The sequence below is a fragment of the Pseudomonas sp. UYEF17 genome (genome assembly GCF_040546125.1).
In the GTDB taxonomy this organism is placed as follows: domain Bacteria; phylum Pseudomonadota; class Gammaproteobacteria; order Pseudomonadales; family Pseudomonadaceae; genus Aquipseudomonas; species Aquipseudomonas putida_Z.
In genome coordinates this window covers 1-113,739 of sequence record NZ_JBEPNE010000017.1, presented here as the reverse complement: position 1 = coordinate 113,739, position 113,739 = coordinate 1, and the positions used below count along the sequence as shown (strand labels likewise).

106 protein-coding genes, 2 tRNA genes and 1 other RNA gene (1 of these 109 only partly in view) are annotated in these 113,739 nt (G+C 61.6%); 48 read left to right on the top strand and 61 right to left on the bottom strand.

Annotated features, from left to right (window positions below; translation table 11 throughout):
• Positions 1-705, bottom strand: the 5' portion of a protein-coding gene (locus tag ABIB24_RS21680) for a heme/hemin ABC transporter substrate-binding protein (RefSeq protein WP_354317182.1). 180 nt of this gene lie to the left of the window's left edge; 705 of the gene's 885 nt are visible here — the first part of the coding sequence; its start codon is at positions 703-705; the stop codon falls past the left edge of the window.
• Between the two features lie 148 nt (positions 706-853).
• On the opposite strand from ABIB24_RS21680, the gene ABIB24_RS21675 reads away from it, so the two are divergent.
• Positions 854-1,171, top strand: a complete 318-nt coding sequence (locus ABIB24_RS21675) for a Rieske (2Fe-2S) protein (RefSeq protein WP_025340682.1) — start codon at positions 854-856, stop codon at positions 1,169-1,171.
• Here ABIB24_RS21675 and sfsA read toward each other — a convergent pair.
• Positions 1,161-1,874 (bottom strand): DNA/RNA nuclease SfsA, encoded by a 714-nt coding sequence (gene sfsA, locus ABIB24_RS21670; RefSeq protein WP_354317180.1) that lies wholly within the window; start codon positions 1,872-1,874, stop codon positions 1,161-1,163. The two genes, ABIB24_RS21675 and sfsA, sit on opposite strands and share 11 nt — an antisense overlap.
• A complete protein-coding gene (locus tag ABIB24_RS21665; RefSeq protein WP_354317178.1) occupies positions 1,874-3,046 on the bottom strand; it encodes a pyridoxal phosphate-dependent aminotransferase in 1,173 nt (390 codons plus the stop codon). The genes sfsA and ABIB24_RS21665 overlap by 1 nt, the downstream gene beginning before the upstream one ends.
• A gap of 210 nt (positions 3,047-3,256) precedes the next feature.
• Between ABIB24_RS21665 and dksA the strand changes: the two genes are divergently transcribed.
• The 13 genes from dksA to ABIB24_RS21600 all read left to right on the top strand — a co-directional run bounded on the left by dksA (position 3,257) and on the right by ABIB24_RS21600 (position 22,267).
• Positions 3,257-3,700, top strand: a complete 444-nt coding sequence (dksA, locus tag ABIB24_RS21660; protein WP_046613112.1) for an RNA polymerase-binding protein DksA — start codon at positions 3,257-3,259, stop codon at positions 3,698-3,700.
• 64 nt (positions 3,701-3,764) lie between these two features.
• Positions 3,765-4,652 (top strand): tRNA glutamyl-Q(34) synthetase GluQRS, encoded by an 888-nt coding sequence (gluQRS, locus tag ABIB24_RS21655; RefSeq protein WP_354317176.1) that lies wholly within the window; start codon positions 3,765-3,767, stop codon positions 4,650-4,652.
• Between the two features lie 245 nt (positions 4,653-4,897).
• On the top strand, positions 4,898-5,074 hold the full coding sequence (locus tag ABIB24_RS21650; RefSeq protein WP_003250005.1) for a hypothetical protein: 177 nt from the start codon (positions 4,898-4,900) through the stop codon (positions 5,072-5,074).
• Positions 5,058-8,033 carry a sensor histidine kinase gene (locus tag ABIB24_RS21645; RefSeq protein WP_170929334.1) on the top strand — a complete coding sequence of 992 codons (2,976 nt, stop codon included), beginning with the start codon at positions 5,058-5,060 and terminating at the stop codon, positions 8,031-8,033. The genes ABIB24_RS21650 and ABIB24_RS21645 overlap by 17 nt, the downstream gene beginning before the upstream one ends.
• A gap of 4 nt (positions 8,034-8,037) precedes the next feature.
• Positions 8,038-9,480 (top strand): sigma-54-dependent transcriptional regulator, encoded by a 1,443-nt coding sequence (locus ABIB24_RS21640; RefSeq protein ID WP_013974271.1) that lies wholly within the window; start codon positions 8,038-8,040, stop codon positions 9,478-9,480.
• A gap of 1,003 nt (positions 9,481-10,483) precedes the next feature.
• The gene (locus tag ABIB24_RS21635) at positions 10,484-11,872 is read left to right on the top strand and encodes a polynucleotide adenylyltransferase PcnB (RefSeq protein ID WP_015271847.1); all 1,389 of its coding nucleotides are present in this window, start codon (positions 10,484-10,486) and stop codon (positions 11,870-11,872) included.
• Positions 11,869-12,348: a 2-amino-4-hydroxy-6-hydroxymethyldihydropteridine diphosphokinase gene (gene folK / locus ABIB24_RS21630; protein ID WP_137162445.1), complete on the top strand. Its 480-nt coding sequence runs from the start codon at positions 11,869-11,871 to the stop codon at positions 12,346-12,348. Before ABIB24_RS21635 ends, folK begins: the two co-directional genes overlap by 4 nt.
• A gap of 262 nt (positions 12,349-12,610) precedes the next feature.
• Complete coding sequence (gene panB, locus ABIB24_RS21625) at positions 12,611-13,411, top strand: 3-methyl-2-oxobutanoate hydroxymethyltransferase (RefSeq protein WP_025340690.1); 801 nt, start codon at positions 12,611-12,613, stop codon at positions 13,409-13,411.
• On the top strand, positions 13,408-14,271 hold the full coding sequence (panC, locus tag ABIB24_RS21620; protein ID WP_354317172.1) for a pantoate--beta-alanine ligase: 864 nt from the start codon (positions 13,408-13,410) through the stop codon (positions 14,269-14,271). Before panB ends, panC begins: the two co-directional genes overlap by 4 nt.
• 227 nt (positions 14,272-14,498) lie before the next feature.
• Positions 14,499-16,163, top strand: a complete 1,665-nt coding sequence (gene pgi, locus ABIB24_RS21615) for a glucose-6-phosphate isomerase (RefSeq protein WP_025340692.1) — start codon at positions 14,499-14,501, stop codon at positions 16,161-16,163.
• 242 nt (positions 16,164-16,405) lie between these two features.
• Positions 16,406-18,340, top strand: a complete 1,935-nt coding sequence (acs, locus tag ABIB24_RS21610; RefSeq protein WP_025340693.1) for an acetate--CoA ligase — start codon at positions 16,406-16,408, stop codon at positions 18,338-18,340.
• Between the two features lie 42 nt (positions 18,341-18,382).
• Positions 18,383-19,252: an oxygenase MpaB family protein gene (locus ABIB24_RS21605; RefSeq protein WP_274120300.1), complete on the top strand. Its 870-nt coding sequence runs from the start codon at positions 18,383-18,385 to the stop codon at positions 19,250-19,252.
• A gap of 78 nt (positions 19,253-19,330) precedes the next feature.
• The gene (locus ABIB24_RS21600) at positions 19,331-22,267 is read left to right on the top strand and encodes a DUF748 domain-containing protein (RefSeq protein ID WP_354317169.1); all 2,937 of its coding nucleotides are present in this window, start codon (positions 19,331-19,333) and stop codon (positions 22,265-22,267) included.
• 136 nt (positions 22,268-22,403) lie between these two features.
• On the opposite strand, the gene ABIB24_RS21595 is transcribed toward ABIB24_RS21600, so the two are convergent.
• The gene (locus tag ABIB24_RS21595; RefSeq protein ID WP_010955354.1) at positions 22,404-22,817 is read right to left on the bottom strand and encodes a VOC family protein; all 414 of its coding nucleotides are present in this window, start codon (positions 22,815-22,817) and stop codon (positions 22,404-22,406) included.
• Between the two features lie 60 nt (positions 22,818-22,877).
• On the opposite strand from ABIB24_RS21595, the gene ABIB24_RS21590 reads away from it, so the two are divergent.
• Complete coding sequence (locus ABIB24_RS21590) at positions 22,878-23,180, top strand: heme-binding protein (RefSeq protein WP_354317166.1); 303 nt, start codon at positions 22,878-22,880, stop codon at positions 23,178-23,180.
• Positions 23,181-23,258: 78 nt separating this feature from the next.
• On the opposite strand, the gene ABIB24_RS21585 is transcribed toward ABIB24_RS21590, so the two are convergent.
• The 16 genes from ABIB24_RS21585 to rlmE form a co-directional block, all read right to left on the bottom strand.
• Entirely contained in the window at positions 23,259-23,609 is a 351-nt protein-coding gene (locus ABIB24_RS21585) for a BON domain-containing protein (RefSeq protein WP_025340697.1), read from the bottom strand.
• Positions 23,610-23,872: 263 nt separating this feature from the next.
• On the bottom strand, positions 23,873-25,978 hold the full coding sequence (gene pnp, locus ABIB24_RS21580; protein WP_075046423.1) for a polyribonucleotide nucleotidyltransferase: 2,106 nt from the start codon (positions 25,976-25,978) through the stop codon (positions 23,873-23,875).
• A gap of 250 nt (positions 25,979-26,228) precedes the next feature.
• Positions 26,229-26,498 (bottom strand): 30S ribosomal protein S15, encoded by a 270-nt coding sequence (gene rpsO / locus ABIB24_RS21575; RefSeq protein ID WP_003249971.1) that lies wholly within the window; start codon positions 26,496-26,498, stop codon positions 26,229-26,231.
• A 147-nt stretch (positions 26,499-26,645) separates the two neighbouring features.
• A complete protein-coding gene (gene truB / locus ABIB24_RS21570) occupies positions 26,646-27,563 on the bottom strand; it encodes a tRNA pseudouridine(55) synthase TruB (RefSeq protein WP_274078625.1) in 918 nt (305 codons plus the stop codon).
• Positions 27,564-27,566: 3 nt separating this feature from the next.
• Positions 27,567-27,965 (bottom strand): 30S ribosome-binding factor RbfA, encoded by a 399-nt coding sequence (gene rbfA, locus ABIB24_RS21565; RefSeq protein WP_025340699.1) that lies wholly within the window; start codon positions 27,963-27,965, stop codon positions 27,567-27,569.
• 116 nt (positions 27,966-28,081) lie between these two features.
• Positions 28,082-30,622 carry a translation initiation factor IF-2 gene (gene infB / locus ABIB24_RS21560; RefSeq protein ID WP_075046424.1) on the bottom strand — a complete coding sequence of 847 codons (2,541 nt, stop codon included), beginning with the start codon at positions 30,620-30,622 and terminating at the stop codon, positions 28,082-28,084.
• Positions 30,623-30,649: 27 nt separating this feature from the next.
• Entirely contained in the window at positions 30,650-32,131 is a 1,482-nt protein-coding gene (gene nusA, locus ABIB24_RS21555) for a transcription termination factor NusA (RefSeq protein WP_003258062.1), read from the bottom strand.
• 59 nt (positions 32,132-32,190) lie between these two features.
• Entirely contained in the window at positions 32,191-32,649 is a 459-nt protein-coding gene (rimP, locus tag ABIB24_RS21550) for a ribosome maturation factor RimP (RefSeq protein WP_003249960.1), read from the bottom strand.
• 130 nt (positions 32,650-32,779) lie between these two features.
• Positions 32,780-32,856: transfer RNA gene (locus tag ABIB24_RS21545), tRNA-Met, on the bottom strand.
• 100 nt (positions 32,857-32,956) lie between these two features.
• Positions 32,957-33,042, bottom strand: a tRNA-Leu gene (locus tag ABIB24_RS21540).
• A gap of 21 nt (positions 33,043-33,063) precedes the next feature.
• On the bottom strand, positions 33,064-33,462 hold the full coding sequence (gene secG, locus ABIB24_RS21535) for a preprotein translocase subunit SecG (RefSeq protein ID WP_015271857.1): 399 nt from the start codon (positions 33,460-33,462) through the stop codon (positions 33,064-33,066).
• Between the two features lie 4 nt (positions 33,463-33,466).
• Complete coding sequence (gene tpiA / locus ABIB24_RS21530) at positions 33,467-34,222, bottom strand: triose-phosphate isomerase (RefSeq protein WP_274078624.1); 756 nt, start codon at positions 34,220-34,222, stop codon at positions 33,467-33,469.
• Positions 34,223-34,287: 65 nt separating this feature from the next.
• Entirely contained in the window at positions 34,288-35,628 is a 1,341-nt protein-coding gene (gene glmM, locus ABIB24_RS21525; RefSeq protein WP_025340702.1) for a phosphoglucosamine mutase, read from the bottom strand.
• Positions 35,629-35,644: 16 nt separating this feature from the next.
• Complete coding sequence (gene folP, locus ABIB24_RS21520; RefSeq protein WP_274120297.1) at positions 35,645-36,496, bottom strand: dihydropteroate synthase; 852 nt, start codon at positions 36,494-36,496, stop codon at positions 35,645-35,647.
• 8 nt (positions 36,497-36,504) lie between these two features.
• Positions 36,505-38,409 carry an ATP-dependent zinc metalloprotease FtsH gene (gene ftsH, locus ABIB24_RS21515; RefSeq protein WP_025340704.1) on the bottom strand — a complete coding sequence of 635 codons (1,905 nt, stop codon included), beginning with the start codon at positions 38,407-38,409 and terminating at the stop codon, positions 36,505-36,507.
• Between the two features lie 203 nt (positions 38,410-38,612).
• Positions 38,613-39,239, bottom strand: coding sequence for a 23S rRNA (uridine(2552)-2'-O)-methyltransferase RlmE (gene rlmE / locus ABIB24_RS21510; protein ID WP_025340705.1), 627 nt, complete (start codon positions 39,237-39,239; stop codon positions 38,613-38,615).
• A gap of 102 nt (positions 39,240-39,341) precedes the next feature.
• Between rlmE and yhbY the strand changes: the two genes are divergently transcribed.
• Positions 39,342-39,650, top strand: a complete 309-nt coding sequence (gene yhbY / locus ABIB24_RS21505; protein WP_003249945.1) for a ribosome assembly RNA-binding protein YhbY — start codon at positions 39,342-39,344, stop codon at positions 39,648-39,650.
• Positions 39,651-39,794: 144 nt separating this feature from the next.
• On the opposite strand, the gene ABIB24_RS21500 is transcribed toward yhbY, so the two are convergent.
• The 8 genes from ABIB24_RS21500 to grpE all read right to left on the bottom strand — a co-directional run bounded on the left by ABIB24_RS21500 (position 39,795) and on the right by grpE (position 50,209).
• Positions 39,795-40,235: a hypothetical protein gene (locus ABIB24_RS21500; RefSeq protein WP_049798463.1), complete on the bottom strand. Its 441-nt coding sequence runs from the start codon at positions 40,233-40,235 to the stop codon at positions 39,795-39,797.
• Entirely contained in the window at positions 40,213-40,695 is a 483-nt protein-coding gene (greA, locus tag ABIB24_RS21495; RefSeq protein ID WP_013974292.1) for a transcription elongation factor GreA, read from the bottom strand. The genes ABIB24_RS21500 and greA overlap by 23 nt, the downstream gene beginning before the upstream one ends.
• Entirely contained in the window at positions 40,692-43,913 is a 3,222-nt protein-coding gene (gene carB, locus ABIB24_RS21490) for a carbamoyl-phosphate synthase large subunit (RefSeq protein WP_015271865.1), read from the bottom strand. Before carB ends, greA begins: the two co-directional genes overlap by 4 nt.
• Before the next feature lie 105 nt (positions 43,914-44,018).
• On the bottom strand, positions 44,019-45,155 hold the full coding sequence (gene carA / locus ABIB24_RS21485) for a glutamine-hydrolyzing carbamoyl-phosphate synthase small subunit (RefSeq protein ID WP_286918022.1): 1,137 nt from the start codon (positions 45,153-45,155) through the stop codon (positions 44,019-44,021).
• Positions 45,156-45,482: 327 nt separating this feature from the next.
• A complete protein-coding gene (gene dapB, locus ABIB24_RS21480) occupies positions 45,483-46,289 on the bottom strand; it encodes a 4-hydroxy-tetrahydrodipicolinate reductase (protein ID WP_354317158.1) in 807 nt (268 codons plus the stop codon).
• A gap of 13 nt (positions 46,290-46,302) precedes the next feature.
• Positions 46,303-47,427, bottom strand: a complete 1,125-nt coding sequence (dnaJ, locus tag ABIB24_RS21475; protein ID WP_025340707.1) for a molecular chaperone DnaJ — start codon at positions 47,425-47,427, stop codon at positions 46,303-46,305.
• Between the two features lie 197 nt (positions 47,428-47,624).
• Positions 47,625-49,550, bottom strand: a complete 1,926-nt coding sequence (dnaK, locus tag ABIB24_RS21470; protein WP_025340708.1) for a molecular chaperone DnaK — start codon at positions 49,548-49,550, stop codon at positions 47,625-47,627.
• A 101-nt stretch (positions 49,551-49,651) separates the two neighbouring features.
• Positions 49,652-50,209, bottom strand: coding sequence for a nucleotide exchange factor GrpE (grpE, locus tag ABIB24_RS21465; protein WP_025340709.1), 558 nt, complete (start codon positions 50,207-50,209; stop codon positions 49,652-49,654).
• Positions 50,210-50,400: 191 nt separating this feature from the next.
• Here grpE and recN point away from each other — a divergent pair, with 191 nt between their 5' ends.
• Positions 50,401-52,074 carry a DNA repair protein RecN gene (recN, locus tag ABIB24_RS21460; RefSeq protein ID WP_025340710.1) on the top strand — a complete coding sequence of 558 codons (1,674 nt, stop codon included), beginning with the start codon at positions 50,401-50,403 and terminating at the stop codon, positions 52,072-52,074.
• A gap of 191 nt (positions 52,075-52,265) precedes the next feature.
• On the opposite strand, the gene fur is transcribed toward recN, so the two are convergent.
• The gene (gene fur / locus ABIB24_RS21455; protein ID WP_015271870.1) at positions 52,266-52,670 is read right to left on the bottom strand and encodes a ferric iron uptake transcriptional regulator; all 405 of its coding nucleotides are present in this window, start codon (positions 52,668-52,670) and stop codon (positions 52,266-52,268) included.
• A 97-nt stretch (positions 52,671-52,767) separates the two neighbouring features.
• On the opposite strand from fur, the gene ABIB24_RS21450 reads away from it, so the two are divergent.
• Positions 52,768-53,301 carry an outer membrane protein assembly factor BamE gene (locus ABIB24_RS21450; RefSeq protein ID WP_075046430.1) on the top strand — a complete coding sequence of 178 codons (534 nt, stop codon included), beginning with the start codon at positions 52,768-52,770 and terminating at the stop codon, positions 53,299-53,301.
• 62 nt (positions 53,302-53,363) lie between these two features.
• Here the strand turns inward: ABIB24_RS21450 and ABIB24_RS21445 are convergent, their stop codons facing one another.
• Positions 53,364-53,798, bottom strand: coding sequence for a type II toxin-antitoxin system RatA family toxin (locus ABIB24_RS21445; RefSeq protein ID WP_025340712.1), 435 nt, complete (start codon positions 53,796-53,798; stop codon positions 53,364-53,366).
• Between the two features lie 162 nt (positions 53,799-53,960).
• Between ABIB24_RS21445 and smpB the strand changes: the two genes are divergently transcribed.
• Entirely contained in the window at positions 53,961-54,443 is a 483-nt protein-coding gene (smpB, locus tag ABIB24_RS21440; protein ID WP_013974300.1) for an SsrA-binding protein SmpB, read from the top strand.
• 135 nt (positions 54,444-54,578) lie between these two features.
• Here the strand turns inward: smpB and ABIB24_RS21435 are convergent, their stop codons facing one another.
• Positions 54,579-55,346 carry an FCD domain-containing protein gene (locus ABIB24_RS21435; RefSeq protein ID WP_013974301.1) on the bottom strand — a complete coding sequence of 256 codons (768 nt, stop codon included), beginning with the start codon at positions 55,344-55,346 and terminating at the stop codon, positions 54,579-54,581.
• 256 nt (positions 55,347-55,602) lie between these two features.
• Between ABIB24_RS21435 and ABIB24_RS21430 the strand changes: the two genes are divergently transcribed.
• The 9 genes from ABIB24_RS21430 to ABIB24_RS21390 all read left to right on the top strand — a co-directional run bounded on the left by ABIB24_RS21430 (position 55,603) and on the right by ABIB24_RS21390 (position 64,500).
• Positions 55,603-57,273 (top strand): lactate permease LctP family transporter, encoded by a 1,671-nt coding sequence (locus ABIB24_RS21430; protein WP_015271872.1) that lies wholly within the window; start codon positions 55,603-55,605, stop codon positions 57,271-57,273.
• A 63-nt stretch (positions 57,274-57,336) separates the two neighbouring features.
• Positions 57,337-58,482: an FMN-dependent L-lactate dehydrogenase LldD gene (gene lldD, locus ABIB24_RS21425; protein WP_025340713.1), complete on the top strand. Its 1,146-nt coding sequence runs from the start codon at positions 57,337-57,339 to the stop codon at positions 58,480-58,482.
• 75 nt (positions 58,483-58,557) lie between these two features.
• Complete coding sequence (locus tag ABIB24_RS21420) at positions 58,558-61,368, top strand: FAD-binding and (Fe-S)-binding domain-containing protein (protein WP_025340714.1); 2,811 nt, start codon at positions 58,558-58,560, stop codon at positions 61,366-61,368.
• A gap of 462 nt (positions 61,369-61,830) precedes the next feature.
• Entirely contained in the window at positions 61,831-62,127 is a 297-nt protein-coding gene (locus ABIB24_RS21415; protein ID WP_013974305.1) for a PA2433 domain-containing protein, read from the top strand.
• Positions 62,128-62,226: 99 nt separating this feature from the next.
• Positions 62,227-62,623: a transfer-messenger RNA gene (ssrA, locus tag ABIB24_RS21410) on the top strand.
• A 362-nt stretch (positions 62,624-62,985) separates the two neighbouring features.
• A complete protein-coding gene (locus tag ABIB24_RS21405) occupies positions 62,986-63,228 on the top strand; it encodes a hypothetical protein (RefSeq protein WP_025340715.1) in 243 nt (80 codons plus the stop codon).
• Between the two features lie 23 nt (positions 63,229-63,251).
• A complete protein-coding gene (locus ABIB24_RS21400; RefSeq protein ID WP_025340716.1) occupies positions 63,252-63,515 on the top strand; it encodes a DUF3077 domain-containing protein in 264 nt (87 codons plus the stop codon).
• A 233-nt stretch (positions 63,516-63,748) separates the two neighbouring features.
• Positions 63,749-64,027 (top strand): DUF2790 domain-containing protein, encoded by a 279-nt coding sequence (locus ABIB24_RS21395; RefSeq protein ID WP_137162455.1) that lies wholly within the window; start codon positions 63,749-63,751, stop codon positions 64,025-64,027.
• Between the two features lie 266 nt (positions 64,028-64,293).
• Positions 64,294-64,500: a co-regulatory protein PtrA N-terminal domain-containing protein gene (locus tag ABIB24_RS21390; RefSeq protein WP_061303556.1), complete on the top strand. Its 207-nt coding sequence runs from the start codon at positions 64,294-64,296 to the stop codon at positions 64,498-64,500.
• A gap of 258 nt (positions 64,501-64,758) precedes the next feature.
• On the opposite strand, the gene ABIB24_RS21385 is transcribed toward ABIB24_RS21390, so the two are convergent.
• Positions 64,759-65,811, bottom strand: coding sequence for an ADP-ribosylglycohydrolase family protein (locus ABIB24_RS21385; protein WP_137164740.1), 1,053 nt, complete (start codon positions 65,809-65,811; stop codon positions 64,759-64,761).
• 11 nt (positions 65,812-65,822) lie between these two features.
• Positions 65,823-66,080, bottom strand: coding sequence for a hypothetical protein (locus ABIB24_RS21380; protein WP_025340722.1), 258 nt, complete (start codon positions 66,078-66,080; stop codon positions 65,823-65,825).
• A gap of 119 nt (positions 66,081-66,199) precedes the next feature.
• On the opposite strand from ABIB24_RS21380, the gene ABIB24_RS21375 reads away from it, so the two are divergent.
• Positions 66,200-67,075 (top strand): BrxR family helix-turn-helix transcriptional regulator, encoded by an 876-nt coding sequence (locus ABIB24_RS21375; RefSeq protein ID WP_274078619.1) that lies wholly within the window; start codon positions 66,200-66,202, stop codon positions 67,073-67,075.
• Between the two features lie 67 nt (positions 67,076-67,142).
• On the opposite strand, the gene ABIB24_RS21370 is transcribed toward ABIB24_RS21375, so the two are convergent.
• Positions 67,143-68,681, bottom strand: a complete 1,539-nt coding sequence (locus ABIB24_RS21370) for an MFS transporter (protein WP_137162456.1) — start codon at positions 68,679-68,681, stop codon at positions 67,143-67,145.
• A gap of 283 nt (positions 68,682-68,964) precedes the next feature.
• On the opposite strand from ABIB24_RS21370, the gene ABIB24_RS21365 reads away from it, so the two are divergent.
• A complete protein-coding gene (locus tag ABIB24_RS21365) occupies positions 68,965-69,834 on the top strand; it encodes a LysR family transcriptional regulator (RefSeq protein WP_274078618.1) in 870 nt (289 codons plus the stop codon).
• A 7-nt stretch (positions 69,835-69,841) separates the two neighbouring features.
• Here ABIB24_RS21365 and ABIB24_RS21360 read toward each other — a convergent pair whose 3' ends face one another.
• From ABIB24_RS21360 to ABIB24_RS21345, 4 genes are all read right to left on the bottom strand, one after another.
• Positions 69,842-70,885, bottom strand: a complete 1,044-nt coding sequence (locus ABIB24_RS21360; protein ID WP_274078617.1) for a PDDEXK nuclease domain-containing protein — start codon at positions 70,883-70,885, stop codon at positions 69,842-69,844.
• Between the two features lie 144 nt (positions 70,886-71,029).
• Positions 71,030-72,421 carry a GABA permease gene (gene gabP, locus ABIB24_RS21355; RefSeq protein ID WP_075046444.1) on the bottom strand — a complete coding sequence of 464 codons (1,392 nt, stop codon included), beginning with the start codon at positions 72,419-72,421 and terminating at the stop codon, positions 71,030-71,032.
• A gap of 383 nt (positions 72,422-72,804) precedes the next feature.
• Positions 72,805-74,148: an MFS transporter gene (locus tag ABIB24_RS21350; protein WP_137162458.1), complete on the bottom strand. Its 1,344-nt coding sequence runs from the start codon at positions 74,146-74,148 to the stop codon at positions 72,805-72,807.
• A 175-nt stretch (positions 74,149-74,323) separates the two neighbouring features.
• A complete protein-coding gene (locus ABIB24_RS21345; RefSeq protein ID WP_354317146.1) occupies positions 74,324-75,265 on the bottom strand; it encodes a 2-hydroxyacid dehydrogenase in 942 nt (313 codons plus the stop codon).
• 99 nt (positions 75,266-75,364) lie between these two features.
• On the opposite strand from ABIB24_RS21345, the gene ABIB24_RS21340 reads away from it, so the two are divergent.
• Positions 75,365-76,252 carry a LysR family transcriptional regulator gene (locus ABIB24_RS21340; protein ID WP_354317144.1) on the top strand — a complete coding sequence of 296 codons (888 nt, stop codon included), beginning with the start codon at positions 75,365-75,367 and terminating at the stop codon, positions 76,250-76,252.
• A 109-nt stretch (positions 76,253-76,361) separates the two neighbouring features.
• On the opposite strand, the gene gudD is transcribed toward ABIB24_RS21340, so the two are convergent.
• Both gudD and ABIB24_RS21330 read right to left on the bottom strand, forming a co-directional pair.
• Positions 76,362-77,708, bottom strand: a complete 1,347-nt coding sequence (gene gudD / locus ABIB24_RS21335) for a glucarate dehydratase (RefSeq protein ID WP_015271908.1) — start codon at positions 77,706-77,708, stop codon at positions 76,362-76,364.
• Between the two features lie 19 nt (positions 77,709-77,727).
• A complete protein-coding gene (locus ABIB24_RS21330) occupies positions 77,728-79,080 on the bottom strand; it encodes an MFS transporter (RefSeq protein ID WP_354317141.1) in 1,353 nt (450 codons plus the stop codon).
• Between the two features lie 261 nt (positions 79,081-79,341).
• Between ABIB24_RS21330 and ABIB24_RS21325 the strand changes: the two genes are divergently transcribed.
• Entirely contained in the window at positions 79,342-80,043 is a 702-nt protein-coding gene (locus ABIB24_RS21325; RefSeq protein WP_354317139.1) for a FadR/GntR family transcriptional regulator, read from the top strand.
• A 125-nt stretch (positions 80,044-80,168) separates the two neighbouring features.
• On the opposite strand, the gene ABIB24_RS21320 is transcribed toward ABIB24_RS21325, so the two are convergent.
• The 4 genes from ABIB24_RS21320 to ABIB24_RS21305 all read right to left on the bottom strand — a co-directional run bounded on the left by ABIB24_RS21320 (position 80,169) and on the right by ABIB24_RS21305 (position 83,466).
• On the bottom strand, positions 80,169-81,179 hold the full coding sequence (locus ABIB24_RS21320; RefSeq protein ID WP_025340731.1) for a zinc-dependent alcohol dehydrogenase family protein: 1,011 nt from the start codon (positions 81,177-81,179) through the stop codon (positions 80,169-80,171).
• 164 nt (positions 81,180-81,343) lie between these two features.
• A complete protein-coding gene (locus ABIB24_RS21315) occupies positions 81,344-81,934 on the bottom strand; it encodes an HAD family hydrolase (protein ID WP_025340732.1) in 591 nt (196 codons plus the stop codon).
• The gene (tesB, locus tag ABIB24_RS21310; RefSeq protein WP_274078614.1) at positions 81,931-82,800 is read right to left on the bottom strand and encodes an acyl-CoA thioesterase II; all 870 of its coding nucleotides are present in this window, start codon (positions 82,798-82,800) and stop codon (positions 81,931-81,933) included. The genes ABIB24_RS21315 and tesB overlap by 4 nt, the downstream gene beginning before the upstream one ends.
• Before the next feature lie 96 nt (positions 82,801-82,896).
• A complete protein-coding gene (locus ABIB24_RS21305; RefSeq protein ID WP_084785273.1) occupies positions 82,897-83,466 on the bottom strand; it encodes a GNAT family N-acetyltransferase in 570 nt (189 codons plus the stop codon).
• Between the two features lie 179 nt (positions 83,467-83,645).
• Here ABIB24_RS21305 and pmrG point away from each other — a divergent pair, with 179 nt between their 5' ends.
• The 3 genes from pmrG (at position 83,646) to ABIB24_RS21290 (ending at position 86,877) form a co-directional block, all read left to right on the top strand.
• Entirely contained in the window at positions 83,646-84,332 is a 687-nt protein-coding gene (gene pmrG / locus ABIB24_RS21300) for a lipopolysaccharide core heptose(II)-phosphate phosphatase PmrG (protein WP_137162465.1), read from the top strand.
• A 240-nt stretch (positions 84,333-84,572) separates the two neighbouring features.
• Positions 84,573-85,487, top strand: coding sequence for a histone deacetylase family protein (locus ABIB24_RS21295; protein ID WP_137164741.1), 915 nt, complete (start codon positions 84,573-84,575; stop codon positions 85,485-85,487).
• Positions 85,488-85,635: 148 nt separating this feature from the next.
• Positions 85,636-86,877: a TIGR03862 family flavoprotein gene (locus tag ABIB24_RS21290; protein WP_137162466.1), complete on the top strand. Its 1,242-nt coding sequence runs from the start codon at positions 85,636-85,638 to the stop codon at positions 86,875-86,877.
• A 116-nt stretch (positions 86,878-86,993) separates the two neighbouring features.
• Here ABIB24_RS21290 and rhlE1 read toward each other — a convergent pair whose 3' ends face one another.
• The 5 genes from rhlE1 to ABIB24_RS21265 all read right to left on the bottom strand — a co-directional run bounded on the left by rhlE1 (position 86,994) and on the right by ABIB24_RS21265 (position 91,707).
• On the bottom strand, positions 86,994-88,325 hold the full coding sequence (rhlE1, locus tag ABIB24_RS21285) for an RNA helicase RhlE1 (RefSeq protein ID WP_013974320.1): 1,332 nt from the start codon (positions 88,323-88,325) through the stop codon (positions 86,994-86,996).
• A gap of 55 nt (positions 88,326-88,380) precedes the next feature.
• Positions 88,381-89,301: a drug/metabolite exporter YedA gene (gene yedA, locus ABIB24_RS21280; RefSeq protein WP_274078613.1), complete on the bottom strand. Its 921-nt coding sequence runs from the start codon at positions 89,299-89,301 to the stop codon at positions 88,381-88,383.
• 394 nt (positions 89,302-89,695) lie between these two features.
• Positions 89,696-90,301 (bottom strand): 3'-5' exonuclease, encoded by a 606-nt coding sequence (locus tag ABIB24_RS21275; protein WP_137162467.1) that lies wholly within the window; start codon positions 90,299-90,301, stop codon positions 89,696-89,698.
• Between the two features lie 8 nt (positions 90,302-90,309).
• Positions 90,310-90,789, bottom strand: a complete 480-nt coding sequence (locus ABIB24_RS21270) for a LabA-like NYN domain-containing protein (RefSeq protein ID WP_004576858.1) — start codon at positions 90,787-90,789, stop codon at positions 90,310-90,312.
• Between the two features lie 162 nt (positions 90,790-90,951).
• A complete protein-coding gene (locus ABIB24_RS21265; protein WP_137162469.1) occupies positions 90,952-91,707 on the bottom strand; it encodes a DUF2076 domain-containing protein in 756 nt (251 codons plus the stop codon).
• A gap of 166 nt (positions 91,708-91,873) precedes the next feature.
• Between ABIB24_RS21265 and ABIB24_RS21260 the strand changes: the two genes are divergently transcribed.
• From ABIB24_RS21260 to ABIB24_RS21235, 6 genes are all read left to right on the top strand, one after another.
• The gene (locus ABIB24_RS21260) at positions 91,874-92,530 is read left to right on the top strand and encodes a YciC family protein (protein WP_274078612.1); all 657 of its coding nucleotides are present in this window, start codon (positions 91,874-91,876) and stop codon (positions 92,528-92,530) included.
• A gap of 160 nt (positions 92,531-92,690) precedes the next feature.
• The gene (locus ABIB24_RS21255) at positions 92,691-93,221 is read left to right on the top strand and encodes a hypothetical protein (protein WP_274078611.1); all 531 of its coding nucleotides are present in this window, start codon (positions 92,691-92,693) and stop codon (positions 93,219-93,221) included.
• Between the two features lie 640 nt (positions 93,222-93,861).
• The gene (locus ABIB24_RS21250) at positions 93,862-94,656 is read left to right on the top strand and encodes a Hachiman antiphage defense system protein HamA (RefSeq protein WP_010791936.1); all 795 of its coding nucleotides are present in this window, start codon (positions 93,862-93,864) and stop codon (positions 94,654-94,656) included.
• A complete protein-coding gene (locus ABIB24_RS21245) occupies positions 94,657-97,137 on the top strand; it encodes a DEAD/DEAH box helicase (RefSeq protein WP_121757805.1) in 2,481 nt (826 codons plus the stop codon).
• A 474-nt stretch (positions 97,138-97,611) separates the two neighbouring features.
• Positions 97,612-98,442 carry a hypothetical protein gene (locus tag ABIB24_RS21240; protein WP_121757806.1) on the top strand — a complete coding sequence of 277 codons (831 nt, stop codon included), beginning with the start codon at positions 97,612-97,614 and terminating at the stop codon, positions 98,440-98,442.
• 25 nt (positions 98,443-98,467) lie between these two features.
• On the top strand, positions 98,468-98,656 hold the full coding sequence (locus tag ABIB24_RS21235; protein WP_233454234.1) for a type II toxin-antitoxin system Phd/YefM family antitoxin: 189 nt from the start codon (positions 98,468-98,470) through the stop codon (positions 98,654-98,656).
• A 267-nt stretch (positions 98,657-98,923) separates the two neighbouring features.
• On the opposite strand, the gene ABIB24_RS21230 is transcribed toward ABIB24_RS21235, so the two are convergent.
• From ABIB24_RS21230 to ABIB24_RS21220, 3 genes are read right to left on the bottom strand one after another with little or no spacing between them, the layout of a single operon-like run.
• On the bottom strand, positions 98,924-99,133 hold the full coding sequence (locus ABIB24_RS21230; protein ID WP_021782212.1) for a hypothetical protein: 210 nt from the start codon (positions 99,131-99,133) through the stop codon (positions 98,924-98,926).
• Positions 99,130-99,519 carry a hypothetical protein gene (locus ABIB24_RS21225; protein ID WP_121757807.1) on the bottom strand — a complete coding sequence of 130 codons (390 nt, stop codon included), beginning with the start codon at positions 99,517-99,519 and terminating at the stop codon, positions 99,130-99,132. The genes ABIB24_RS21230 and ABIB24_RS21225 overlap by 4 nt, the downstream gene beginning before the upstream one ends.
• Positions 99,520-99,546: 27 nt before the next feature.
• On the bottom strand, positions 99,547-99,912 hold the full coding sequence (locus ABIB24_RS21220) for a hypothetical protein (RefSeq protein ID WP_121757808.1): 366 nt from the start codon (positions 99,910-99,912) through the stop codon (positions 99,547-99,549).
• Positions 99,913-99,929: 17 nt separating this feature from the next.
• Between ABIB24_RS21220 and ABIB24_RS21215 the strand changes: the two genes are divergently transcribed.
• A complete protein-coding gene (locus tag ABIB24_RS21215) occupies positions 99,930-100,379 on the top strand; it encodes a 3'-5' exoribonuclease (protein WP_121757882.1) in 450 nt (149 codons plus the stop codon).
• Here the strand turns inward: ABIB24_RS21215 and ABIB24_RS21210 are convergent.
• Positions 100,369-100,671, bottom strand: a complete 303-nt coding sequence (locus tag ABIB24_RS21210; RefSeq protein ID WP_121757809.1) for a nucleotidyltransferase family protein — start codon at positions 100,669-100,671, stop codon at positions 100,369-100,371. The two genes, ABIB24_RS21215 and ABIB24_RS21210, sit on opposite strands and share 11 nt — an antisense overlap.
• 226 nt (positions 100,672-100,897) lie before the next feature.
• Between ABIB24_RS21210 and ABIB24_RS21205 the strand changes: the two genes are divergently transcribed.
• Positions 100,898-102,364: a Shedu immune nuclease family protein gene (locus tag ABIB24_RS21205; RefSeq protein WP_162998289.1), complete on the top strand. Its 1,467-nt coding sequence runs from the start codon at positions 100,898-100,900 to the stop codon at positions 102,362-102,364.
• A 155-nt stretch (positions 102,365-102,519) separates the two neighbouring features.
• Here the strand turns inward: ABIB24_RS21205 and ABIB24_RS21200 are convergent, their stop codons facing one another.
• Positions 102,520-102,729, bottom strand: a complete 210-nt coding sequence (locus ABIB24_RS21200) for a hypothetical protein (RefSeq protein ID WP_121757811.1) — start codon at positions 102,727-102,729, stop codon at positions 102,520-102,522.
• A gap of 321 nt (positions 102,730-103,050) precedes the next feature.
• On the opposite strand from ABIB24_RS21200, the gene ABIB24_RS21195 reads away from it, so the two are divergent.
• From ABIB24_RS21195 to ABIB24_RS21185, 3 genes are all read left to right on the top strand, one after another.
• Positions 103,051-103,662 carry a histidine phosphatase family protein gene (locus ABIB24_RS21195; protein WP_121757812.1) on the top strand — a complete coding sequence of 204 codons (612 nt, stop codon included), beginning with the start codon at positions 103,051-103,053 and terminating at the stop codon, positions 103,660-103,662.
• 126 nt (positions 103,663-103,788) lie between these two features.
• A complete protein-coding gene (locus ABIB24_RS21190) occupies positions 103,789-104,058 on the top strand; it encodes a hypothetical protein (protein WP_121757813.1) in 270 nt (89 codons plus the stop codon).
• A 6-nt stretch (positions 104,059-104,064) separates the two neighbouring features.
• The gene (locus ABIB24_RS21185) at positions 104,065-104,490 is read left to right on the top strand and encodes a hypothetical protein (protein WP_121757814.1); all 426 of its coding nucleotides are present in this window, start codon (positions 104,065-104,067) and stop codon (positions 104,488-104,490) included.
• On the opposite strand, the gene umuC is transcribed toward ABIB24_RS21185, so the two are convergent.
• Entirely contained in the window at positions 104,478-105,758 is a 1,281-nt protein-coding gene (umuC, locus tag ABIB24_RS21180) for a translesion error-prone DNA polymerase V subunit UmuC (RefSeq protein ID WP_121757815.1), read from the bottom strand. The genes ABIB24_RS21185 and umuC overlap by 13 nt on opposite strands.
• Positions 105,745-106,173, bottom strand: coding sequence for a LexA family protein (locus ABIB24_RS21175; protein WP_033726365.1), 429 nt, complete (start codon positions 106,171-106,173; stop codon positions 105,745-105,747). The genes umuC and ABIB24_RS21175 overlap by 14 nt, the downstream gene beginning before the upstream one ends.
• 335 nt (positions 106,174-106,508) lie before the next feature.
• On the opposite strand from ABIB24_RS21175, the gene ABIB24_RS21170 reads away from it, so the two are divergent.
• Positions 106,509-106,934, top strand: a complete 426-nt coding sequence (locus tag ABIB24_RS21170; RefSeq protein ID WP_039612647.1) for a response regulator — start codon at positions 106,509-106,511, stop codon at positions 106,932-106,934.
• Between the two features lie 159 nt (positions 106,935-107,093).
• On the opposite strand, the gene ABIB24_RS21165 is transcribed toward ABIB24_RS21170, so the two are convergent.
• A complete protein-coding gene (locus ABIB24_RS21165; RefSeq protein ID WP_197864689.1) occupies positions 107,094-108,641 on the bottom strand; it encodes a sensor histidine kinase in 1,548 nt (515 codons plus the stop codon).
• Positions 108,642-108,823: 182 nt separating this feature from the next.
• Between ABIB24_RS21165 and ABIB24_RS21160 the strand changes: the two genes are divergently transcribed.
• Positions 108,824-109,201, top strand: coding sequence for a response regulator (locus ABIB24_RS21160; RefSeq protein ID WP_004573965.1), 378 nt, complete (start codon positions 108,824-108,826; stop codon positions 109,199-109,201).
• A gap of 32 nt (positions 109,202-109,233) precedes the next feature.
• Here the strand turns inward: ABIB24_RS21160 and ABIB24_RS21155 are convergent, their stop codons facing one another.
• The 4 genes from ABIB24_RS21155 to ligD form a co-directional block, all read right to left on the bottom strand.
• Positions 109,234-109,644, bottom strand: coding sequence for a response regulator (locus ABIB24_RS21155; protein ID WP_004573964.1), 411 nt, complete (start codon positions 109,642-109,644; stop codon positions 109,234-109,236).
• 83 nt (positions 109,645-109,727) lie between these two features.
• Entirely contained in the window at positions 109,728-110,162 is a 435-nt protein-coding gene (locus ABIB24_RS21150; RefSeq protein ID WP_121757817.1) for an HhH-GDP family DNA glycosylase, read from the bottom strand.
• The gene (locus ABIB24_RS21145; RefSeq protein WP_004573960.1) at positions 110,159-110,383 is read right to left on the bottom strand and encodes a DUF2188 domain-containing protein; all 225 of its coding nucleotides are present in this window, start codon (positions 110,381-110,383) and stop codon (positions 110,159-110,161) included. Before ABIB24_RS21145 ends, ABIB24_RS21150 begins: the two co-directional genes overlap by 4 nt.
• A 4-nt stretch (positions 110,384-110,387) precedes the next feature.
• The gene (ligD, locus tag ABIB24_RS21140) at positions 110,388-113,174 is read right to left on the bottom strand and encodes a DNA ligase D (RefSeq protein ID WP_121757818.1); all 2,787 of its coding nucleotides are present in this window, start codon (positions 113,172-113,174) and stop codon (positions 110,388-110,390) included.
• Between the last annotated feature and the right edge of the window lie 565 nt (positions 113,175-113,739).

Genomic DNA, 113,739 nt, shown 5'->3' with positions numbered 1-113,739 from the left:
GGCCCGCTCATCGGCCAGCGCCCGGTCGGAAAACACGATCACATCCGGGTCCAGCGCCGCCAGTGCTTCGCTGGAGAAATTCTTGTAGCCCTGATGTTCTGCCAGGTTGCGCCCGCCTGCCTGGCTCAGCAGCCAGTCACCGGCAGTACCCTGCCCGGCGATCAGCGGCTTGGCCCCGGCATGCCCGACCAGCAGTAACACCCCTGGCGCCTTCTGCTCCGCCCGGGCCTGCCTGACCTTGGCCTGCAAGGCATCGAGCTGCTGGTGGTAGCCCGACGCCAAGACCGCGGCCTGCTGCTCTGCGCCCAGCAACTGCCCCAGGTGCTTGAGGTTTTCATCCACCGCCGCCAGTTCGGCCTTGCTGGAGAACAGTTCGACCCGCACGCCAGCCTTGCGGATTTGCGCCAATACCGGTGGCGGCCCCATTTCCTCGGTGCCCACCAGCACATCCGGGCGCAGGCTGAGAATGCCTTCCGCAGACAGCTGCCGCTGGTAGCCGACACTGGGCAGCGACTTCAGCGATGGCGGATGCTGGCTGGTGGTGTCCACCCCCACCAACCGCGCTTCACCACCCAGCGCGCTGATCCATTCGCTCAGTGCACCACCAGCGCTGACCCAACGCTGCGGCAGCTCGGCCGCCGGGGCCTGGGTGGAGAGCACAAGGCTCGCGCACAGGGCGAGCAGGGCGACGGGACGGCGCATCATCGGGTTCCTTCTGCAGGCGGGACGCGCGCCTTGTGGCGGGCGACGGAACTGCGCACCATAAGCAGCCGGGCGCAGCGAATGCGGGCAATTTGATAATTATTCGCATTGAAGCGTCAAGCTACCACTTGTTTCACGAGTCATCCTTGCCATGCACTTCCTTTGTACCTCCCACGGCCTGGCCGAAGGCCAAAGCCGCGCCTTCAGCGTAGACGGCATCGAACTGTTCGGCGTACGCCGCCAGGGCCAGGTGTACCTCTACCGCAACCGTTGCCCGCACCGCAGCATCCCGCTGAACTGGGCGGAAGATGCGTTTCTCGATGACAGCGCCAGCCTGATTCACTGCGCCCATCATGGCGCGCTGTTCCTGATCGAAAGCGGCGAATGCGTGGCCGGGCCATGCGAAGGCGAGCAACTGCAGGCCCTGGGCTGCCACGAGGACAGCCAGGGCATCTGGTTCAAGGGGTAAGCAGCACCGGCAGGCGGCGGTCGATGACGATGCCTTCGGCGTCCAGGCGCGTGCCGTAGGCCAGCACCTCCACCCCGTCCGCCACCGCCGCGCGCAGGGCCTGGGCATAGGCCGCATCGATTTCCTCGGCCGGGCGCACCGCGTCGATACCGGTCAGGTTCACGCAATACAGCTGCACCGCCCGCACGCCCTGCCTGGCCAGCTTCGCCAGCTCGCGCAGGTGTTTGGCACCGCGCTGGGTCACCGCATCAGGGAAGGCCGCGACCCTGCTGTCTGGGTAGCCCAGGGTCACGCTCTTGACCTCGACATAGGCCGGGGCACCGTCGAATTCCAGGCGAAAGTCGATGCGGCTGCTTTCCTCGCCGTAGGCCACTTCACGCTTTAGAGCACTGAAGCCGGCCAGTTCGGCGATGATGCCGGCACGCAGGGCCTCTTCGACCAGCGTATTGGCCCGCCCGGTATTCACACAGGCCAGCCGCCCCTGCGGGGTTTCGCTGATTTCCCAGGTGCCCGGGAGCTTGCGCTTGGGGTCGTTGGAGCGGCTGAACCACACCTGCCCGCCTTCTCGCATGCAGTTGAGCATGGAACCAGTGTTCGGGCAGTGGATGGTCAGCTGTTCGCCGCCGGGCAGTTCGATATCCGCCAGAAAGCGCTTGTAGCGGCGCAGCAGGCGGCCCTGTTCGAGTGGGGGATGAAACTGCATCAGCCTTGCCAGCTCCGCAGGCCGCGGGCAATCCGTTGCACCGCCTCTTCCAGGCGCGGCAGGCTCTGGGTGTAGGCAAAGCGCACATGGTGGCCGGCCAGGTGACGGCCGAAGTCCAGGCCCGGGGTGAAGGCCAGGTGCTCGGTCTCCAGGAAGTGCCGGCAGAAGGCGAACGCGTCACCGCCAAAGGCACTGATGTCGGCATACAGGTAGAACGCCCCCTGCGGCTCGACGGCAATGCGGAAGCCCAGTTCGCGCAGGGCAGGCAACAGGTAGTCGCGGCGGCGGGCGAACTCGGCCCGGCGCTCCTCGAAAATGGCCAGGGTCTCGGTCTGGAAACACGCCAGCGCGGCATGCTGGGCCATGCTGGGCGCACTGATGTACAGGTTTTGTGCCAGCTTCTCCAGGTCGGCCACCGCGCCAGGAGGCGCCACCAGCCAGCCGAGGCGCCAACCGGTCATGCCGAAATACTTGGAAAAACTATTCAGGACGAATGCCGAGTCGTCCACTTCCAGCACGCTGGGTGCGTCCATGCCATAGGTCAGCCCGTGGTAGATCTCGTCCACCACCAGGTGGCCATGCCGTTCGCGGGTGGCGCGAGACAGGCCGGCCAGCTCGTCACGCCCCAGCACGGTGCCGGTCGGGTTGGCCGGCGAGGCGACCAGGGCCCCGACCGTGTCCTTGTCCCAGTAGCGGTCGACAAGGTCGGCAGTCAGCTGGTAATTCACGTCCGGGCCCACCGGCACCAGCTGCGCCCCGCCCTCGACCAGGCGCAGGAAGTGGCGGTTGCACGGGTAGCCTGGGTCGGCCAGCAGCCAGTGCTTGCCTGGGTCTACCAGCAAGCTGCTGGCCAGCAGCAGCGCACCGGAGCCACCCGGGGTGATGAGGATGCGTTCAGGGTCGACACTCAGGCCGTAACGCTGGCCATAGAACCCGGCAATGGCTTCGCGCAGTGCCGGCAGGCCGCGTGCGGCGGTGTAGCGGGTGTGCCCGGCGGCCAATGCTGCCTGGCCGGCGGCAACGATGGGCGCGGCCGTGGTGAAGTCCGGCTCGCCGATTTCCAGGTGGATCACGTCGTGCCCGGCCGCCTGCAGCTCGTTGGCCCGGGCCAGCAGCGCCATGACGTGGAAGGGTTCGATGGCGCGGCTGCGCGCACTGTAGGGGTGGGCCATGACCTTCTCTCAATTGGGTCTAAACTGGAGATTCTACCTCTGCACGCCACCGAACGTGCGGCTCGCGCCGCTGTCAATTACCAGGATCGGGCGGGGTAGCGCACCCCCGATCTATCTGGTAAGTTCGGCGGCTCGCAGTCGCAGGGCCGGCGGGTGCCGGAGATGGAGCAGCCTGCGCATTGGATCAGATGAGTGAGAGGCGGTCTATTCATGTCCACCGTAGAAAAGCAAAAAGCCCAGACCATGTACGGTGTCGAGCCCTACGTAGAAACCAAGGGTGAAGAGTACATGGGCGAGCCCATGAAACAGCACTTCACCAAGCTTCTCGGCGCCTGGAAGCGAGACTTGATGGAAAGTGTCGACCGCACTGTGGATCACATGAAGGACGAAGCAGCCAACTTCCCCGACCCGGCCGACCGTGCCAGCCAGGAAGAAGAATTCGCCCTGGAGCTGCGCAACCGCGATCGCGAACGCAAGCTGATCAAGAAAATCGACAAGACCCTCGAGAAGATCAAGGCCGATGAGTACGGCTGGTGCGAATCGTGCGGCATCGAGATCGGCCTGCGTCGCCTGGAGGCCCGCCCTACCGCCGACCTGTGCTTCGACTGCAAGGAAATCGCCGAGAAAAAGGAAAAGACGGTCGGCAAAGGCTGATCTTTCTTTCCACCTGAACGGGGCGCATCATGCGCCCCGTTTCATTTATATGCCCAGCCTGACCATGACCGAATCAAGCTACATCGGGCGTTTCGCCCCCACCCCCAGCGGCTTCCTGCACTTCGGCTCGCTGGTCGCAGCCCTCGCCTCCTGGCTCGATGCCCGCGCCGTGAACGGCCGCTGGCTGCTGCGCATGGAAGACACCGACCCGCCTCGGGAAATGCCCGGTGCTCGCGATGCGATCCTGCAGACCCTGGAGCGCTACGGCCTGGAGTGGGACGGCGAAGTGGTGTTCCAGAGCCAGCGGCACGATGCCTATGCCGCGGTGGTCGACCGCCTGTTCAACATGGGCCTGGCCTACGCCTGCACCTGCTCGCGCAAGCAGCTGGAGGGTTACAACGGCATCTACCCGGGCCTTTGCCGCAACGCCGGGCATGCTCGGGAAGGCGCGGCGATCCGCCTGCGCGTGCCAGAGTTGATCTACCGCTTTACCGACCGCGTGCAGGGCGAGTTCCAGCAGCACCTGGGGCGTGAAGTGGGCGATTTCGTCATCCAGCGCCGCGACGGGCTGTATGCCTACCAGCTGGCGGTGGTACTGGACGATGCCTGGCAAGGTGTTACCGACATCGTGCGTGGCGCCGACCTGCTCGACAACACCCCGCGCCAACTGTACCTGCAAGAGTTGCTGGGCTTTTCGCAGCCGCGTTACCTGCATATTCCGCTGATCGTGCAGCCGGACGGGCACAAGCTGGGCAAGTCGTACCGCTCGCCGCCGCTGCAGGCGGACCAGGCGACACCGCTGTTGCTGCGGGCGTTGCGGGCGCTGGGGCAGGAAGCAGCCCCCGAGTTGTTGCTGGCAACGCCGGCGGAGGTATTGGCGGTAGCTCGCAAGCAGTGGCGGCCCGAGGCGATTGCGCAGCGGGCCACAGTGCCAGAGGCTGATTTGCGCTGAGGCATTACCGGCCTCTTCGCGGGCACGCCCGCTCCCACAGGAACTACACCACCTTCAAGATTTGTGGTTTACCTGTGGGAGCGGGCGCGCCCGCGAAGAGGCCGGCACAGGCAACCCACCCCTCAAAAACAAAAGCCCAATAAATTCAACCTCTTGGCGAACCCTATGGATTCCCGCTAGCATCCGCCCAGCCATTTGCGCCAATAATAAGTCCAAGCCCGCAGCGCCCAACCATCGAGGCCAGCATGTACATCTATCGTTTGGTCCTGCTTCTGGTCGTGGGGATCTACCTGTTCTCCCCGGCCATCATGGACTGGTGGATCGAACCGACCGGAGCCTGGTATCGCCCTTACCTGCTCTGGCTGATCCTGATCGTCGTCACCTTCATCCTGCAGAGCCAACGAGATGCCGATGAGCTTTAGCCTGACCCAGATGATCCTGATCAGCGCCGCGTACCTCATGGTGCTGTTCGGCGTGGCCTGGATCAGCGAGCGGGGGTTGATCCCGCGCTCGATCATTCGCCACCCGCTGACCTACACCCTGTCGCTGGGTGTGTACGCCAGTGCCTGGGCTTTTTATGGATCGGTGGGCCTGGCCTACCAGTACGGCTACGGCTTCCTTGCCTGTTACCTGGGGGTGTCCGGTGCGTTCCTGCTGGCGCCGGTGCTGCTCTACCCGATCCTCAAGATCACCCGTACCTACCAGCTGTCCTCGCTGGCCGACCTGCTGGCGTTCCGTTTCCGCAGCACCTGGGCCGGGGCGCTGACCACCATCATCATGCTGATCGGCGTGCTGCCCTTGCTGGCCCTGCAGATCCAGGCGGTGGCCGACTCGATCAGCATCCTCACCGGTGAGCCGGTCAAGGCACGGGTGGCCTTCGCCTTCTGTGCGCTGATCATCCTGTTCACCATCTTCTTCGGCTCGCGGCACATCGCCACACGCGAAAAGCACGAAGGGCTGGTGTTCGCCATCGCCTTCGAGTCGGTGATCAAGCTGCTGGCCCTGGGCGGTATCGGCCTGTACGCCCTGTATGGCGTGTTCGGCGGCCCGCACGAACTGGAAGTGTGGCTGCTGCAGAACCAGACCGCCCTGGCGGCTCTGCATACGCCGCTGCAGGAAGGCCCATGGCGCACCCTGCTGCTGGTGTTCTTCGCCTCGGCCATCGTCATGCCGCACATGTACCACATGGCCTTCACCGAAAACCTCAACCCGCGCTCTCTGGTCAGCGCCAGCTGGGGCCTGCCGCTGTTCCTGCTGCTGATGAGCCTGGCCGTGCCGCTGGTGCTGTGGGCCGGCCTGCGCCTGGGCGCCACCACCAACCCCGAGTACTTCACCCTGGGCCTGGGGCTTGCCGCCAACAACCAGGCACTGGCGCTGCTGGCCTACGTCGGCGGCTTGTCGGCCGCCAGCGGGTTGATCATCGTCACCACCCTGGCGCTGTCGGGCATGGCCCTCAACCACCTGGTGCTGCCGCTGTACCAGCCGCCGGCCGAAGGCAACATCTACCGCTGGCTGAAGTGGACCCGCCGCGCGCTGATCGTCGCCATCATCACCGCCGGGTTCATGTTCTACCTGACCCAGAACAACCACCAGAGCCTGGCCAACCTGGGCATCGTCGCCTTCGTGGCCACGTTGCAGTTCCTGCCGGGCGTGCTGTCGGTGCTGTACTGGCCGACTGCCAACCGCCGTGGCTTCATCGCCGGCCTGCTGGCCGGCACCCTGGTGTGGATGGTGACCATGCTGCTGCCACTGCTTGGCAACCTGCAGGGCTTCTACATCCCGCTGCTGGACATGATCTACGTGCTGGACGACACCAGCTGGCACATGGCGGCCATCGCCTCGCTGGCGGCCAACGTGCTGTTGTTCACCCTGATCTCGCTGTTCACCAACGCCAGCAACGAAGAGGTCAGCGCCGCCGAAGCCTGCGCGGTGGACAACGTGCGCCGCCCGCAACGCCGCGAACTGCACGCCGCCTCGCCACAGGAGTTCGCCACCCAACTGGCCAAGCCGCTGGGCGCCAAGGCCGCACAGAAGGAAGTGGAACAGGCTCTGCGCGACCTCTACCTGCCATTCGACGAACGCCGCCCCTATGCCTTGCGCCGCCTGCGCGACCGTATCGAGGCCAACCTGTCCGGCCTGATGGGGCCGAGCGTGGCCCAGGACATGGTCGAGACCTTCCTGCCGTACAAGTCCGGTAACGAAAACTACGTGACCGAGGACATCCACTTCATCGAAAGCCGCCTGGAAGACTACCACTCGCGCCTGACCGGCCTGGCCGCCGAGCTCGACGCCCTGCGCCGCTACCACCGCCAGACCCTGCAGGAACTGCCCATGGGCGTCTGCTCGCTGGCCAAGGACCAGGAAATCCTGATGTGGAACAAGGCCATGGAAGAGCTCACCGGCATCGCTGCCAAGCACGTGGTCGGCTCGCGCCTGGTCACCATCAGCGAACCCTGGCGCGGCCTGCTGCAAGGCTTCATCAACGTGCCCGACGAACACCTGCACAAGCAGCGCCTGGCGCTGGACGGCCAGCCGCGCTGGCTGAACCTGCACAAGGCGGCCATCGACGAACCGCTGGCCCCGGGCAACAGCGGCCTGGTGCTGCTGGTAGAGGACCTTACCGAAACCCAGGCGCTGGAAGACAAGCTGGTGCACTCCGAACGCCTGGCCAGCATCGGCCGCCTGGCCGCCGGCGTGGCGCACGAGATCGGCAACCCGATCACCGGCATCGCCTGCCTGGCGCAGAACCTGCGCGAGGAGCGTGAGGGCGATGGCGAAATCATCGAGCTGTCCAGCCAGATTCTCGAACAGACCAAGCGGGTATCGCGCATCGTCCAGTCGCTGATGAGCTTCGCCCATGCCGGCGGCAGCCACCAGAACAGCGAAGAGCCGGTATGCCTGGCCGAAGTGGCGCAGGACGCCATCGGTCTGCTGGCGTTGAACCGGCGCAATTTCGAAGTACAGTTCTTCAACCTATGCGACCCGGAGCACTGGGCCGAAGGGGACCCGCAGCGCCTGGCCCAGGTGCTGATCAACCTGCTCTCCAACGCCCGCGACGCATCAAAGCCCGGCAGCGCCGTGCGCGTGCGCAGCGAAGTCAGCGAGCACACCGTCGACCTGATCGTCGAGGATGAGGGCAGCGGGATCCCGAAGAACATCATGGACCGCCTGTTCGAACCCTTCTTCACCACCAAGGACCCGGGCGAAGGAACCGGACTGGGGCTCGCTCTGGTCTATTCCATCGTGGAAGAGCATTATGGGCAAATCACCATCGACAGCCCGGCCGATATCGAACGGCAACGTGGCACCCGGATCCGCGTGACCCTGCCCCGGCATGTCGTAGCGACGTCCCCTGAAATTCGAGACCGTCGAGAGAATTGAATCAATGCCGCACATTCTGATCGTCGAAGACGAAACCATCATCCGCTCGGCCTTGCGTCGCCTGCTCGAACGGAACCAGTACCAGGTCAGCGAAGCCGGCTCGGTGCAGGAAGCCCAGGAACGCTTCAGCATTGCCACCTTCGACCTGATCGTCAGCGACCTGCGCCTGCCAGGCGCGCCCGGCACCGAGCTGATCAAGCTCGGCCAGGGCACCCCGGTGCTGATCATGACCAGCTACGCCAGCCTGCGCTCGGCGGTAGACTCGATGAAAATGGGCGCGGTGGACTACATCGCCAAGCCCTTCGACCACGACGAGATGCTGCAAGCGGTGGCGCGTATCCTGCGCGACCGGCAGAACGCCCCGGCTGCCGCACCGGCGGCCGAGCCACGCGCCACCAATGGCAAGGCCGCCCCGGCCGACAAAGGCAGCGCGGCAGCCGCCAATGGCGAAATCGGCATCATCGGCTCCTGCCCGCCAATGCAGGACATGTACAGCAAGATCCGCAAGGTCGCGCCCACCGATTCCAACGTGCTGATCCAGGGCGAGTCGGGCACCGGTAAAGAGCTGGTCGCACGCGCCCTGCACAACCTGTCGCGTCGGGCCAAGGCACCAATGATTTCGGTGAACTGCGCCGCCATCCCCGAGACACTGATCGAGTCCGAGCTGTTCGGCCACGAGAAAGGCGCGTTCACCGGCGCCAGCGCCGGGCGCGCCGGCCTGGTGGAAGCTGCCGATGGCGGTACCCTGTTCCTCGACGAAATCGGCGAACTGCCGCTGGAAGCCCAGGCCCGCCTGCTGCGCGTGCTGCAGGAAGGCGAGATTCGCCGGGTGGGTTCGGTACAGTCGCAAAAGGTCGATGTACGCCTGATCGCCGCGACCCACCGCGACCTGAAAAACCTGGCCAAGGCCGGCCAGTTCCGTGAAGACCTGTATTACCGCCTGCACGTGATCGCCCTGAAACTGCCTGCCCTGCGCGAGCGAGGCAGCGACGTCAACGAGATCGCCAGCGCCTTCCTCGCCCGCCAGAGCGCGCGCATCGGCCGCGACGACCTGCACTTCTCGGCCGAAGCCGAGCAGGCCATTCGTCACTACAGCTGGCCGGGTAACGTGCGAGAGCTGGAAAACGCCGTTGAGCGCGCGGTGATCCTCAGCGAGAGCGCAGAAATTTCCGCCGACCTGCTGGGCATCGACATCGAGCTGGGCGACCTGGAGGAGGACGAAATCCTCGACAACGCCCTGGTCGTGGCCAGTTCGGCGAATGCCAGCCATGAGCCGACCGAGGACCTGTCGCTGGAAGACTACTTCCAGCACTTCGTGCTCGAGCACCAGGACCACATGACCGAGACCGAACTGGCCCGCAAGCTCGGGGTCAGCCGCAAATGCCTGTGGGAACGCCGCCAGCGCCTGGGTATCCCGCGGCGCAAGAGCAATGCTACCAGCGAGTAACTCAACCTGCCCGCCACCGTACGCCGCAGCCTATGTGGCGCCTGTGAGATCGAGCGCCGCCCGCGCGGCGCTTCGCGGCACAAGGCCGCTCCCACATCTGTTTCGGGCCAATCATTCCTGTGCCAGATGGGTTGCAGCCTTGGTGCATGGCTGAAGTTGATGAAGAGCTGTCGCGCCCCCCTTGATATCGAATGGAACAGACAAGGCGGGCAGAGGAGACCTCACAGGAGTGACTGGCCCGAAACAGATGTGGGAGCGGCCTTGTGCCGCGAAGCGCCGCGCGGGCGGCGCTCGATCTCACAGGCGCTGAACGTGTCACGGCGAACACCCAGGTAACACCTCAGCCCCCGCAAAAATCTGTTACCCAAGCTTTCCGCCGTAACAGTTCCCGAGGCGTACGGTAACGAAATTTCGACATTTTCGACCGCTGAAAAACTGCTCACAACCTCTAAACCCTTGATTTTACTGGGTTTGCAAAAGTTGGCACGGCACCTGCTATATGTCTGGTACAAGAACAATAACAAGCACTGCAACTCAGAATAAGAACAAGACGAAACGGCTCACGCACAATAAAAACAAGACGGCGGAGGCGCAGCTAACTGATTCTTTTGGAGAGGATGCGTGTTTGGGGCTTGCCCCACAACCAGGCAGAGAACAATAAAAACTGCACTAAAAAGCAGCGCCTGAACTGGTTGGATCGACAGATCAACGTGACATCAGCGACCAAAGCAATCCGTTTGCTCTTAACCCCTGGATTGGGGGTCGTCCACAAGCTTCGAGATTTGTGGACAGGGCACTCAACAAAAACAAGAAGCCCAGCAAAAAAACAATAAGAGCACGCAACGACTTCTTGGGGAGCTTAGGCTCCCCTTGTCGTTTCTACCCTTCCGGCAGGCATCCTGCTACCCGCCTACACCATTCCTTGAGTAAATGCTAGAATCCCCGCCCATCATGCGGCCATTCTCCTATTCTTGGCCGAACATTCCTTCAAACAGTGCATCCCATGCTGAAGAAGCTGTTCCAGTCGTTCCGCCCGCCCGTACCGGGCCCGCACCACAGGCGCACCACGCCTGAGGTGATCAACAAGAGCCAGCACTCGCTGCAACGCCACCAGTTCAGCCGCCATGCGGTGAACATCGTGGAACGCCTGCAGAGCGCCGGTTACCAGGCTTACCTGGTCGGTGGCTGTGTCCGCGACCTGATGCTGGGCATCACGCCGAAAGACTTCGACGTCGCCACCAGTGCCACCCCCGAACAGGTCCGTGCCGAGTTCCGCAACGCGCGCATCATTGGCCGCCGCTTCAAGCTGGTCCACGTGCATTTCGGCCGTGAGATCATCGAAGTCGCCACCTTCCGCGCCCACCACTCGGAGGACGATCAGGGCGACAGCCACCGTTCGTCGCACAATGCCAGTGGCCGCATCCTGCGTGACAACGTGTACGGCACCCTGGAAGAGGACGCGCAACGTCGCGACTTCACCATCAACGCCCTGTACTACGACCCGGTCAGCGAGCGCATCCTCGACTACGCCAACGGCGTGCACGATATTCGCAACCGCCTGCTGCGCCTGATCGGTGACCCTACCCACCGCTACCAGGAAGACCCGGTGCGCATGCTGCGCGCGGTGCGTTTCGCCGCCAAGCTCGACTTCGGCATCGAAAAGCACACGGTCCAGCCGATCCGCGAGCTGGCCCCACTGCTGCGCGAGATTCCGCCTGCGCGCCTGTTCGAAGAGAGCCTCAAGCTGTTCCTCTCCGGCCAGGGCGCCATCGTCTTCGAGATGCTGGTCGACCTGCAGTTGTTCGAGCCGCTGTTCCCGGCCAGTTCGCATGCCTTGGACGAGCGCCCGACCTACACCCACACGCTGATCAGCCAGGCGCTGAACAACACCGACCTGCGCGTGAAGCAAGGCAAACCGGTAACCCCGGCCTTCCTCTTCGCCGCGCTGCTGTGGCCAGCCCTGCCGGCCCGCGTGCTGCACCTGCAGAACCAAGGCGTGCCGCCGATCCCGGCCATGAACGGTGCGGCCCACGACCTGATCGCCGAGCAATGCGCACGCATCGCCATCCCCAAGCGCTTCACCCTGCCGATCCGTGAGATCTGGGACATGCAGGAGCGCCTGCCACGCCGCAGCGGCAAGCGCGCCGACATGCTGCTGGACAACCCGCGCTTCCGTGCCGGCTACGACTTCCTGCTGCTGCGCGAAAGCGCCGGGGAAGAAACCGACGACCTCGGCCAGTGGTGGACCGACTACCAGGATGCCAACGACAGCGAGCGCCGCGAGATGATCCGCGAGCTGGGCAGCCGTGACGAAGGCACCGGCGCCGGCCCGCGCAAACGCAAGCGTAGCGGTGGCAAGCGCAAGCGCAGTGGCGACGAGGCCTTCGAGTGAGTACCCGCGCCTATATCGGCCTGGGCAGCAACCTGGACGCACCTGCCGAGCAGCTGCGCAGCGCCTTGCAGGCCCTCGACCAGGTCGAAGCCACGCGCCTGGTGGCGGCCTCGGCCCTATACACCAGCGATTCGCTGCTGCCCGGCCAGCCGCGCTATACCAACGCCGTCGCCGCCCTGGACACCGCCCTGCCACCGCTGGCCCTGCTCGATGCACTGCAGGCCATCGAGAACGATCAGGGCCGCGTGCGCAAGGAACGCTGGGGCCCGCGCACACTGGACCTGGACATCCTGCTGTTCGGCGACCAGGTGCTCGATGAGCCGCGCCTGAAAGTGCCGCATTACCACATGCATGCCCGGCCTTTCGTGCTGTACCCGCTGGCGGAACTGGTACCGAGCGATTTCCGCCTGGCCGACGGCCGCGCCCTCGCGCAACTGCTCGACGACTGCCCGTTCGTCGGCCTGGAACGCCTGTAAACCGGGCGTTCCAGCCTTGCACACTGGCGCGGTAACGCCAGTAACACCCTGATCGTAACAATGCGGTAACAGGGTGATTGACTTCCCCAACCTCGCTCACGACTATAGGCGTCCCGTGTGGCACCAAAGTGCCGCATACCCGTATTTAGGCCCGGACGGACCTGTGCCCGAACATCACGCCCGATGATGTGCCGCTCCGGAAGATGACTACACGCGTTGAATGCAGTCGTTTCTTACAGCGCCTGAACGAGGAATTTCCTACATGCCTGAAGTAACCCTGACCACCCTCAATGGCCTCAAGGCCAAGGGTGAAAAAATCACCATGCTGACCTGCTACGACGCGACCTTCGCCAAGGCCGCCAGCCAGGCCGGTGTCGAAGTGTTGCTGGTGGGCGACTCGCTGGGCATGGTCCTGCAAGGCCACGACAGCACACTGCCGGTGACCACCGCGGACATGGCCTACCATACCGCCAGCGTCAAACGTGGCAACGACGGCGCGCTGATCCTCGCCGACCTGCCGTTCATGGCACACGCCACCCCGGAGCAGGCCTTCGCCAACAGCGCCACGCTGATGCAGGCCGGCGCCCACATGATCAAGATCGAAGGCGCTGCCTGGCTGGCCGAGACCATCCGCCTGCTGGCCGAGCGTGGCGTGCCGGTGTGCGCGCACATGGGCCTGACCCCGCAGACTGTCAACGTGCTGGGCGGCTACAAGGTGCAGGGCCGCCAGGAAGCCCAGGCCCGGCAGATGCGCGCCGACGCCATCGCCCTGGAACAGGCCGGTGCAGCCATGCTGCTGCTCGAATGCGTGCCCAGCGAACTGGCGGCGGAAATCACCAGTGCCGTATCCATCCCGGTGATCGGCATTGGCGCCGGCAGCGGCACCGATGGCCAGGTACTGGTCCTGCACGACATGCTCGGCCTGTCGCTGAGCGGCCGGGTACCGAAGTTCGTGAAGAACTTCATGCAAGGCCAGCCGGATATCCACAGCGCCCTCGTCGCTTACGTCGAGGCGGTCAAGCAAGTCAGCTTCCCAGGCAGCGAACACGGGTTCAGTGCATGAATACAGTCAAGACCGTCCGCGAACTGCGCGCCGCAGTCGCCCGCGCCCGCGGTGAAGGCAAGCGCATCGGCTTCGTGCCGACCATGGGCAACCTGCACAGCGGCCATGCCGCCCTGGTGACCAAGGCTGCGCAGCGCGCCGATTTCGTGGTCGCCAGCATCTTCGTCAACCCGCTGCAGTTCGGCGCCAACGAAGACCTCGACAAGTACCCGCGCACCCTGGCCGCCGACCAGGAGCGCCTGCTCCAGGCTGGCTGCAATCTGCTGTTCGCGCCCAGCGTCGAAGAGATGTACCCCGACGACATGAGCGTGCAAACCCGCGTCAGCGTGCCCCACCTTTCCGAAGGCCTGTGCGGCGCCAGCCGGCCCGGGCATTTCGAAGGCGTGGCCACCGTGGTCAGCAAGCTGTTCAACATGGTCCAGCCCGACCTTGCCGTGTTCGGTGAAAAGGACTTCCAGCAGCTGGCGGTGATCCGTGCCATGGTGCGCGACCTGAACATGCCGATCCAGATCATCGGCGAGCCCACCGTGCGGGCCGAGGACGGCCTGGCGCTGTCGTCGCGCAACGGTTACCTCACGCCTGAGCAGCGTGCTGCGGCGCCAGCGTTGTACCGCACGCTGCAGCACATCGCTGCTGGCATCGGCCGTGGCCAACGGGACTTTGCCGCACTGGTTGCCGAAGGCCAGACGCAGTTGACCGCCGCTGGTTTCCGGCCGGATTACCTGGAAGTGCGTCATGCCGTGAGCCTGCGCCCGGCAGTGATCGATGATCGAGACCTGGTGGTAATCGCGGCGGCTTACCTGGGTAACACACGGTTGATCGACAACCTGTACCTGCATCTGGAAGAGAAGACCGCGTAACGGCCTGGGGCTGCCTTGCAGCCCATTCGCAGCACAAGGCTGCTCCTACAGAAGATCGCCTTCCTTTGTAGGAGCAGCCTTGTGCTGCGAAGGAGCGCAAAGCGCCCCCAAATTCCCCCGCCATACCCATTCCCTGCAAGTGGCCTTTGCCTATAATGGTGCCAGCCTGAACCCGGCAATGAGTGCCGTGTCCAAGGTCTCACCACGCACCAAGGGAACCCCGCGCAATGGCGTATTACCGTACACCCCACGATGTCACGGCCCTGCCCGCCTGGCAGGCGCTCCAGCAACACCGCGACGCCATGCAAGGCTTCAGCATGCGCGAAGCCTTCGCCGCCGATGCCAAGCGCTTCGACCAGTTCTCCCTGAGCTCCTGCGGCCTGTTCCTCGACTACTCGAAAAACCTGATCACCGAACAAAGCCGCGACCTGCTGGTGAACCTGGCCAACGAAGTGGGCCTGCAGGACGCCATCAAGTCGATGTTCAGTGGCGAAATCATCAACGCCTCCGAAGGCCGCCCGGTGCTGCACACCGCCCTGCGCCGGCCGGTGGGCGACAAGCTCAGCGTCAACGGCGTGAACGTGATGCCGGAAGTGCACAAGGTGCTCAACCAGATCACCGAACTGGTCGGCCGCATCCACGACGGCCTGTGGCGCGGCTACAGCGAAAAACCGATCACCGACGTGGTCAACATCGGCATCGGTGGCTCGTTCCTCGGCCCCGAGCTGGTCTCCGAGGCGCTGCTGCCCTACGCCCAGCGCGGCGTGCGCTGCCACTACCTGGCGAACATCGACGGCAGTGAGTTCCACGAGCTGTCGGCCAACCTGCGCGCCGAAACCACCCTGTTCATCGTCTCGTCGAAGTCGTTCAACACCCTCGAGACCTTGAAGAACGCCATGGCCGCGCGTACCTGGTACCTGGCCCAGGGCGGCTCGGAAGCCGAGCTGTACCGCCACTTCATCGCCGTTTCCAGCAACAAGGCCGCCGCCGTGGCCTTCGGCATCCGCGAAGAAAACATCTTCCCGATGTGGGACTGGGTGGGCGGGCGCTACTCGCTATGGTCGGCCATCGGCCTGCCGATCGCCCTGGCCATCGGTACCGCCAACTTCAAGGAACTGCTGTCCGGTGCCTACACCATGGACCAGCACTTCCAGACCGCGCCGTTCGAAAAGAACATGCCGGTACTGCTGGCCCTGCTGGGCGTTTGGTACGGCAACTTCTGGGGCGCACAGAGCCACGCGATCCTGCCGTACGACCACTACCTGCGCAACATCACCAAGCACCTGCAGCAGCTGGACATGGAGTCCAACGGCAAGAGCGTGCTGCAGGACGGTACCCCGGTGAAAACCGACACCGGCCCGGTGATCTGGGGCGGCGTCGGCTGCAACGGCCAGCATGCCTACCACCAATTGCTGCACCAAGGCACCCAGCTGATTCCGGCCGACTTCATCGTGCCGGTGGTGAGCTTCAACCCGGTGGCCGACCATCACCAGTGGCTGTACGCCAACTGCCTGTCGCAGAGCCAGGCGCTGATGCTGGGCAAGACCCGCGAAGAAGCCGAAGCCGAGCTGCGTGGCAAAGGCCTGAACGAAGCGGACATCGAAAAGCTGGCCCCGCACAAGGTGATCCCGGGCAACCGCCCGAGCAATACCCTGGTGGTGGAGCGCATCAGCCCACGCCGCCTGGGCGCGCTGGTGGCGATGTACGAGCACAAGGTCTTCGTACAGAGCGTGATCTGGGGCATCAACGCCTTCGACCAGTGGGGCGTGGAGCTGGGCAAGGAGCTGGGCAAGGGCGTTTACCAACGCCTGGTCGGCAGCCTGGAAGACAGTGCCGAAGATGGCTCTACCCAAGGCCTGATCAACTACTTCCGCGGCCGTCACCGCGGTTGATCCCAAAGCCGTCACACGGTCGCTCCGTGTAGGAGCGGCCTTGTGTCGCGATGGGCCGCAGAGCGGCCCCGACAATTGATGCGCCAGCGCTGAGATCCCGGGGCCGCTCTGCGGCCCATCGCGACACAAGGCCGCTCCTACAGGGACCGAGTCTACCCTCAAGGAACATCACCTCTGGCTACACTGTCCTATCGAATAGCCGTTGCAGTCCATCGCCCCTTACAAGAGCAGGACCACCCGCCATGTTCGATATCCGCAACTACCCCCAGGCCCTGGCCGTCAGCCAGTCCGCCGCCCTTACCCCCGACGAGTACCGCCGCCTCTACCGCCAGTCGGTTGATGACCCCGACACCTTCTGGGCCGAACAGGCCAAGCGCCTGGATTGGATAAAACCCTGGTCGAGCGTGCAGCAATGCGACCTGAAGACCGGCAGCGCCCGCTGGTTCGACGGCGCCCAGCTCAACGTCAGCTACAACTGCATCGACCGCCACCTGGCACGACGCGGCGAACAGACCGCCCTGCTGTGGGAAGGCGATGACCCCAAGGATTCCAAGGCCATCACCTACCGCGAACTGCACCGCCAGGTCTGCCGCCTGGCCAATGCGCTGAAAGCACGCGGGGTGAAGAAAGGCGACCGGGTGTGCATCTACATGCCGATGATCCCCGAGGCCGCCTTCGCCATGCTTGCCTGCACCCGCATCGGTGCCATCCACTCGGTGGTGTTCGGCGGCTTCTCGCCCGATGCCCTGCGCGACCGTATCCTCGATGCCGACTGCCGTACGGTGATCACCGCCGATGAAGGCGTGCGCGGCGGTAAACGCATCCCGCTGAAACAGAACGTCGACAAGGCCCTGGCCAGCTGCCCCGCGGTCAGCAGCGTATTCGTGGTGCGCCGCACCGGCGGCGATGTCGCCTGGGCCGAAGGCCGTGACCTCTGGTACCACGAGGCAACGGAAAAGGCCGGCGACGACTGCGCTCCCGAGCCGATGGGCGCCGAAGACCCGCTGTTCATCCTCTACACCTCCGGCAGCACCGGCAAACCCAAAGGCGTGCTGCACACTACCGGCGGCTACCTGCTGCAGGCCACCCTCACCTTCAAGGTGGTGTTCGACTACCGTGACGGCGAGGTGTTCTGGTGCACCGCCGATGTCGGCTGGGTCACCGGCCACAGCTACATCGTCTATGGCCCGCTGGCCAATGGCGCGATCTCGCTGATGTTCGAAGGCGTGCCCAACTACCCGGACACCTCGCGCTTCTGGCAAGTGGTGGACAAGCACCAGGTGAACATCTTCTACACCGCCCCGACTGCCCTGCGCGCGCTGATGCGCGAAGGCTCCGCGCCGCTGCAAAACACTTCACGCCAGAGCCTGCGCCTGCTGGGCAGCGTCGGCGAGCCGATCAACCCCGAAGCCTGGGAGTGGTATTTCGAGGAAGTCGGGCAAAAGCGCTGCCCCATCGTCGATACCTGGTGGCAGACCGAAACCGGCGGCATCATGCTCACCCCGTTGCCCGGCTCGCAGTCGCTCAAGCCCGGCTGTGCCACCCAGCCCATGTTCGGCGTACAACCAGTGCTGCTGGACGAAAAGGGCAAGCTCATCGAAGGCCCCGGTGCCGGCCTGCTGGTGATCAAGGCCAGCTGGCCCGGGCAGATCCGTAGCGTCTATGGCGACCATCAGCGCATGGTCGACACCTACTTCAAGCCGATGCCCGGCTATTACTTCACCGGCGACGGTGCCCGCCGCGATGCCGATGGTGACTACTGGATCACCGGGCGTATCGATGACGTGATCAACGTTTCCGGCCACCGTATCGGTACCGCCGAAGTGGAAAGCGCGCTGGTGCTGCATGACAGCGTCGCCGAAGCGGCGGTGGTCGGTTACCCCCACGACCTCAAGGGCCAGGGCGTTTATGCCTTCGTCACGCCCATGAATGGCGTAACGCCGGACGACGCGCTCAAGGCCGAGTTGCTGGCCCTGGTCAGCAAGGAAATCGGCAGTTTCGCCAAGCCCGAGCTGATCCAGTGGGCCCCGGCGCTGCCCAAGACGCGCTCAGGCAAGATCATGCGGCGTATACTGCGCAAGATCGCCTGCAACGAACTCGACAACCTGGGCGATACCTCGACCCTGGCCGACCCAAGTGTGGTGCAGGGCCTGATCGACAAACGCCTCAACCAGTAACCGGCGGCCGCTGTTCATGGCCGCCCTGAACCACAGGTCGCCATGGAAGCCCTTCGCCGCCGCATCGAAACCCAGGTCATGAGCCTTACCGGGCTGGCCCTCGGCCAGCTCGACCTGGAATCGCCCAAGGGCGACCCCGGCCTGTTCGGCCCGCACAGCATCAGCTGGCGGGTACATGGCGACTTCCCGAGCATGCTGGTCGGTGGCATCAGCGCCCTCATGCTGCAATTGCTGCACCCGCTGGCCCTGGCCGGGGTGTGGGACCACTCCAACTTCCGTGAAGACCTGCTCGGCCGCCTGCGCCGCACCAGCCAATTCATCTCCGGCACCACCTTCGGCGCCACCCGCGATGCCGAGTGGCTGATCGACAAGGTACGCACCATCCACTTGCAGGTGACCGGCACCGCGCCGGATGGCCGCCCATATGCGGCCAGCGACCCGGACCTGCTGACCTGGGTGCATGTGGCGGAAGTCAGCAGCTTCCTCGCCGCCCACCTGCGTTACCGCAACCCGCACCTTGCGCGCGCCGAGCAGGATGCCTACTACGCAGAGATCGCGCTGATCGCCGAGCGCCTTGGCGCCCGCGACGTGCCGCGCTCGTGCCAGCAGGTCGAGGACTACCTGCAGCGCATGCGGCCGCAGTTGCACTGCGACGCCCGCAGCCATGAGGTGGTCGGCATCCTGCTCGATGCCCCCGCCCCCAGCCGCCTGGCACAGCCGGTGGGCAAGCTGATGCTGCACGCCGGCATCGACCTGCTGCCGGCCTGGGCCCAGGCCATGCTCGGCCTGCAGCACGGCCCGTTGCAGCGGCGCATGATCCGCCTGGGGCTGCAACGCACCGCGCCGATATTGCGCTGGGCGATGCGCGACGGCTCGGCGCATCGGGCCAAACGGCGCATGGGTATCGAATGAGGTCAGATGGTCGCCTCAGCGGAACTGATTTAACGTGCCATACTCCAAGCTCTCCTGCTTAGACAGACGAAGCGACACATGTACAAAGGATTGACTCGCGCCGCTGGCGCACTGCTGGCCCTCGTAGCCCTCTACAGCCTTCTCGGCTTTCTCGTTCTCCCCGGTGTCGCGCTGCGCATCGCCAACCAGCAGTTGGCCCAGTACGCGACCGTGCCTGCCCACCTCGAACGGATCGAGCTCAACCCCTTCAGCCTCGAGCTGACGCTGTGGGGCCTGCAGATCGGCGAGCCGGGCAAGGAGCAGGTCGGCTTCGAGCGGCTGTACGCCAACCTCTCGCTCGACAGCCTGTGGAGCGGAGCCCTGCACCTGGACGCAGTGGAACTGGTCAAGCCACGCAACGAAGTGCTGTTCGCCAAGGACGGTACCCTCAACCTGACCCGCCTGTTCAAGCTGCCAGCCAGCGAAGCCAAGCCCGACGAGCCGCCCAGCGACCCGTTCCCGCTACGCATCGGCAGCATCAAGCTCAGCGACGGCTACCTGCACTTCGAGGACGTGCGCCCGAGCGAGCCGATCGAGTTCCTCTACGACAACATGAACCTGGAGCTGAAAAACCTCAGCACCCTGCCCAACGACAATGCCGACATGACCCTGGTGGCCATCGGCCCCAACGGCGGGCGTATCGACTGGAAAGGTACCCTGAGCCTGGCCCCGATCGCCTCTGAAGGCACACTGAAGATCACCGAAGGCAAGATGAAGGCATTCTGGCCCTATGTGCGCGATGCCGTGCCACTGGTGCTGGAAGAGGGCGTGGTCAGCCTCGACACCCACTACAAGCTCAACCTTGCCAAACAGACCGAACTGTTGCTGGACAACGCGTCGGTGCGCATCGCCCCGTTTGCCATCAAGGCCCCGGATGGCCGCCCGCTGGCACGCCTGGCCAGCCTGGAGGTAAGCGAAACCTCGGTCGACCTGGTCAAGCAACTGGTCACCGTGGGCAAGATCCGCAGCGGAAAACTGGAAACCTGGGCCGCGCTGGAAAAGGACGGCCAGCTCGACTGGCAGAAGCTGTTCGCCAGCCAGCCGGCCAAGGCCACGCCGAAGGAAAAGGCCGAGCCGGCAGCCGCCGAACCCACGCCCGAACAGCAAGCCGCCAAGGAGCCGAGCAAACCCTGGCAGGTGCTGCTCAAGGATGTGCAACTGCGTAACTACCTGGTGCACCTGGCAGACCGTACCCAGAAGGAGCCGGTGGCCCTCGACGTCGGCCCGCTCAACGCCGACCTGCAAGGTTTCGACAGCCTCAACAAGTCGCCCTTCACCCTCAAGCTCGATACCGGCGTGGGCAAGCAAGGCAAACTGCAGGCGGCCGGCCAGGTCAACCTGGCGCCCATCTGGGCCAAGCTGGACGTGAGCACCCGCGACATCGACCTGCGAGTGGCCCAAGCCTATATCAGCCCGTTCATCCTGCTGGAGCTACGCAGCGGCATGCTCGCCAGCGACCTCAAGGTCGACCTGAAGAACACCGCACCGCTGGCCTTCAGCGTTACCGGCAAGGCACAGGTCAGCCAGCTGCACACTCTCGACACCATCAAAAGCCGTGACTTCGTCAAATGGCAGCAGGTGAACGTCGACGGCCTGTCCTACGTGCACGGCGATGCGCTGTCGATCGACAAGGTGACTCTGCTGCAACCCTATGCGCGCTTCATCATCAACGAGGACCGCACCACCAACATCAACGATCTGCTGATTCCGCAGCCGGCCGGCGCCCCGGCGACCAGCCAGGCCAAGCCGGCCGCTGCCAGCAACGACAAGCCGCTGGGCATCCACATCGGCCAGATCGACATCAACGACGGCTCGGCCAACTTCGCCGACCTGTCCCTCACCCCCAACTTCGCCACGGCCATCCAGCAGCTCAACGGCCGGATCGGCACCATCGACAACCGCAAGCCGGTGCCGGCCAAGGTCGACGTCAAGGGCAAGGTCGACCGCTACGCGCCGGTCACCATCAAAGGCGCCCTCAACCCGTTCAACCCGCTGGCCAGCCTGGACATCGCCACCAGCTTCAAGCGGGTCGAGCTGACCACACTCACCCCCTACTCCGGCAAGTTCGCCGGCTTCCGCATCCGCAAGGGCCGGCTCAACCTCGACCTGCACTACCTGATCACCAATGGCCAGCTGAAGGCTGAAAACAAGGTGGTGGTAGAGCAGCTGCAGTTGGGCGAGAAGGTCGACAGCCCGGACGCAGTGGACCTGCCGATCCGCTTGGCGGTTGCGTTGCTGAAGGACACCGAAGGCAAGATCTCGATCGAGCTGCCGGTGTCCGGCGACCTCAACAACCCGCAGTTCAGCGTGATGCCGATCGTCTGGCAAACCCTGCGCAACCTGGTGTTGCGTGCGGCGCAGGCACCGTTCAAGTTCATTGGCGGGCTGGTTGCCGGGGGTGGCTCGCAAGACCTGGGCAACGTGGCCTTCGCCCCGGGCTCCAGCGAGCTCGGTAGCGACGCCCAGGCATCGCTGGACAAGCTGGCGTCGGCCCTGAAGGAACGCCCGGAACTGCGCCTGGAAATCGAAGGCACCAGCGCCCAGGCCAGCGATGGCCCGCTGATCGCCCAGCAGCGCCTGGAGCGTGAGTACCAGGCCACCTGGTACAAGATCCTGCAGCGTCGCGGTGACAAAGTGCCGGCCAATGCCTCGATGCTGGTGGTCGACGACAGTGACAAACCGGCGATGCTCGAAGGCATCTACCGTAACCGCCTGAAGCAGCAGCCGCCTGCCGAATGGGAGCAACTGGGCCGCGACGAGCGCACCGCCAAGCTGCGCGAGGCGGTGATCAAGTCCTGGGCCGAGAGTACTGCGCTACTGCGCACGCTGGGCCAGGAGCGGGCCAGCAGCATCAAGGATTACCTGGTGGACAAAGGCCAGCTGGAAGATGACCGGGTGTACTTCATCGATACCAACCTGGGCCAGGCCGAGAGCGATGGGCGGGTGGTGACGCCGATGCATCTGGATGCCGAGTAACTTCTACTAGCAGGTCTGGCCTCTTCGCGGGCTTGCCCGCTCCCACAGGGACCGCACACAGTTCAAGGCCTGTGCAGTACCTGTGGGAGCGGGCTCATCGGGGCGCCGAACCGCCGCGAAGAGGCCGGTACAGGCTTCACACCAAACGCTGCCCCGACACCGCCGGATGGTACAACGGCTGCACCTTGTTCCCTGCCGGGTCCAACAGGTGGAAGCTGCGCGCCCCGTCACCATGGTTGAACGGCCGGTCCAGCAAGGTCACGCCGTGCGCCTTGAAGTACTGGTACCAGGCTTCCAGCTCCTCCACGCTATCGACGATGAACCCATAGTGGTCCAGGGTCTGCAACCCATTGGCCGCCCCTGCCCCACGCCCCAGCGACAGGTTGTCGTTACCACAAGTGAGGTACACCAGGTCTTCGTTGGCGCGGTTCAGCACTTCCATGCCCAGCACATCGACGTAGAAGCGTTCACACTCCTCCAGGTTGGGTACCAACAAGGCAATATGACGCAGGCCGTTCAGGCGGCCAGGGCGTGCAGGCAATTCGGACATTGGCGAGGCTCCATTTTTGTATACAATTCATAATGGAATTTAAAACAAAAGGAGAGCCTTGTGTATAGCCTGTTCATCAAGACCCGAGTGAAGCCCGGTTACGCCGAGGAATTTCTGACTGCGATCAAGGACAATGCCGCGGCTTCCGTTGCCAACGAACCTGGCTGCCTGGTGTTCGATGTGTCGCAGGACCGGGTCGACCCGGAGGTGATCTACCTGTACGAGATCTACCGCGATGATGCGGCGTATGACGCGCATACGCAGACTGCGCACTTTCGCGATAGCCGGCCGTTGGTCGAGCCGCTGATCGTCGAGCAGGAATGCTTCGAGAGTGATGTGATTGCGCGTAATCCGGTGTACTAGCCACCAATGAAAAGCCCCGGCAAATAGCCGGGGCTCGGAGCGAAGGTGGCCAAATCCTTTTGGCCGACGGGACATTCCTTATTCGGCTTTCAGGCCGTCCGACATCACACTTTTGACGCCTTTGATGTTCTTGGTAATACGAACAGCTTCTTCTTTCTGGGACTGAGTCACCGCCACGTCAGACGACAGCGAGACGACACCTTGGCTGGTCTCGACTTTGATGTCGCTGCCTGGAATACCTTTTTCAGTCAGCAGGTCCGCTTTCACTTTGGTGGTGATCCAGGTGTCAGAACCTTCCTGCTTGGCGTTGTCCACGGTATTGGCGGCCAACATGACTGGAGCCTGGGTTGGCTCTGCAGCGAATGCGCCGTTAGCCATGGTCAGGGTCAGGGCGGTAGCAGTAGCGGCAGCAATGGCGAACTTCTTCATGTGAGTCACTCCTGTTTTTCGAAAGGTCTGCGCCGTATGTCCTGGCGTCAGATATGAAGGTAGTTGCACGCGCTGTGCCAGATTTTCCGCTTCGCTTGTTTCCTTTAAAATCAATAAGTTAGCGAAAAACCAGCATTCCCGTCGTCGTGCATTTTGCAATCTGCACGGTAAACCTGCATGCAAGATGCAAGTCCGCAAAAGGTTCCCTTTCGCCCAAGAAAAAAGGGCCCCGAAGGGCCCTTTTTTTGTTGCGTGGCAGTCGCTTAGACGCCCGAGGCCTTGGCCGCGGCAACGTCCTTGATCGACAGCTTGATACGGCCGCGGTTGTCCACGTCCAGTACCAGTACTTCGACTTCCTGGCCTTCTTTCAGGATGTCGGTGACTTTCTCGACGCGAGCATCGCTCAGCATGGAGATGTGCACCAGGCCGTCCTTGCCAGGCAGGATGTTGACGAAGGCACCGAAGTCGACGATGCGCTCGACCTTGCCGACGTAGATCTTGCCGATCTCGGCCTCGGCGGTGATGCCCAGGATGCGCTGCTTGGCAGCCTCTGCCGCTTCCTTGGTTTCGCCGAAGATCTTGATCGAGCCGTCGTCTTCGATGTCGATCGAAGCCTTGGTCTCTTCGCAGATGGCGCGAATGGTGGCACCACCTTTACCGATGACGTCACGGATCTTGTCGGTGTCGATCTTCATCGCGATCATGGTCGGGGCGTTGGCCGACAGCTCGCTACGCGACTGGGCGATGATCTGGTTCATCTGGCCGAGGATGTTCAGGCGCGCTTCCAGGGCCTGGCCCAGGGCGATTTCCATGATCTCTTCGGTGATGCCGTTGATCTTGATGTCCATCTGCAGCGCAGTAACACCCTTGGCGGTACCGGCTACCTTGAAGTCCATGTCACCCAGGTGGTCTTCGTCACCCAGGATGTCGGTCAGGACGGCGAACTTGTCACCTTCCTTGACCAGGCCCATGGCGATACCGGCAACCGGTGCCTTCATCGGTACACCGGCGTCCATCAGGGCCAGGGAAGCACCACAGACCGAAGCCATGGAGCTGGAACCGTTGGATTCGGTGATTTCCGATACCACGCGGATGGTGTACGGGAAGTCGCTGTCGCTCGGCAGCATGGCCTGCACGCCACGACGGGCCAGGCGGCCGTGGCCGATTTCACGACGGCCGGCGCCGCCCATGCGGCCGCACTCACCCACCGAGAACGGCGGGAAGTTGTAGTGCAGCATGAACGGGTCTTTCTTCTCGCCTTCCAGGGTGTCCAGCAGCTGGGCGTCACGGGCAGTACCCAGGGTCGCGACGACCAGGGCCTGGGTTTCGCCACGGGTGAACAGCGCCGAACCGTGGGTCTTCGGCAATACGCCAACTTCGATGTTCAGCGGGCGCACGGTGCGGGTGTCACGGCCGTCGATACGCGGTTTGCCGTTGACGATGTTCTCGCGGACGGTGCGGTATTCCAGCTCGCCGAAGATGTCCTTGATGGCGCTGGCGGACGGGCCGGTCTCTTCGTTGCTCAGACGGGCAACAGCCTCGTCGCGCAGCTGGCCCAGGCGGTTGTAACGGTCAGCCTTCTGAGTGATGGTGTAGGCCTGCGAAACGGCTTCGCCGAACTCGCCACGCACCAGGTTCATCAGCTCGACGTTGGCTGGGGCTGGCTGCCAGTCCCAGGTCGGCTTGCCGGCTTCGGCGGCCAGTTCCTTGACGGCCTGGATCACGGCCTGGAATTCGTCGTGGGCGAACAGTACGGCGCCCAGCATCTGGTCTTCGGTCAGCTCTTTGGCTTCCGATTCAACCATCAGTACAGCGTCGGAGGTACCGGCTACGACCATGTCCAGGCTCGAGGCAGCCAGTTGCTCGTAGGTCGGGTTCAGCAGGTAGCCGGTGCTTTCGTGGAAGGCAACGCGAGCGGCGCCGATCGGGCCTTCGAACGGAATGCCGGAAATGGCCAGGGCAGCCGAGGTACCGATCATCGCAGCGATGTCCGGGTCGGTCTTCTTGCTGGTGGAAACCACGGTGCAGACGACCTGCACTTCGTTCATGAAGCCTTCCGGGAACAGCGGACGGATCGGACGGTCGATCAGGCGCGAGGTCAGGGTCTCTTTCTCGGAAGGACGGCCTTCACGCTTGAAGAAGCCACCCGGGATCTTGCCGGCGGCGTAGGTCTTTTCCTGGTAGTGGACCGACAACGGGAAGAAACCCTTGCCTGGATCGGCCTGTTTGGCGCCTACCACAGTCACCAGCACGGTGACGTCGTTGTCGACGGTCACCAGCACGGCGCCGGTTGCCTGACGGGCAATACGGCCCGTTTCGAGAGTAACGGTCGATTGACCGAACTGGAAAGTCTTGATTACCGGGTTCACGGTTTCCTACCTTTTTCAGTGGCTCTTGGGGGAACTGGTTTCTTGCGAATTCTTGGGCAGAACGGGGAATCGGCCCCATTGACCGTCCAGATACAACACGAGGCTGGGAGCCTGGCACCAAGCGGGAAATCCGCTCAGCATTGCCAGGCTGCCAACCTCGGAGATACGCGTGGCGTGTCCAACGGCAGCACTGCAAAACAGCCCTGCCGAAGCCTGCGACACGCCATGCACACCACTGGCCAGGCCGCTATTAGCGACGCAGACCCAGGCGACCGATCAGGGCGCTGTAACGAGTGGTGTCTTTGCCCTTCAGGTAGTCCAGCAGCTTACGACGCTGGTTGACCATACGAATCAGACCACGACGGGAGTGGTGGTCTTTGTCGTTGGCCTTGAAGTGGCCTTGCAGCTTGTTGATGTTGGCGGTCAGCAGAGCAACCTGCACTTCCGGGCTACCGGTATCGCCGGCGGCTTGCTGGTATTCGGCAACGATCTGAGCTTTTTCTTCAACGCTGAGGGCCATTTGGCTTCTCCTGATAACGGATCCCGCATGCGGGGTCCAATAGGCCAGGGACAAATCCCTGTATTAATAAAAAAGGTGTGACCGTGCCTACTGACAGCCACCCTTGGTGCCGTGGGGCCTGGCAACTGCCTGGCCTCACGGTTTCGGTCATTCCGACCGAATCAGCCGACGCGGCGCAATGCGCCCGTCTTCGCTCACTTCACCGATACCGATGAAGCGTGCATTGTTATCCTGTACCCGGACCATGCCAAATTGTGGCGCGTCCGGCGCGCGTACCGCCTGCCCATGCAGCCAGTAGAACGCACTGTGTTCGGACAGGCACACCAGCGGCCAGTCCTGCAGGCCGCTGTCCGAGGGCATGAGGAAGCGGTCGAGCGCTTCGTTGCCGCCTTCGGCGTGGGCCTGTTCGAGTTCCTCGAGGGTGACCGTCTGTGCCAGCGCGAAAGGCCCGGCCTGGGTCCTGCGCAGCTCGGCGACATAGGCGCCACAGCCAAGGGCCTCGCCGATATCCTCCACCAGAGTGCGGATATAAGTGCCTTTGCTGCATCCTACGCTCAACCGTGCACGGGTGCCTTCGCACTCGAGCAACTCCAAGCGGCCAATAGTAACAGAACGCGCCTCGCGCTCCACTACCTCTCCTGCACGTGCCAGCTTGTACAGCGGCTGGCCGTCACGCTTGAGCGCCGAGTACATCGGCGGTATCTGGCTGATCTGGCCACGAAAACGCGGCAGCAGGGCCTCGATGTCGGCGCGACCAACGGTCACCTCGCGGGTCTGCAGCACCTCACCTTCGGCATCACCGGTGTTGGTAGTCTGCCCCATCTGCATGACCGTTTCGTAGCCCTTGTCGGAATCGAGCAGGTACTGCGAAAACTTGGTCGCTTCGCCGAAGCACAGCGGCAGCACGCCGGTTGCCAGCGGGTCGAGGCTGCCGGTATGGCCGGCTTTTTCCGCGTTGAGCAGCCAGCGCACCTTTTGCAGGGCGGCGTTGGAGGTGAAGCCCAGCGGCTTGTCGAGCAGGATGATGCCGCTGACGTTGCGGCGGATACGTTTGACCTGGGCCACCGCTTACTCCTCGGCGTCCGGCTTGTCGGCATCCTTGTGCAGACGGTCTTCGGCGACCGCGCGCTCGATCAGTGCCGACAGGTGGACACCGCGGCTGACGCTTTCGTCGAAGTGGAAATGCAGTTGCGGCACGCTGCGCAGCTGCATCGAGCGGCCCAGGTGCAGGCGCAGGAAGCTGGCGGCGCTGTTCAGGGCCTTGAGCGACTGCTGCACTGCGTCTGGCGTTTCTTCGCCCATGACGGTGATAAAGACCTTGGCATGGCCTAGGTCGCGGCTGACATCCACAGCGGTGATGGTGACCAGACCGACGCGGGGGTCCTTGACTTCACGGCGGATCAGCTCGGCCAGCTCGCGCTGCATCTGATCACCGATACGTTGGGTACGGCTGTATTCTTTGGCCATTCTTGCTACCTGTAACTTAAAGCGGCAAACGCCCGGTCAGGCTGATGCCTGACCGGGCGCTACCTACTGAGGCACTGCCCACCGCCCTGCGGCGGGGGCTGGCGCCCTGCTCACCCTTAAAGGGTACGAGCAACCTGGACTTTCTCGAAGACTTCGATCTTGTCGCCGACCTTGACGTCGTTGTAGCTCTTCACGCCAATACCGCACTCCATGCCGTTACGCACTTCGGAGGCGTCGTCCTTGAAGCGACGCAGCGACTCCAGTTCGCCTTCGAAGATCACAACGTCTTCGCGCAGTACGCGGATCGGACGGTTGCGGTACACGGTACCCTCGATGACCATACAGCCAGCGATGGCGCCGAACTTCGGCGAACGGAACACGTCACGTACTTCGGCGACACCCAGGATGTTCTCGCGAACATCGCTGCCGAGCATGCCGGTCAGGGCCTTCTTGACGTCTTCGATGATGTCGTAGATCACGTTGTAGTAACGCATATCCAGACCTTCCTGCTCGACGATCTTGCGCGCGCCGGCATCGGCACGCACGTTGAAGCCGAACAGTACTGCATTCGAAGCCAGCGCCAGGTTGGCGTCGCTCTCGGTGATACCACCGACGCCGCCACCGATCACGCGTACCTGAACTTCGTCGTTGCCCAGGCCCGACAGCGAACCCTGCAGTGCTTCCAGGGAACCACGCACGTCGGTCTTGAGGACGATGTTGAGGGTCTTCTTCTCTTCCTGACCCATGGTCTCGAAGATGTTTTCCAGCTTGCCGGCGTGAGCACGGGCCAGCTTGACCTCGCGGTACTTGCCTTGACGGAACAGGGCAACCTCACGGGCCTTCTTCTCGTCGGCAACCACGGACAGCTCGTCACCGGCTTCCGGGGTACCGTCCAGGCCGAGGATTTCGACCGGGATCGACGGGCCGGCTTCCTTCACAGGCTTGCCGTTCTCGTCGAGCATGGCGCGCACGCGGCCATAGTTGGAACCGCACAGGACCATGTCGCCCTGACGCAGGGTACCGTCCTGAACCAGGATGGTCGCCACCGGGCCACGGCCCTTGTCCAGGCGCGATTCGACAACCACGCCACGACCTGGAGCGGTCGGGGTAGCGGTCAGCTCGAGGATCTCGGCCTGCAGCAGGACAGCCTCGAGCAGTTCGTCGACGCCGGTACCCATCTTCGCCGAAACCTTGACGAACGGAGTGTCACCACCCCAGTCCTCGGAGGTCACGCCTTCGACGGCCAGCTCGTTGCGGATGCGATCGATATCGGCACCCGGCTTGTCGATCTTGTTCACCGCAACCACCAGCGGAACGCCAGCTGCCTTGGCATGCTGAACGGCTTCGCGGGTTTGCGGCATCACGCCGTCGTCCGCCGCCACCACCAGGATGACGATGTCGGTAGCCTTGGCACCACGGGCACGCATTGCGGTGAACGCAGCGTGGCCTGGGGTATCGAGGAAGGTGACCATGCCGCGGTCGGTTTCCACGTGGTAGGCACCGATGTGCTGGGTAATACCACCGGCTTCGCCAGCGGCAACCTTGGCACGACGGATGTAGTCGAGCAGCGAGGTCTTGCCGTGGTCAACGTGACCCATGACGGTAACGACCGGCGCACGCGATTCGACTTCACCTTCGAACTTCAGCGATTCGGCCAGGGAGTCTTCCAGGGCGGTATCGCTGACCAGGGTCACTTTGTGGCCCAGTTCTTCGGCGACCAGCTGAGCGGTTTCCTGGTCGAGCACCTGGTTGATGGTGACCGGGGTACCCAGCTTGAACATGAACTTGACCACTTCAGCGGCCTTGACCGACATCTGTTGGGCCAGTTCCGAGACGGTGATGGTCTCGCCGATGGTCACGTCACGGATGACTGGACCGGTCGGGTTCTGGAAGCCGTGCTGGTTGCGCTTCTTCAGCTTGCTCTTGCCACCGCGGCCACGGCGTACGCCATCGCTCTCTTCATCGGTGGTGCGCGGTGCGGCACGAGGAGTCGGAGCCTTTTCCTTCTCCTTGACCTTGACCTTGATCGACACGCGCGGGGCCTCGCCACGACGCTCGCCACCACGACGGTCTTCGTCACGGGTGCGGCCTTCGTTGCGACGGGCTTCGTCCTTCTTGCGCTCGGCAGCACGGGCTGCGGCGTCTTCGGACGCCGGGGCGTCGGCAACTACCGGGGCCGGGGCAGCGGCAGGCGCCGCCTCTGGCTTGGCGGCAGGCGCAGGGGCTGCAGCAGCGGTATCGGCGGCCTGACGGCGAGCCTGCTCTTCGTTGCGCTGGCGAACTTCGGCCTCGACCTTCTCGCGAGCGGCATTTTCAGCCGCGCGGCGCTCTTCCAGTTCACGCTTCTGCTCAGCCTGGATTTCTTCCGGGCTGCGCTGCACGAATACTTTCTTCTTGCGTACTTCTACGCTGATGCTCTTGCTACCGGCGACACGCAGGGTGCTGGTGGTTTTGCGCTGCAAGGTAATCTTGCGCGGTTCTTCCGCCTTGCTCTTGTGGCTGCTCTTCAAATGAGTCAGCAAGGTCTGCTTCTCATTGTCGGTCACTACCTGACCGGCGTCGGTGTGCGGCAGACCTGCCTCACGCATCTGCTGCAGCAGGCGCTCTACCGGTGCCTCGACCTCTTGGGCCAGTTCTTTCACCGTGACTTGCGTCATGCACTTCTCTCCTCAGGCCGCGCCTAATTACTCGAACCAGTGGGCTCGGGCGGCCATGATCAACTTGCCGGCACGCTCTTCGTCGATGCCGTCGATGTCGAGCAGATCGTCGATCGACTGCTCGGCCAGGTCTTCGCGGTTAACCACGCCGCGCACCGCCAGTTCCGCCGCCAGGTCCTTGTCCATGCCCTCGAGGGAGAGCAGGTCGTCAGCCGGATGGGCGTCTGCCAGTTTTTCTTCGGTAGCGATGGCCTTGGTCAACAAACGGTCCTTGGCTCGAGCGCGGAGCTCGTTGACGATATCTTCGTCAAAGCCATCGATGTTGAGCATTTCTTCCAACGGTACGTAGGCAATTTCTTCGAGGCTGGTGAAGCCTTCGTCGACCAGCACTTGGGCCAGCTCCTCGTCGACTTCCAGTTCATCGATGAAATTGCGCAGGATGTCACCGGTTTCGGCCTGCTGCTTGGCCTGGATGTCCTTCTCGGTCATCACGTTCAGGGTCCAGCCGGTCAGCTGACTGGCCAGGCGAACGTTCTGACCGCCACGACCAATGGCCTGGGCCAGGTTGTCCTCGGCAACGGCGATGTCCATGGCATGGGCATCTTCATCAACGATGATCGCCGCGACTTCAGCCGGCGACATGGCGTTGATGACAAACTGCGCCGGGTTATCGTCCCACAGGACGATATCCACACGCTCACCACCCAGCTCCCCGGATACGGCCTGGACGCGCGAACCACGCATGCCGATGCAGGCGCCTTGCGGGTCGATGCGCTTGTCCTTGGAGCGGACGGCGATCTTGGCTCGCGAACCCGGATCACGGGAGGCAGCCATGACTTCGATGAGGCCTTCGGCAATTTCCGGCACTTCGATGCGGAAAAGCTCGATCAGCATCTGTGGCGCGGTGCGCGACAGGATCAGCTGAGGGCCACGGTTCTCGGTGCGAATTTCCTTGAGCAGCGCACGCAGGCGCACGCCAACACGGAAGGTCTCACGCGGAATGATGTCTTCGCGGGCCAGCAGGGCCTCGGCGTTGTTGCCCAGGTCAACGATGACGTTGTCGCGGGTAACCTTTTTGACGGTGCCGGAGATGATCTCGCCAACGCGCTCGCGGTAGGCATCGACCACCTGGGCACGCTCGGCCTCACGGACCTTCTGCACGATGACCTGCTTGGCGGTCTGGGCGGCAATACGACCGAACTCGATGGACTCGATCTTCTCTTCGATCACGTCACCGACCTTGGCTTCAGGGTGGGTTTCGTGAATCTTGCTCAACCAGGTCTCGATCGCCGGATCATCAAGATCGGCTTCGTCGACCACGGTCCAGCGACGGAAGGTCTCGTAGCTACCGGTGTGGCGGTTGATTTCCACACGCAGGTCGACTTCGTCTTCAAAACGTTTTTTGGTTGCAGTGGCCAGTGCCACTTCCAGCGCTTCGAAAATGACGCCGGGCGGTACACCTTTTTCGTTGGATACCGATTCAACAACCAGCAGTACTTCTTTGCTCATCGTACGCCTCGCCTTGCGCAAGCCATTGGGCCCGGATAGTCCGCCGGGCCCGGCACGTCTCAGTCAAAACTGGGAATAATATTGGCCTTGTCGATCGAGTCGATCGGCAACAGGAACTCTTGATTGTCCACCTGGACCACCACGTCCTGCTCCTCCACACCGCGGAGAAGGCCCTGGAAGTTACGACGACCCTCGAAGGGTGAGCGCAGCTTGATCTTCACTTGTTCGCCGGCATGCGAGGCAAACTGTTCCAGAGTGAACAGTGGGCGATCCATGCCTGGAGAAGACACCTCGAGGGTGTATTCACTGCTGATCGGATCTTCCACATCGAGAATTGCGCTGGCCTGACGGCTGACCGCTTCGCAGTCGTCCACCAGGATGCCGCCTTCCTTGTCGATGTAGATGCGCAGTACCGAATGCTTACCCTGGGAAACGTATTCGATCCCCCAGCATTGATAGCCCAGACCCTCGACAACCGGGGCCAACAAGGCCTGCAACTGTTCTAGCTTGCTCGACACCTGAACCCCCTCGTGCATGCTGTGCAAATAAAAAATGGGCGAAGCGCCCATCCCTGAAAGCGCCGTTGGACAACGACGCCGAAAACTGTTCGGTTAGCAAAAAGCCCCTGAAAAGGGGCTCCGCTGAAGCTGGTTGCGGGGGCTGGATTTGAACCAACGACCTTCGGGTTATGAGCCCGACGAGCTACCAAGCTGCTCCACCCCGCGACAAAGCTGGGGCAAAAGTATAAGACCGAACCCTCCTGAGGGTCAAATCCGAACCTTCACCTGCAAGAAAGCCCGCTAAAGCGGGCTCTCAAGCTTTAATTGGTACCGAGAAGGGGACTCGAACCCCTACACCCTATGGGCACAACCACCTCAAGGTTGCGTGTCTACCAATTCCACCACCTCGGCAATACTACTACTTGAAACCCGTTACTTCTGCTCTTGTGCCGGAGGAGGTACATCACCCGTATTAGGAGTGGTTTCGCTCTTCTGCTGCTGGAGCACCGGTACATCATCATTAACTGCCGGTTTCTGCGGCTCTTTCACTTCTAGCACTGCTGGATCTGGAAGACCTGCTTGGCTAAGCTGGTGAGCTTGTTGCTTCGCGAAGTATCCTAACCCAAGTGCTGTCAAAAAGAAAGTGGCAGCGAGTATAGCAGTTAATTTACTCAGGAACGTTGCAGAGCCCTGGCTCCCGAACACGGTATTTGAAGCACCCGCGCCGAAAGATGCACCTGCTTCCGCACCTTTACCCTGTTGCAACAGAACCAGCACTACAAGCGACAGCGCTGCCAACAGATGAAAAACAACGATGACTGTTTCCAGCATTTGTTCAGTTTCCTGCGGCGCGACAAATTGCACCGAATTCGTCTGCGTTCAGGGAAGCTCCACCAATGAGCCCCCCATCGATATCCGGCATGCCGAACAGTTCGGCCGCATTGGCCGCCTTCACGCTGCCGCCGTAGAGCAACTGCACCCTCGCAGCCACTTCAGCATCTTCTGCCGCCAGCTGGCCGCGGATGGCTGCATGCACATCCTGAGCCTGCTGTGGCGTGGCCGTAAGGCCAGTGCCAATGGCCCATACAGGCTCATAGGCAATTACTGCATTGGCAAAAGCCTTAACACCGAATGCCTCGATGATACTGCTTAGTTGACGCCCGACAACTTCGAGCGTTTTGCCGGCCTCGCGCTCTTCAAGGGTTTCCCCGATGCAAAGCACTGGCTTCAAACCTTTGGCCTGGGCCGCTGCAAACTTGCGATTGAGCACTTCGTCGGTTTCACCAATGATCTGGCGACGCTCCGAATGACCAATCAACACCAACTTGCAGCCTGCTTCAACCAGCTGTTCCGGAGCAACTTCTCCGGTCAGCGCACCCTGTTCGGGTTGTACTGCAGAATTCTGTGCGCCGACAGTAATTTCCTTGCCTGCCAGGCCATCGATCACTTGATTGATGAACAAGGCCGGTGGAAACACCGCGACTTCCACTCCGCTCGGCAAGGCCAGATTTCTCAAGCCTTCGGTCAGCTCAGCGACGCTAGCGCGGGTACCGTGCATCTTCCAGTTACCAGCTACCATAGGGCGACGCATGCTTTACCTCGTCGGTCAAAGTGGGCGCAGATAGTACCCAACCCTATCTGCGCTGGCAAGCGCCTTCAGACACAAACTTCGCCAACCAGTTTGGCCAACGCTTCTGCGTGCGCACGCACCTGGCTTTCGTCCTCGCCCTCGACCATCACCCGCACCAACGGCTCGGTACCGGATTTGCGCAGCAGCACGCGGCCGCGGCCGGCCAAGGCCTCGGTCACCTTGGCACTGGCTTCCTTGACCGCCGGGTGCTCCAGCGGGTCGACCTTGCTGGCGCCATAGCGCACGTTGATCAGCACCTGCGGGCACTTGCGCAGGGCCTGACGAGCCTGGGCCAGGGTTTCGCCACGGCGCTTGAGCGCCATCAGCACCTGCAGCGCAGCGATGATCGCGTCACCAGTGGTGGTGTGATTGCAGCACACGACGTGACCGGAGTTTTCACCACCGACCAGCCACTCACGCTCCAGCAGCTCGGCCATGACGTAACGGTCACCGACCTTGGCCCGCACGAACGGGATATCCAGGTCCTTCAGCGCAAGCTCAAGGCCCAGGTTGCTCATCAGCGTGCCCACTACCCCGCCCTGCAGCTTGCCCCGCTCCTGCAGGTCGCGGGCGATGATGAACAGCAGTTCGTCACCATCGACGATGGCGCCGGTGTGGTCGACCATCAGCACGCGGTCGCCATCACCGTCGAAGGCGATGCCCAGGTCGGCATGACCGACCAGCACGGCAGCCTGCAGCGATTCGATGTGAGTCGAGCCACAGCCTTCGTTGATGTTCAGGCCGTCGGGCTGGGCATGCAGCACGGTCACGTCGGCACCCAGCTCGCGGAACACGCTTGGCGCGACCTTGTAGGTGGCGCCATGGGCGCAATCGACCACCAGCTTGAGGCCGTCGAAACTGGTGCTGCTCGGCACGCTGCTCTTGCAGAACTCGATGTAGCGGCCGGCGGCATCGTTGATGCGCGAAACCTTGCCCAGCTTGCCCGACTCGACAACGGTCATCGGCTGGTCGAGCAATTCCTCGATCATCAGCTCGACTTCGTCCGGCAGCTTGGTCCCCTGGCCCGAGAAGAACTTGATGCCGTTGTCATCGTGCGGGTTGTGCGAGGCGCTGATGACGATGCCGGCTTCGGCGTGGAAGGTACGCGTCAGGTAGGCGATGGCCGGCGTAGGCATCGGCCCGAGCAGCATCACGTCGGCACCTGCCGCGGACAGGCCGGCTTCGAGTGCGGACTCGAACATGTAGCCGGAAATACGCGTGTCCTTGCCAACCAGCACCCGGCAGTGGCCTTGCTTGCGGAAGGCCATGCCGGCCGCCCAACCAAGCTTCAGCATGAAGTCAGGCGTGATCGGGTATTCGCCGACGCGGCCACGAATGCCGTCGGTACCAAAGTATTTTCTGCTCATAGGGACTCCAATGTTCTTATTCGGCGTTTTGCACCGCAGCGATCATGCGCACCACATCAACGGTTTCGGCCACATCATGGACACGAAGGATGCTCGCCCCCTTGGTCATGGCCAACGCCGCCAGCGCGAGGCTGCCGTACAACCGCTCGCCGACCGGACGTTCCAGCGTCAGGCCGATCATGCTCTTGCGTGAAACACCCACCAGCAGCGGGCGCCCAAGGCGATAGAGCGCTTCCATATGCTTGAACAGGCTCAGGTTGTGCGCCAGTGTCTTGGCGAAACCGAAGCCCGGATCAAGGATGATTCTGTTTGCGTCGATGCCCGCCGCAGCGCAGGCGGCCATTCGCTGCTCAAGGTAACGCGTAACGTCGGCGGTCACATCTTCGTAATGTGGGTCGTCCTGCATGTTACCCGGCTCGCCGCGCATGTGCATGAGGCATACCGGCAGGCCGGTATCCGCGGCAGCGTCCAGGGCGCCATCGCGCTCCAGGGCTCGCACGTCGTTGATCAGCCCGGCACCGAGGCGCGCCGCTTCACGCATGACCGCCGGGGTGGAGGTATCGACCGAGATGACCACATCGAGGCGGCTGTTGATCGCCTCGACCATGGGGGCTACCCGCTCCAGCTCCTCGGTCACCGATACCGCGCGCGCGCCCGGCCGCGTGGACTCGCCGCCGATGTCGATCAGCGTCGCGCCTGCGGCAACCATCGCTTCGGCATGGCGCAACGCCTCGTCGCGCTGGTTGAAGCGCCCGCCATCGGAGAAGGAATCGGGGGTGATATTGAGAATACCCATGACATGGGTACGCGACAAATCAAGAACCCGGTTGCCGCAAGGCAACCGGGTCGGGTACTGCGCTGAGCTCATAGATGCCCTTAGTGTTGAGCCGCTGGACCGCCGATCGGCGATTCCGGGCGATCACCCTGGGCAGCAGGCTTGCCCGAAGCCGAGTCATCATCCCAGTCGCGCGGTTCGCGGGGGGTACGGCCGGCCATGATATCGTCAATCTGCTCGGCGTCGATGGTCTCGTACTTCATCAGCGCTTCGGCCATGGCATCGAGCTTGTCACGGTTGTCGGTGAGCAACTGCTTGGCCGTGGCGTAGCACTGATCGATGATGCTGCGCACTTCCGAGTCGATCAGCTTGGCGGTTTCGCCGGAAACGCTGGCGTGCTGGCTGGCAGCACTGCGACCCAGGAACACCTCGCCTTCTTCCTCGGCGTACATCAGCGGGCCGAGTTTTTCGGAAAGGCCCCACTTGGTCACCATGTTTCGGGCGATCTGGCTGGCACGCATGATGTCGTTGGACGCGCCGGTAGTGACACCGTCGAAGCCCAAGGTCATCTCTTCGGCAATACGGCCGCCGTACAGCGAGCAGATCTGGCTGATCAGTGCGCGCTTGGACAGGCTGTAGCGGTCTTCTTCCGGCAGGAACATGGTCACGCCCAGGGCACGACCGCGCGGAATGATCGAAACCTTGTAGACCGGATCGTGCTCAGGCACCAGGCGACCGACAATGGCGTGGCCAGCCTCGTGGTAGGCGGTGTTCTGCTTTTCTTTCTCGGACATGACCATGGTCTTGCGCTCGGCGCCCATCATGATCTTGTCCTTGGCCAGCTCGAACTCTTTCATTTCGACCAGGCGCTTGTTGGCGCGCGCGGCAAACAGCGAGGCCTCGTTGACCAGGTTGGCCAGGTCTGCACCGGAGAAGCCTGGGGTACCACGAGCAATGACCGCCGGGTTGACGTTCTCGCCGACCGGCACCTTGCGCATGTGAACCTTGAGGATCTGTTCGCGACCACGAATGTCCGGCAGGCCAACCACCACCTGGCGGTCGAAGCGGCCGGGGCGCAGCAGAGCCGGGTCGAGCACGTCCGGACGGTTGGTAGCAGCGATGACGATGATGCCATCGTTCATCTCGAAACCGTCCATCTCCACCAGCAACTGGTTGAGGGTTTGCTCACGCTCGTCGTGACCGCCACCCATGCCAGCGCCACGGTGGCGACCAACGGCGTCGATCTCGTCGATGAAGATGATGCACGGGGCGTGCTTCTTGGCCTGCTCGAACATGTCGCGCACACGGCTGGCACCGACACCGACGAACATTTCCACGAAGTCCGAACCGGAAATGGTGAAGAACGGCACCTTCGCCTCGCCGGCGATAGCCTTGGCAAGCAAGGTCTTACCGGTACCGGGCGGGCCGACCATCAGCACGCCACGCGGAATACGGCCGCCCAGGCGCTGGAACTTGCCCGGGTCGCGCAGGAACTCGACCAGCTCGCCGACCTCTTCCTTGGCTTCGTCGCAACCTGCAACGTCGGCCAGGGTGGTCTTGACCTGGTCTTCGGAGAGCAGGCGCGCCTTGCTCTTGCCGAAGCTCATCGGCCCGCCCTTGCCGCCCGCGCCGCCCTGCATCTGGCGCATGAAGAACATGAACACAGCGATGATCACCAGGATCGGGAAGCTCGCCACCAGCAGTTGGGTCCAGATGCTCTGCTGCTCAGGCTGCTTGCCTTCGACGATGACGTGGTTGTCGACCAGGTCGCCGATCAGGCCGTTGTCGGTAATGGCCGGGCGAACGGTCTTGAAATTGTCGCCGTCGGCGCGCTTGCCGGTAATGATGTAGCCGTCGACGGTCACACGCTCGACCTTGCCATCCTTGACCTGCTGGATGAAGTCGGAATAGTTGAGGGTCTGCGGCTCGTTAGGGCTGGAGAAGTTGTTCATCACTGTCACCAGGACAGCTGCGATGATCAACCACAGGATCAGATTCTTTGCCATGTCGTTCAATTCGCTACCCTCTGAGGTCGGCGCACGACGCAGCCGTTCCTCGCATGATATTCATCGCCCTAACTTACTACATTACCTACGCAGCCGCAGGCACCGTCTGTAACCCTTTGTGAAAGCTAGACTACACGAAGTTCGGACGATCCTGACGCAGCGGCCGATTGGAAATTACTATCGGCCACCACGCTTCACGCCTTTCATGCCCCTTTGAAACCCCTGCCCAGCAGGTACTGCTCGCGGGAACGGTCACGCGACGACGACGGCTTGCGCATCTGTACCTTGTCGAACTTGCTGCGCACGTCCTTGAGGTACACGTCAAAACCTTCGCCCTGGAAAATCTTGATCAGGAAATCGCCGCCGGGCTTCAGCACGCGGGTTGCCAGATCGAGGGCCAGCTCGCAGAGGAACATGGCACGCGGCATGTCCACCGCAGGCGTACCACTCATATTGGGGGCCATGTCGGAAATCACAAGGTCCACATGCGAATCGCCGACGGCCTCGAGAATGCGCTGCAGCACTTCATCATGGGTGAAATCGCCCTGGATGAAGGTCACATCGGGGATCGAGTCCATCTCCAGGATGTCGGACGCGATCAGGCGGCCCTGGCCACCAATCAGACGACTGGTCACCTGCGACCAGCCACCAGGAGCCGCGCCGAGGTCGATCACGCTCATGCCTGGGCGGATCAGCCGGTCCTTTTCCTGGATCTCCAGCAATTTGTAGCTCGCACGCGAGCGGTAGCCATCCTTTTGCGCCTGTTTCACAAAAGGATCGTTGAAATGCTCTCGCAGCCAGTTTGCGCTGCTTTTGGAACGTTGTACCACGGGGCACCTCGATGATATGCGTCGTGATTGACTGGGCGGAGCCGGTGGCCCTCGGGTAAAATGCCGGTCAATTTTACAGAATCAGACGGAAAGGGTCAGATTATGCCGCTCAATAACGAGCAGAAGAAGCAATACAAGTCCATTGGTCATGACCTGAAGCCGGTCCTGATCGTTGCTGGCAACGGTTTGAATGAAGGCGTCATCGCCGAACTGGAGCGCGCCCTGGTCGACCATGAGCTGATCAAGGTCGAAATTCGCTCGGAAGACCGCGAAGAGCGGGCCGAGACCATTGCCGAACTGTGCAAGGCTGGCCGTGCCGAACTGGTGCAGACCATTGGCAAGAAAGCCCTGATCTACCGCAAGAACCCACAGCCGAACAAGCAGCTGTCCAATATCCACCGTTACAAGTAACGGCACGGGGGCTGCGGCGCAGCCCATCGCGACACAAGGCCGCTCCCACAGGGATTGCACCGACCTGCGGCACAACGCAATCCCTGTGGGAGCGGCCTTGTGTCGCGAAAGGGCCGCAAAGCGGCCCCAGCGATCTCGAGCCGTCTAGCGGCGCACCTTGACCGGAACAGGCTGGGCCACCAGCACGATGCCGGAAAAGCCCAGCACCAGGAAACAGAGCAACTGCCAGCGCTCGCCAACGGAAATACCGTAGCGCAAGGTGTAATACCCCACGCAGGCACCGAAGCCGAGCAACAGCATCTGGCCACGGAACTGCTGCCACCAGGCCGACAGGCCGTCCACCCTTGCCAGCACCGCCAGCTGGGTCAACAAGCCAAGCAGCGCCACACCGATCAACCAGCGGTCGATCTGCCCGGCGATATCCTGCACCAGCAGCGGCGCCAGGCCACTGACCTTGAGCGCGGGCACCAGTCCCACGTGAAACACCCACAAGCCACCGACCCAGAAAACCTGGGCCAGCTGCCAGAGGATCCCCTCGAGGGATGGCGCCCGCAGGCGCCGGTCAGATGTGCTTGACTTCGACAATCTCGTACTCGACCGTCCCGCTAGGCGTCTTGACGACGACAGTATCACCTTCTTCCTTGCCGATGATGGCACGGGCAATCGGCGCACCGCTCGAGAGCTTGCCCTGCTTCACGTCAGCTTCATCCTCGCCGACGATCTGGTAGGACACCTCTTCATCGGTTTCGGTGTTGGCCAATACCACTGTGGTACCGAAAATCACCTTGCCGGTGTGAGGGATGGTGGTCACATCGATCACCACCGAGTTCTGCAGGCGGCCTTCGATATCGCGGATACGCGCCTCGACCATGCCTTGCTCCTCACGGGCGGCATGGTATTCGGCGTTTTCCTTGAGATCGCCCAGTTCGCGCGCTTCGCCGATGGCCTGGCTCAGGCGCGGGCGCTCGGTCTTGCTCAGGAACAGGTGCTCCTCTTCCAGGGCGCGAGCGCCCTGGACGGTCATAGGGTACTTGGTAATGCTCATGCTTTCAGTCCTGCATGCAGATCCTGCAGGCGACGAACGGTCTTTTCCGGACCGAATTTCAGCGCCTCGCAGATGGCTTCACCGGCCGCAATGGTAGTGGTGCAGTAAATCTTGTGCTGCAGCGCATTGCGACGAATCGAGTAGGAATCGGCGATCGACTGGCGGCCTTCGGTGGTGTTGATGATCAGCGACACTTCGTCGTTCTTGATCATGTCGACCACGTGCGGGCGACCTTCGGTCACCTTGTTCACACGGCGCACTTTCAGGCCAGCCGCTTCGATAACCTTGGCAGTGCCGGCAGTTGCAACCACTTCGAAGCCCAGGGCGATCAGATCGCGGGCAACGCCAGCCACTTGCGGCTTGTCGTCGTCACGCACGCTGATGAAGGCGGTACCGCCAGTCGGCAGCACTTCGCTGGCACCCATCTGGGCCTTGGCGAAGGCTTCACCGAAGCTGTCACCGACACCCATGACTTCACCGGTCGATTTCATCTCAGGGCCGAGGATCGGGTCAACCCCCGGGAACTTGGCGAACGGGAAGACGGCTTCCTTGACGCTGTAGAAGTTCGGGATGATTTCCTGGGTGAAGCCCAGCTCTTTGAGGGTTTTGCCAGCCATGACGCGGGCCGCGATCATCGCCAGGGAGGTGCCGATGCACTTGGAGACGAACGGCACGGTACGCGAAGCACGCGGGTTGACCTCGATCACGTAGATCTTGTCGCCCTGCAGGGCCAGCTGCACGTTCATCAGGCCGACCACGCCCAGCTCCAGGGCCATTTTCTTGACCTGTACGCGGACTTCGTCCTGCACTTCCTTGCTCAGCGAGTAAGGTGGCAGCGAGCACGCCGAGTCACCGGAGTGAACGCCGGCCTGTTCGATGTGCTGCATGATCGCGCCGATCACCACGTCGGTGCCGTCGCACACCGCATCCACATCCATCTCGATGGCGCAGTTGAGGAAGTGGTCGAGCAGTACCGGGCTGTCGTTGGACACCTGTACGGCTTCACGCAGGTAGCGCTTGAGCTCGTCCAGTTCGTAGACGATTTCCATGGCACGGCCGCCCAGCACGTACGACGGGCGCACTACCAGCGGGTAGCCGATGCCGCCAGCGGCGCTGATGGCTTCTTCTTCGCTGCGCACGGTGGCGTTTGGCGGCTGCAGCAGGTTCAGGCGCTGAACCATCTGCTGGAAGCGCTCGCGGTCTTCGGCGCGGTCGATGGCGTCAGGGCTGGTACCGATGATCGGTACGCCGGCTTCTTCCAGGGCGCGGGCCAGTTTCAACGGGGTCTGGCCGCCGTAGTGGACGATCACGCCTTTCGGCTTCTCGACGCGGCACACTTCCAGCACGTCTTCCAGGGTCAGCGGCTCGAAGTACAGGCGGTCGGAGGTGTCGTAGTCGGTGGAGACGGTTTCCGGGTTGCAGTTGACCATGATGGTCTCGTAACCGTCTTCACGCAGCGCAAGTGCAGCGTGTACGCAGCAGTAGTCGAACTCGATACCCTGGCCGATACGGTTAGGGCCGCCACCCAGGATCATGATCTTGTCGCGGGTCGACGGGTTGGCCTCGCACTCTTCCTCGTAGGTGGAGTACAGGTAGGCGGTGTCGGTGGCGAACTCGGCAGCGCAGGTGTCGACGCGCTTGTAGACCGGGAACACTTCCAGCTTGTGGCGGTGACGGCGCAGGTTCTTGTCGGTGATACCCAGCAGCTTGGCCAGGCGCTGGTCGGAGAAGCCCTTGCGCTTGAGGCGCAGCATGTAGTCCTTGTCGATCGACGACAGGGCCAGGGTCTTGACCTTCTCTTCTTCCTTGATCAGGTCTTCCATCTGCACCAGGAACCACATGTCGATGCCGGTCAGGTCGAAGATCTGCTCGCAGGTCATGCCGGCACGCATGGCGTCGGCCACGTACCAGATACGCTCGGCGCCCGGTACGGTCAGCTCGCGCTTGAGGATGCTGCTGGCTTCAGGGTTGGCCAGGTCGACTTTCGGGTCGAGGCCGCAGGCGCCGACTTCCAGGCCGCGCAGGGCTTTCTGCAGGGACTCCTGGAAGGTACGGCCGATGGCCATGACTTCACCCACGGACTTCATCTGGGTGGTCAGGCGGGCGTCGGCTTTCGGGAATTTCTCGAAGGCGAAACGCGGCAGCTTGGTGACGACGTAGTCGATCGACGGCTCGAAGGACGCTGGGGTGCGGCCGCCGGTGATGTCGTTCTGCAGTTCGTCTAGGGTGTAGCCGACAGCCAGCTTGGCAGCGATCTTGGCGATCGGGAAGCCGGTGGCCTTGGAGGCCAGCGCCGAGGAACGCGAAACGCGCGGGTTCATCTCGATCACGACCATGCGGCCAGTGTTCGGGCAGATACCGAACTGCACGTTGGAACCGCCGGTTTCCACACCGATTTCACGCAGCACCGCCAGCGAGGCGTTGCGCATGATCTGGTATTCCTTGTCGGTCAGGGTCTGTGCCGGGGCAACGGTGATCGAGTCACCGGTGTGCACGCCCATCGGGTCGAAGTTCTCGATCGAGCAGACGATGATGCAGTTGTCCTTCTTGTCGCGGACCACCTCCATCTCGTATTCCTTCCAGCCGATCAGCGATTCGTCGATCAGCAGTTCCTTGGTCGGCGACAGGTCCAGGCCACGGGCGCAGATTTCTTCGAACTCTTCACGGTTGTAGGCGATACCACCACCGGTGCCGCCCATGGTGAACGACGGACGGATGATGCACGGGAAGCCCAGGCGCTCGAGGACGGCGTTGGCTTCTTCCATGCTGTGGGCGATACCGGAGCGCGGGCACTCCAGGCCGATGTCCTTCATCGCCTTGTCGAAGCGCGAGCGGTCTTCGGCCTTGTCGATGGTGTCGGCGTTGGCACCGATCATTTCCACGCCGAACTTTTCCAGAACGCCGTGGCGCTCCAGGTCCAGGGCGCAGTTCAGTGCAGTCTGGCCACCCATGGTCGGCAGCAGTGCGTCCGGGCGCTCTTTCTCGATGATCTTGGCCACCGACTGCCACTTGATCGGCTCGATGTAGGTGGCGTCGGCCATGGCCGGGTCGGTCATGATGGTGGCCGGGTTGGAGTTCACCAGGATGACGCGGAAACCTTCCTCGCGCAGGGCCTTACAAGCCTGGGCGCCGGAGTAGTCGAATTCGCAGGCCTGGCCGATCACGATCGGGCCAGCGCCGAGAATCAGGATGCTTTTGATGTCTGTACGTTTTGGCATGGTTGTCACTCAAATCCGGGGTCAGTCGGCAAGCCGCTTTGAACAATCTGGGTCAGGCGCTTCCGGGCGCGGCGCAAGCCGGCCCGGGGCCTTGAAGCAGGATGCTCAGCGGCGCTTGGCCATGGCATCGATGAAACGATCGAACAGTGGCGCGACGTCGGTCGGGCCTGGGCTCGCTTCAGGGTGGCCCTGGAAGCTGAACGCGCTCTTGTCGGTACGCTCGATACCCTGCAGGGTGCCGTCGAACAGCGACTTGTGGATGGCGCGGACGTTGCCCGGCAGGGTGGCCTCGTCAACGGCAAAGCCGTGGTTCTGGCTGGTGATCATGACCACGCCGGTGTCCAGGTCCTGGACCGGGTGGTTGGCACCGTGGTGGCCGTGGCCCATTTTCACGGTCTTGGCGCCAGAAGCCAGTGCCAGCAGCTGGTGGCCCAGGCAGATGCCGAATACCGGGATCTCGGTCTCGAGGATGTCCTTGATCGCCTGGATGGCGTAGTCGCACGGCTCGGGGTCGCCAGGGCCGTTGGACAGGAACACGCCGTCCGGGTTGAGTGCCAGCACTTCGCTGGCCGGGGTCTGGGCCGGCACCACGGTCACGCGGCAGCCACGGGCAACCAGCATGCGCAGGATGTTCAACTTGACGCCGTAGTCGAAGGCGACCACGTGGTATGGCAGGTCAGCGGCTTCGATAGTCGGGTGGCTGTCGGTCTTCAGTTCCCACACGCTGGAGCGCCACTCGTAGCGTTCCTTGGTGGAAACGACCTTGGCCAGGTCCATGCCCTTCAGGCCCGGGAAGGCGCGGGCAGCGGCGATGGCGGCTTCTTCGCTGATGTTGTCACCGGCGAGGATACAACCGTTCTGAGCGCCCTTTTCACGCAGGATTCGGGTCAGGCGACGGGTGTCGATGCCAGCGATGGCGACGACGTTGTTGGCCTTGAGGTACTCAGGCAGCGACTGGCTGTTACGCCAGTTGCTGGCCAGCAGCGGCAGGTCACGAATGACCAGGCCAGCGGACCAGACGCGGTTCGACTCGGCGTCTTCCGGGGTAGTACCGGTGTTGCCGATGTGCGGGTAGGTCAGGGTAACGATTTGCTGCGCGTAGGAAGGGTCTGTAAGGATTTCCTGGTAGCCGGTCATAGCGGTGTTGAATACCACCTCACCGACGGTCTGACCGTCGGCACCGATAGCTTCACCGCGGAAAATACTGCCGTCGGCAAGGGCGAGTATGGCTGGCTTTGTCAAGAAGACCTCCCGTAAATCAAGCATGAAAGGGCGATCGCAGGTTGCAAAAAAGCGGAGTGACGTATGGACACGTCACCCCGCTTTCATGTGCTGAATTCAATTCGCTGCGCGCTTTTAGTGGACACACTAAAGCTGTAGCTTACAGAAAAGTGCGTTTTCGGTCTACCGCGGATGTGTCTCTAAAACACATCAATGCGACAGGCTGACATCTGAGCCGGCTTCTTCGCGGGTAAACCCGCTCCCACAGGGATAGCGCCATGCCTGAGGGCAACGCTGTACCTGTAGGAGCGGGTTTACCCGCGAAGAAGCCAACACGGTTCCAACTGCTTAACGCAGCTCGAGCACATCCTGCATGTCGTACAGGCCAGGTTCACGCCCGTCCAGCCACAGCGCCGCACGCACGGCGCCCTTGGCGAAGGTCATGCGGCTGGAAGCCTTGTGGGTAATCTCGACGCGCTCGCCTTCGGCGGCGAACAGCACGGTATGGTCACCCACCACATCACCGGCACGCACGGTGGCGAAGCCGATGGTCTGACGCTCACGCGCACCGGTCTGCCCTTCACGGCCATACACGGCCACTTCCTGCAGGTTGCGACCCAGCGCCTGGGCAACCACTTCACCCATGCGCAGCGCGGTGCCCGACGGCGCATCGACCTTGTGCCGGTGGTGCGCTTCGAGGATTTCGATATCCACATCGTCACCCAGCACGCGCGCCGCGGTATCCAGCAGCTTCAGGCACAGGTTGACGCCGACGCTGAAGTTGGCGGCGAAGACGATCGGGATTTCCTTGCCGGCTTCGGCCAACTGCTGCTTCTCTTCTGGAGTGAAGCCAGTGGTGCCGATGACCATGGCCTTGCCCGCCTTGCGGCAGAACACCAGGTTCTTCAGGGTTACCGAAGGGTGGGTGAAGTCGATCAGCACGTCGAACTCATCGACCACCTTGCTCAGGTCGTCGGAAATCGGCACACCAATACGGCCCAAGGCCGCCAGCTCACCAGCATCAGCCCCCACCAGCGAGCTGTCCGGGCGGTCGATCGCCGCCGTCAGGCCCGCCTGGGGAGCCTGCTGCTGCACGGCTTCGACGAGGGTCTTGCCCATCCGCCCTGCCGCGCCCATCACTGCAATACGTCGCATAGCCATTTCCTTGTCAGAGATCGCCGAAGAAGCGCTTCACGCCATCGAACCAGCCACTGGCCTTGGGCGAGTGGGAGCTATCGCCTTCCAGCGAATCACGCAGCTCTTCGAGCAACTCGCGCTGGCGGCGGCTGAGGTTGACCGGGGTTTCCACCGCCACGCGGCACAGCAGGTCACCCGCACCACCACCGCGCACCGGGGCAACACCCTTGCCGCGCAGGCGGAACTGCTTACCGGTCTGGGTACCTTCCGGGATCTTCAGCTTCACCCGACCATCGAGGGTCGGCACTTCCAGCTCGCCACCCAGGGCGGCATCGGTGTAGCTGATCGGTACTTCGCAGTACAGGTGCTTGCCATCACGCTGGAAGATCTCGTGCTCACGCACGTTGATCACCACATACAGGTCGCCAGTCGGACCACCATGGGTACCGGCCTCGCCCTCGCCCGACAGGCGGATGCGGTCGCCGGTATCGACACCTGCCGGCACCTTGACCGACAGCGTCTTGTATTCCTCGACACGGCCTTCGCCGTGGCACGAGGTGCAGGGGTCGGTAATGATCTTGCCCTGGCCATGGCAGCGCGGGCAGGTCTGCTGTACCGAGAAGAAGCCCTGCTGCATGCGCACCTGGCCGATACCGCCACAAGTCGGGCAGGTGGACGGAGTCGAGCCCTTCTTGGCACCGGAGCCGTCGCAAGGCTGGCAATTGACCAGGGTGGGCACGCGGATGCTGACCGTGGTGCCACGCACCGCCTCTTCCAGGTTCAGTTCCAGGGTGTAGCGCAGGTCGCTGCCGCGCTGGGCGCCGCCACGCGAGCCGCCGCGGCCGCCACCGAAGAAGTCGCTGAACACATCGCCGAAGATGTCGGAGAAGTTGGCACCGCCGAAACCGGCGCCACCGCCACCCATGCTTGGGTCTACACCCGCATGGCCGTACTGGTCGAAGGCCGCACGCTTGCTGGCGTCAGACAGCACTTCGTAGGCCTCGTTGGCCTCCTTGAACTTGTCTTCCGACTCTTTGTCGCCGGGGTTTCGGTCCGGGTGGTACTTCATCGCCAGGCGGCGGTAAGCCTTCTTGAGGTCAGCTTCGCTGGCGCCGCGCTCGACACCCAGTACCTCATAATAATCACGCTTGGACATAGGTCATTTGCACCTTGTTGGGCGTCTGGCATCTGCGCCGCGCCATCAGCACCTGCCTTTTGCCCACCAGGGCCACTGACAGATGCTGTAAAAATTCTCGAATTCCAGATACGCCAACGCGGGAGCAAGCCCCCGCGCGGCGACATCCTACCAGCTCACCGCCAAACGGCGGTGAACCGGCCGACAACATGCAGGGATTACTGCTTGTTGTTGTCTTTCACTTCTTCGAACTCAGCGTCAACCACATCATCGTGCTTGGCTTCCGGCTCGGCCTGCTGCGCGCCGCCCTGAGGCTGTTCGGCCGACTGCTCGGCGTACATCTTCTGGGCAACCGGTGCCGATACCTTGGACAGCTCTTCGACCTTGGCGTCGATGGCAGCCTTGTCGTCGCCTTTGACAGCGGCTTCCAGGGCAACAACGGCAGCCTCGATGGCGGTTTTCTCTTCGGCGGTAACCTTGTCACCAGCGTCAGCAACCATCTTGCGGGTCGAGTGAACCAGCGCATCACCCTGGTTACGGGCAGCGGCCAGCTCTTCGAACTTGCGGTCTTCCTCGGCATTGGCCTCGGCGTCACGCACCATGCGCTCGATCTCTTCGTCCGACAGGCCGGAGTTGGCCTTGATCACGATCGACTGCGACTTGCCGGTGGCCTTGTCCTTGGCGCTGACATGCAGGATGCCGTTGGCGTCGATGTCGAAGGTTACTTCGATCTGCGGCACGCCACGCGGAGCCGGCGGAATGTCAGCCAGGTCGAACTTGCCCAGCGACTTGTTCTGGGCAGCCTGCTTGCGCTCACCCTGCAGCACGTGAATGGTCACGGCACCCTGGTTGTCATCGGCAGTCGAGAACACCTGCGACTTCTTGGTCGGGATGGTGGTGTTCTTCTCGATCAGCGAAGTCATCACGCCACCCATGGTTTCGATACCCAGGGTCAGCGGGCTGACGTCCAGCAGCAGTACGTCTTTCACGTCACCGGCCAGCACCGCACCCTGGATGGCAGCACCCATGGCCACGGCTTCGTCCGGGTTGACGTCCTTGCGCGCTTCCTTGCCGAAGAAGTCGGCAACGGCTTTCTGCACCAGCGGCATGCGGGTCTGACCGCCGACCAGGATCACGTCGTCGATCTTGCTGGCATCGATGCCAGCGTCTTTCAGAGCGATGCGGCAAGGCTCGATGGTACGGGCAACCAGGTCTTCGACCAGAGATTCCAGCTTGGCACGGGAAATCTTCACGTTCAGGTGCTTCGGACCGGTAGCGTCTGCAGTGATGTACGGCAGGTTCACGTCGGTCGACTGAGCGGAGGACAGTTCGATCTTGGCCTTTTCAGCGGCTTCTTTCAGACGCTGCAGCGCGAGTGGATCGTTCTTCAGGTCCATGCCGGACTCTTTCTTGAACTCGTCGACGAGGTAGTCGATCAGGCGCATGTCGAAGTCTTCGCCACCCAGGAAGGTGTCGCCGTTGGTAGCCAGTACTTCGAACTGGTGCTCACCATCGACTTCGGCGATTTCGATGACCGAAACGTCGAAGGTACCGCCACCCAGGTCATAAACGATGACGGTGTGGTCGCCCTTGGCCTTGTCCATGCCGTAAGCCAGCGCAGCGGCAGTCGGCTCGTTGATGATGCGTTTTACGTCCAGGCCAGCGATGCGACCGGCATCCTTGGTGGCCTGACGCTGGCTGTCGTTGAAGTACGCCGGAACGGTGATGACCGCTTCGGTAACTGGCTCGCCGAGGTAGTCTTCGGCGGTTTTCTTCATTTTCTTCAGGACTTCGGCGCTGATCTGCGGCGGAGCCATGTCCTTGCCGCTGGCTTGTACCCAGGCGTCGCCGTTGCTGGCCTTGACGATCTTGTAAGGCACCAGCTTGATGTCTTTCTGCACCACGTCTTCTTCGAAGCGACGGCCAATCAGGCGCTTCACTGCGAACAGAGTGTTGTGCGGATTGGTGACCGCCTGACGCTTGGCCGACTGACCAACCAGGATTTCGCCATCATTGGCGTAGGCCACGATCGAAGGGGTGGTACGCGCACCTTCGGCGTTTTCGATGACCTTGACGTTACCGTTTTCCAGAACAGAGACGCACGAGTTGGTGGTCCCCAGGTCGATACCGATGATTTTACCCATGTTAACTCTCCCGAAACTTGAATTTGGTAGCAGCGACTACTTTGGCCAACTGCAGTAATACTTGAAGGCTTGACACCTAGATGGGGATGCCCGGAAGGATTTCAAGCCTTTTCATCAATCGAGGGCTGCGCCGCGCTCGGCGCCTTGCTGACCACCACCATGGCAGGGCGCAGCAGGCGGCCGTTGAGCAGATAGCCCTTCTGGAAGACGTTCAGCACGCTGTTCGGCTCGACTTCGGCGTTTTCCTGCATGGCCATGGCCTGATGATGCTCTGGATTGAACGGCTGGCCGTGCGGGTCGACTGCTTCGAGGTTGTAACGCTTGAGGGTGTCCTGGAACATCTTCAGGGTCAGCTCGACGCCTTCGCGGATCTGCTTGACGTGCTCATCGTCGGCACTGGAGTGCGCCAGGGCCAGTTCCAGGCTGTCGATCACAGGCAGCAGGTCGCCCGAGAACTTCTCGAGGGCAAACTTGTGGGCTTTCTCGACGTCCTGTTCGGCACGACGGCGAGCGTTCTGCACGTCGGCAACGGCGCGCAGCGCCTGGTCCTTGGCGGCGGCCAGCTGCTCCTCGAGTTCCAGGACGCGGGCGTCGGCAGCATTACCTGCACCGGTCTCTTCGACGTTAAGGTCTTTCTCGTTCAGCTGTTCGTCAGCCATGGGGTCTCTCCTGCGCAATTTTGTGGACTGCGAGCCAGGCTCGCCTTGGATGTCGGCTATATGGGGCCGGAAAAACCAGCTTCAAGGGGCAAGGTGGTTTTCCCGGCTGCAACAGAATCTGCCAAGGGGCATTGGCAGCCCTGAAAAAAGTACTGTATAAATAACCAGACCTGACTTTCGGGAGCCGCCCCATGCTGGTGCACCTGTCCATTCACAACTACGCCATCGTCGAGCACCTCGACCTCGAAATCGCCCGCGGCATGTCCGTCATCACCGGCGAGACCGGTGCCGGCAAGTCGATCATGCTCGACGCCCTCGGCCTGGCACTGGGCGACCGGGCCGACAGCGGCGTGGTGCGCCCTGGCACGGACAAGGCAGACATCCTCGCCACCTTCGATCTGGTGGACATTCCCGAGGCGCATGCCTGGCTGGCCGAGCGCGACCTGGACAACGACGGCCTGTGCATCCTGCGCCGGGTGATCACCGCCGAAGGCCGCAGCCGCGGCTACATCAATGGCACGCCCTGCCCGCTCGGCGACCTCAAGGCGCTGGGCGAGTTGCTGATCGATATCCACAGCCAGCACGAGCACCAGTCACTACTCAAGACCGACACCCACCGCCGCCTGCTCGACGAGTATGCCGGCGCCGTCGACCTGGCCCGCCAGGTACAGCTGGCGGCCAAGCGCTGGAACCAGACCCGCCTGGAACTGGAGCGCCTGTCCAACTCCGGTGATGAGCAGCGCGCCCGCCATCAGCTGCTGAGCTATCAGCTGGAGGAACTGGACAACCTCGGCCTGGGCGAACACGAGCTGGAGCAGTTGGAGCAGGAACACAAGAACCTGACCAGCGCCGAAGCCCTGTTCGGCATCTGCCGCCAGGTCATCGACCAGTGCAGCGAGAGCGATTCGGGCAATGTGCTCAGCGCCCTCACCTCCAGCCTCAACCGCCTGGGTGCCGCCACCAACTCGCCAAAGGCACTGGGCGAAGCAGCCAACCTGATCGCCAGTGCGCAGATCCAGGTCGAAGAAGCCGTGGGCGAGCTCAACCGTTTTCTCGACAACTTCGACGCCGACCCCATGCGCCTGCAGGCACTGGAAGAACGCCTTGACACTATCTATACGCTGGCGCGCAAACACCGTGTGCACCCCACCGAACTACCCCACCTGCAACAGCAGCTGATGGAAGAGCTGGAGGGCCTGAACGCCAGTGACGAGTCGATCGAGCGGCTGGGTGAAGAGCTGGCCGCCTTCGCCCAACACTATAAAGAGAAGGCTCGCGAGCTCAGCGCACTGCGCCAACAGGCTGCCCAGCAGCTGGCAGTGGCCGTCGAGCAGGAGATCCAACGCCTGGGCATGCCCGGCGGGCGCTTCTGCATCGCACTTACCCCCAATGAGGGGGCAGACCTTTCGCCTCATGGCCTGGAGCAGATCGAGCTACTGGTCAGCGCCAACCCTGGCCAACCGCTCAAGGGCCTGGCCAAGGTGGCTTCAGGTGGCGAACTGTCCCGCATCAGCCTGGCGATCCAGGTGATTACCGCGCAGACTTCACGCATTCCAACCCTGGTGTTCGACGAAGTCGACGTCGGTATCGGCGGGCCTACTGCCGAAATCGTCGGCCAACTGCTGCGCCGCCTGGGCGAACGCGGCCAGGTGCTGACCGTAACCCACCTGCCGCAGGTGGCAGCACAAGGGCATCACCACCTGTTCGTGCACAAGGTGCGCAACAGCGACACCACCCACACCGCCGTGGCCAACCTGGGCAAACGTGAGCGAGTGGAGGAAGTGGCGCGGATGCTGGGCGGCATAGACCTGACCAAGGAATCCCTGGCGCATGCGCGCAAGATGGTGGTAAGCGGCAAGGCCTGAACCCTTCTTTTTCAGGCCCATTCGCGGGTAAACCCGCTCCCACAGGATATTCACCGGACCTGAGCCTGCGCAGTACCTGTGGGAGCGGGTTTACCCGCGAAGAGGCCGGCACAAACGACACAGCTCTCTGCCTCAGAAAGCACAAAGGCGACCCGAAGGTCGCCTTTGTCATTCATAACGATAAGAAATCGTTACTTCTTTTTACGCACATACAGGACCAGATTGTGGTCCACCAGCTCGTAGCCATGCTCGGCAACGATTTCGCGCTGGCGTTTCTCGATCTCGGCATCCATGAACTCGATGACTTCACTGGTCTCCACGTTGACCATATGGTCGTGGTGACCGCCATCGGCCAGCTCGAACACCGCATGACCGCCGTCGAAGTTGTGGCGAACCACCAGACCCGCCGCTTCGAACTGGGTCAGTACGCGGTAGACGGTGGCCAGGCCCACGTCCTCGCCAGCCTCCATCAGCGCCTTGTAGACATCCTCGGCGCTCATGTGACGCTGCTCGGTGGAGTCGAGCATCTGAAGGATCTTGACTCGAGGCAGGGTCACCTTGAGACCGGCTTTGCGCAATTCGCTATTTTCAACCATGGTCAGCTTTCTCGCCGATGCTGCTTCGCAGCTTCTCTTAATACGGGTATGATCGGGGTTTACGTTGTCCAGCCAAGATAGTGGAAGTCGCCCACCGATGCAAAACACCAAGCTCTTGCTAACCAGCCTCACCCTAGTGGGACTGCTCGCACTCGCCGGTTGCTCGTTTCCCGGGGTTTACAAAATCGACATCCAGCAGGGCAATGTCGTTACGCAAGACATGATAGACCAATTGCGCCCCGGAATGACCCGCCGGCAAGTAAGGTTTATCATGGGTAACCCGCTGATCCAGGACACCTTCAACACCAACCGTTGGGATTACCTGTACAGCCTGCAGCCAGGCGGCGGCAAGCGCCAGCAAGAACGCATGAGCGTGTTCTTCAACGAAAGCGACCAGTTGGTCAGCCTTTCTGGCGACTTCATGCCAGGCGTCAGCCGCGACCAGGAAATCCTCGGTGGCAGCAGCGACACCACGGTCAGCCCGGCCAACCAGCCAGAGCAGCCAGCCGTGCAGCCTGAAGAAAAACCGGCCAAGCCAGGCTCGGTGGAAGAATCCATCCAGCGCGAGATCGACACCATCGAGACCACCCCGGTCCCGACTCCGGCTCCGTTGGAGACCTCGCCTCAATAAGCGGCGAGCAGATACAAAAAAAGCCCGGACTTGGTCCGGGCTTTTTGTTGCCACCTTTTCAGTCAGGCATTCAGCTGCTTGGCACGCTGGCAGAAAGCATCCACCAGCGTATTGGCCGCCTGGTTGAACAGCGGGCCCAGGGTCGCGCGCACCAGCGGGCCGGCATAATCGAACGACAGGTCCAGGCTGATCTTGCAGGCCTTGTCACCCAATGGTTTGAACACCCACAGGCCATGCAACTGGGTGAACGGCCCCTCTTCCAGGTTCATCTCGATGGACTGCCCCGGCACCAGTACGTTGCGCGTGACGAAGTGCTGGCTCATGCCGCCCTTGGCAACATCGAGCTTGGCGCGCATGTGCGTGTCGCTGGCTTCGATCACCGTCGAGGCCGAGCACCAAGGCAGGAACTGCGGATAGCTGGCCACATCATTGACCAGATCGTAAAGCGCCTGGGCGGGGTATGGCAGCAGGGCGGAGCGTTGAATATGGGTAGTCATCCAGGCATCACTTCCAAGGCTGAGTGGCGGCGCTTCGCAGCGTGCCGAAAACAGGTTCTGTCGCAAAGACAGGGGCTGTATTGTCCGGTATTCATTGCAGTGGCTCAAGCACACCGAAATCCCATAGCCGACGACGCGGCGACTGCCTATAATGCCGCCCCTATGGCTAAACAAAAGAAACATCCGACCGGGACCATCGCGCAGAACAAGAAGGCGCGACACGATTACTTCATCGAACACAAGTTCGAGGCCGGGCTGGTCCTGTCCGGCTGGGAAGTAAAAAGCCTGCGAGCCGGCAAGGCGCACCTGACTGACAGCTACGTGCTGCTGAAGGACGGTGAGGCCTGGCTGTTCGGCAGCCACATCACCCCGCTGACCACGGCCAGCACCCACGTCATAGCCGACCCCATCCGCACTCGCAAGCTGCTGCTGAACAAGCGCGAGCTCGAGCGCCTGGAAGCGGCCGTGGCGCAAAAGGGCTACACCTGCGTGGCCCTGGCGCTGTACTGGAGCAAGCACCTGATCAAGTGCGAAATCGCACTGGGCAAGGGCAAGAAGGAATTCGACAAGCGCGACACCATGCGCGAGCGCGATTCCAACCGCGAGCTGCAGCGGGCTGTGCGGAACAAGGGCAAGGAAGAGTAATACCTCTTCTTCAGCCTGTTCCGGCCTCTTTGCGGGTAAACTCGCTCCCACAGGATTAACACTGAGTTCAGATTCGGTGCAGTCTCTGTGGGAGCGGGTTTACCCGCGAAGAGGCCAGCACTGCCAGTACAAATCTCAACGCCCGCTACGCCGCTCCGCCCGCGCCACTCGCTGCGCTTCTTCGTGCGCCTCTTCCAGCACCTCCTGCACATACAGAATGTGCCGGCTGGACACTTCCCGCGCATCCTCCGCCCTGCCCTCGACTATCGCCAGGTACAGCTCCCGGTGCTGGCTGATCAGCATGTCCCGGGTCTCGGTCCGTTGCTGGTACATGCCGCCGATGTTGGTCACCACGTTGCGCTTGAGCAGGTCGAACAAGCCCCGAATGGTGTGCAGCAGCACGGCATTATGGCTGGCCTCGGCAATCGCCAGGTGGAAGCGCGCATCGGCCGCGCCCTCCTCCGCCCGGGTCACTTCGTCGGCCCTGGCATAGCAGTCCTGCAGCGCATCGAACGCCGCCTTCAGCCGCGCCCGGTCCGGCTGGGTCGCGCGCTGGGCCGCGTAGTAGGCGCAGGAAGCCTCCAGGGTATGGCGGAATTCGAGCAGGTCACGCTGCGCCTCGGCACTGTGCTCGAGCAGCTGCAGCAACGGGTCGCTGAAAGTGGACCCCAGGGACTCGGCGACAAAATTGCCCCCACCCTGGCGGCTGACCAGCAGCCCCTTGGCCACCAGCTTCTGGATCGCCTCACGCAGTGACGGGCGGGACACGCCGAACTGCTCGGCAAGGACGCGCTCGGCCGGCAGCCGCTGCCCCGAGGTCAGCGTGCCCTCCAGAATCATCCCTTCCAACCGATCGACAATGTCGTCGGACAGGCGCCGCTGGCGGACCTGATCAAAAACCATCACATGCTCTCCACAAACCCCCGGCAGATTTCAGGGGGCGCCTATTCTCGCCGATCCAGATCGCGCAAACACCCACCAGGCGACGATTTTCCCTGCCCACCAGGCGCCCACTCATCGGCACGCGACCAAAGTTTTGCACGGGACAAATTGACACACCCACGAAGACGCTTTTAACCTAGCGCCCAGCCATTGTAAATTGGTCTTACCAATTATCCAATGCCAGTGCCTGACCAACAACAATTAGGGGCCACCCCATATGCAAACCTGGCAACAAATCTATAGTCCGCTTGGTAGTCTTGGCCTGTCCGCACTGGCGGCGGTCATTCCCATCGTCTTCTTCTTCCTTGCCCTCGCCGTGTTCCGCCTCAAAGGCCACGTGGCCGGCAGCATCACCCTCGCATTGTCGATCCTGGTGGCGATCTTCGCCTTCCAGATGCCTGTCGACATGGCATTCGCCGCCGCAGGTTATGGCTTCCTCTACGGCCTCTGGCCGATTGCCTGGATCATCGTTGCCGCGGTGTTCCTGTACAAACTCACGGTCAAGAGCGGCCAATTCGAAGTGATCCGCAGCTCGGTGCTGTCGATTACCGATGACCAGCGCCTGCAAGTGCTGCTGATCGGCTTCTGCTTCGGTGCCTTCCTGGAAGGTGCGGCAGGCTTTGGCGCACCGGTGGCAATCACTGCCGCGCTGCTGGTGGGCCTGGGCTTCAACCCGCTGTACGCCGCCGGCCTGTGCCTGATCGCCAACACCGCGCCAGTGGCCTTCGGCGCCCTGGGCATCCCGATCATCGTGGCCGGCCAGGTCACCGGCATCGACGCCTTCCACATCGGCGCCATGACCGGTCGCCAGCTGCCGCTGCTGTCGCTGTTCGTGCCGTTCTGGCTGGTATTCATGATGGACGGTCTGCGTGGCGTGAAGGAAACCTGGCCTGCCGCCCTGGTCGCCGGCCTGAGCTTCGCCGTCACCCAGTACTTCACCTCGAACTTCATCGGCCCGGAGCTGCCGGATATCACCTCGGCCCTGGCCAGCCTGATCGCCCTGACCCTGTTCCTGAAAGTCTGGCAGCCCAAGCGTTCGTTCGCCGAAGCCAAAGGCAGCGTCGGCGCCGCCGTGGTTCAGCCAAGCGGCAGCCAGCCAAGCCCCTACAGCTTTGGCGAGATCTTCAAAGCCTGGTCGCCGTTCCTGATCCTCACCGTGCTGGTCACCATCTGGACCCTGAAACCGTTCAAGGCGGCCTTCGCCCCGGGCGGCGCGATGTATAACTTCGTGTTCAACTTCGCCATCCCGCACCTCGACCAACTGGTGATCAAGACCGCACCGATCGTCGCTGCGCCAACCGCCATGCCAGCGGTGTTCAAGCTCGACCCGATCTCTGCCACCGGCACCGCGATCTTCCTCTCGGCGCTGATTTCCATGGCCGTGCTGAAGATCAATTTCAAAACTGGTCTGACCACTTTCAAGGAAACCTTCTGGGAGCTGCGCTGGCCAATCCTGTCGATCGGCATGGTGCTGGCCTTCGCCTTCGTCACCAACTACTCGGGCATGTCCTCGACAATGGCCCTGGTGCTGGCCGGTACCGGTGCCGCGTTCCCGTTCTTCTCGCCGTTCCTTGGCTGGCTGGGTGTGTTCCTGACCGGTTCCGACACCTCGTCCAACGCCCTGTTCAGCTCGCTGCAGGCCACCACCGCGCACCAGATCGGGGTCAACGACACTCTGCTGGTAGCGGCCAACACCAGCGGCGGCGTGACCGGCAAGATGATCTCGCCGCAGTCGATCGCCGTGGCTTGCGCCGCCACCGGCCTGGTTGGCAAGGAATCCGACCTGTTCCGCTTCACCGTCAAGCACAGCCTGTTCTTCGCCACCATCGTCGGCCTGATCACCCTGATCCAGGCCTACTGGCTGACCGGCATGCTGGTTCATCACTAAAGTGAAAGGGGCCGGGTGCCATCGCGCGCCCGGCAATCCCCACACGCAACGCTGCGAGAATCCATGATCATTTCCGCCTCTACCGACTATCGCGCCGCGGCCCAACGCAAGCTGCCTCCCTTCCTGTTCCACTATGCCGACGGCGGCGCCTACGCCGAGCACACCCTGCGCCACAACGTCTCGGATCTGGCCAGCATTGCCCTGCGTCAGCGCGTGCTGAAGAACATGTCCGAGCTCAGCCTTCAGACCAGACTGTTCGACGAAACCCTGAGCATGCCGGTGGCCCTGGCCCCGGTCGGCCTCACCGGCATGTACGCTCGCCGTGGTGAAGTGCAGGCGGCTCGCGCAGCGGCTGCCCACGGTATTCCGTTCACCATGTCCACGGTGTCGGTGTGCCCGATCGAAGAAGTGGCCCCGGCCATCGACCGGCCGATGTGGTTCCAGCTGTACGTGCTCAAGGACCGCGGCTTCATGCGCAACGCCCTGGAGCGGGCCAAGGCCGCCGGGGTAAAGACCCTGGTGTTCACCGTCGACATGCCGACACCCGGCGCCCGCTACCGCGATGCCCACTCTGGCATGAGCGGCAAGAACGGCCCGCTGCGCCGCGTGCTGCAGGCCATGACCCACCCCGAGTGGGCGTGGGATGTCGGCGTGATGGGGCGCCCGCACGACCTGGGCAACATTTCCACCTACCGTGGCAACCCCACCGGCCTTGCCGACTACATCGGCTGGCTGGCCAACAACTTCGACCCGTCGATCTCCTGGAAAGACCTGGAGTGGATCCGCGAGTTCTGGGACGGCCCGATGATCATCAAGGGCATCCTCGATGCCGATGACGCCCGCGATGCGGTCAGGTTCGGTGCCGACGGCATCGTCGTGTCCAACCACGGCGGCCGCCAGCTCGACGGTGTGCTGTCCAGCGCCCGTGCCCTACCGGCAATTGCCGATGCGGTCAAAGGTGACCTGAAGATCCTCGCCGACTCCGGCATCCGTAGCGGCCTCGACGTTGTGCGCATGATCGCTCTGGGCGCCGATACCGTACTGATCGGCCGCGCCTTCCTCTACGCCCTTGCCGTGCACGGCCAGGCCGGGGTGAAGAACCTGCTGGAGCTGTTCGAGAAGGAAATGCGCGTAGCGATGGTGCTGACCGGCGCCAAGTCGATCAGCGAAATCACCCGCGACTCGCTGGTACGCGAACTGGGCGCCTGAACGCCCGCAAGAACGACCGCCTGATTGACCCGGGGCATGTGGCGCACAGACGCCGCGGCCCCGCGAGGAGACTGCATGAGCCTGCCCGCCGCGTTCCTGCGTGATGCCGAGCGCCTGATCCCCGCCGAACGCCGCTTCGACGACCCCACCTCCACCCTGGCCTTCGGCACCGACGCCAGCTTCTACCGGCTGATCCCCAAGCTGGTGGTGCGCGTCGAGTCCGAAGACGAAGTGGTCGGCCTGATCAAACTGGCCCAGCGCGAGCGGGTGCCGGTCACCTTCCGCGCCGCTGGCACCAGCCTGTCCGGCCAGGCCATCAGCGACTCGGTGCTGATCGTGCTGGGCGATAACTGGAACGGCCGTGAAATCCGCGGCCAAGGCGAGCAGATCCGCCTGCAGCCCGGCGTCATCGGCGCCCAGGCCAATGCCTGGCTGGCCCCCTTCGGGCGCAAGATCGGCCCCGACCCGGCCTCGATCAACGCCTGCAAGATCGGCGGCATCGTCGCCAACAACGCCAGCGGCATGTGCTGCGGCACCGCGCAGAATACCTACCACACCCTGGCCGGCCTGCGCCTGGTGCTGGCCGACGGCACGCGCCTGGACAGCGAAGACCCGGCCAGCGTCGCCGCGTTCGAGGCCAGCCACGCCGACCTGCTGGAAGCACTGGCCCGCCTGGGCCGCGAGACCCGCGCCAACACTGCACTCGCCGAGCGCATCCGGCACAAGTACCGGCTGAAGAACACCACCGGCCTGTCGCTGAACGCACTGGTGGACTACGACCAACCGCTGGATATCCTGCAGCACCTGCTGGTCGGTTCCGAAGGCACCCTGGGCTTCATCAGTGCCGTCACCTACGACACCGTGCCCGACCACCCGCACAAGGCCAGCGCCCTGGTGGTGTTCCCCAACGTGGAAAGCTGCTGCCGCGCGGTGACCGTACTCAAGCGCCAGCCGGTCTCGGCCGTGGAGCTGCTCGACCGCCGCAGCCTGCGTTCGGTGCAGAACATGCCCGGCATGCCGCTGTGGGTAAAAGGCCTGTCGGACAATGCCTGCGCCCTGCTGATCGAGTCCCGTGCCGCCAGCCAGAGCCTGCTGCATGAACAGCTGCAACAGGTGATGACCTCGATCGCCGACTTCCCGCTGGAACAGCAGGTGGACTTCAGCGAAGACCCGGCCGTGTACAACCAGCTGTGGAAAATCCGCAAGGACACCTTCCCTGCCGTCGGCGCCGTGCGCCAGACCGGCACCACTGTCATCATCGAAGACGTCACCTTCCCCATCGAGCAACTGGCCGAAGGCGTCAACCGCCTGATCCAGCTGTTCGACAAGCACCGCTACGACGAAGCGATCATTTTCGGCCATGCCCTGGAAGGCAACCTGCACTTCGTCTTTACCCAGGGCTTCAACAGTGCCGAGGAAGTCGCCCGATACCAGGCCTTCATGGACGATGTGGCGCAACTGGTGGCGGTGGAGTTCGGCGGCTCGCTCAAGGCCGAGCACGGCACCGGGCGTAACATGGCACCGTTCGTGGAGCTGGAATGGGGCCATGACGCCTACCAACTGATGTGGAAGCTGAAGCGCCTGCTCGACCCCAACGGCATCCTCAACCCCGACGTGGTGCTGAGCGAGGATCCGGACATTCACCTGAAGAACCTCAAGCCGCTGCCCGCTGCCGACGAGATCGTCGACAAGTGCATCGAGTGCGGCTTCTGCGAACCGGTGTGCCCGTCCAAAGGCCTGACCCTCAGCCCGCGCCAGCGCATCGTCATGTGGCGTGACATACAGGCCAAACAGCGCGCCGGCATCGACACCCGCGAACTGCGCCAGACCTACCAGTACCAGGGCATCGACACCTGCGCCGCCACCGGCCTGTGCGCCCAGCGCTGCCCGGTCGGCATCAACACCGGCGAACTGGTGAAGAAACTGCGCAGCCAGGCCGCCGAGCACGAAAAAACCGCCGACTGGCTGGCCGAACACTTCCACACTGCCTTGGGCGGCGCGCGCCTGACCCTGACCGCCGCCAACACCGCACGCAAGCTGCTCGGCGCCCCACGCCTGGGCCGCCTGAGCGCCTCGCTGAACAAAGCCAGCAAAGGCCGCCTGCCACAGTGGACCCCGGCGATGCCACAACCCCTGCGCCCACTGGACTTCGGCCCGGCCAGCAACGATGCCCGCCCTCGCGTGGTGTACCTGGCCGCCTGCGTCTCGCGGGTGATGGGCCCGGCCTATGCCGACCGCGAGCAGAGTTCGCTGCTCGACAAGACCCGCGCCCTGCTGGAAAAGGCCGGTTACCAAGTGGTGTTCCCCGACAACGCCGACAGCCTGTGCTGCGGCCAGCCGTTCGCCTCCAAGGGCTACCCCGAGCAGGCCGAACACAAACGCCAGGAACTGATTGCCGCCCTGCTGCACGCAAGCCGCGGCGGCCTCGACCCGATCTACTGCGACACCAGCCCCTGCACCCTGCGCCTGGTGCAAGACCTGAGCGACACCCGGCTGGACCTGTACGACCCGGTGCGCTTCATCCGCACCCACCTGCTCGAGCGCCTGGAATTCACCCCCCAGGACGAACCAGTGGCCGTGCATGTGACCTGCAGCACCCAGCACCTGGGCGAAAGCCAGGCACTGATCGATTTGGCGCGGCGTTGCAGCAAACAGGTGGTGATCCCGGAGGGCATACACTGCTGCGGCTTTGCCGGTGACAAAGGCTTCACCACCCCCGAGCTCAACGCCCACTCGCTGCGCAGCCTGAAGGATGCGGTGCAGTATTGCAGCGAAGGTATTTCCACCAGCCGCACCTGCGAGATCGGCCTGTCCAGCCATAGCGGCATCGACTACCACGGGCTGGTCTACCTGGTAGACCGCGTCACCCGGCCGCGTAGCATCTGACCGTTTAACGCAAAACCTGATAGCTGCCGCAATACCCCGTGGGAGCGGGCAAGCCCGCGAACACCGGCGCAGCCGGTGCCATACACCGCACTGCCTGCTTCGCGGGCACGCCCGCTCCTACAGGTACTGCACCGGCTTTAGGCCCACGCTGTACCTGTACACCGGCATTGACCTGACCGTTTAACGCAAAACCTGATAGCTGCCGCAATCCCTGTGGGAGCGGGCAAGCCCGCGAACACCGGCGCAGCCGGTGCCATACAACGAGCAGCCTGCTTCGCGGGCACGCCCGCTCCCACAGGTACCGCGCCGGCTTTGGGCCCACGCTGTACCTGTAGGAGCGGCTTCAGCCGCGAACACCGGCGCAGCCGGTGCCATCCCGCCAGCATCCCGATTGAACCCCCGCCATTCCCCCACAGTCCACCCTTACAGGCCCACCTTCCAGAGGCCCAGAAGGAGACTCCCATGAAAGGTACCGCGCTTTCGGCCCTGTTCGCGGCCGCCACCCTGCTGGCTTCGCCGGTGTTCGCCGCCGAAGACCTGTGCACCGCCAACCTGCAAAAGATCGACGACAGCATGGCCACCGCCGGCGCCACCTCCGAAGGCCTGGACAAGGCCATTACCGAGCACGTCGACAAAGCCAAGGCTGCCCAAGCCTCGGGCGACACCAAGGAATGCATCGCCATTACCAGCAAGGTCCTGGAGCGCCTGGAAAAAACCGAGAAAGGCAGCGGCACCAGCGGCGGCGGTAGCGGCGCGTGAGCCCAAAAGCGGGCGACCGGACCGGCTGTCGACGTCGCCCGCGCAATGGCGTATACTCCGCCTCACGTACCGTAAGGTGCGTTAGCCAAGAGCTAGTGTGGGGCCGATTAGGATTCGACGCCGGTAGCGAAACTCTAGGTGCATGCCGAGTTGGTAACAGAACTCGTAAATCCACTGTTGCAACTTTTATAGTTGCCAATGACACTTACTACGGCGAGGAAGGCTCTTACGCTCTCGCAGCGTAAGAAAAACCTACGCTTCTGGTAGCTTCGGCTCCAGCAATCACTAGGGGATGCCTGTAAACCCGAACTGATTGTCATACAGAACAGGATCGTCGCGTAGCACGTTGTGGGCGAAGTGACTAAAACTTACACAACTCATCCAAAGCACCCTGCCCGTCGGGCGGCTGCGGATTAAATCAGTAGACACGGCTAAGCATGTAGTACCGACAGCGGAGTACTGGCGGACGGGGGTTCAAATCCCCCCGGCTCCACCAAATTCCAAAGAAGAAGGCGCCCTCGGGCGTCTTTTTTTGTGCCTGCTTTTTGGGGTGCGCGAGCCCCAAAATCAGATTTCATCCCTTCCGTGTAGGGCGTTTCCCAAAGATACTCCCAACGCCTGTTTTCCGTTGCGGTCGTTTTTTCAGCGCTCTAGGCTCGGTGGGTCGTTGCTCATCAACGGCATGACTTTGACAGGTCGCGACGGTAAACAACAAAACGGCTCGTCGTTATGGCAGCTGTACGTGCGGGCACGCTTGCGTGCGCCGGAACTTGTTGTTTCCGCCGGTCTGTCAACCCGCGTACAGCTGCCACCCTCTGTTTGACAGCAGATGGTGACGGCCCTGAAATGGAAGCAATCATGTTGAAGATAGTCCCCGATCCACCCCACCATCTCCATTCCCTGGAAGACACCATCATGCTGGCCTCGGACTACGCGCTCTGTGCAGAAGCCGTAGCGCAGCAGGCAATGCTGATGCAGCCGCGATCGCCAGCGTCATTGTTGATCATGGCGTCGATGCACGAGCTTGAAGCCCTGCGCAAATTACTCGAATCAGCGCTGGCGCAAATACACAAGCCAGCGGGCCCGCAAGCCGTGCACTGAATCACTACCAGGGAGATCGATCAATGGCCAACGAAGACACCCAATGCACAGTCGGTAAAACCATCTTCTACCAAGGTGAAAACCAGACCCATCCACTGTTCCGCATCGAACCCGGCATACCCTGCCAGAACGCCCGTGAACAAGCCTCGGAACTGATGGGCTACGCGCGGGACCTGACCATCGACGGCCTGATGGAAGACAAACCGAAGCTGATCTGGGCCGCGCACTACCTCTGCGCCTTGGGCAAAGCACTGCTGGATGATGCCGAACTCGGCATGATGCGCTGAACCCCGCACTGCCCTTCCCCGTGCTCGGCCAACCTCAAAAACGGACTTCGCCCAACAGATACGGGGGTCAAAGGACGAATGGTCGAAATGTGTCAGGCACGGGGAATTGCTGGGAGTTTTTTGCCACTACTGGCGTTTCAGCCAAGCGCGTTCGTCGTGGTGAAATGAACTTCACTTTCTCGGCGTGTCAGATTAGGTCCTTGTCAAGCGAACTTCATTAGAGGTACAGCCTTATGAGCATGGCCACAATTGTAAGTGCCGTGATTTCCAGTCTCGCACCAAGTGTCTTTGACCATAACAGCCTGCAAGAACCCGGCGCGCATATCTCCGCCATCGAATACCACTACGGGATGAACATCGATGTGAAACGCGTATTGCAACGCACCGATACAACCGACAAGACCGGTGTGGTACCGGTAACCGTAGTTTATGAAGACAGCAAGGGCGAGATTCACAAGATCCGCTTCCTCGAATGGGGTGGAAGCCCCGCAGCCCCTACTGGCGTGGCCTGATCCGCCCAACGTTAAAGCCCCCCAGAAACGGAAGTCAAACCTCGTACGCATTCAGTGCGAATGATGTTTCCATCACTCGAAAACGGACATGAGCGAATGATTAAAAGTTCATTCGCGAGAAACACCATTATCTTGACAGCCTAACCCTGCAAGTTAATGACCAGAAATAGCAGAAATTCAATTACAGCCAACAACAGCACACTCTAGCCAAACAGTGCAGGGTGTCATGCTGAGCAGTTCACAAAGTTTTACTTGAGGATATCCAGATGAAAACCATGAAAGTTCTCTTCGTTGCCGCCGCCCTGACCGCTTCTACTCTGGCGATGGCCTCCGGCGGTGGTGATCGGACCTTTGCACGCATGGAGTCAGCCCGCAAAGCCTCGATGCAGGCCTTCCAGCTCGCAGAGAAACAGAAAGCAGAAGCCGCTGTAGCTGAAAGCAAAGCCAAGCCAGCCAATGACGCCAAGGGCTAATCGATATAGCGCGTCCTCCAGCCTGGCCATATGGCAGGCGTTGTCGATCCATACCGTCAGCACCAACGCATGAACATATGCCGCTAGGGTCGGTACGCAGTGATCGGGGACAGGGGGACGCTCTGCGTGGCTTTGGCCATCTGGGCAAACATTGTTCAACGCTCAAAACCTTCAGCTAATCGGGGCGCGAATACTGCTGGGGTATCGCGCTCATTATTGGGGCAACTTACCCCGAAGTCGGGGAGTGGAACATCGCGTTCAACTACCCGGATAAGCCAGTTCGATCTGCTGATCGAACTCCCCGCCAACCCCACAATACTCCCGCGGAATGCGCTCGATATCTTCGGCTACCTGCGCAATCACCTGGTGCAGTTCCAAGCGCTCGAGCCAGCGGCCAGGAATAGCGGCAGCACCATGTTGCGCACCCAGCAAGTGCCCGGCGACCAACCCGGTACTGCTACTGTCGCCGCTGTGATTCACCGCCATGGCTACCCCTTCCTCGAGCGACCGAGCTGTCAGCGCACACCACAACCCAACCGCCAGTACCTGGTCTGCGACCCAAGCAGCGCCAAAATCGTCAATGCGTTGCGGGGTGGGTGCATAGCCCTCGTAATAGAAGAACAGCACGCGCTCGATCAGGCTGCGCGTTTCCTCCATGCCAGGCACCTGCCCGTACCTGGCCAGGCTCTGAGTCACAGCGTGCTCCACGCTATCTTGTCGATCGACAACGCGCTGGAGAACGTCGGCGAACAGCCCTGCCGCCAGGTAACCGGTCGGATGCCCGTGCGTCAGTCGACCGGACTGCGCTGCGTAGTCAAATGCATGGGCAAAGAATGCACAGGGTGCAACCCGTACCAGGGCACCGCAGCCCTTGCTGTTGTTTTCGGCAACCGCACCCAGCCGCCCGCTGCTCTTGAGCGCATTCAGGCAAGTTGCGTCGGGGGCACGGCGCGACCAGAGCTCCACGTGCTTGATCAGCCAGCCATCCGTGGTCACCGGTATCGTCGAGGGGTAATCCTGTGTCATCAGCCAGCGCAGCAACGCGTGATGAATAATGCTGGGAACATGACAGGGCTGCCGTGAACTCCCTAGCACATAAGCCCGCAGCAAACCTTCAGCGGTGAACAGCATCATCTGTGTATCGTCGCTGATCGCACCGGTGATGCCGTAGGCCGGGGCAAGATCAATGATGCCCTGCGCGCCGAACCTGGCCTTGATCACAGGCCACTCGAGAAACTCCACGGGGGCGCCAAGCGCGTCTCCCACTGCGCCACCCAGCAGGCAGCCTTTGATCCGTTCAAGTCTGTTCATGTCTTCCCTTGTCACTCTTCTGCAGAGACCAGGTTCTGCAAAAGCACCAGCTTGCTTTGCAGCTGTGCGATGTGCGCTTTGTCGGCACGCTGTGCTGCACGTAGCTCCCGGTTTTCCATCTCCCATATCCGCGCCCAACGCGCGTCCTGGCGGCAAGCGAAAACCAGGTGCCAGATTTCTCGCAACCGCAGGTACTGCATCAGGAGCACCACCAGGATCACCCCGATCAACACCAACGCTCCTGTTGAAACCGCTTCAGACATGGTCATGTCCACTTCCTTTCGTGACTTCAATTTATTTCGAAGACAGGAACACGATATGTAGTGTTTGGCGACAGATCTAGAATGTAGACTTATACAGGTAAAGTAATCGCGCACATGGAGAGGGTATGAAACGCAGGCAATCCATCGAGCAGGTACGCTGGGACCTGGCACTTCGCTATCGCTTGATCGAGACCGTTGCCTGGTGGGAAGGCCGGTTGACCACGGGCCACCTGATGCAGAGCTTTGGCATCAGCCGCCAGCAGGCGTCGAAGGACATCAATACCTACATCACCGAACATGCGCCCAAAAACTTGACATATGACAAGCAGCTCAAGGGCTATGTACCAAGCAAGCAGTTCAAGCCGCTGTTCATCGACGACAGCGCCAGCGCCTACCTGCACCTGCTTTATCAGAACAATGAGCGGGCCCCGCACATCGACGGGCTGGCACTGGCCTATGCGCATACCCGGGTGCTGGAAGTGCCGGACCGGCCTATTCGCCCGGAAGTGCTGCGCCCCTTGCTCAAGGCCTGCCGTGAAGGTTTGCGCCTGGAAACCGAATACGTGTCCTTCAACACCCCCAACGTGGAGGTGCGCCTAATCGCCCCGCACACGCTGGTCTACACCGGCATGCGCTGGCACGTGAGGGCTTACTGCGAAAAGAACGGCCAGTATCGCGACTTCGTCCTCAGCCGCCTGCGTGGGCAGCCAGACTTGCTCGACCAATCGCCGAACACCCGCGAGCAGGATGAAGACTGGAATGTCGAGGTGCCGGTCATCTTCGAACCTGACGGGCGATTGAACGCGGCGCAGAAGGCAATCATCGAAACCGACTTCGGCATGACGCAGGGGCAACTGGTGGTGCCCAGCCGCAGGGCGCTGGTGAAGTACGTGTTGCAGCGTTACCAGATCGACCACCGCAACCTGGCAGTACTTCCCGAGGCGCAGCAATTGGTGGTGAGCAACCTCAAGGAATTGAAGCCATGGCTGTTGAATGACTGATTGTCGAATGTCGCGACGAGGGGCTCGATGCCCCCAGTCGCTGTGTCGTGGTGCCCCGCCGCACGCTTCATGATTGCCCCTCGGCCAGCAACACCTCCGGCATGGCCGGCAGCGGCCGGCTCAGCAACACGCCGACCAGCATCGCGAACAGCAGCGCCGCCACACCAGCGACCTGCAACACGGCTTCGAAGCCCCCGATGAACGCCTGGCGGGCCAAGGGTGCCACCGTTTCTCGCAACCCGGGCTCAAGCAACGCCAACGCCGCCTGCAAATCACCCGCGGCAACCCGCGTAACCATTGCGGCAACCTGGCCCGATTGCCCAGGCGCCACGGCAGCCATGGCCTCATACAGCAACTGCCCACTTCGCGCAGCCAGCACACCACCCAGCCCACCGATGGCCAGCACGATCGCCCCGAACCGCGTGGTTGTACTCAGCCCCGAAGCCATGCCGGTGCGCTCACGCGGCACGCAAGCCATGATGTTCTTCTGCGTATCGCCATTCAGCAGCCCGGCACCAGCACCTAGCACCAGGCTGGCCAGGGCGAATGCACCGTAACCCCCCTGCTGCGTGGCCCAGGCACACAACAGGTTACCCGCCCCGACCAATACCAGGCCGAGTGCGAACACCTGCGCCGGGCTCAAGTGTGCAGCCAGGCGCATGCCCAGGCGTGGCGTCAGCAGCATGGCCACGGCAAACGGCAACATGCCCGCCCCTGCGGCCAGGGCCGACAGCTGCAGGCCGTTCTGCAAGTAAAGCGGCAGCAGGGTCATCATTACCTGGGCGCAGGCAGCGTAGGCGAACATGCCCAGCAAGGCACCAACGAAGCGGCCGCTGCGCATCAGCCGCAGGTCGATCATCGGCCGTTCCTGGCTGCGCTCGACCATGACGAACAGGCCGAACAGGAAGGCGCTGATCACCAGCCGTCCCAGGGTTTGCGCACTGCCCCAGCCCACCTGGTTGGCATCGATCATTGCCCAGATCAGGTAACCCAGGCTGCCGGCGAAAGTCAGGCTGCCCCATGGGTCGAGCCGGGCCGCAGTGCTGTCACGGGACTCGTCGACACTGCGCAGCACCATCACTGCGAGCACTGCCACCAACGGCAGGTTGATGTAGAAGATCCAGCGCCAGCCAAGGGTGCCGGCGATCAACCCGCCGAGCAGCGGCGCAAAGGTGATGGTGGCGCCCATGCAGGCGCCCCAGAAGGCCCAGGCGCGCATGCGTTCCTGGGGTTGGTGGAAGCGGTTGCCGATCGCGGCCAGTGCCGAGGTCAGCAGCAGCGCCGCGCCAACGCCCTTGGCTGCCCTGGCCAGGTCGAGGAACAGCAGGTTGGGCGCCGCGCCACAGGCCAGCGAGGCGATGCCGAACAGGGCCAGGCCGAGCAGCAGCATGCGGCGGCGGCCAAAGCGGTCGGCCAGGCTGCCAGCGGGCAGCAGGCAGGCGGCAAAGGCCAGCAGGTAGGCGCTGACCACCCATTCGATATCGGCGAACGAGCCGGACAGGTCGCGGGCGATGCTGGGCAGGCTGACCGCGACGATGTTGGTGTCGAGGATGATCAGGGCGCAGACCAGGGAGGCGGTGAGCAGGGTAAAACGCGCAGAGGGCATGGTGAGGCTCCGGATGCAGGGCTGGTTGGTCAAATCGCCGGGGCTGCCTTGCAGCCCATCGCAGGCAAGCCAGCTCCTACAGGGACCGCACCGCCTTCAAGGATTGCGCAATACCTGTAGGAGCTGGCTTGCCTGCGATGGACCGCAAAGCGGTCCCCTGCAATTCCCAGGCAGCCTTTGCCGCCAAGCCATCAGCCTTGTAGTGTTGGCCTCACCATAACGCCACCAGCCCCCAGGCTTGTTAGCCCCGGCGGCCCGCGTCATTACCCTGCAGGTAACACCCATGGAAATCCGCCATTTCCGCTACTTCCTCTGCGTCGCCCGCCACGGTCATTTCACCCGTGCCGCCGAACAGCTGGGCATCGCCCCGCCCACCCTCAGCCGGCAGATCCAGGACATGGAGCGCGAACTGGGCGTGCGCCTGTTCGAACGCAACCAGCGCGAGGTCAACCTCACCGCAGCGGGCCAGGCGCTGTTGGTCGAGGCCGAGCATGCCGTGCGCCAGTTCGATGCTGCACAACTGGGCGCGCAACGGGCGGCCCGAGGCGAAAGCGGACGCATCGAACTAGGCTATGTGGCCTCGGCCGCGTACTCGGGCATGCTCCAGCAGCAAGTCAGCCGCTATAACGAAACCTGCCCCGGCGTACGCCTGAACATTCGCGAACTGCCCATGGCCGAACTGCCCGGCATGGTCCGCGACGGCCTGCTCGACCTTGCCTATGTGCGCTCACCGATGGAGCTGCCCGAGGAGCTCGAAGCCATCGCCTTGCACCAGGAAGGTTTCGTGCTCGCCCTGCCCGCCAGCTCGCGGATAAATGAAGTGCCGCAGATCCCGGCCTCGCGCCTGGCCAATGAAACCTTCATCCTGCCCGAACAGATCTCCGGCACGCTGGAGGTGGCCGCACAAGGTGGTTTCGTCCCGAGGCTCGGCCCCCAACCAGGCAGCCTGGTGGCGGTGATCACCCTGGTGTCACTCGGCCAAGGCATCGCAGTGGTGCCAGAGTCGGTGGTGCAACGCATCAGCCTGCCGCAGGTGAACTACCGGCGTATTGTCGACAGCCAGGCCAGCTCGTGGCTTAGCCTGATCCACCGGCGCTTCGAGAAAGCGCCGGCGGTGATGCGTTATGTGGAAAGCGTGAAGTGCGGCATTTGATGGGTGCTCAAGCGCCCTGTTCCTCAGCAGCGCCCAAGGCATAGAACTCATGCAGCTTGGCTTGTAGCAGTGCCTTGTCCGGCAAGCGCGTTTGATACTCCGCTATCAGAGCTGGAGACAAACTGCGATTAAGTGCGTACTCGACCACCTCGTCGTCCCTGCTGGCGCATAACAACACGCCGATGGCAGGGTTTTCATGAGGCTTACGCTCATTGCGATCCAGCGCCTCCAGATAAAAATCGAGCTTGCCCAGGTACTCGGGCTCGAAGCGACCAACCTTCAGTTCGATCGCTACCAGGCAGTTGAGGCCACGGTGGAAGAACAGCAAGTCCAGTGCGAAATCCCGGCCGCCAACCTGAAGCGGATATTGAGAGCCGACGAAGCAGAAATCCCGGCCCAGTTCGCTCAGGAACTGTTTGAGCCGCTCCATCAGTGCGCAATGCAGGTCAGCTTCAGCATGGTCCCCAGGCAGGCCAAGGAACTCGACCATGTAGGCATCTCGGAAAACATCCATGGCCGCCGGATAATTCTGCCTCAGCGCCGCTGAAACTTTTGCCGGGCTAGCGATGCTGCGTTCATACAATGCGGCTTTCAGTTGACGCTCGAGCTCACGCCTTGACCAGCGCTCCTGAACAGCCATGCGCACATAAAACTCGCGCTCATCGCGCTGCTTGCACTGTCCCAGAATGATGAGGTTGTGGCTCCAAGACAATTGTCGCACCAGTGGTGCGACTTTCTCATCACCTCGATATGAATCGTAGAACTGACGCATCCGGAACAAATTCGCACGAGTGAACCCGCGCAATCCAGGCTGCGTTCGAGCAAGATGCACAGCCAGCTGGCTGACCACCGAATCACCCCACTCCGCCTGCTCCAGTTTGCGACTGATGTAGGCACCAACCTGCCAGTACAACTCGATCAGTTGAGTATTGACCGCCTGCACCACCCGCTGCCTGGCGCCTTGAATCAACGCCAGCACTTCCTCAAAACGGTCATCCTTTACCAAAGGAAGGGCCGGCGGCGCTTGTAGGTCTTGTTGTTCTGCGCTCATGCATCGACTCCCTTTATGAATTCGAAAGGGAGTCTACGCCCGGGGAGTAGCCGTTCGACCATCAACGACACCGAACAAGTGTTTCAAAAAAACAAAGGGCACCCATCCACTGGTGCCCTTTGCCCTACCACCAGGTGAACTCAATCACCCCATCGAACGCACCCCCACAGGTTGCGCATTGCCCCGCGTGGTCACGATCCCCAGGAAGGAAATCACGATCGCCAGGCCCAATGTCGAACTCACCTCTGCCCGGTGTTCAGGCGTGAACATCATGACCGCCAGTGCCCCGCCAATGAACAGGATCACCGCCCAGGTCAGGTACGGGAACAGCCACATGCGGAACTTCAGCTCGGTGTTTTCCCGCTCCAGGCGGCGGCGCATGCGCAGCTGCGAAATGGCGATGACCATGTACACCAGCAAGGCAATGGCGCCGGAGCTGGCCAGCAGGAACTCGAACACGCCCTTCGGCGCGAAGTAGTTGAGGATGGCAATGGCCGCGCCGATCAGCGTGCTGCCGAATACCGCAGCGCGTGGCACACCGACCTTGGAGGTCTTGTTGAGCATGGCCGGTGCGTCACCGCGCTTGGCCAGCGAGTACATCATCCGCGAGGCAATGTAGATCGAAGAGTTCATGCAGCTGGTCACTGCCACCAGCACCACCAGGTCGACCATGAAGGCCGCGTTGGGGATGTTCATGATCTCCAGCGCACGCTGGTAGGAGCCCACCACCGCCAGCTGCGGGTCGTTCCACGGCACCACCGAAATGATCACGAAGATCGACAGGATGTAGAAGGTGCTGATGCGCCAGATCACCGAGCGAGTGGCCTTGGCGATGTTGCGCGACGGGTCGCTGGATTCGGACGCGGCGATGGTCACCGCTTCGGTGCCGATGAAACTGAACATCACGGTGATGAACGCACCCACCACGGCCGACCAGCCCTTCGGCGCGAAGCCGCCGTGCTCGGCCATCAAGCCGCTCAGGCCGCTGACCTCGCGGTTGGGTAGCCAGCCCATCAGTGCGGCGAAACCCAGGCCGATGAAACCGAGAATGGCCGTGACCTTGAGGATGGCGAACCAGAACTCGAACTCACCGTATTTGGCCACGCTGAACAGGTTGGTACCAGCCAGCAGCAGCACCGAAGCCAGGGCGAATATCCAGCTGTCCACCTGCGGGAACCAGGCGTTCAGCACATGCCCGGCGGCCAGTGCTTCGATCGGGATTACCAATACCCAGAACCACCAGTACAGCCAGCCGATGGTGTAGCCGGCCCAGCGGCCGATGGCCTGCTCGGCGTAGGTGGAAAACGATCCGGTGTCCGGGTGTGCCACGGCCATTTCGCCGAGCATGCGCATGACCAGTACCACCAGGGTCCCGGCCACGAAATAGGAAATTATGGTAGCTGGCCCGGCTGCCGCGATGGCGTGGCCAGAGCCGACGAAAAGTCCGGCGCCGATGATGCCGGCGATGGACAGCATCGTTACATGACGTGGCTTGAAACCTTGTGCAAGGTTGCCATCAGATCCCACGGTGTTCATTGATGTTGTTCTCTTTTTGCTGACACAAGGATGGACGGGCAGGTGTAGGCGAAAATATCTCCTTTGAAATCAATAAGTCGACACGTTACTCGCGCTCTGTTGTTGATATTTGGCACGCGTCACAGAGCAACGTGTCAGTGCAGGTCGGGCTTCATTTAAGCCCCGCAGGGCTGTGGGAAATTACACGAGAACGCCCCGGAACTGTTCGATCACGACAGGGCATTTCCATGAACGCCAGATGTCGCGAATCGCATGCCCGATCGCGTCACCAGGCCGTCTGGAGCTTTTGTTTTTCATTTGGGTGTGTTTGTGGCTGTACTGGCCCTTTCTGCCAGCCACAAAAAAGCCCCGGTCTCCCGGGGCCTCTGTTGCCAGGCGTCTGCCTACGCCTGCCCGGTACGCTCGAAGCGTCGGGCCAGCAACAGGTAAGCGAGGATCCCCAGCACGCCATGGGCGGCCACGAACCAGAGTGCGTTGTGGAACGAGCCGGTGCTGGCCACCACATAACCGATCACCAACGGGGTGACGATACCGGCGATGTTGCCGATGCCGTTGAACACGCCACCGCACAGGCCAACCATCTTCTTCGGCGCCACATCCGACAACACCGCCCAGCCCACCGCCGCCAGGCCTTTGCCGAAGAAGGCCAGGGTCATCAGGGCGATCACTGCGGCATTGCCGTCCACATAGTTGGCCAGCACCAGGCTGGTGGACAGCCCCATGCCGATGATGAACGGGGTCTTGCGCGCCCTGGACGGGTGCACGCCACGGCGGATCAGCCAGTCGGACACGAAGCCACCGAGAATGCCACCGCTAAAACCGCAGATTGCCGGCAACGCGGCCACCCAGCCGGCCTCCATGATGGTCATGCCACGGCCCTTGATCAGGTAGATCGGGAACCAGGTGATGAAGAAGTAGGTGAGCGCGGTGATGCAGTACTGGCCCAGGTACACCGCCCACAGGTTACGGCTGGTGAACAGTTGCGCAAGCTCGGCCCGGGTCGGTTTGTTCTTGGCGGTCTTGCGTTCCTTTTCCAGGTCGACCAGGGCGCCGCCTTCACGCATGTAGTCCAGCTCTTCGGGGCTCAGCCCCGGCGCACTGTGCGGCTCGTGGTACAAGCGGAACCACACCACGCTCAGCGCCAGCCCCAGCACGCCCATCCAGATGAACACCTGCTCCCAGCTCAGCGCATGGGTCATCCACGCCATCAACGGTGCGAACACCACCACGGCCATGTACTGCGCCGAGTTGAACAGTGCCGAGGCGGTGCCGCGCTCGCGGGTGGGGAACCAGCAACTGACGATGCGCGAGTTGGCCGGGAAGGCCGGCGACTCCACCAGGCCCAGCATGAACCGCATGGAGAACAGCGCCACGGCGGCGGACACACCAGCCAGGCCCATCCAGCCCACGGTCCCTTGCAGCAGGGTGAACAGCGACCAGAGGATCAGGCTGATGCCGTAGACCCGGCGAGCGCCGAAGCGGTCGAGCAACCAGCCGCCAGGTACCTGGCCCAGGGCGTAGGCCCAGGCGAAAGCAGAGAAGATCATGCCCAGCATGACCGGGTCCAGGCCGAGGTCCTTGAGCACCTCGGTGCCGGTAATCGACAGGGTGGCGCGGTCGGCGTAGTTGATGACGGTGATGACGAAGATCAGTGCCAGGACCAGGAAGCGATGGCGACCGATCCCGGCCACGGCCTGCGGTGCGGCGACGGCGGATTTGCTGTTCATGTGGACCCTCTTGCTTCTCGGTGGAAGCGATTGTTCTTGTGCGGAGAAGGTGTGGCCCTCGGGGCCTTGTGTTGCCTGTGCCGGCCTCTTCGCGGCTAAAGCCGCTCCCACAGGGTCAGTGCAGTGCTCAAGGCATGCGCTGGCCCTGTGGGAGCCGGCTTGCCGGCGATGGGGCCTACGCGCAATTCGGGGGAACCTCGCCGCGGAAGCAAGCAGCGAGATTCGATAAAACCATCTGCCCCATTTCCAGCCGGGTTTGCAGCGTGGCGCTGCCTCGATGCGGCTGCAGAACGACCTGGTTCAGGTCACGCAGCGCCGGCGGCACATGCGGCTCGTCGACGAACACATCCAGCCCGGCACCGGCAATGCGCTGTTCGCGCAACGCCTCGACCAGCGCGTCCTCATCCACCAACTTGCCGCGCGCTACATTGACCAGGTACCCCTCCGGCCCCAGTGCATCGAGCACCTCGGCCGTCACCAGCACCTGGCCGCCATCGGCGGCAGCGGAGACCACCAGCACATCCACCGAACGCGCCAGCTCGACCAGGTCGGCCTCATAGCGGTAGCCGGTTTCTGGTTGCTCGCGCCGCCCGTTGTAGGCAATGCGCATGTCGAATGCAGCGGCACGCCGAGCGATAGCCTTGCCCACCTCACCAAGCCCGACGATGCCCAGTTCGATACCGCTGACCTTGCGCGCCAATGGCAGGTCGACCTTGCCCCACAAGCCATCACGCACCAGCCGCTCGCCCTCGCCCAGGCGGCGCAAGGTACCGATGATCAAGCCCATGGCCATGTCGGCCACATCGGCGGTGAGCACGCCCGGCGTAGTGGTGACATGGATGCCGCGGCTGGCCGCATGGCGCAGGTCCACGGCATCGGTGCCGATGCCGCTGATGGCGATGATCTCCAGCGCGGGCAGTTGCTCCATCAGCTCATTGGACAGGCCCTTGGCACCGCCTGTAACCACACCACGAATGCGCGGGCCGGCTTCGTCGAGCAACTGTTGCGGGTTGGAATGCTGATACAGGCGATGTACCCGATAGGCGCTGACCAGCCGGGCGTCGATGGCCTCTGGTACTGGCTGGGTCAACAGCACTTCGATGGGGTTTTCGTTCATGGTGGGCATCCGGCAGTTCGAAGACATGACCCGATGCTAGGCCGGCATTTGATACAGGTCTAATATAGATGCTGGATCGAATAATTCAGGAATTGAATCATGGAGCTGCATCAGCTGCGCTGTTTCGTGGCCGTGGCCGAAGAGCTGCATTTCGGCCGCGCCGCCACCCGCCTGCACATGACCCAACCGCCCTTGAGCCGGCAGATCCAGTTGCTGGAACATGCCCTCGGCGTGTTGCTGCTCGAGCGTAACAACCGCCAGGCGCGGCTGACCCTGGCGGGCCAGAGCTTTCTCGAAGACGCCCGTCGCATCCTGCAGATCGCCGAGACGGCCAGCCAGTCGGCGCGGCGCATCGCTCATGGCGAAGCGGGCCGGTTGACCCTGGGTTTCACTGCAGTAGGTGCCTACAGCATGATCCCGCGCTTGCTGGTGCATGCCGGGCAGGCGCTGCCGGACATCGAACTGGTGCTCAGTGAACGCGTCTCCAGCACCCAGGTGCATGACCTGGAGGCAGGGCTGATCGATGTTGGCCTGGTGCGCCAGGTGCTGCCCAGCGCGCGTGTGGAGTATCTGCCGATCCACCGCGAACCCTTCATCGCCGCTCTGCCCGCCGGCCATGCGCTGGTGGCACGTGAGCGGCTCAGGCCGAGCGATTTCGATGAACAACCGTTCGTGATGTACAGCGCCAACGAAGGGCGCTATTTCCATGACCGCATCGCCAACCTGTTTGCCCGGCATGAGGTGCAGCCGCGGTACCTGCACCAACTGGGGCAGACTCACTCGATACTGGGGCTGGTCAATGTGGGGCTGGGCTGCGCGGTGGTGCCGGCCTCGGCGCAGGCATTGCGGCTGGAGCAGGTGGTGTTCAAGCCATTGGTGGGGATGGAGCAGCAGGCGGAGATTTTCCTGGCGTTCTGCCGGGATAACCCTAACCCGGTGCTGGGGGCATTCGTGGCAATGGCGCGGAAGTTTTTCGAAGCAGGTTGATTTGTGCCTGCCTCTTCGCGGGCTTGCCCGCTCCCACAGGATAAATGCAGGCCTGGAGCCTGATGCAGTACCTGTGGGAGCGGGCAAGCCCGCGAAAGGGCCAGCAGCCTCAACGCACCAGGCAAGGCCGCTTGTTATCGAAGCTCCACCCCGGAATCAGGAACTGCATTGCCACGCTGTCATCCCGCGCGCCCAACCCCATGTTGCGGTAGCACTCATGCGCCTTGGCCAACTGGTCTTCATCCAGCTCCACCCCAAGCCCCGGCCGCGCCGGCACGTGCACATGCCCGTCGACGATGCGCAGTGGTTCGCGGGTCAGGCGCTGGCCGTCCTGCCAGATCCAGTGGGTGTCGATCGCAGTGATTTCACCCGGCGCCGCAGCCGCCACCTGGGTGAACATTGCCAGCGAGATGTCGAAGTGGTTGTTGGAATGCGAACCCCAGGTCAGCCCCCAGTCGTTGCACATCTGCGCCACCCGTACCGAACCCTGCAAGGTCCAGAAGTGCGGGTCGGCCAGCGGAATGTCCACCGACTGCAACTGGATCGCATGGCCCATCTGCCGCCAGTCGGTAGCGATCATGTTGGTGGCGGTGGGCAGGCCGGTGGCACGGCGGAACTCGGCCATCACCTCACGGCCCGAATAGCCGTTCTCGGCACCGCACGGGTCTTCGGCGTAGGCCAGCACATCGTGCTTGTCGCGGCACAGGGCAATGGCCTCCTTCAATGACCAGGCACCATTCGGGTCGAGGGTGATGCGGGCTTCGGGGAAACGTTCGGCCAGCGCCGTTACCGCTTCCATCTCCTCCTCGCCGCGCAACACCCCGCCCTTGAGCTTGAAGTCGCTGAAACCATAGCGCGCCTTGGCGGCCTCGGCCAGGCGCACCACCGCGTCCGGGGTCAGGGCCTTTTCGTGGCGCAGGCGGAACCAGTCGTCCTCGGCATCGGCTTCGTTGCGGTAAGCCAGGTCGGTCTGCTGGCGGTCGCCGATGTAGAACAGGTAACCGAGCATCTTCACCGCCTCGCGCTGCTGCCCCTCGCCCAGCAGTGCCGCCATCGGCACGTTCAGGTGCTGGCCGAGCAGGTCGAGCAGCGCCGACTCGATGGCCGTCACCGCATGCACGGTGATGCGCAGGTCGAAGGTCTGCAGGCCGCGACCAGCCGAGTCACGGTTGGCGAAGGTCTGGCGCATGGCATTGAGCACGCGCTGGTAATGACCGATCGGCTGGCCGACCACCAGGCTGCGGGCGTCCTCCAGTGTCTGGCGGATCTTCTCGCCGCCCGGCACCTCGCCCAACCCGGTATTGCCGGCGCTGTCACGCAGCACCACCACGTTGCGGGTGAAGAACGGGCCATGGGCACCACTGAGGTTGAGCAGCATGCTGTCGTGCCCGGCGACGGGGATCACGCGCAGATCAGTGACCACGGGGGTGCTGGTGTGAAGGGTCTGCATGTTCATGGTTGTTGTCTCGCAGTCATCAATGGCTCTGACCCAGGGCCGAAGGGGCCTTGAGGTCATCGGAAGGGACGCCCTTTGGGCGAGTGCGTACGAAGAAGATGGCAATGGCCGCCAGCACCGAGGTCACCGCCAGGCCGTACAGGCCGCCCTGGATCGAACCGGTCTGCTGCTCCAGCAGGCCGAAGGTGGTGGGGGCGACGAAGCCGCCGAGGTTGCCGACCGAGTTGATCAAGGCGATCACCGCAGCGGCGATGCGGGCATCCAGGTAGCCCTGCGGGATCGGCCAGAACAGTGACGACGCCGACTTGAAACCGATGGCCGCGAAGCACACCGCGACAAAGGCGAACACCGGCCCACCCGTGGTGGACATGAACATGCCGATGGCAGCGATCACCAGCGCACCTGCGACCCAGGCCTGCTGGAACTTCCAGCGCGCCGAGCCGGCGGCGAAGACATACATGGCCAGGATCGAGATCAGCCACGGGATCGAGTTGAAGAAGCCGACCTGCAGGTCGCTGAGGTCACCCATGCGCTTGATGATGCTCGGCAGCCAGAAGGTGGCGGCGTAGATGGTCAGCTGGATGCAAAAGTAGATCAGGCAGAACAGCAGGATCTGGCGGTCCTTGAGCAGGCTCCAGGCCGAAGGCCTGACCGCGCCGACCGCTTCGCGCTCAAGCTGCTCACGGTCGATGGCGCCCACCAGTGCTTCCTGCTCGGCCTGGTTCAGCCACTTGGCGTCCTGCGGCCTGGAGTCGAGCCAGAAGAACACGAAGAAGCACAGCGTCACCGAGGCCATGCCTTCGATGAACAGCATCCACTGCCAGCCATGCATGCCCAAGCCCTGGATCTGCATCAGCGCGCCGGCCAGCGGCCCGGAAATCAGCGACGCCAATGCCGAGCCGCTGAGGAAGATGGCAATCGCCTTGCCACGCTCGGCGGCCGGCAACCAGCGGGTGAAGTAGTAGATCACCCCGGGGAAGAAGCCCGCTTCGGCAACGCCCAGCAGAAAGCGCAGCACGTAGAACTGGGTTTCGTTCTGCACGAAGGCCATGGCCGTGGCCACCAGCCCCCAGGTGAACATGATGCGGGTCAGCCACAGCCGTGCCCCGACCTTCTGCAGCAACATGTTCGAGGGCACTTCGAACAGCGCGTAGCCAATGAAGAACAGGCCGGCGCCAAAGCCATAAGCCGCGGCGCTGATGCCCAGGTCGCTTTCCAGATGGGGGCGGACGAAGCCGATGTTGACGCGGTCCAGGTAGTTGACGATGAACATGATGACGAACAGCGGCAGGACGTGGCGCTTGACCTTGGCCACGGCGCTGGCCAGGGCGTCGCCTTCATTCCGGGCAGACGGAGCGAGGGTATCGTTCACTTGCGGATCTCCCACTAATTGTTTTTGTGCGGGTCGAGGTTGTCTGACATGGCAGTGGGGAGGAGCATATGCGCAGCGCAGTTGTACGACAAGATCAGCAACATCGGCAAAATCACAAAATACAAGCCACCGCAAAGCCTATATGCATCGATCTTGCAAAAATAGACAAACTACTCACCGGCTTTAGCGCAGGAAAAAACGGCAAAAAATATTTTTATCGATTAACTTGTCGTACAAGCACAACAACAATCGGATCACACCATGGCCACCGAACAAGCCCACAAACGCGGCCACAGCCGTGCCCATGACCTGGTCTCCAGCCTGACCCAACAGATCTTGCTGGGTACCTTCAAGCCAGGCGACAAGTTGCCCTCGGAAAACAGCCTGGTGCGCGAACATGGGGTCAGCCGCACCGTGGTCCGCGAGGCCCTGTCGAAATTGCAGGCCTCGGGGCTGGTGGAGCCACGCCACGGTATCGGTACGTTCGTGATGGAGCGCCAGGCCCAGGCCGGCCTGCGCATCGCTGCGGAAAGCGCGGCGAATGTGCGTGACCTGCTGGAGCTGCGCATCGGCCTGGAAGGCCAGGCCGCCGCCCTGGCCGCGCTACGCCGTGACGAGGGGCACCTGAGGCGCATGCGCCAGGCGCTGGATGACTACCAGGACCTGGCCGCCGCCGGCGACAGCTGCATCGAGGCCGACCGGCGCTTTCACCTGTTGATCGCCGAGGCCTCTGGCAACCTGTACTTCACTGAAATGCTGTTGCAGCTGGGCAACGGCCTGATCCCGCGCAACCGCATGGCCCTGGCCGAACGCAGCGGGGCGAAGCTGGCGCGGCAGGCGTACCTGGCCAACCTCGAGCATGAGGCGATCCTCAATGCCATCCGCCGGCAAGACCCGGACGCGGCGCGGGCGGCGGTGTGCCTGCATCTGTCCAATAGCCGCGACCGGTTGTTGCCGGACTAGGGGCCGCTGCGCGGCCCAATCGCAGGCAAGCCAGCTCCCACAGGGGTAGCGCAAGGCTCGAGGCCAATGCGGTCGAGGTGGGAGCTGGCTTGCCGGCGAATGGGCTGCAAAGCAGCCCCCGGCCATTACCAGGTCAGGCAGATCTTGCCGAAATGCCGGTTGCTCTCCTGATAACGGAACGCCTCGACGATCTGTTCCAGCTCGAAATGCTTGTCCACAACCGGCCGCAGGCCGTTGGCATCGATCGCCCGCACCATCGCCTGCTGCTGGGCGCGGCTGCCCACCAGCACGCCTTGCAGGCGAATCTGCCGCACCAGCGCCTGCACCAGTGGCAACTGCCCGGCCACGCCGGTGAGGATGCCGATCAACGACACATGCCCACCAATGCGCGCGGCAATCATCGATTGCTCCAGCGTCGCCGGGCCACCCACTTCGATCACATGGTCGACGCCGCGGTTGCCGGTCAGCTCGCGCACTTTCTCCCCCCACGCCGGGGTGCTCTTGTAGTTGATCAGGTGGTCGGCACCCAGGGCTTTCAGGCGCTCAAGCTTGGCGTCGCTGGACGAGGTGGCGATCACCGTTGCGCCAGCCAGCTTGGCAAACTGCAGGGCGAAGATCGACACACCGCCGGTGCCCTGCACCAGCACCGTATCGCCTGGCTTGAGATGGTCGTCGCTCATCAACGCACGCCAGGCCGTGAGACCGGCCGTGGTCAGCGTGGCAGCTTCTGCATGGCTGAAGCCCTTGGGCGCCAGGGTGAAGGCGGTGGCGCGAGCGGTGACCTGTTCACGGGCGTAACCATCGATACCGTCGCCGGGCACCCTGGCGAAGCCTTCCACATTGGCCTGGCCGTCGAGCCAGTCGGGGAAGAAGGTACTGACCACATTGTCGCCGACCTGGAACTCGGTGACGCCGCTCCCCACCGCGACCACTTCGCCAGCGCCATCGGCCATGGGGATGCGCCGCTCGCTCGGGCCCCACATGCCGCTGACAACGGCGAAATCGTGGTAGTTGAGAGAGCTGGCGTGCAGGCGCACGGTGATCTCACCGGCCTGGGGTGCGAGAGCCTCGCTGGTACCGACCTCGACCTTGTCGTAGCCGCCGCCGGGTTTTACGTAGATGGCCTTGCTGGTCATGGATAGGTCTCCGTTCAGGGAATAGATTGGGGTTCAGCATAGACAGGTCCGGCCTCTTCGCGGGTGAACCCGCTCCCACAGGTTGAGTGCTGGACTTGAGCTCGGAGCGGTCCCTGTGGGAGCGGGCAAGCCCGCGAAGAGGCCCGCACAGGCGACACAAAAACTCAGCCCAGCATCACCTTCAATGCCCGGCAATCGGCCGCATGCCAATCCACCAGCTCCGGCCACGGATTGTCCGGCAGGTTCACCAGCACTGTGCGCGCCCCTGCGGCCCGCCCACAGTCCAGGTCAAACCGGTAATCCCCCACCATCACCAGCTCACCCGGTGCCACACCCCAGGCATTGGCAATCTTCAGCAGCCCATCCGGGCTTGGCTTGGGCGCCGCTTCGTCACGCCCCAGAATGTGCTCCACCGGGAAGCAGTCCGCCAGGCCGATGGCCTCCAGCGTCACATGCGCCAACTCGCGGGCATTGCGGGTCAGAATGCCCAGCCGGCAACCACGCTGGGCCAGCTCGCGCACCAGTTCCACCGCCCCGGTGGCCGCCGTGGAAGCAATCGCCAGGTCACGCTCGTGCTCCAGCAGCCAGGCATGCTTGGCCGCCGCCTCGTCCGCCGGCAAGGCTGCCAGGTGGGTGAGGATGTCGTGCTCGGCCGGGATATCCAGCGCCACGCGGATGGCGGCAAAATCGTGCACGGCGACGGTCAGGGTGCCGTCCATGTCGAACACCCAGTTGCGCACCTCGCCCAGGCTCATGCCCAGTCCTTGCGGTGGCGAATCAGGCCTTCCTGGCACGACGACGCCACCAGTTGCCCGGCCTGGTTGAAAATGCTGCCGCGGCAGAAGCCACGGGCATTGCCCGCCCAGGGGCTGTCGGTGGCATACAGCAGCCACTCGTCGGCACGCAGGTTGCCATGGAACCACAGCGAATGGTCGAGGCTGGCGATCTGCATGTCACGCTGCCACACCGATTTGCCATGGGGCAGCAACGCAGTGGTCAGCAGGCCGAAGTCCGAGGCGTAGGCCAGCATGTATTTGTGCAGGGCGGGGATATCGGGCAGGTTGCCGTCGGCGCGGAACCAGGCGTACTTCACCGGGTCGCCAGCCTGGGGGTTGAACGGGTCGCGCTCGGTGACCGGGCGGATCTCGATCGGCTTGGCGCACAGCACCTTGTCGCGAATGCGTTCGGGCAACTGGTCGGCCATGGCCCGGGCCAGCTCGACTTCAGTGGGCAGGTTCTCCGGGCCGACCACCTCGGGCATCTGCGCCTGGTGCTCGAAACCGTCCTCGTCGTACTGGAACGAGGCGCTGCAGGTGAAGATCGGCTGGCCCTTCTGAATCGCAGTCACCCGCCGGGTGCTGAAGCTGCCGCCATCGCGCACGCGGTCCACCGAATACACCACCGGCAGGCTGGCATCGCCAGGGCGCAGGAAGTAGCCGTGCAACGAATGCACATGGCGTGCATCCTCGACCGTCTGGCTGGCCGCCGACAACGATTGGCCCAGTACCTGCCCACCGTACAGCTGGCGGAAGCCCAGGTCCTGGCTGCGGCCACGGAACAGGTTCTCCTCGATGGACTCGAGGCTCAACAGGTCGACCAGGTCGTCCAACACATGACTCATCGGGGGTTCTCCTAGCAAGGCAAACAGGTCTCTACAGCACTCTTATGAAGGCAAATGATACAGGGTTTGTCATTCGTGCCGGGCATGGCCATGCATTCAGGCGCGCAGGGTACGCTCCCAGTGTGCGCGGTCGATGCGGTACAGCACATGCGGGCGCAGCGGATGGCCCACGGGCAGGCGGGGGTGTTCGAAACTGCCATTCAGGTCCTGCTGCATACCGATGGCCTGCATGACCTTCTGCGAGGGCAGGTTGCTCTCGCTAGTGAACGACACCACCTCCTCCAGGCGCAATTGGGCGAAAGCACAGCGCAGGCAGGTCCACGCCGCCTCGCTGGCGAAACCCAGGCCCCAGTGGCGGCGTGCCAGGCGCCAGCCGATCTCCACCGCCGGCGCAAAATCGGCATCGAAGCCCACGTGCAGCAACCCGGTCATGCCGATGAAGGCACCGCTGTCCTTGCGCTCCAGGGCCCACAGGCCAAAGCCGTACTCATTGAAATGCCCGCGCACGCGGCCGATCAGCGCGGCTGCCTCCACGCGCGTCAGCGGCGCCGGGAAGTAGCGCATCACCTGCGGGTCGGCACACAGGGCGGCGAACTCGCGCAAGTCGTCGTCGTGCCATTGGCGCAGCACCAGCCGCGCGCTTTCCAGTTGCAGGATAGGGGTCATCGGGCGTGCTCCGGTTTTACCGTCTTGCAGTTTACAGCGTAGGCGCGGGTGCAGGTTTCACCCAGCCGGCGCAGCCGAATGCAATTTTCACACGCCCTTCACCGCCCCCCGACAGGCCTGTTGGCAGGATGCCAGCCAATACCGCCGCGCCAGCCGCGACCATGCCAACGGAGCAACGCATGCTATCGAGCAATACCCTGGGGCACCCTGCCATCCACGCCCGGCGCAAGCGACGCCTGACCCGCAAAGCCCTCGGGGCCGCCCTTGGCCTGTGCATGGTCGTGGCGGCGTTGAGCACCTGGCTGGCGACGAGGACGCACATCGTGGACCTTGGCAACGAACGACAATTGAGTGACAGCGGCCTGCTGCAGGACTGGGCCGAAGGTGCGGTGATCGTGATGATCCGCCACGCCGAGCGCTGCGACAGCGCCCCCGGCCCGTGCCTGGACGACCCCACCGGCATCACCGTGACCGGCAGCCAGGCTGCCGGACGTGTTGGCCAAGGGCTGCACCAGCTGGGCCTGAACAACGCCGATATGCTCAGCAGCCCGAAACTGCGCACACGGCAAACCGCGCATTTCATCCTTGGCCAGGCGGTGGCCAGTGAGGACTGGCTGGAAAGCTGTGACAGCCAGTTCGCCAGCGAAGCGCTGGCACACAAACGACCGGGGCATAACCTGGTGCTGGTGACCCACAACGGCTGCATCGACCATTTTGCCCGCCAGCAGAAAGTTGCGGGGGGCGAGCGTGAGAGCGGCTATGCCAGTGCGCTGTTCGTTTCGGTGGACGGCAATGGCAAGACGCGTATCCTCGGCCGCCTGAACGAACCGGACTGGCAACGGGTGCTGGCCAGTACCACGAAATAACGCCCCCTCGCGGCAAACACGCCCTGTAGGAGCGGCCTTGCGTCGCGAAAGGGCTGCGCAGCAGCCCCGGCAATTTGTGCATTTGCGCTGATACCCCGGGGCTGCTGCGCAGCCCTTTCGCGACGCAAGGCCGCTCCTACAAAGGCCGGCGCAGGCCAGGAGATTGATGCCTAGCAGGTTCTCCCACAGCAGTCTCCAGCCATGGCAAGATCAGCGCTGGCCCCGATTGCGACCCCACCCATGCCGTTGCCGCTGATCTACCACGAAGACTACAGCCCGGAGTTCCCTGCCGAACACCGCTTCCCCATGGACAAGTTTCGCCTGCTACACGACCACTTGATCGACAGCGGGCTGACCACCGACCAAGCCCTGCTGCGCCCGGACATCTGCCCCAACGATATCCTCGCCCTGGCCCACGACCGCAGCTACATCGAGCGCTACATGAACGGTGACCTGTCACGCGAGGACCAGCGCCGCCTCGGCCTGCCCTGGAGCGAGGCCCTGGCCCGGCGTACCGTGCGCGCCGTAGGCGGCTCGCTGCTGAGCGCCGAGATGGCGCTGCAGCACGGCATCGCCTGCCACCTTGCCGGCGGCACCCACCACGCCCATTACGACCACCCTGCCGGCTTCTGCATCTTCAACGACCTGGCCGTGATCAGCCGCTACCTGCTGGAGGCTGGCCGGGTACACCGGGTGCTGATCTTCGACTGCGATGTGCATCAGGGTGACGGCACCGCGCGCATCCTGCACGACACACCAGACGCCATCACCGTGTCGCTGCACTGCGAACAGAACTTCCCGGCGCGCAAGGCGCAAAGCGATTGGGACATCCCCCTGCCCCGCGGCATGGGCGACATGGCCTACCTGAAGGTGGTGGACGACGCCCTCAACTACCTGCTGCCACTCTATCGACCCGACCTGGTGCTGTACGACGCCGGGGTCGATGTGCACAAGGACGACGCCCTGGGCTATCTGCAACTGACCGATACAGGCGTTGCCGCCCGCGACGAAGCGGTACTGCGCCACTGCCTGGGCCGCGACATCCCGGTGGTGGGCGTGATCGGCGGTGGCTACAGCAAGGACCGCGCAGCCCTGGCCAGGCGCCATGGCATCCTTCATCACAGCGCAGCACGCGTCATCGGTTGTTCACAATGACTGTGGAACCGCTTGTGGATAACCTGCGGGAAAGGCGCTGCAGCCCTTTACAGGCAAGGCTTGCAGAGCACTGATCATTTTTTGAGCAGTGCTTCTGCAGGCCGCGCTGCGCTAGAATGCGCCTCTTTTCCACAGCCTGCTGCCCACCATGCCTGATCTGAGCCCCGCCTCCCCTCCCCTCGCTGTCGTCATCGGCGGCGGCCCAGCCGGCCTGATGGCCGCCGAAGCACTGGCCCAGGCGGGCCTGGCGGTCGAGGTGTTCGATGCCATGCCTTCGGTGGGCCGCAAGTTCCTGCTGGCGGGTGTCGGTGGCATGAACATCACCCATTCCGAGCCATACCCGGCGTTCGTCAGCCGGTATGCCGAGCGCCAGGGCGAAATCGCCGCGCTGCTGCACGACTTCGATGCCGACGCCTTGCGCCAGTGGATTCACGGCCTGGGTATCGAAACCTTCGTCGGCACCTCGGGCCGGGTGTTCCCCACCGACATGAAAGCCGCGCCACTGCTGCGCGCCTGGCTCAAGCGCCTGCGCGACAGCGGAGTAGTTATCCACACCCGTCACCGCTGGTTGGGCTGGAATGCCGAAGGTGGATTGCGGATTGCTTATCCACAGGGCGAGCGGGCGGTGAAGGCCGCCGTGGTGGTGCTGGCGCTGGGTGGCGGCAGCTGGGCGCGACTGGGCTCGGACGGTAGCTGGCAGCCGCTGCTGGCCGCACGGGCTGTGGATATCTCGCCCTTGCAGCCCAGCAACTGCGGTTTTGAAGTGGCAGGCTGGAGCGCGCTGCTCAAGGACAAGTTCGCCGGTGCGCCGTTGAAGAACATTGCCCTCAGCGTTCCCGGCAGCGCGCCGCGCAAGGGCGAGTTCATCCTCACCGCGCAGGGTGTGGAAGGCAGCCTGGTGTATGCATGGTCAGCGCCGGTGCGCGAGGCCATCAACCGTGAGGGCCACGGGGTGTTGCTGCTCGACCTGTTGCCGGACAAGCCTGTGGACAAGATTGCCCAGGCGCTGGCCAAGCCACGGGGTTCGCGCTCGATGGCCAAGCACCTGCACAGCCAACTGGGTATCGATGGGGTCAAGGCTGCGCTGTTGCGCGAGCTGACCGATCAGGCGACCTTTGCCGACCCTGGTGCCTTGGCGAGGGCGATCAAGGCATTGCCGATCACGCTGGTGCGCACGCGGCCACTGGATGAGGCGATCAGCAGCGCAGGCGGGGTGCGTTTCGAGGGGCTGGATGAGGGCTTGATGGTCAAGGGCATGCCGGGGGTGTTCTGTGCCGGCGAGATGCTGGACTGGGAGGCGCCGACTGGGGGGTATCTGCTGACGGCGTGCTTTGCCAGCGGCTTGCGCGCCGGGCGGGCGGCGGCGGATTGGCTCAAATCCAAAGGTTGACACTGTCCCCTGTGGGAGCGGGTTTACCCGCGAACACGGGCGAAGCCCGTGCCATGCACCGAGTCGCATTCTTCGCGGGTAAACCCGCTCCCACAGAGTCCGCGTACACTGCAAATCTACGGCTTACGCTTGCGCGCCCCACCATTGAAGCTCGGCACCTTGCGCACCGCCTTCACCGCCGGCTCCGCACTGCCTGATTCAGCACTGTCCATCCAACGCCCCAACCCGCGCTTGGCGCTGTTTTCCTTCGGCTTCTTGGGCTTCTTCGGCTTCTTGATCACCTGGCCACTGGCGTCGGTCATCGGCACCCGGTGGTCAGGGATGAAGTCCGGCTCTTCATGACGGGGCAGGGTCTGCCGGGTCAGCACTTCGATAGCCGCCAACAGCTGCACTTCATCCGCACACACCAGCGAAATCGCCTCGCCCTTGTTGCCCGCCCGCCCGGTACGCCCGATGCGGTGCACGTAATCCTCGGCAACGATCGGCAGGTCAAGGTTGACCACCAGCGGCAAGTCGTCGATATCCAGGCCGCGGGCCGCCACATCGGTCGCCACCAGCACCTGGATTTCGCGGGCCTTGAAGCTGTCCAGCGCGCGCTGGCGGGTGGCTTGCGGGCGGTCACCGTGGATACCGTCGGCATTCACACCCTCGGCCAGCAAGCGCTCCACCAGTTGATCGACGCCATTGCGGGTCTTGGCGAACACCAGCACCTGCTTCCAGCGCTGCTTGCGCAGCAGGTGGCAGAACAGGTCGACCTTGCGCTTTTTATCCACAGGTACCAGCCACTGCTTGACGCTGGTGGCCGTGGCATTGCGCGGGCTGACTTCGATGCTCAGCGGGTCGTTCAGGGCCAGCCCCGCCAGCATGCGGATCTGGTCGGAAAAAGTGGCGGAAAACAGCAACGTCTGGCGCTTGCGTGGCAGCGCGGCGTACACCGACTGCAGCTCTTCGGCAAAGCCCAGGTCGAGCATGCGGTCGGCTTCGTCCAGCACCAGGGTCTGCACCTGGTTGAACTTCACGGCGTTCTGCCGGAACAGGTCGAGCAAGCGCCCCGGGGTGGCCACCAGCAGGTCGACACCACGGCGCAGGCGCATCATCTGGGGGTTGATGCTGACCCCGCCATACACCGCGTAGGTGCTCAGCGGCAGGTTCTCGGCATACTCGCGCACGTTGTTGTGCACCTGCTCGGCCAGCTCACGAGTGGGCACCAGCACCAGCGCGCGGATCGAGTTGCTGGCCACCTTCTCGCCTTCCAGCGCCAGGCGCTGCAGCACAGGCAGGGCAAAGCCCGCGGTCTTGCCGGTGCCGGTCTGGGCCGCGGCCATCAGGTCGCGGCCGGCCAGCACGGCGGGGATGGCCTTGGCCTGCACCGGGGTCGGGGTGGTGTAGTCCAGTTGCTGCAGGGTGCGCAGCAGCGGTTCGATCAGGCCGAGTTTGGCGAAATTCATGGCAATACCGTCAGGGGGTTCAGCGAAGGCGGCAAGTTTACCGCATCACCCCTGCCTACTTGCAGATTTCGCCTGTCAACGGCTGCGCTGGCTCAGGTGCCTTGCGCCACTGCGGCAGGCCGATCAGCACCACCGCGCCGATGATCACCGCCATGGCCACACATTCTTCGGCACCAATCTGCTCACCGGCAAAGACGATGCCCAGCAGCACGGCCACTGCCGGGTTGACGTAGGCATAGCTGGTGGCAGCTGCCGGGCGCACGTGCTTGAGCAGGTACATGTAGGCACTGAACGCCAGGATCGAACCGAAGAACACCAGGTAGGCCAGTGCCCCCCAGCCGGCAGCGGTCGGCATCTGCGTCATGCGCTCACCAGACAGCACGCTGCCGAGCAGCAGCACAGCGCCACCAACCAGCATTTCCGCGGCGCTGGCCATGGGCCCCTGGGGCAGCGGCAAGGTCTTGCTCCACACCGAGCCGAATGCCCACGACGCTGCCGCAAAAATGATCAGCGCCGCGCCAATCGGGCTTGCCTGCAGGTTGGAGCCCAGGTTCAGCAGGCCGATACCCACCAGCCCGAGGGCGATCCCCGCCCACTCCAGCTTCGAATTGCGGTGCCCGAACAGCAGGCCGAACAGCAAGGTGAACAGCGGCACCGTCGCCACCGCCAGTGCCGCCACGCCCGAGGCCACACCGGCATGCTCGGCCACGGTCACGCCACCGTTGCCACAGCTGAGCAGCAGGAAACCGATCGCCCCCGCAGCCCGCCACTGCGGCCAGGTCGGTGCCGGCACACCGCGCCAGCGCAAGAAGCCATACAGCAGGCCCCCGGCAATCAGGAAGCGCACCCCGGCCATGAGCATCGGCGGCCAGCTCTCGACGCCTATGCGAATGAACAGGTAGGTGGAGCCCCAGACCAGGTACAGGGCCAGGAATGCGCCAATGAGCAACAACGGGAAGCGACGGGAGGCAGGCATGGGAAACACTCGAAATCCGTTTACGGGTGATTCAGTTTAAGGGCGTGCCTGGGTAAAGATAAGTTACAAAACCGGCTCAAATGAGCGGCACAATTTTGGGGCGTTGGGTTTGGGAGTTGTGTCGCCTGAAAGATCGAGCGCCGCCCGCGCGGCGCTTCGCAGCACAAGGCTGCTCCTACATTTGTTTCGGGCCAATTATTCCTGAGGCGAAAGCACGCGGCCCCTCTGGTGTCCACCTCGATATCGTGCCGGACAAACAAGGCGATCGCGTGCGCTCGTACAGGCGTGACTGGCCGGAAACAGATGTAGGAGCAGCCTTGTGCTGCGAAGCGCCGCGCGGGCGGCGCTCGATCTCCCAGGCGGCACAATACCCAAGGCGATCACCTGCTAGCCCTTAACAATACTTCGCCAAGACCTCACGAACCTTGGCGGCCGGGGTTTTCTGCAGGCGGCAGAGCAGGTCGTGCGAAAGCTGCTGTACACCGTGGCTCTGGCGCAGCACGCCAGCCAGATGTTGCAGCAGGTTGGCGGCCATTTCGGCATCGGCCATGGCACGGTGCGCGGTACCGGTATCCGGCAGCCCGGCCCAGCGGGTCAAGGTGCCCAGCTTGTGGTTCGGTGCCGCTGGCAACAGGCGCCGTGACAGCAGCAGGGAACAGGCGAAGGCCTGGCTGCGGCTACGGCCGATGCGGCTCAGTTCGTAGTCCCAGAACTTCTGGTCGAAGGCGGCATTGTGTGCCAGCAGCGGGGTGCCACCAACGAACTCGGCCACCTCATTCATCACCTTGTCCACCGGCGGCGCACTGCGCAGCATGGCGGTGGTGATGCCAGTGAGCCCGGCGACGAAGGCCGGTACCGGCACACCCGCGTTCATCAGGCTCTGGTAGCGCTCGACGATGCGCCCGCCCTCCAGCATCACCACCGCCACCTCAGTGGCGCGGCAGCCGGCGCCGGGGCTGATGCCGGTGGTTTCAAAGTCGATGACAGCGATACGTTCCATGAAAAATCTCAGTGTTTTAGCAACAGCGCACCCTCGATGGGCACATAGCGGGTGGCAGCACGGATCAGCGACAGTGCGGTAAGCCCGGGCACACCATACACCACTGCCTCGGTGCCATGGCGCTGTATCACCCGCTCCAGCAGCAGGTCGAAATCGCCGTCGCCGGAGGCCAGTACCACTTGGTCGACGCGGCTGGCGGCGTCGATCACATCCAGGGTGATACCCACATCCCAGTCACCTTTGGCCGAGCCATCGCTGCGCTGGATGAAGGGCTTGAGGCGCACATCGAAACCGAGATTGCGCAGGATCTGCTGGAACTGCTGCTGCTTGCTGTCACCACGGTCGATGGCATAGGCCACGGCCTCGACGATCTGGCCTTCGCGGCTGACATCGGCCCACAGGGCGGTGTAGTTGAAATGGCAGCCGTGGGCCTGGCGCACGGTGTAGTAGAGGTTCTGCACATCGGCGAACAGCGCGATCTTTTTCACCTTGGAACCCCTTGGTCGGCCTGGAATGCTGGGGGCTGCCTTGCAGCCCTTTCGCGACACAAGGCCGCTCCTACAGGGGTTCGCGTACCCTTGCAGGAGCGGCCTTGTGTCGCGAAAGGGGCGCAAAGCGCCCCCAAAATTGCCAGCAGTATGCCAGACCTGTCAGACGTACGAATCGTCGTCCGAGAAGAACCCGCCATCATCGCTGCCATAATCGCTGTCGGCATAACCACCCTGGTCGCTGCCCCAACCACTGTCGTCAGCCACCTGCTGCTGCGCCCCCGAGTCGTTCCAGCCTCCGCTGTCGCTGGCCGGGGCCGGCTCTTCCTTGATCACCTCGACCACCTCCTCCGGCTGCGAGTTGTGGTTGAACAGGCTGCTGATGCCCTGCGCCAGCAACACACCACCCGCCACACCGGCCGCAGTCTGCATCGCACCGCCGAGGAAGCTGCTGGCACCACTGCGTGCCGGCGCAGCGCCAAAGGCAGGCTGCTGCGCTTGTGGCTGGGAAAAGCCCGGCGCCGACGGCTCACGCCAGCCACCGCCGGATGCCACGGGGGCTGCAGCGGGACGCTGCGGTTGCACGGTCGGGGCCGCATTGCGCCCAGACGAACCAAAGATGCTGGACAGGAAACCACCACCGCCATTGCTCGGCGCGCTGCTGGCACGGGCGGCCTCGGCCTGGGCACGGGCCTGCTTCAGTTCGGCTTCCAGTTGCTTGTTCTGCTCGTCGAGGCGCTTGATCGCTGCCTCCTGCACCAGGATCGCCTGGGCCATGTAATAAGGCGCCGCCGGCTGCTGACGCACATGTTCCTCGATGCATGCCTGGGCCTGCGCATCACGTGGCTGGCTCGGGTCCTCGGCTTGCTTGAGGCGGCCGAACAGGCCGTCGATCAGGGTTTGTTCTTCAGTATTCATGGGGCGACCTCGTGGGGTAGCGGACAACGGACAGCGTCAAAGATGGGGCGTACAGGCGTGGGATTCAATCACCGGTGGCGTGAAACTTTTTTCAGCAAGTGACAGCCCCAGGCCTGCTTTGGGCTAAAGTTATGCCCCTGTTTTTACTGCCATGCGATGTAGACCGATGAACCCGCTGAGCGTCCTGCGCGACTCCCTGTACTTCTTCCGCCGCCACCTGCCGAACATCCTCCAGCTGTGCCTGCCGCTGGTGGTGCTGGAAGCCTTGCTCACCCAGCTGCTGTACCGGCAGATGGGCGACCAGGCATCGCCGGCCTACGGCATGCTGATCAGCCTGCTGTTCTACCCGCTGTACAGCGCCGCGCTGATCCTGTACCTCGACACCCGCAGCAACGGCCAGGAAATCGCCAAGCGCGACCTGTTCGCCCGCGCCCTGCAATTGTGGCCGCAGCTGGCCCTGCTGATACTGATCAGCTCGCTGCTGATCATGGCCGGCCTGGCGCTGTTCATCTTCCCGGGCGTGTGGATCATGATCAACCTGGTGTTCGCCGAGTACCTGCTGGTACTGCGCGGCCGGCCGGTGGTGCAGTCGATGCGCGACAGTGCAAGCATGACCACTGGGCACTTCATGCGCATCATGATCTGTGTCGTAGGTGTGCTGGCGCCGATCTGGTTGATCGACGGCCTGCTGCTGATGGCCTTCCCCGAGCCATCGCCCGGCATGGAGCTGGCCATGGACAGCCTCAGCGGCTTCCTGCAGTTGTTCAGCACCGTGGTGCTGTACCGCCTGTTCATGTTGCTCGAGGGTGAAGCCAGTACCTGAGCGAGGAATAAAACCTTCGTTCCACTTGGTCGCCTCCCAGCCTTGCTCGTCCATACAGCGCCAATGAACAAGGAAGCACTTCAAGCTTTGGCCCGGCCCGCCGCCTTACTACTGTACCCACGCAGAGGGAGCTCACCTCCCTCATTGGTGGAGAACAGTCATGAGTAACAGCATTACCAACTGGATCGCAGAAGCAAAATCTTTCAAGGCGCACATACATTGTCAGTCGGCATGGAAATACTGGGACGACACCCAAGCCAGGTACAAAGACATAATGACTTTCGACTCACCGGGGATAGATGAACCAGTCCGGCTGAGCGACGCTTCCGGGTTCGGCCTGGAGGAGGGCTGGCTGATCACCGGACGCCAAGCAGCGCCCACCACGTTCAACATCGAATACCACTCCGAGACTACGGATCGGATCCATGTCTACATCAACGGCACGGGCACCGACAGCGACAGAAAGGTCGAGATCAGCCGCAACGGCTATCTTGGCTTGTACCGAACCAACTCACCGGTCGACCTGATAAAACTCGAACCGCTGGAATGGGGCCCTGACACACTGCGCTGCCGCCTGCGCGACCATACGGGCCGTACCGTGAAAACGCTGTATCACATGCCTCCGGACAGCAATGTCTATCTGAATACGAACGATGGCGACATTGCGACATTTCTTATCACGCGCCAATAGCTGTCAGGTTGCCCCTGGAAAACCCGAGGTACACTGCCATGCGATATCAGGTACCTCTGGGTTTGGCCCGTGCCGTCGCCTCAGCCACTAGCGGGTCATCCGGCCAGTAATGAGTGGTACCAAATGACTGCTCTTAAGATTGACACCCCCTGCCTCCAGGAAAATCAGGGGCTAGCTCAATCGGGGTGCGACGGTGGTTGACTGTCAATTTCCTCACCATTGATTGACTGAAATCACCCTCCCCTGCCATCACGATTGACACCCCAAAATCACCCTCCCTTCCTGCTTCGTGCCGACCATTGACACCATCCCTAATGCGCATGGAAAGCCGGTAAAGCCAACAAGGGTGTTCAGCGCAGCTTAGCAACCTCGCAGAGGTGTGTAGTCATCAAGCATCGCCGAGGCCCCAAAGTAGCCTCGCCACCACCGACGTTAGTCTCTACTTTCTACAGAACCATCTCGCTATACTTCATGAAATGGCACAGTGCCGCCATGGCTTCTTCAGGCCTTGATCTGGCTCATCGACATAGTAGAAGTGGCGAATTCAGCGCAGCTAAAAAGTGTCTGCCAGACCCCACGCCGCTGCGACGGATGCAGCGGGAGGATTTCAGAGGCCACGGCCCCTTTGGATATTTGAGTTATGGATGGCGTTACTTTCAAGCAAGCCGGTCAGTACGCAATGTGCTGTATTGAGAACCTGTCGGACGAGCTCATAACGGCTCTACGGGACAACCTGACTCGAATTTGTCATGGCGCCGACCTGGGTAGCCGCAACATGGTCATCTTCAAATATGAGGCCACCCTGAAGTCGTTTTGGGATCGCTACTCCACCAAGGATCTCAACACCCGGACTGGCATGCTTGGCGAGCTACTTGCCCACGTCATCATCCTTAAAAAACTCGACAGTTTCGATGTGGTTTCTCCATTCTTCAACATGGAAGAAAAGCACATTCGAAAGGGTTTCGACCTCGTTCTCTACGAGTCCACTTCCAATGAAGTATGGATCACAGAGGTAAAATCAGGAGGGGCTGGTAAAAAGACCTCGTGCGCGGCCACCAAGGCATTACTGGCGAAGGCTCGAGACGATCTCAAGGGTCGCCTTGCTGAGGCAGAAATGAACCATTGGCTCAACGCCATGAACGCCGCCCAGAAGTCCATTAATGACAAAACCCGTTACAAAGAATCTGTGCTAGAAATCCTTGGCATGGAAGGCGAAAAAGCATATGGAAACTCTGCTGTAGCCTCTGACAACAACGTTGTTTTGGTTTCAGCACTCTTCAACGATGCTACTCAAAAAGTGGAAGAAGCGACCATTTCAGGCTTCACGGACAGCCTTTTGACTACGCCAATATTTAAAACAGTTTTGGTGCTATCCATCCAAAAAGGAACACTTCAAAAGCTTGAGGACTTCCTTCGCACAGAGGCAGGATGCTAAATGCAAGAGTTAACCATCAAGGAATTGGCCAAGACCCGTTTCAAAGACATCTACCTAGAGCTTCTCCGTGGAAGCCAGATGTCAGATGGGGATATCGTGAAGCTTTTGGCGATTGCAGTCCTGCTACTCAACCATCACGCGCCCGAGATCAAACGCCTTGGTTATCGAATCACGCTGTTCTATGGAAACCTGACTGGCCGATATGAGCCGCTTTATGATGTAGCTGTTAATAGCGGCCTATTGCCGGTTACTGCTGTGATTGGTAAGTCGTTCGAACAAGATGAGCGACTCAGCAGGTCTTTCATTCAAAACATTGTGAGCAGTTACGTAGACACATTCCGTGACCAGGGTATGGTGCTGACGGAGCAGCAGGACACGCTGAGAGTCTTCGTCCAAGATGAGTACGAGAACTCTTCGGTTGTTATCGCTCCGACCTCCTACGGAAAGTCCGAGCTCATCATCAAGTCAGTAAAAGACAACCCCTCTAAGCGCATTCTCATTTTGGTGCCATCAAAGGCACTTCTAGCGCAGACAAAGAAGCGTTTGATTTACGCGGACATCCCAAAGCTGGGCAAGGTTGTCACCCACCCTGAAATGTTCTCGCCCGAGCGAAACAACCGGGCTTTTGTCCTTACTCAAGAGCGCCTTAATCGCTTACTTAATGAATATAGTACCCTCAAGTTCGACATGGTTTTCGTGGACGAAGCTCACAACCTTCTCCAAGGCGATAGTCGCAATGAGCTTTTGGCCACAATGCTATGCATCCTGGGGGCCAGGAACCCTAAGACTTCATTCAAGTTCCTGACCCCTTTCCTTTGTAACGAACTCAACGTCCGAGTGCGTTACCTCGACATGACGCCCAAAGGTTTCAGGGTTGACGAATACATTAAATCCGAGCGCTTCTACACTCGGGATTTCAGAACTGGCAAGAATGACGGAAAGCTCAAGCTTTACGACCATTTCCTCAATCAATGGTTAGAGATAGAAAGAAAGTACAAGAGCGGCTTCGATCTCATCAAGGGCGAGTCGCTGGCCAAAAATATTATCTATGGCAATACCAAAAAGAAAATTGAGCAGTTCGCACTTGAGCTCGCTGAGACGCTGCCTAACATCGAGTGCCCATTGGTTCAAACAGCTTGCGATGAGCTTGAAGATGCGTTCGACAAACGATATCGACTGATTTCGTGCCTGCGGAAAGGGGTGATGTACCACCACGGCTCCATCCCTGACACCATCCGACTGTACTTGGAAAACCTGTTCCACCAGTCCAAGGCCATGAAGTATCTGGTTTGCAACTCCACTCTGCTTGAAGGGGTAAACCTCCCTATCGAACGACTTTTCGTCTTCGATTATTCGAAGGGTCGAGGGAACCTCACCTCGTCGCAATTTAAGAACCTGGTTGGGCGTGTGAATAGGTTCAGCGAGGTGTTTGCGCCCGAAGCAGGAACCACCCTCAAAAAGCTTGAATCGAGCATCTACTTGCTGGGGATGGACGGCTACACGAACAAAAAATCTAACCTCCAGACATTTTACGAGAAAGCGGTCAACGTCTCGAAGGTTGATCAGGACAGCGTTAGTAACGTTCTCCTTGAAGCGACCACCATATTGGAGGGCGAGGTGGCTGACCGCCATCGTGACGCTGTATCAAGGCTGGAGAACCTTCAGCCAGGGGTAGTCACTGGTCAAGAATGCAAGTACGTGAAAACGAAGGTTGGCCGGTTACTGATTGCCAACAGCGTAAGCGAGATCGATGTCTTCACCTCTGAGGAGGAGATAGACGACGCCATCAGCATGTCGGTTGATGCGAACGGCATGATCGACAACGCCGACCGCCTGCTGCTGGAGATCAAGACCTGCTTCATCGACAAGTTCGATGACAAGCGAAAATACAGCGACCTGAAGCGCCTCCAGAACAAAGCGACGATTGATTTTTACGCCATGTTCCTAGACTGGAAGCTTAAAAAAAATAGCGTTAAGCAAATCCTGAGATACACGCTTAAATACTGGAGCGAGCTCCCTGAAAAGAAAGGCACTGACTTTGTTTACGTCTCGAACTGGGGCGATACCAAATATGGTGACAGCCACTATACTTACTGGGTCAGAATTTCAACCAAGAACGACGTAGAAAAAGTCAACCTCGCTATCGTTCGCCTGAAAGAAGAAGATGACTTCTTCGACAACAAGATTTTCAAGTTTGTAGAAGTTTTGAATGGTGTTGGCGCTGTTGACCCCGGCTTTTACAAGCGCATCAAGTATGGCACCACCGACGATGCAAAAATTAAGCTGATCCGAGAGGGCTACAGTCGCGGGCTGGCTGAGCTGTTGCTGGATCGATACCCACGGTATGTTCGCCTCGACAATAATGGCGAAATCGAAGTCAGCTCAAGGGTCATCGGGCTCATGAGGGAAAATGAGGAGAGCGACCTGCTCATCTTTGAAGCCCAGATGAACCTGAAAGCCATTCCAGAATCAGTGGCGTAACGCTGACGGGCTGGATGAAATCGAGGTCAGCCCAGTAGGTTCATGATTGGACTACCGGATGGCGATCTCCAAAGCCCTTCTGCGAAGGGTTTTGGCTTGCCCCCTCCGGGGGACGGCTCTCGTGAACCAAACCCCGGCTGCGCCCGGTTTTGGCCCTACGGGCTTCCATCCTCAAGCCTCTGGCCCTTCCTGGGCCGGCGCGCTCCGCTTGCGCTCGCTCCTGATACCCGAGCCCCCGCCAAGACCCCTCCCCGAAACCAACCTGGCGATGCCCTTCCCGCAGGATCTTGCGGAGTGAATTTGCCTGACCTATGATCAGGCCAGGCGGTGATGGTCGCCTGGCGCCTGTTTCGCGAAGCAATAGCCCATCGTAGATACACCCTTTCGTTTTACATCGGCATGTCCCTAACCAGGCGCTGCCCGGTGAACAGGCAATCGGTAACCAAAGCGTCGAATGGTTTTGGAGACTTTGCTATGTCCGATTTTTCCCCTCTCAGCATCATCAAATCGCAAGCCAAGCAGCATGCTCGTGAACACGACATGAAGCTTTCTGCTGCCCAAGAAGCGCTTGCGCGTCAGGCAGGGTTCGAGGAGTACCACGAGCTTGTTGTCGTCGCCCGGCGAAACCCCACGGATCCTCGGCTGATGCTCGCCGCCTTTGGCGTGCGTGATTTCAAGGACGCGATTGACGAGGACGATGTGTTCTCCGAGCTGGATCAAGAGCTGAATCACATGCTGTCCGGCGCGATGGACGAGACTAACGCCAGTGAGTTCACCATCGGTGAATGCGAGGTGGAGTCAGCCGCCTATGACGATGCGACTGGAGTACTCAGGTTGGGCATGTCTATCGACTGGGAAGGCAAGCAGGATCCTGACCGTGTGTACTACGGCAGGGTTTTCTTCCTCAAGGCGGATGTTGACCTGATTCGGCGGGACGGCAGGTGGTCGCTCGGGGAAGACGGTGTTTCCATCACCGGGAGCGAAACGGATGCAGACCGTGATCGCAGGACTGAATGGGAGTACATGGAGCACCAGCAGGCCGCTGAAAGCGAGGAGCACCGCCCCAGCATGAGCATGGCGCAAGCGCTGGCCAATGAGCTGAAGATATCGCTGGAGGATGCGGAGCTTCTGGCAGACGCCGAAGTAACCGCGAACACCTCGGATGGCGGGATGATCTACAGCTATTGGGTGGACGTTGAGCCGTATGCCGAGGGAGCCCTGCGAGATGATCTGCTGGCCCGATTCGGCACCTTGGAGATCGAGCTGAACGTCAACTTCTTCGACGACATCCATCCTGAAATGTGAGTGAACTGGGGGTGGCTGGCTTCGGATGCTGGCCACCTTCAACTCCGTCCTTACCTTCTTCGCCGCGGGAGGCATCAACATGCAGGTGATCAGCGCAACGCAGGCAAGGCGGCGTTTCCGGAGAATCATGAAGCTCCTGCAGCAGGGGCACTCGTTCGTGATCACCAAGAACGGTAAGCCGGCCTGCAAGCTAGTGCCGCCCGAAGCGCCGTGACATGCGCACGGTGCGGGGGAAAATCCGCAAATAAATCCGAAAAAACCAGGAGACTTCCTCGCTGTAAGCCAGGCGTGGCGAGGGCTCTAGGGTTTTCTTGAATCCGCAAATTTGCTGGCTCGGCCCTGCGGGCGCAGCTGTCGTGCACCAAACCCTGGCTGCGCCCGGTTTTGGCCCTACGGGCTTCCATCCTCTCGCCTCTGGCCCTTCGGGCCGGCGCGCTCCGCTTGCAAATTTGCCAACAAACGCAAAGACCACTGCGATCCACTAATGGACTGACTGCCCAAGCGTGCCAGCCTTGTGCAACTGGTAGTCGATAACGGTTTGATACAGGTGATCAGCCTCAAGACGGAGTCTTTCGATCTCCTCGGCTGGTCGCCCTTCATCCACAGCCTTTTGATGGGCACGGACGGCTTGGAGAGCCTGCTGCAAGAGCGGCTCGCCGGCCTCTGCCATGCCCAGGATAGTTCTCTTCATCGCGACCTCTTACTGCGATGGGCGCTCAGGTGCTCAAGCTCCTGGTGCCACACGGCCACGAACTTCTCGAAGTCGCGCAGATAGGCCCCCTCTGCCAGGCGGGTAGACCCAACACTCGCCGCTTGGAAACGCTGCAGCCATGGCTCGGGGATGCTGTCCTCGACGACCAGCTGAACGCCGTTGTGGAGCTTCGTGGTGACGACATCCACGAGCTCCTGGGCCGAGAGCTGATCACCGCTCACGACGCCCTGCAGGCCCTGTTCAACCTCGTCGAGTTCAGTCAGCGCCTTTTCAGCACGAGCGTCCCCAGGCTGTAGATCGGCAAGTGCCCACAGCGCTCTGCGCCTCGCGATCTCCAGGCTCCGCAGCCGATAATCAATCGTCACGACATTTCTCCCTGCTGCAGATGGACGTCACAGGCCAAGTTCGACTTCTAACTGCGATCCCCGCAAGGTACGGGTGAGCTCGCCTCTCGGCAGTCTTGCCAGGATCCCATCGGCGAGGTCATTGGCGTGCCGGGCGTACAACGTGACAACACCTGGTACAGGCACGCGATCCGGAACGAGGGCCCCGACTCGCACCTGGGCAATTTTCAGTATATTCACGACATCTGCGGGCAGCGTGTCGGTCGACAGGTGCTCGACGGTCGGCCTTGTGGGAGGGCTCGCTCCGTCCCACAGATCTACAATCGTTTCCAACAGCTTTTCGGGGCCGAAATACGCCAAGGCGATTTCCCACAGGCAGCCTTCCTGTGACAATTTCAGGCGGGCCCTAGTCATTGCAGAGGTTCCAACAGATGAGGCTCTTTCTCGATTGTGAGTTCACTCAGCTCACCGCGCAGGCAAAGCTGATCTCCCTGGCTCTGGTTGGCCAGGATCGCCGGGAATTCTACGTGGAAGTGATCGACGCGTGGCGAGAAGAAGACTGCAGTGATTTCGTGAAAGAGATCGTACTGCCGCAGTTGTGGGATGGTGAGTACGCCATGCCAATCATCGAGGCCAGAGCGGCGCTCCTGCGGTTCCTGGCAACCTACGACGAACAGCTCGAAATTGTCACTGACGCACCTGACTACGACTGGGAGCTGTTCTGCGAGCTCGCCTATGACGATGGGAAATGGCCCCAGAACGTCAGGAATTTCCCCACCGATGCCACGACCCTGACCACGACGAACGATGGGGAAGAACTGCCTCACCATGCCCTGCTCGACGCCAGGATCATCGCAAGCATGTTCACAGCTACAGCGTAACCATCTCACGCTCAATGGATTGCCTGAGGTGCTCGGGCATGTTGTTGCAGACGTGGAAGTCGACTGGCACCCCCACCATGGCCTGGAGCTCATCCTCGAGCTCGGCGATGTCGAACAAGGAAATTTTGCCGGCCATTGCTGGAGGTATGGTGGCAAGCAGGTCGAGGTCACTCCCTTCGTGATCATCGCCTCGAGCGGCAGAGCCGAAGAGTTTGGGCTCAATAAAGCCATAGGCCTCGATTAGGTGCCGGATGTCCCCTTCCTTGCCTCGTATCGCGTCAATGGGCCTCATACCTTTTTCCTTGAAACAAGGTCTTTCTGGTTGAGTGAACAGACCGATTCGCCTTGGCAGATGCTCACCGATGGCCCCGGCGTATCGGCATTTTGATGCTCGTCTTTCCGGAGCTCAAACTGCTCGTTAGACTCGGTATCACGCGTTCGACGACCAGGCGACACCGACCACTTTTTTGATCAGGGACGATACCACTATGCCTTCCATGCGCCCCTCGCAGTACGCCATGCAACAGCGTACCGACGATGACCCTTTCCTCCTGTTTGAACGTGAAGAGTACCTCGGTGAGTTCGAGGAAGATGTACCCTCCCCGCACCATGCAGACAGTGGGTTTGAGCCTGAAGATGACATTGAGGACTATGGAATTTCACGTGTGTTCTACAGCGATGTGCCGCTGCCGAACGACTCGCCGGATTGGCACCTGATACTGGAAGTGACTTCGGAAGATCTGACGATCTACCCCATCTACGCCCGGTCGGGCCATGCGAGATACGGCAAGCCAAAATACGACAGCATCAAGTCGATCAGGATAACTCGTTCGGTCTACCGGCCATACACCCATCCTGGCAACGAATACGATCTCGAATTGTTGCTGGGCTCGCTCCCTGAAGGTTTCGCGAAAGACTGGCGGCACGGTCTGGGGTTGCTCTACGAGTACCGCTTCATCGTTCAGGCAGTGGCCAGCATTCAAGGGGTGGAAATCATCATGCTGCACGGCCAGGATGGCCGAAACGACACCGTGGTGGAGGGAGAAACCTATCTCCTGGGGGTTGAGCAGTTCCAGCGTTTGAGGAAGCATCTGGATCGCCTGACGCAGCGTCATCAACGTGAGACTGCGGAAGACAAAAGGTTGGTCTGCTATGCCGGCCTGCTACACAAAGCTTCACCTGAGAATTACCCAGCAAGAGCAAGGCGACTTCCTCCTGACTTCCTTGCCAACCTTGTGGCTCTGGGATCCGGGCCAACTCGCCTTTCCCTGAAGGATCAAAAGCAGGCGGCGGCTCTTGCTCAGCAGAGCGTGCCGGCGCTCGCAAAAACTGCCCGACGTACTCTGTACAACCTCAAATCGGAAATCGAGCTCGTCACCCTCGGGCAACTCATCGCAGCGTACCGAAGCATGCTGGACGGCAACGCCAACGAGAACAGGTGGCAGCGTTTCCTCAGTGAAAACTCGTTCGTTCTGGATATGGCGTTCGGGTATCCCGTGAAGTTGATTGCAGAACAACCCTATGTCGGTGGCAAGGACATCAATGGGCAAGGAGGCCAGTATTCCGACTTCGTGATGGCGGCAAAGGCCACTGGGAATCTTGCTCTGATCGAAATCAAACACCCTCAGCACGAGCTACTGGGGAAACCCTACCGCAAGACCTACGTCCCCTCTTATGAACTCAGTGGATCCGTGGCTCAGGTGATCAGCCAGCGGAGCGTTCTACAGAAGAACATCCTTGGGCTGACCGAAGATCTCGATGAGCGCGTCCACGCACATGCTGTGGCGGCCATCGTCATCATCGGGCGCAATCCAACAAAGGTCGTTGAGCAGCGTGCCTTTGAGCAGTACCGCAACAGCTTGAAGGATGTCCTGGTGATCACTTTCGATGAAATGCTGGAACGGCTCGAAGCCATTCACAAAGCCTTGGCACCGAAGCCCCCAGTTGTCCTTGAGCCCATTAGCGACGAAGACCTGCCCTTCTAGACTGCCGTACCGCGAGCACAATGAAGTCGCCTTCAGCGTTCGCCGAAAGGCTGGGCTTCAGCCCACGAGACAAAGGCCGTCACTGGATCGGTACGGTTGATGCGGTACAGGAAGCGTTAAGTCGCTGATAGACGGGGCGCGCTCGGCCCAGCGGCTCAATGGCCGTTATCAGCGGGCATGCCAAAGGCCCGGAGTTGGTAATCCGTGACGGCTTGGAAGCTATGCTCCGCCAGAAGCCTCAGTCGCTCCAGCTCAGCCCCCGCGACTCCGTCAGCCTGAGCTTGGTGATACACCTTCAGCGCCTCAACGGCCTGGCTGTACAGAGGGTCATCAGGCAACAACACCTTGCTGAGGTCTTTCTTCATCACCCTCTCCGCTTTGTCTGACCTACCCCTTTGCGATTGGGTTGCAGTTAGCGAGCTCGGTCAGATAAGCCTGATGATCCCGGACAACCGTGTCCAACGTCTCCTGGTTTAGGAACGGTGGGCGTGGACGGGCCATCTTGCGTTCGTAGGAGCTCGGGGGAGTCTTCTTCGGCTCATGGAAAATTTGTCGAGTCACTCCAACGAATCTCAGGCAGGTCGGTTGAGGCAAGCATACATCGACATCCCTTCACCATGGCTATCCCGCACTGTTCCGTGCCAGCATTACTCGACCTAGGAAGCGTCATCAGAGAAAGATAGTCGATGAAGAATGTGAGGCTCATACGACATGGCGAGAGCGCCGCGAACGCAGGCCAGCCTACCAGGGATCACGCGAGTATTCCCCTCACCGCAAAAGGGCTGGAGCAAGCCCATATGGTCGCTAGGTCATTCACCAGAGCCCCTGATCTCATCGTTGCTTCTCCGTTTCTTCGCGCCCAGGCAACCGCTCATGTGACGGCAGCCCTCTACCCCGCTGTTGCCTTCGAAACCTGGCCGATTCAGGAGTACACGTACTTGGCGCCGGCCCGATGCGTCGATACCACGATTTCACAGCGACGCGGCTGGGTTGAGGCCTACTGGTCAAAGGCTGATCCGACTCTCTGTGATGGAGAAGGTGCGGAGTCATTTCTTGATTTCGTGGCCAGGGCTATGCATTTCCTTGACCGACTCGCAGAGCAACCGGCCAATGACATCGCGGCGTTCGCGCATGGTCAGTTCATCAACACAGTGGTTTGGCTACTCGAGCGTAAGCATAGGGAAATCGATGGCGGAGCAATGCGTGATTGGCGGGAATATGAGATCGCCAACCACGTGGAAAACGGCCAGGGATATTCCATCTACAGATGCTCAGGCCAATGGAGAATCGGTCAGTGAGGAAGCGGGTGACCTCCCCAAAACCGTAGCCCAAAAAATTAAATCGGATTACCTGCTCGAAGGTGGATGGTTGATCGGATGACACTGGACTGGCGATCCCAATCAACAGAAACGCAGAGGTTATCCATGATCAAGAAGACCGTTTCCTTCGCCTGGACAGCTGGTGGTGACTCCTACCACTTGCAGCAGGCTCGTAAGAAGTTCTCGGAGCCCGAGTACCTGAACGCTCTGGCCCAGGCTATCCAGGACGTGAAACCCGGCACCTGCTTCCGTGACGCTATGCGCCAAGCCATCACGGTGGATGAGTACACTGTCGGCGTGCTCGGCGGCCAGGAACTGGGCAAACGCACTCGGGCAATCCTCGAAGACCAACCTGCCGCCGCTCCTGCCCGGTAATCAGATATGGGAAAGATGATGAGTGACAAAGGACAAGAGAGGCTTGCTCAAGGGTATCTCGCTCGAAAAGATCGAGCAGTTCAAAGCATCCAAGAAATACTAGGCCTCGACAAGCAAGCGTATCAAAACTGGCTTGACAGCATGACGGCAGATGACAGCTCTACCCACGACGAGGAAGTCGGACGGTACATGGAGCTTTGCACGATCATGTATGCCCTACACCCACAATGGTCGAGCCAGCTCCTACTGGCGGCGCCAGAGGTCACGCCAGGGAAGGATCAGTCGAGTTACATTGGCCCGCTGGGAGCATTCCTCCACGGAGCCATCAGGGATGGCAAACCTCTCGCTCAGCATCTGCGTGACGCAGCTGATCAGATCTCCAAGCTGAATGACGCGAGGCGGCGTTTCCTGGTGGAACGCTACTTACAATAAACCGTCCAAAGCTCATCCATCTTGGTGGTGAAGCTCTGGCTCATCATTTCTCGCCGCATGCCCCAAGAAGGATTGATTGGCACGCTTGCCAGGCGCATGGTGCCGCGCCCCCACCGGGCATTCACGGTATCCAGGACACCCATGAGTTTTTCACTCGCCTCAGGCTGTGAGGCTGTGAAGAGGTCACCTGTGATCTCCCCACGCTGGCTCAGGTCAAGCAACAGCACCTCCGCCTTGCTGTATCGGAAACCCTCACGGTAAACACGCGCCACACCCTCTAGCGCTGCCTTGGTTAGCAGGCGAGTGTCATCGGTGGGGTACGGCAGCTCAACAAGCACCCCATTCGCGTATTTCGCCTCGTCGGGATTGAACATACCCGTGCGAATGCTTACCCGAAGGCGCTTGCAGAGCGAATTCTGGGCACGGAGCTTTTCTGCAGCCCTGGACGTGTAGGTGGCCACCGCCTCTTTGATCGGAGCCAGCTCGGTGAGGCGGGTACCGAACATACGGCTGCAGCAGATCTCCTTTTTGGGTGGGTCAGGCTCGTCCAACTCGAGGCACGTGGTGCCGGCCAGCTCCCTGGCTGTCTTCTCCACTACCACGCTGAACTGCTTTCGGAGCGACCAGGCGTCGGTATGAGCAAGCTCCCAAGCGGTGCGGATATCCATAGCCGCCAGGTGGGCGGAAAGGCGACGGCCAATGCCCCAGACGTCCCCTGCATCGCACTTCTTGAGTACCCAGTTGCGCTTTACCTCATCGCGCAGGTCGACCACACCACCGGTGTGGTTCTGCCACTTCTTCGCAGCGTGGTTTGCTAACTTTGCCAGGGTCTTCGTCGAGGCAATACCAACGCCGACCGGGATACCTGTACGTCGATAAACTTCAGCTCGGATCTGCCGCCCCAGGCGCTCGAGGTCGCCAGGCATGCCGGTGAGCTCGGCGAAGGCCTCGTCGATGCTGTACACCTCTGCTGCTGGCACCATTGACTCAATGACGGTCATTACCCGCTCGCTCATGTCGCCGTAGAGCTCGTAATTCGACGAGCACGCGACGATACCGTGCTTACGGAGCTTGTCCTTAATCTGGAAGTACGGCTCACCCATTTTGATCCAGGGCTTGGCATCCGCCGACCGAGCTATCACGCAGCCATCGTTGTTACTGAGAACGACGACTGGCTTGGTGCGAAGGTCGAGGCGAAACACACGCTCACAGCTCGCGTAGAAGCTGTTGCAGTCGATGAGGGCAAAGACCCGCTCAGGCTTTGTCATGGCTGCGCACGCTGTAGGTGACAACACCCCACACCTGGAGTTCTTCGCCTTCGAGGAGATACCGGGATGGGTAGCGCGGGTTTTCCGACTTGAGTACCACCTGGCTCCCATCCCTTGCCAGGCGTTTGCAAAGTGGCTCGCAGTTCACAGCAGCAATGACGATGTGCCCAGGCTCCGCCTCGATGGAACGATCAACGATGACCAGGTCACCTGGGTAAATGCCCGCTCCGATCATACTGTCTCCTTCAACCCGGACGAGATAGATATGCGGGGCTCGCACGTCGAGCAGCTCGTCTAGCGAGATACGTTTTTCGAGGTGATCAGCAGCTGGCGACGGGAAACCAGCCGGGACATGGAAGGAAAAGAGCGGAAGCTGTGCTCCGCTTGGTTCTAGAGGGCCAAGGATGGTGACCATGATAAAGCGCCTATACTGTATATGCGTACAGTTAAGCTTTTCGCCACGTCCGGGTCAATGGCTTCGCATTTAACCAGATGGCTGGCAACCGACGGGATAGTCCTTACGCCGCTTCACGCTTTCATGCCGCTACGTTGCATCACCACAGCGGCTCATGAGCCCCTCGATTGGAGTTCTCTGGCGGAGGCTGGTTCACCTTGAATGTGCCTAAGCGAACTGAATTTTCTGAGTAAACGCGATGTCGTAGTGATGGCGCGCTGCTACGTCTCGCTGAAATTCAGCAGATAGACCTGGATGTCTCTCCCTTCCAGCAGCCGCTCTCCCGAGTATGAGTAATGACAGAGCTGCACCCCGTCGCAAAAAAAGACCATCCTGCCGTCCTCATCGTTGAGGACGAACCCTTGATTCGAGAGCTTTTGACCCTCTATCTGGAAGATTGGGGTGCCGTTGTCACAGCGGTGGCTACCGCTGATGCCGGTAAGTTGGAGTTAATGAAACAAGACTGGGCGTTGCTGCTCACGGACGTGCAAACGCCGGGCTTGCTGAATGGAGTCGACCTCGCCTGGATCGCTAGCCAGCTCAACCCTGAGACTCGCCTCATCGTGATGAGTGGCTACTACGACTTCGTAGCCCGCGCTCTCCCTGACAATGCGCTGTTCTTGCCTAAACCTTGGCCGGTAACCAAGCTGCAGGAAATGATTTTTGACCAGCTGTCACAACCAGCAATGGCTCAACCGGGCGCGGCAGCAGACGTGGTTTAGCTCTCGAGTCCACCGTGTTCTGGCCATATTGGACATAAGGGGGGGGGGCCTACTACAGACCAATTCGCGGCCTCGGAAACCCAGGTAGGGCAAACCCGATCAACAGTCTCGTGAATCTGTCTGGGCTAGGCTATTGGAACGCATTCAATCGCCTGGTTTCTAAAGTTTGAAGCGGACGTGGATACAGCTTTTACGATCTGACCGATCCACCTCAACCGCCGCGCTGCCGTAGCCGGAATAGCTTTTGACCAAGCGCATGCCGAGGCCCGTGCCCGTCGGCTTAGGGTAATTATCAGGGAATCCATCGCCCTCATCCCTGACGGTGAGTAAGGCATGGTCGCCGGCATACTTGACGATCACCTCGATGGCGCCCTTGCCGTACTTGAGGGCATTGGTGATCAGTTCAGAAATGACCAGTCCCAAGGGCGCCATTCTTTCTGGGGGCAAGACGAAATCGTCAGCCTCCAGCACAATTTTTCGGTCGGCCAAGGCTCTGCCCAGATCCCCCAGCAGCGCATTGAGGTAGTCACGAGCGCGGAGTTCCTGGTCTTCGGCAGCGTGATACAGCCGTTCGTGAACCGTTGCAATGGTCACCACTCGGCCTGCGGCGGTTTCAAGTTGCAATTTGACCGCTGCATCAGGCGTGAGATTGGCTTGCAGCAACAGCAGGGTATTTACCAGGTGAAGGCTGTTCTTTACGCGATGGTGGATCTCTTCGAGATAGAGGTCGCTTCGGTTTTGCTTGCTATTCTGGGCCTCGATGAGCGACAGCAATTGAGCTTCATATTGATGACGCTCGGTGATATCTCGCGATACGGCAATCATTCGCTCGACCTTGCCGTCCGCTCCGAGGATCGGCGCCACCGTCACGTCCCACCATTTTGGATCATCTGCAGAGATGGGGTGATAGGCCTCGAATCGAGCGGTTTCCCCGCCGCTGACTTTTCCCATAGCCTCGCAAACAAGTGAGCGAGACTCCTCGGGCCACAAGTCTTGCCACCGCTGGCCTTTCACGTCCGCCAGCTGGGTAGCCAGGAAGAGTAGCCCCGTTTCGTTCATGAACTCTAACTCGCCACTTGAAGTCAGGATCTCGACCCAGTCAGGACTCGCGTTCAGAAGGGTTTCCGAATACGGATCGGGAAGAGGGATATCTGCTCCCGCAGATAGTCGCTCAAGGGCCATGGAAATGACGTTCGAGATACCCTCCAAAAATACGAGATCGCTCTCTACAAAATCGTCCCCGTCACTGCTATCGGCTTCGAGAACGCCGAAGGGGCTAAGTACGCCCCGGATCGGGACGTTGATAGCCCGTTCGATTCCGTATTTCTTCAGCAGCTCCGGTGTTCGGAACCGGTGCTCCATGCCCAGATGGTTCGAGAGCACTGGCCTGTAGGTTGCCAATGCATAGCCTGCCGGGCTTGCTTCATCGGCACCCACGGTAGCCTGACCGATGTCAGAAGCGTCCCAGCCCACACCGTGTGACAAGATGAACCCTTCCCCCTCCTCAGCCGGCTGCAGCACCTTGGCGAAGCGAGTGCTCATCCCTTCAGCGACGACTTCACAGGCATGGGTCAACAACACATCCAGGTCAGTCACTTTCAAGGACATCACGCCGAACTCCACCACCAGTTCATGTTGGCGGTGCAGGCGAATGTGGGTCTTCTTCAAGGCCGCTCGTATGGTTTCGTCAGCTGGCAGCTGCTGCATAGTCTTCCCTTCAGATTGACGGTAGACGCCCCGGAACCGTACCTACCGTGAAGGCGGTTCGCTTGTCGCCTTCCTACGATAGCCGCTAATCCCAAGCGACGCTTGGTGCACCACTCATCGCTTCGGAGCAACGTCGTATGGCCGGGAGGCCCTAACGCATACCAGAGGCGAGCTAACGACGCATGACCAAAACCATTTTGATCGTAGAAGACGACGAACTACTCAGAGATCTCACCGCAGAGAGTCTCTCGTCACTTTACGCGGTAACCATTACGTCCACGGCAAATGCTGACGAGGCGCTTCACCACCTTTCGCATGAAGAAACCCCTGCATTGGTAATGAGCGATATCCACATGCCTGGCAGCATGGACGGATTAGGTCTGGCGCACGTTATTTGGCGCAGGTGGCCTACCCTACCCGTTATTTTGACGTCAGGACATGCAATCATCGATACCCATTCACTCCCGGTGAGGTCGGCATTCCTGCCCAAGCCGTGGGGGATTACCGATCTGGCCTCGCTGATCAACAAGCTCGTAACCCTGCCCGCCATCGAGGCTTAAGCAAACCATGGGGGGCGCAGATGCCTAATCACTCACTCGCCTGTATCTACGGAAGCAGCGCTGAGTGCCTTACATATTGCGTCGGCTAGCTGATCAATCGACCATGGCTTGAACAGGTAGATCACAGGGGGGGTCACCTGCGACGCGTCCAGTTGATAGCCCGAGGTCAGAATCGCGGGCAGTCCCGGCCACCTCTCATGGGCCATGGAGATGAATTCCATTCCCTGAATGCTCCCAGGCACACCGTGATCCACAACGATCAGCGAGCATTCATCTTTAAGGCCCAACATGTTGATCAAGGCATCTTCTGCGTTATCGAATGCAGCGCAGGCGGCGCCCAATTCGCTAAGAATTTCCACCAGCAAGGTTCGAAGCGTCGGATCGTCTTCTATGACGATCACTGTCTTCCCTGACAGCGACAAACCCTCGATGTCGAGCCTCATCACCCACTCCTGTCCATAATCCAATCACTGAGTGTTTCACTCATGTATCCGCACGTCGATGGGGGCTATAGGCCACCCTCTGCTCAGAAGCCTACCAAAGTCGTCAAATGGGCCCGACCTTCGCGCAGGAATATCTCTACCGTCTTAGGGCCTATACCCTCAAACTCCATTAGCCAGCGTTTAAAACCCTCAATGCCTGTGGCTCCTTGCAGTGCCTCAAGTTGGGCAGCCAGTTCCACCTCAACCTTGTTGCCAAGGGCATGTAACCGTCGGGCGGTGGATTCATCGTATCGTCTGTACCCGGCCTGACCGAGTAATCTGACAAGTACCGAATGAGAGATTTGGACAAGCTTCTGCGGCGTATCCAGGCCTTGCTCATGGACGAGGATTCGGTATGCCTTTACAGCCACGGTTGAGCGGATGGGCTTGCCCATGAGAAAACTGGCCAGCAACCATCTGAACAGGCCAAGGTCATCCGCGACCTCTATGCCGAGGTCACGGGCAGTTATGTCCTTCAACCTTTGCTACGACGCGGGTCATCTGAGCGGGGGTAGGTACGCTCCTCCTCGATGGTGCCGTCGGCCTTGTGGATTTTCACCGAGGCGGTTTTACCTTCGAAGAACTCAGACAATGAGCTCACCAGCTCCTGCTTGGTGGTACTGCGTTTCGAAGCCCGTTCAGCTCCAGCCTTCTTGAGCTCCCAGCCGTCTGGAGTGGGGCTGACGTGGTAGTTGTCCATCGTTCTACTCCTTCTGTTTCATGCCGATCCGCTGTCTCATCTCTGACGTGATGAGCTGCTTCGTATTGGCCAAATCCGCCCAAGGATCATCATTGCCGAGCTCATCCAGACGCTCCTGGAGGTTGGTGATGTTCCACCTCGCTGCGGACTTGAGTTCGACGACCTCCTCTCGGTAAATCGGGACAGATACAGGTAGTCCTTCGCGAGCCCTGGCCGCATAGACATTGACCGTCGTAGCGCCTTTAGCGTTTCGCAAATAGTCGATGAAGATTTTGCCGATGCGATTTTTCGGGCCGAGCACAGCCGAAAATCGATCAGGGATGAGCTTGGCGATGTACTTCACCACCGCCTGGCTGAACGACTTCACCTCTTCCCATGAAGCCTTCGGAGTAAGCGGCACCATGATGTGGATACCCTTCCCTCCGCTGGTCTTCAGGAAGGACTGCAGGCCTAGTTCATCCAGCACCACCAGGGTAAGTTGTGTGGCCTCGACCATCGCCTTCCAAGGCAAAGCAGGATCTGGGTCGAGATCGAGGACGAAGCGATCAGGCTGATCAATGCGAGCGGTTGTGCCGTTCCAGGAGTGCAGCTCAATGGTGCTCATCTGCACCGCCCCGACCAGAGCTTCGACGCTGTTGATCACCATGCCGGCTTTGCCTGCCTCAGCCTTCGGCACGGTCGTGATGTTGGGTATCGCTAGGCGATCAGCATTCTTCTGGAAGAACAGCTCACCTGTGATGCCTTCAGGCGCTCGCACGAGCGCAATGGGACGATCTTTCAGGTGCGGCAAGAGCCAAGGTGAGACCTGGGCATAGTATTCGGCCAGATCACGCTTTGTGAGGCCGCTGCTGGGATCGATGACGCGCTCGGGGTGCGTGATCCTAACCTTACTGCTTGTTGGTTTGGTCGCCTCAGCTTTGGCGGATGTCGCTTTTTTCGGCGCGGGCGCCGGCTTCTCTTCCGTGATGTCCTTAGCGGGCTTGTCAGTGCGGATGCCATGGAAGACGGCATGTCGCACAACACCATCCGAGGTGATCTCAGCGAACATGACCTCAGCTAACAGCTCAGGCTTCAACCAGTGGATACCCCTGGCGTCGACGCCCTTTGGCGGATTCACCACCGGCACCTTTTTCTGCTCCAGGGGTTGCAGCGTCTGCAAGATGGTGGCGAGGGTCGATTCGGTGAACCCAGTACCAACCTTGCCGGCGTACCGAAGCTCTCCGCTGTCCTTATCAGTCAGGGCCAGCACCAGTGCTCCAAAGCCACTGCGCGCACCTTTGGGATCGGTAAAGCCAACAATCACGAACTCCTGGCGATGCTTGCACTTGAGCTTGATCCAAGAGTCGCTGCGCCTCGATACGTAGGGGCTACCCGAGCGCTTCCCAATCAGCCCCTCCATCCTCATCTGGCAGGCGCTGTTCATGAGCGCATCGACGTCCTCGGTAAAATCGTCCGAGAATCGAAGCAAGGGATGCTCATTGCTTTCCATCACCTGTTTGAGAGCGGCTCGCCGCTGCTCCACAGGCACCAGCCGCAGGTCGGCGCCGTTGAGGTACGGAAGGTCGAACAGGTAGTAGATGATGCCCTGGCTCTTGCCCGCGTCGAACGCGTTCTGCAGCAGCTGGAAATCGGGTACGCCATCAGCGTTCGGGACGACAATCTCACCATCGAGCCAGGCGCTTTCCAAACCGAGCTGCTTGATGGCTGCGGCCTGCTTCGGTAGCTTGTCAGTCCAGTCATGTCCATTTCGTGTGAACAGGCGCACTTCGTCACCCTCGACTCGGCAGAGCATGCGATAGCCATCGAACTTGATTTCGAAGCCCCACTCACTGCCCTGCGGACTCGACTCGACGAGCGTGGCCAACTGCGGTGCTAGCTTCTCTGGGAGGTCTGCCGGTACTGCATGAGCCGTTCGGAGCGGCTCGGCTTTTTCTGGTGACTCACTCGGAGAGGAGGATTTAGGCTTGCCTCGTTTCTTGGGAATGACGGTTCGGTCGCTGAGCACGCTGTTCGGCTGCTCCGACACGACATCGTAATCAGCGAGCAGTCTGGCCGACTCGTCCTGATGTTTGATGAGAAACCACTGCTCCTGCTTGCCTTCGATGTTGGTTCGAACCAGATTCCACAGGCCTGACAGCTTCTCACCCTGCAGTTCGAACTTGAGTCGGCCTTTGCGGTAGGCCTCGTCCGGATCACCTTGAGGGATCCAGATACCGCGATCCCAGACGATCACCTCGCCGGCACCGTAGTGCCCTTTGGGAATCGTTCCTTCAAAGGTGGCGTAGTCGAGCGGATGGTCTTCGACATGCACCGACAGCCGCTTCACCTTTGGATCGAAGCATGGGCCTTTCGGTATGGCCCAGCTCTTGAGCGTGCCGTTGAGCTCGAGGCGGAAATCGTAGTGGAGCCTTGTGGCGTCGTGCTTTTGCACGCAAAACTGCAGGGCTTGTGGTTCGGAATGTTTGCTTCGCTTCGTGGCCCTGGATGAACCGGAGGGCTCAGGCGAGGCACCGAAGTCGCGCATCTGATTGTACTTTTCTAGGCCTGGAACCGTGTCAGGTTCCTCTGCCACTTGGCTCGATTGGCCGGTGAACTCTAGTATCAGTGCCTTCAGTGAAATACTACGTTTCTTAGCCTCTGCCTCCAGAATCTGCGAAATCATGGTATCTCGCAGCGCCGCCAAGGATTCACCGGCCTCCAAGGCATTTGCCTCCGTAAGCGCTTGTATCTTCTCTACCGATTCCGGATGGTCAACGCTGAAGGCCAGAAATGCCAAGGTGATGTCATCCATGGAACAGTCCTCAGGGTAGCGATGGACGCCCGTCAGTCGCCTATTTATAGGAACGATCAGAAGGTCGAGGCTAGTGACTGAATGCATATTCGATTCGCCAACCACTGCGGGGGTTCAGCCAGAGACGAAACTGCGCCTGCAACCGGGAAGATAGTACGCCCTCCAATGCCTTTATCTGTCGCATCTGAAAGGCCCTTGTGACACCGAAGCAAAGATCCTCAAGAAATCGCCTCTGCATGCCCCGTATTACGGGGCTCCACTGACGACGCTTCAGTTTTTCTCTTGAGGCCTGTAGAACAGGCCTATAAATAGCGCAGTGTGACAATTCCCCTAGGAGACGGTGGTGAAGTCGAAGAAAGTGGAAGCCATTCTCGAGCGTTCAGGCCCATGTCTCAGCACTGCATTGGCTGAGCGGCTAGTCAAGCTTTACGGCGTGAGTGCACCCAATGCCAGGCAGCTGATTCAGAGGTCTGAATCGCCCCTGGTTTCCTAGACACCTCCAAGCCTCATAATGAGGCCCAAATAGGAGGTGCCATGAGTCGTCAGCGTTACCCCGAAGAATTCA

Coding starts and splice junctions, on each gene's coding strand:
- ABIB24_RS21420 (WP_025340714.1), top strand. CDS start 58,558: ATGAGCCTGCCCGCCGCGTTCCTGCGTGATGCCGAGCGCCTGATCCCC.
- ABIB24_RS21320 (WP_025340731.1), bottom strand. CDS start 81,179: ATGACCAGCAAGGCCATCTACGTAAAACCCGGCGGCGGCTACGACAAG.
- rbfA (WP_025340699.1), bottom strand. CDS start 27,965: ATGGCCAAAGAATACAGCCGTACCCAACGTATCGGTGATCAGATGCAG.
- ABIB24_RS21605 (WP_274120300.1), top strand. CDS start 18,383: ATGGAAGCCCTTCGCCGCCGCATCGAAACCCAGGTCATGAGCCTTACC.
- ABIB24_RS21165 (WP_197864689.1), bottom strand. CDS start 108,641: ATGCAGCAGCTGCCAGCTGACGAAACCATACGAGCGGCCTTGAAGAAG.
- nusA (WP_003258062.1), bottom strand. CDS start 32,131: ATGAGCAAAGAAGTACTGCTGGTTGTTGAATCGGTATCCAACGAAAAA.
- dapB (WP_354317158.1), bottom strand. CDS start 46,289: ATGCGACGTATTGCAGTGATGGGCGCGGCAGGGCGGATGGGCAAGACC.
- umuC (WP_121757815.1), bottom strand. CDS start 105,758: ATGACAAAGCCTGAGCGGGTCTTTGCCCTCATCGACTGCAACAGCTTC.
- ABIB24_RS21370 (WP_137162456.1), bottom strand. CDS start 68,681: ATGCCCTCTGCGCGTTTTACCCTGCTCACCGCCTCCCTGGTCTGCGCC.
- rpsO (WP_003249971.1), bottom strand. CDS start 26,498: ATGGCCCTCAGCGTTGAAGAAAAAGCTCAGATCGTTGCCGAATACCAG.
- ABIB24_RS21430 (WP_015271872.1), top strand. CDS start 55,603: ATGCAAACCTGGCAACAAATCTATAGTCCGCTTGGTAGTCTTGGCCTG.
- ABIB24_RS21290 (WP_137162466.1), top strand. CDS start 85,636: ATGCCTGATCTGAGCCCCGCCTCCCCTCCCCTCGCTGTCGTCATCGGC.
- ABIB24_RS21600 (WP_354317169.1), top strand. CDS start 19,331: ATGTACAAAGGATTGACTCGCGCCGCTGGCGCACTGCTGGCCCTCGTA.
- ABIB24_RS21305 (WP_084785273.1), bottom strand. CDS start 83,466: ATGACCCCTATCCTGCAACTGGAAAGCGCGCGGCTGGTGCTGCGCCAA.
- ABIB24_RS21235 (WP_233454234.1), top strand. CDS start 98,468: ATGCTGGCCACCTTCAACTCCGTCCTTACCTTCTTCGCCGCGGGAGGC.
- gudD (WP_015271908.1), bottom strand. CDS start 77,708: ATGAACATGCAGACCCTTCACACCAGCACCCCCGTGGTCACTGATCTG.
- ABIB24_RS21585 (WP_025340697.1), bottom strand. CDS start 23,609: ATGAAGAAGTTCGCCATTGCTGCCGCTACTGCTACCGCCCTGACCCTG.
- ABIB24_RS21155 (WP_004573964.1), bottom strand. CDS start 109,644: ATGAGGCTCGACATCGAGGGTTTGTCGCTGTCAGGGAAGACAGTGATC.
- ftsH (WP_025340704.1), bottom strand. CDS start 38,409: ATGGCAAAGAATCTGATCCTGTGGTTGATCATCGCAGCTGTCCTGGTG.
- ABIB24_RS21665 (WP_354317178.1), bottom strand. CDS start 3,046: ATGGCCCACCCCTACAGTGCGCGCAGCCGCGCCATCGAACCCTTCCAC.
- ABIB24_RS21675 (WP_025340682.1), top strand. CDS start 854: ATGCACTTCCTTTGTACCTCCCACGGCCTGGCCGAAGGCCAAAGCCGC.
- fur (WP_015271870.1), bottom strand. CDS start 52,670: ATGGTTGAAAATAGCGAATTGCGCAAAGCCGGTCTCAAGGTGACCCTG.
- ABIB24_RS21405 (WP_025340715.1), top strand. CDS start 62,986: ATGTTGAAGATAGTCCCCGATCCACCCCACCATCTCCATTCCCTGGAA.
- ABIB24_RS21205 (WP_162998289.1), top strand. CDS start 100,898: ATGCAACAGCGTACCGACGATGACCCTTTCCTCCTGTTTGAACGTGAA.
- ABIB24_RS21145 (WP_004573960.1), bottom strand. CDS start 110,383: ATGGACAACTACCACGTCAGCCCCACTCCAGACGGCTGGGAGCTCAAG.
- ABIB24_RS21340 (WP_354317144.1), top strand. CDS start 75,365: ATGGAGCTGCATCAGCTGCGCTGTTTCGTGGCCGTGGCCGAAGAGCTG.
- rhlE1 (WP_013974320.1), bottom strand. CDS start 88,325: ATGAATTTCGCCAAACTCGGCCTGATCGAACCGCTGCTGCGCACCCTG.
- ABIB24_RS21245 (WP_121757805.1), top strand. CDS start 94,657: ATGCAAGAGTTAACCATCAAGGAATTGGCCAAGACCCGTTTCAAAGAC.
- ABIB24_RS21190 (WP_121757813.1), top strand. CDS start 103,789: ATGATCAAGAAGACCGTTTCCTTCGCCTGGACAGCTGGTGGTGACTCC.
- ABIB24_RS21640 (WP_013974271.1), top strand. CDS start 8,038: ATGCCGCACATTCTGATCGTCGAAGACGAAACCATCATCCGCTCGGCC.
- dnaJ (WP_025340707.1), bottom strand. CDS start 47,427: ATGTCCAAGCGTGATTATTATGAGGTACTGGGTGTCGAGCGCGGCGCC.
- ABIB24_RS21260 (WP_274078612.1), top strand. CDS start 91,874: ATGAACCCGCTGAGCGTCCTGCGCGACTCCCTGTACTTCTTCCGCCGC.
- ABIB24_RS21175 (WP_033726365.1), bottom strand. CDS start 106,173: ATGGTCACCATCCTTGGCCCTCTAGAACCAAGCGGAGCACAGCTTCCG.
- ABIB24_RS21595 (WP_010955354.1), bottom strand. CDS start 22,817: ATGTCCGAATTGCCTGCACGCCCTGGCCGCCTGAACGGCCTGCGTCAT.
- ABIB24_RS21450 (WP_075046430.1), top strand. CDS start 52,768: ATGCAAAACACCAAGCTCTTGCTAACCAGCCTCACCCTAGTGGGACTG.
- ABIB24_RS21390 (WP_061303556.1), top strand. CDS start 64,294: ATGAAAACCATGAAAGTTCTCTTCGTTGCCGCCGCCCTGACCGCTTCT.
- lldD (WP_025340713.1), top strand. CDS start 57,337: ATGATCATTTCCGCCTCTACCGACTATCGCGCCGCGGCCCAACGCAAG.
- ABIB24_RS21415 (WP_013974305.1), top strand. CDS start 61,831: ATGAAAGGTACCGCGCTTTCGGCCCTGTTCGCGGCCGCCACCCTGCTG.
- ABIB24_RS21240 (WP_121757806.1), top strand. CDS start 97,612: ATGTCCGATTTTTCCCCTCTCAGCATCATCAAATCGCAAGCCAAGCAG.
- ABIB24_RS21230 (WP_021782212.1), bottom strand. CDS start 99,133: ATGAAGAGAACTATCCTGGGCATGGCAGAGGCCGGCGAGCCGCTCTTG.
- ABIB24_RS21195 (WP_121757812.1), top strand. CDS start 103,051: ATGAAGAATGTGAGGCTCATACGACATGGCGAGAGCGCCGCGAACGCA.
- dnaK (WP_025340708.1), bottom strand. CDS start 49,550: ATGGGTAAAATCATCGGTATCGACCTGGGGACCACCAACTCGTGCGTC.
- acs (WP_025340693.1), top strand. CDS start 16,406: ATGTTCGATATCCGCAACTACCCCCAGGCCCTGGCCGTCAGCCAGTCC.
- panC (WP_354317172.1), top strand. CDS start 13,408: ATGAATACAGTCAAGACCGTCCGCGAACTGCGCGCCGCAGTCGCCCGC.
- recN (WP_025340710.1), top strand. CDS start 50,401: ATGCTGGTGCACCTGTCCATTCACAACTACGCCATCGTCGAGCACCTC.
- ABIB24_RS21275 (WP_137162467.1), bottom strand. CDS start 90,301: ATGGAACGTATCGCTGTCATCGACTTTGAAACCACCGGCATCAGCCCC.
- ABIB24_RS21365 (WP_274078618.1), top strand. CDS start 68,965: ATGGAAATCCGCCATTTCCGCTACTTCCTCTGCGTCGCCCGCCACGGT.
- ABIB24_RS21210 (WP_121757809.1), bottom strand. CDS start 100,671: ATGAGGCCCATTGACGCGATACGAGGCAAGGAAGGGGACATCCGGCAC.
- pmrG (WP_137162465.1), top strand. CDS start 83,646: ATGCTATCGAGCAATACCCTGGGGCACCCTGCCATCCACGCCCGGCGC.
- ABIB24_RS21255 (WP_274078611.1), top strand. CDS start 92,691: ATGAGTAACAGCATTACCAACTGGATCGCAGAAGCAAAATCTTTCAAG.
- ABIB24_RS21220 (WP_121757808.1), bottom strand. CDS start 99,912: ATGACTAGGGCCCGCCTGAAATTGTCACAGGAAGGCTGCCTGTGGGAA.
- tesB (WP_274078614.1), bottom strand. CDS start 82,800: ATGAGTCATGTGTTGGACGACCTGGTCGACCTGTTGAGCCTCGAGTCC.
- ABIB24_RS21645 (WP_170929334.1), top strand. CDS start 5,058: ATGCCGATGAGCTTTAGCCTGACCCAGATGATCCTGATCAGCGCCGCG.
- carB (WP_015271865.1), bottom strand. CDS start 43,913: ATGCCAAAACGTACAGACATCAAAAGCATCCTGATTCTCGGCGCTGGC.
- ligD (WP_121757818.1), bottom strand. CDS start 113,174: ATGGATGACATCACCTTGGCATTTCTGGCCTTCAGCGTTGACCATCCG.
- ABIB24_RS21380 (WP_025340722.1), bottom strand. CDS start 66,080: ATGACCATGTCTGAAGCGGTTTCAACAGGAGCGTTGGTGTTGATCGGG.
- ABIB24_RS21650 (WP_003250005.1), top strand. CDS start 4,898: ATGTACATCTATCGTTTGGTCCTGCTTCTGGTCGTGGGGATCTACCTG.
- tpiA (WP_274078624.1), bottom strand. CDS start 34,222: ATGCGTCGCCCTATGGTAGCTGGTAACTGGAAGATGCACGGTACCCGC.
- gluQRS (WP_354317176.1), top strand. CDS start 3,765: ATGACCGAATCAAGCTACATCGGGCGTTTCGCCCCCACCCCCAGCGGC.
- ABIB24_RS21385 (WP_137164740.1), bottom strand. CDS start 65,811: ATGAACAGACTTGAACGGATCAAAGGCTGCCTGCTGGGTGGCGCAGTG.
- yedA (WP_274078613.1), bottom strand. CDS start 89,301: ATGCCTGCCTCCCGTCGCTTCCCGTTGTTGCTCATTGGCGCATTCCTG.
- ABIB24_RS21185 (WP_121757814.1), top strand. CDS start 104,065: ATGGGAAAGATGATGAGTGACAAAGGACAAGAGAGGCTTGCTCAAGGG.
- ABIB24_RS21315 (WP_025340732.1), bottom strand. CDS start 81,934: ATGAGCCTGGGCGAGGTGCGCAACTGGGTGTTCGACATGGACGGCACC.
- ABIB24_RS21435 (WP_013974301.1), bottom strand. CDS start 55,346: ATGGTTTTTGATCAGGTCCGCCAGCGGCGCCTGTCCGACGACATTGTC.
- yhbY (WP_003249945.1), top strand. CDS start 39,342: ATGCCGCTCAATAACGAGCAGAAGAAGCAATACAAGTCCATTGGTCAT.
- ABIB24_RS21265 (WP_137162469.1), bottom strand. CDS start 91,707: ATGAATACTGAAGAACAAACCCTGATCGACGGCCTGTTCGGCCGCCTC.
- ABIB24_RS21400 (WP_025340716.1), top strand. CDS start 63,252: ATGGCCAACGAAGACACCCAATGCACAGTCGGTAAAACCATCTTCTAC.
- infB (WP_075046424.1), bottom strand. CDS start 30,622: ATGACGCAAGTCACGGTGAAAGAACTGGCCCAAGAGGTCGAGGCACCG.
- panB (WP_025340690.1), top strand. CDS start 12,611: ATGCCTGAAGTAACCCTGACCACCCTCAATGGCCTCAAGGCCAAGGGT.
- ABIB24_RS21250 (WP_010791936.1), top strand. CDS start 93,862: ATGGATGGCGTTACTTTCAAGCAAGCCGGTCAGTACGCAATGTGCTGT.
- glmM (WP_025340702.1), bottom strand. CDS start 35,628: ATGAGCAGAAAATACTTTGGTACCGACGGCATTCGTGGCCGCGTCGGC.
- ABIB24_RS21375 (WP_274078619.1), top strand. CDS start 66,200: ATGAAACGCAGGCAATCCATCGAGCAGGTACGCTGGGACCTGGCACTT.
- ABIB24_RS21350 (WP_137162458.1), bottom strand. CDS start 74,148: ATGAACAGCAAATCCGCCGTCGCCGCACCGCAGGCCGTGGCCGGGATC.
- ABIB24_RS21295 (WP_137164741.1), top strand. CDS start 84,573: ATGCCGTTGCCGCTGATCTACCACGAAGACTACAGCCCGGAGTTCCCT.
- ABIB24_RS21170 (WP_039612647.1), top strand. CDS start 106,509: ATGACAGAGCTGCACCCCGTCGCAAAAAAAGACCATCCTGCCGTCCTC.
- ABIB24_RS21395 (WP_137162455.1), top strand. CDS start 63,749: ATGAGCATGGCCACAATTGTAAGTGCCGTGATTTCCAGTCTCGCACCA.
- ABIB24_RS21445 (WP_025340712.1), bottom strand. CDS start 53,798: ATGACTACCCATATTCAACGCTCCGCCCTGCTGCCATACCCCGCCCAG.
- grpE (WP_025340709.1), bottom strand. CDS start 50,209: ATGGCTGACGAACAGCTGAACGAGAAAGACCTTAACGTCGAAGAGACC.
- secG (WP_015271857.1), bottom strand. CDS start 33,462: ATGCTGGAAACAGTCATCGTTGTTTTTCATCTGTTGGCAGCGCTGTCG.
- ABIB24_RS21635 (WP_015271847.1), top strand. CDS start 10,484: ATGCTGAAGAAGCTGTTCCAGTCGTTCCGCCCGCCCGTACCGGGCCCG.
- ABIB24_RS21200 (WP_121757811.1), bottom strand. CDS start 102,729: ATGAAGAAAGACCTCAGCAAGGTGTTGTTGCCTGATGACCCTCTGTAC.
- greA (WP_013974292.1), bottom strand. CDS start 40,695: ATGAGCATTACCAAGTACCCTATGACCGTCCAGGGCGCTCGCGCCCTG.
- sfsA (WP_354317180.1), bottom strand. CDS start 1,874: ATGCAGTTTCATCCCCCACTCGAACAGGGCCGCCTGCTGCGCCGCTAC.
- smpB (WP_013974300.1), top strand. CDS start 53,961: ATGGCTAAACAAAAGAAACATCCGACCGGGACCATCGCGCAGAACAAG.
- ABIB24_RS21215 (WP_121757882.1), top strand. CDS start 99,930: ATGAGGCTCTTTCTCGATTGTGAGTTCACTCAGCTCACCGCGCAGGCA.
- ABIB24_RS21325 (WP_354317139.1), top strand. CDS start 79,342: ATGGCCACCGAACAAGCCCACAAACGCGGCCACAGCCGTGCCCATGAC.
- ABIB24_RS21345 (WP_354317146.1), bottom strand. CDS start 75,265: ATGAACGAAAACCCCATCGAAGTGCTGTTGACCCAGCCAGTACCAGAG.
- pgi (WP_025340692.1), top strand. CDS start 14,499: ATGGCGTATTACCGTACACCCCACGATGTCACGGCCCTGCCCGCCTGG.
- gabP (WP_075046444.1), bottom strand. CDS start 72,421: ATGAACACCGTGGGATCTGATGGCAACCTTGCACAAGGTTTCAAGCCA.
- ABIB24_RS21360 (WP_274078617.1), bottom strand. CDS start 70,885: ATGAGCGCAGAACAACAAGACCTACAAGCGCCGCCGGCCCTTCCTTTG.
- folP (WP_274120297.1), bottom strand. CDS start 36,496: ATGAGCTCAGCGCAGTACCCGACCCGGTTGCCTTGCGGCAACCGGGTT.
- ABIB24_RS21160 (WP_004573965.1), top strand. CDS start 108,824: ATGACCAAAACCATTTTGATCGTAGAAGACGACGAACTACTCAGAGAT.
- dksA (WP_046613112.1), top strand. CDS start 3,257: ATGTCCACCGTAGAAAAGCAAAAAGCCCAGACCATGTACGGTGTCGAG.